General features: G+C 50.0%; 99 protein-coding genes and 1 pseudogene (1 of these 100 running past the window's edge). 37 read left to right on the top strand and 63 right to left on the bottom strand.

The features are described from left to right. From MAQ5080_RS09160 to phoR, 7 genes are all read left to right on the top strand, one after another. Positions 1-1,034, top strand: partial view of an amino acid ABC transporter permease gene (locus MAQ5080_RS09160; protein ID WP_067205893.1) — the 3' portion only. It extends 67 nt beyond the left edge of the window; 1,034 of the gene's 1,101 nt are visible here — the last part of the coding sequence; the start codon falls outside the window, past its left edge; its stop codon occupies positions 1,032-1,034. 23 nt (positions 1,035-1,057) lie between these two features. Continuing rightward, entirely contained in the window at positions 1,058-1,837 is a 780-nt protein-coding gene (locus MAQ5080_RS09155; RefSeq protein ID WP_067205890.1) for an amino acid ABC transporter ATP-binding protein, read from the top strand. 104 nt (positions 1,838-1,941) lie between these two features. Continuing rightward, complete coding sequence (locus MAQ5080_RS09150; RefSeq protein WP_067205887.1) at positions 1,942-3,210, top strand: HDOD domain-containing protein; 1,269 nt, start codon at positions 1,942-1,944, stop codon at positions 3,208-3,210. Further along, positions 3,207-3,767 (top strand): chorismate--pyruvate lyase family protein, encoded by a 561-nt coding sequence (locus MAQ5080_RS09145; protein ID WP_067205884.1) that lies wholly within the window; start codon positions 3,207-3,209, stop codon positions 3,765-3,767. The genes MAQ5080_RS09150 and MAQ5080_RS09145 overlap by 4 nt, the downstream gene beginning before the upstream one ends. A 17-nt stretch (positions 3,768-3,784) precedes the next feature. Continuing rightward, positions 3,785-4,639, top strand: a complete 855-nt coding sequence (gene ubiA / locus MAQ5080_RS09140) for a 4-hydroxybenzoate octaprenyltransferase (protein WP_067205881.1) — start codon at positions 3,785-3,787, stop codon at positions 4,637-4,639. Positions 4,640-4,734: 95 nt separating this feature from the next. Further along, the gene (gene phoB / locus MAQ5080_RS09135; RefSeq protein ID WP_067205877.1) at positions 4,735-5,430 is read left to right on the top strand and encodes a phosphate regulon transcriptional regulator PhoB; all 696 of its coding nucleotides are present in this window, start codon (positions 4,735-4,737) and stop codon (positions 5,428-5,430) included. A gap of 55 nt (positions 5,431-5,485) precedes the next feature. Next, positions 5,486-6,841, top strand: coding sequence for a phosphate regulon sensor histidine kinase PhoR (phoR, locus tag MAQ5080_RS09130; RefSeq protein ID WP_231870778.1), 1,356 nt, complete (start codon positions 5,486-5,488; stop codon positions 6,839-6,841). A gap of 58 nt (positions 6,842-6,899) precedes the next feature. Here the strand turns inward: phoR and MAQ5080_RS09125 are convergent, their stop codons facing one another. Together MAQ5080_RS09125 and cysZ are read right to left on the bottom strand one after the other, a co-directional pair. Next, on the bottom strand, positions 6,900-7,733 hold the full coding sequence (locus tag MAQ5080_RS09125) for a response regulator (RefSeq protein ID WP_231870777.1): 834 nt from the start codon (positions 7,731-7,733) through the stop codon (positions 6,900-6,902). 9 nt (positions 7,734-7,742) lie between these two features. Further along, positions 7,743-8,513 (bottom strand): sulfate transporter CysZ, encoded by a 771-nt coding sequence (cysZ, locus tag MAQ5080_RS09120; protein WP_067205869.1) that lies wholly within the window; start codon positions 8,511-8,513, stop codon positions 7,743-7,745. 229 nt (positions 8,514-8,742) lie between these two features. Between cysZ and MAQ5080_RS09115 the strand changes: the two genes are divergently transcribed. From MAQ5080_RS09115 to MAQ5080_RS09105, 3 genes are read left to right on the top strand one after another with little or no spacing between them, the layout of a single operon-like run. Further along, entirely contained in the window at positions 8,743-9,258 is a 516-nt protein-coding gene (locus MAQ5080_RS09115) for a putative pterin-binding protein (protein ID WP_082861004.1), read from the top strand. Positions 9,259-9,260: 2 nt separating this feature from the next. Beyond that, complete coding sequence (locus tag MAQ5080_RS09110) at positions 9,261-11,048, top strand: sensor histidine kinase (protein ID WP_067205866.1); 1,788 nt, start codon at positions 9,261-9,263, stop codon at positions 11,046-11,048. A 10-nt stretch (positions 11,049-11,058) separates the two neighbouring features. Next, the gene (locus tag MAQ5080_RS09105) at positions 11,059-11,391 is read left to right on the top strand and encodes an Hpt domain-containing protein (RefSeq protein ID WP_067205861.1); all 333 of its coding nucleotides are present in this window, start codon (positions 11,059-11,061) and stop codon (positions 11,389-11,391) included. A gap of 68 nt (positions 11,392-11,459) precedes the next feature. Here the strand turns inward: MAQ5080_RS09105 and phoU are convergent, their stop codons facing one another. The 8 genes from phoU to MAQ5080_RS09065 all read right to left on the bottom strand — a co-directional run bounded on the left by phoU (position 11,460) and on the right by MAQ5080_RS09065 (position 20,354). Continuing rightward, a complete protein-coding gene (gene phoU / locus MAQ5080_RS09100) occupies positions 11,460-12,182 on the bottom strand; it encodes a phosphate signaling complex protein PhoU (protein WP_067205858.1) in 723 nt (240 codons plus the stop codon). Positions 12,183-12,199: 17 nt separating this feature from the next. Next, complete coding sequence (gene pstB / locus MAQ5080_RS09095; protein ID WP_067205855.1) at positions 12,200-13,030, bottom strand: phosphate ABC transporter ATP-binding protein PstB; 831 nt, start codon at positions 13,028-13,030, stop codon at positions 12,200-12,202. A gap of 20 nt (positions 13,031-13,050) precedes the next feature. Next, on the bottom strand, positions 13,051-14,763 hold the full coding sequence (gene pstA / locus MAQ5080_RS09090) for a phosphate ABC transporter permease PstA (RefSeq protein ID WP_197464550.1): 1,713 nt from the start codon (positions 14,761-14,763) through the stop codon (positions 13,051-13,053). Next, positions 14,763-17,015, bottom strand: a complete 2,253-nt coding sequence (locus MAQ5080_RS09085) for an ABC transporter permease subunit (RefSeq protein ID WP_067205852.1) — start codon at positions 17,013-17,015, stop codon at positions 14,763-14,765. Before MAQ5080_RS09085 ends, pstA begins: the two co-directional genes overlap by 1 nt. Before the next feature lie 114 nt (positions 17,016-17,129). Then, a complete protein-coding gene (locus tag MAQ5080_RS09080; protein WP_082861003.1) occupies positions 17,130-18,098 on the bottom strand; it encodes a PstS family phosphate ABC transporter substrate-binding protein in 969 nt (322 codons plus the stop codon). Between the two features lie 186 nt (positions 18,099-18,284). Beyond that, entirely contained in the window at positions 18,285-18,608 is a 324-nt protein-coding gene (locus MAQ5080_RS09075; protein WP_067205849.1) for a hypothetical protein, read from the bottom strand. A 4-nt stretch (positions 18,609-18,612) separates the two neighbouring features. Then, positions 18,613-19,152, bottom strand: a complete 540-nt coding sequence (locus tag MAQ5080_RS09070; RefSeq protein ID WP_067205846.1) for a PA2404 family protein — start codon at positions 19,150-19,152, stop codon at positions 18,613-18,615. Then, complete coding sequence (locus MAQ5080_RS09065; RefSeq protein ID WP_067205843.1) at positions 19,149-20,354, bottom strand: PepSY-associated TM helix domain-containing protein; 1,206 nt, start codon at positions 20,352-20,354, stop codon at positions 19,149-19,151. The genes MAQ5080_RS09070 and MAQ5080_RS09065 overlap by 4 nt, the downstream gene beginning before the upstream one ends. Positions 20,355-20,620: 266 nt before the next feature. Between MAQ5080_RS09065 and MAQ5080_RS09060 the strand changes: the two genes are divergently transcribed. The 6 genes from MAQ5080_RS09060 to MAQ5080_RS09035 all read left to right on the top strand — a co-directional run bounded on the left by MAQ5080_RS09060 (position 20,621) and on the right by MAQ5080_RS09035 (position 28,648). Further along, complete coding sequence (locus tag MAQ5080_RS09060; protein WP_067206139.1) at positions 20,621-21,142, top strand: TRAP transporter small permease subunit; 522 nt, start codon at positions 20,621-20,623, stop codon at positions 21,140-21,142. Position 21,143: 1 nt separating this feature from the next. Beyond that, positions 21,144-22,535, top strand: coding sequence for a TRAP transporter large permease (locus MAQ5080_RS09055; RefSeq protein WP_067205840.1), 1,392 nt, complete (start codon positions 21,144-21,146; stop codon positions 22,533-22,535). Positions 22,536-22,550: 15 nt separating this feature from the next. Continuing rightward, positions 22,551-23,513, top strand: a complete 963-nt coding sequence (locus tag MAQ5080_RS09050; protein WP_067205837.1) for an NADPH:quinone reductase — start codon at positions 22,551-22,553, stop codon at positions 23,511-23,513. A 135-nt stretch (positions 23,514-23,648) separates the two neighbouring features. Beyond that, positions 23,649-24,425, top strand: a complete 777-nt coding sequence (locus MAQ5080_RS09045) for an AraC family transcriptional regulator (protein WP_067205833.1) — start codon at positions 23,649-23,651, stop codon at positions 24,423-24,425. A gap of 247 nt (positions 24,426-24,672) precedes the next feature. Next, positions 24,673-27,795, top strand: a complete 3,123-nt coding sequence (putA, locus tag MAQ5080_RS09040; protein WP_067205830.1) for a bifunctional proline dehydrogenase/L-glutamate gamma-semialdehyde dehydrogenase PutA — start codon at positions 24,673-24,675, stop codon at positions 27,793-27,795. Positions 27,796-27,958: 163 nt separating this feature from the next. Then, positions 27,959-28,648 carry a 1-pyrroline-5-carboxylate dehydrogenase gene (locus tag MAQ5080_RS09035; protein WP_067205826.1) on the top strand — a complete coding sequence of 230 codons (690 nt, stop codon included), beginning with the start codon at positions 27,959-27,961 and terminating at the stop codon, positions 28,646-28,648. A gap of 157 nt (positions 28,649-28,805) precedes the next feature. Here MAQ5080_RS09035 and MAQ5080_RS09030 read toward each other — a convergent pair whose 3' ends face one another. From MAQ5080_RS09030 to uvrD, 9 genes are all read right to left on the bottom strand, one after another. Beyond that, the gene (locus MAQ5080_RS09030) at positions 28,806-31,169 is read right to left on the bottom strand and encodes a TonB-dependent siderophore receptor (RefSeq protein ID WP_156496513.1); all 2,364 of its coding nucleotides are present in this window, start codon (positions 31,167-31,169) and stop codon (positions 28,806-28,808) included. A 92-nt stretch (positions 31,170-31,261) separates the two neighbouring features. Beyond that, a complete protein-coding gene (locus MAQ5080_RS09025) occupies positions 31,262-32,239 on the bottom strand; it encodes a FecR domain-containing protein (RefSeq protein WP_067205823.1) in 978 nt (325 codons plus the stop codon). Continuing rightward, positions 32,226-32,747, bottom strand: coding sequence for a sigma-70 family RNA polymerase sigma factor (locus MAQ5080_RS09020; RefSeq protein WP_067205820.1), 522 nt, complete (start codon positions 32,745-32,747; stop codon positions 32,226-32,228). Before MAQ5080_RS09020 ends, MAQ5080_RS09025 begins: the two co-directional genes overlap by 14 nt. Positions 32,748-32,899: 152 nt before the next feature. Further along, the gene (locus MAQ5080_RS09015) at positions 32,900-34,069 is read right to left on the bottom strand and encodes a GGDEF domain-containing protein (RefSeq protein WP_197464549.1); all 1,170 of its coding nucleotides are present in this window, start codon (positions 34,067-34,069) and stop codon (positions 32,900-32,902) included. Between the two features lie 240 nt (positions 34,070-34,309). Beyond that, positions 34,310-35,431 carry a TRAP transporter substrate-binding protein gene (locus MAQ5080_RS09010; protein ID WP_067205813.1) on the bottom strand — a complete coding sequence of 374 codons (1,122 nt, stop codon included), beginning with the start codon at positions 35,429-35,431 and terminating at the stop codon, positions 34,310-34,312. Positions 35,432-35,672: 241 nt separating this feature from the next. Then, complete coding sequence (locus tag MAQ5080_RS09005) at positions 35,673-36,794, bottom strand: TRAP transporter substrate-binding protein (protein ID WP_067205810.1); 1,122 nt, start codon at positions 36,792-36,794, stop codon at positions 35,673-35,675. A gap of 187 nt (positions 36,795-36,981) precedes the next feature. Further along, on the bottom strand, positions 36,982-38,106 hold the full coding sequence (locus MAQ5080_RS09000) for a TRAP transporter substrate-binding protein (protein ID WP_067205807.1): 1,125 nt from the start codon (positions 38,104-38,106) through the stop codon (positions 36,982-36,984). Positions 38,107-38,391: 285 nt separating this feature from the next. Beyond that, entirely contained in the window at positions 38,392-39,444 is a 1,053-nt protein-coding gene (locus MAQ5080_RS08995; RefSeq protein ID WP_067205804.1) for a Gfo/Idh/MocA family oxidoreductase, read from the bottom strand. 395 nt (positions 39,445-39,839) lie between these two features. Further along, on the bottom strand, positions 39,840-42,050 hold the full coding sequence (gene uvrD / locus MAQ5080_RS08990; protein WP_067205801.1) for a DNA helicase II: 2,211 nt from the start codon (positions 42,048-42,050) through the stop codon (positions 39,840-39,842). A 166-nt stretch (positions 42,051-42,216) separates the two neighbouring features. On the opposite strand from uvrD, the gene MAQ5080_RS08985 reads away from it, so the two are divergent. The 3 genes from MAQ5080_RS08985 (at position 42,217) to MAQ5080_RS08975 (ending at position 44,594) form a co-directional block, all read left to right on the top strand. Beyond that, positions 42,217-42,414 (top strand): PA3496 family putative envelope integrity protein, encoded by a 198-nt coding sequence (locus tag MAQ5080_RS08985; RefSeq protein WP_231915735.1) that lies wholly within the window; start codon positions 42,217-42,219, stop codon positions 42,412-42,414. Positions 42,415-42,681: 267 nt separating this feature from the next. Next, positions 42,682-43,878, top strand: a complete 1,197-nt coding sequence (locus MAQ5080_RS08980; protein ID WP_067205794.1) for an amino acid aminotransferase — start codon at positions 42,682-42,684, stop codon at positions 43,876-43,878. An 80-nt stretch (positions 43,879-43,958) separates the two neighbouring features. Beyond that, on the top strand, positions 43,959-44,594 hold the full coding sequence (locus tag MAQ5080_RS08975) for a DsbA family protein (protein WP_067205791.1): 636 nt from the start codon (positions 43,959-43,961) through the stop codon (positions 44,592-44,594). 1 nt (position 44,595) lies between these two features. On the opposite strand, the gene MAQ5080_RS08970 is transcribed toward MAQ5080_RS08975, so the two are convergent. Together MAQ5080_RS08970 and MAQ5080_RS08965 are read right to left on the bottom strand one after the other, a co-directional pair. Next, on the bottom strand, positions 44,596-45,825 hold the full coding sequence (locus MAQ5080_RS08970) for an aminotransferase class V-fold PLP-dependent enzyme (RefSeq protein ID WP_067205788.1): 1,230 nt from the start codon (positions 45,823-45,825) through the stop codon (positions 44,596-44,598). Between the two features lie 108 nt (positions 45,826-45,933). Then, a complete protein-coding gene (locus tag MAQ5080_RS08965) occupies positions 45,934-47,736 on the bottom strand; it encodes a GntR family transcriptional regulator (RefSeq protein WP_231870776.1) in 1,803 nt (600 codons plus the stop codon). A gap of 21 nt (positions 47,737-47,757) precedes the next feature. Here MAQ5080_RS08965 and MAQ5080_RS08960 point away from each other — a divergent pair, with 21 nt between their 5' ends. Further along, on the top strand, positions 47,758-48,975 hold the full coding sequence (locus MAQ5080_RS08960; protein WP_067205785.1) for an aminotransferase class V-fold PLP-dependent enzyme: 1,218 nt from the start codon (positions 47,758-47,760) through the stop codon (positions 48,973-48,975). Then, positions 48,968-49,360, top strand: coding sequence for a SufE family protein (locus tag MAQ5080_RS08955; protein WP_067205782.1), 393 nt, complete (start codon positions 48,968-48,970; stop codon positions 49,358-49,360). Before MAQ5080_RS08960 ends, MAQ5080_RS08955 begins: the two co-directional genes overlap by 8 nt. Before the next feature lie 15 nt (positions 49,361-49,375). Here MAQ5080_RS08955 and MAQ5080_RS08950 read toward each other — a convergent pair whose 3' ends face one another. Continuing rightward, complete coding sequence (locus MAQ5080_RS08950; RefSeq protein ID WP_067205779.1) at positions 49,376-49,960, bottom strand: LysE family translocator; 585 nt, start codon at positions 49,958-49,960, stop codon at positions 49,376-49,378. 22 nt (positions 49,961-49,982) lie between these two features. Continuing rightward, positions 49,983-50,774, bottom strand: coding sequence for a tRNA cyclic N6-threonylcarbamoyladenosine(37) synthase TcdA (gene tcdA, locus MAQ5080_RS08945; protein WP_082861002.1), 792 nt, complete (start codon positions 50,772-50,774; stop codon positions 49,983-49,985). Between the two features lie 243 nt (positions 50,775-51,017). Between tcdA and MAQ5080_RS08940 the strand changes: the two genes are divergently transcribed. Then, complete coding sequence (locus tag MAQ5080_RS08940; protein WP_067205773.1) at positions 51,018-51,758, top strand: TrmB family transcriptional regulator; 741 nt, start codon at positions 51,018-51,020, stop codon at positions 51,756-51,758. Positions 51,759-51,848: 90 nt separating this feature from the next. On the opposite strand, the gene MAQ5080_RS08935 is transcribed toward MAQ5080_RS08940, so the two are convergent. From MAQ5080_RS08935 to mnmG, 15 genes are all read right to left on the bottom strand, one after another. Then, positions 51,849-53,786: a propionyl-CoA synthetase gene (locus tag MAQ5080_RS08935; RefSeq protein ID WP_269447857.1), complete on the bottom strand. Its 1,938-nt coding sequence runs from the start codon at positions 53,784-53,786 to the stop codon at positions 51,849-51,851. Positions 53,787-53,862: 76 nt separating this feature from the next. After that, a complete protein-coding gene (locus MAQ5080_RS08930) occupies positions 53,863-54,318 on the bottom strand; it encodes a F0F1 ATP synthase subunit epsilon (protein WP_067205767.1) in 456 nt (151 codons plus the stop codon). A 186-nt stretch (positions 54,319-54,504) separates the two neighbouring features. Further along, the gene (locus MAQ5080_RS08925; protein WP_067205765.1) at positions 54,505-54,930 is read right to left on the bottom strand and encodes a F0F1 ATP synthase subunit epsilon; all 426 of its coding nucleotides are present in this window, start codon (positions 54,928-54,930) and stop codon (positions 54,505-54,507) included. Between the two features lie 59 nt (positions 54,931-54,989). Further along, positions 54,990-56,366: a F0F1 ATP synthase subunit beta gene (atpD, locus tag MAQ5080_RS08920; protein ID WP_067205762.1), complete on the bottom strand. Its 1,377-nt coding sequence runs from the start codon at positions 56,364-56,366 to the stop codon at positions 54,990-54,992. 28 nt (positions 56,367-56,394) lie between these two features. After that, positions 56,395-57,258, bottom strand: a complete 864-nt coding sequence (gene atpG / locus MAQ5080_RS08915) for a F0F1 ATP synthase subunit gamma (RefSeq protein WP_067205760.1) — start codon at positions 57,256-57,258, stop codon at positions 56,395-56,397. A 78-nt stretch (positions 57,259-57,336) separates the two neighbouring features. Next, positions 57,337-58,881 (bottom strand): F0F1 ATP synthase subunit alpha, encoded by a 1,545-nt coding sequence (gene atpA / locus MAQ5080_RS08910; protein ID WP_067205758.1) that lies wholly within the window; start codon positions 58,879-58,881, stop codon positions 57,337-57,339. Positions 58,882-58,917: 36 nt separating this feature from the next. After that, positions 58,918-59,454, bottom strand: a complete 537-nt coding sequence (locus MAQ5080_RS08905) for a F0F1 ATP synthase subunit delta (RefSeq protein WP_067205756.1) — start codon at positions 59,452-59,454, stop codon at positions 58,918-58,920. A gap of 11 nt (positions 59,455-59,465) precedes the next feature. Beyond that, a complete protein-coding gene (locus tag MAQ5080_RS08900; protein ID WP_067205753.1) occupies positions 59,466-59,936 on the bottom strand; it encodes a F0F1 ATP synthase subunit B in 471 nt (156 codons plus the stop codon). A gap of 60 nt (positions 59,937-59,996) precedes the next feature. Then, positions 59,997-60,251 (bottom strand): F0F1 ATP synthase subunit C, encoded by a 255-nt coding sequence (gene atpE, locus MAQ5080_RS08895; protein ID WP_067205750.1) that lies wholly within the window; start codon positions 60,249-60,251, stop codon positions 59,997-59,999. 56 nt (positions 60,252-60,307) lie between these two features. Further along, a complete protein-coding gene (gene atpB / locus MAQ5080_RS08890) occupies positions 60,308-61,132 on the bottom strand; it encodes a F0F1 ATP synthase subunit A (RefSeq protein WP_067205747.1) in 825 nt (274 codons plus the stop codon). Between the two features lie 49 nt (positions 61,133-61,181). Further along, on the bottom strand, positions 61,182-61,586 hold the full coding sequence (locus tag MAQ5080_RS08885) for an ATP synthase subunit I (RefSeq protein ID WP_067205744.1): 405 nt from the start codon (positions 61,584-61,586) through the stop codon (positions 61,182-61,184). A gap of 181 nt (positions 61,587-61,767) precedes the next feature. Continuing rightward, positions 61,768-62,664, bottom strand: coding sequence for a ParB/RepB/Spo0J family partition protein (locus tag MAQ5080_RS08880; protein ID WP_067205741.1), 897 nt, complete (start codon positions 62,662-62,664; stop codon positions 61,768-61,770). A gap of 28 nt (positions 62,665-62,692) precedes the next feature. Further along, positions 62,693-63,466, bottom strand: coding sequence for a ParA family protein (locus MAQ5080_RS08875; protein WP_067205737.1), 774 nt, complete (start codon positions 63,464-63,466; stop codon positions 62,693-62,695). Positions 63,467-63,472: 6 nt separating this feature from the next. Beyond that, complete coding sequence (gene rsmG, locus MAQ5080_RS08870) at positions 63,473-64,099, bottom strand: 16S rRNA (guanine(527)-N(7))-methyltransferase RsmG (RefSeq protein WP_067205734.1); 627 nt, start codon at positions 64,097-64,099, stop codon at positions 63,473-63,475. Between the two features lie 37 nt (positions 64,100-64,136). Continuing rightward, the gene (gene mnmG / locus MAQ5080_RS08865; RefSeq protein ID WP_067205731.1) at positions 64,137-66,026 is read right to left on the bottom strand and encodes a tRNA uridine-5-carboxymethylaminomethyl(34) synthesis enzyme MnmG; all 1,890 of its coding nucleotides are present in this window, start codon (positions 66,024-66,026) and stop codon (positions 64,137-64,139) included. Between the two features lie 697 nt (positions 66,027-66,723). Between mnmG and acuR the strand changes: the two genes are divergently transcribed. Continuing rightward, positions 66,724-67,350: an acrylate utilization transcriptional regulator AcuR gene (gene acuR / locus MAQ5080_RS08860; RefSeq protein WP_067205728.1), complete on the top strand. Its 627-nt coding sequence runs from the start codon at positions 66,724-66,726 to the stop codon at positions 67,348-67,350. 44 nt (positions 67,351-67,394) lie between these two features. Further along, positions 67,395-68,372: an acrylyl-CoA reductase (NADPH) gene (gene acuI / locus MAQ5080_RS08855; protein WP_067205723.1), complete on the top strand. Its 978-nt coding sequence runs from the start codon at positions 67,395-67,397 to the stop codon at positions 68,370-68,372. Positions 68,373-68,431: 59 nt separating this feature from the next. Here acuI and mnmE read toward each other — a convergent pair whose 3' ends face one another. The 4 genes from mnmE to rpmH form a co-directional block, all read right to left on the bottom strand. Beyond that, positions 68,432-69,811: a tRNA uridine-5-carboxymethylaminomethyl(34) synthesis GTPase MnmE gene (gene mnmE / locus MAQ5080_RS08850; protein ID WP_067205720.1), complete on the bottom strand. Its 1,380-nt coding sequence runs from the start codon at positions 69,809-69,811 to the stop codon at positions 68,432-68,434. Between the two features lie 103 nt (positions 69,812-69,914). Continuing rightward, positions 69,915-71,573: a membrane protein insertase YidC gene (gene yidC, locus MAQ5080_RS08845; protein ID WP_067205717.1), complete on the bottom strand. Its 1,659-nt coding sequence runs from the start codon at positions 71,571-71,573 to the stop codon at positions 69,915-69,917. A 95-nt stretch (positions 71,574-71,668) separates the two neighbouring features. Beyond that, positions 71,669-72,052 carry a ribonuclease P protein component gene (gene rnpA / locus MAQ5080_RS08840; RefSeq protein ID WP_231870775.1) on the bottom strand — a complete coding sequence of 128 codons (384 nt, stop codon included), beginning with the start codon at positions 72,050-72,052 and terminating at the stop codon, positions 71,669-71,671. 18 nt (positions 72,053-72,070) lie between these two features. Then, positions 72,071-72,205: a 50S ribosomal protein L34 gene (gene rpmH, locus MAQ5080_RS17235; protein WP_082861000.1), complete on the bottom strand. Its 135-nt coding sequence runs from the start codon at positions 72,203-72,205 to the stop codon at positions 72,071-72,073. A 527-nt stretch (positions 72,206-72,732) separates the two neighbouring features. On the opposite strand from rpmH, the gene dnaA reads away from it, so the two are divergent. The 4 genes from dnaA to gyrB are packed head-to-tail and all read left to right on the top strand — an operon-like array spanning position 72,733 to position 78,992. Beyond that, positions 72,733-74,286, top strand: a complete 1,554-nt coding sequence (gene dnaA, locus MAQ5080_RS08835) for a chromosomal replication initiator protein DnaA (RefSeq protein ID WP_067205711.1) — start codon at positions 72,733-72,735, stop codon at positions 74,284-74,286. Positions 74,287-74,319: 33 nt separating this feature from the next. Further along, positions 74,320-75,417 (top strand): DNA polymerase III subunit beta, encoded by a 1,098-nt coding sequence (dnaN, locus tag MAQ5080_RS08830; RefSeq protein WP_067205708.1) that lies wholly within the window; start codon positions 74,320-74,322, stop codon positions 75,415-75,417. A 55-nt stretch (positions 75,418-75,472) separates the two neighbouring features. Continuing rightward, positions 75,473-76,576, top strand: a complete 1,104-nt coding sequence (gene recF / locus MAQ5080_RS08825; RefSeq protein ID WP_067205705.1) for a DNA replication/repair protein RecF — start codon at positions 75,473-75,475, stop codon at positions 76,574-76,576. Then, positions 76,569-78,992 (top strand): DNA topoisomerase (ATP-hydrolyzing) subunit B, encoded by a 2,424-nt coding sequence (gene gyrB / locus MAQ5080_RS08820; protein ID WP_067205701.1) that lies wholly within the window; start codon positions 76,569-76,571, stop codon positions 78,990-78,992. The genes recF and gyrB overlap by 8 nt, the downstream gene beginning before the upstream one ends. A 204-nt stretch (positions 78,993-79,196) precedes the next feature. Here gyrB and MAQ5080_RS08815 read toward each other — a convergent pair whose 3' ends face one another. Beyond that, complete coding sequence (locus MAQ5080_RS08815) at positions 79,197-80,051, bottom strand: SDR family oxidoreductase (protein ID WP_067205698.1); 855 nt, start codon at positions 80,049-80,051, stop codon at positions 79,197-79,199. An 86-nt stretch (positions 80,052-80,137) separates the two neighbouring features. Between MAQ5080_RS08815 and MAQ5080_RS08810 the strand changes: the two genes are divergently transcribed. Further along, positions 80,138-80,536, top strand: coding sequence for a winged helix-turn-helix transcriptional regulator (locus MAQ5080_RS08810; protein WP_067205696.1), 399 nt, complete (start codon positions 80,138-80,140; stop codon positions 80,534-80,536). 50 nt (positions 80,537-80,586) lie between these two features. Here the strand turns inward: MAQ5080_RS08810 and gmhB are convergent, their stop codons facing one another. Next, the gene (gene gmhB / locus MAQ5080_RS08805) at positions 80,587-81,144 is read right to left on the bottom strand and encodes a D-glycero-beta-D-manno-heptose 1,7-bisphosphate 7-phosphatase (protein WP_067206130.1); all 558 of its coding nucleotides are present in this window, start codon (positions 81,142-81,144) and stop codon (positions 80,587-80,589) included. A gap of 150 nt (positions 81,145-81,294) precedes the next feature. Between gmhB and MAQ5080_RS08800 the strand changes: the two genes are divergently transcribed. Beyond that, on the top strand, positions 81,295-82,197 hold the full coding sequence (locus MAQ5080_RS08800) for a lysophospholipid acyltransferase family protein (RefSeq protein WP_067205693.1): 903 nt from the start codon (positions 81,295-81,297) through the stop codon (positions 82,195-82,197). 54 nt (positions 82,198-82,251) lie between these two features. Here the strand turns inward: MAQ5080_RS08800 and ybaK are convergent, their stop codons facing one another. From ybaK to def, 6 genes are all read right to left on the bottom strand, one after another. Next, complete coding sequence (gene ybaK, locus MAQ5080_RS08795; protein ID WP_067205690.1) at positions 82,252-82,722, bottom strand: Cys-tRNA(Pro) deacylase; 471 nt, start codon at positions 82,720-82,722, stop codon at positions 82,252-82,254. 15 nt (positions 82,723-82,737) lie between these two features. Continuing rightward, on the bottom strand, positions 82,738-84,186 hold the full coding sequence (locus MAQ5080_RS08790; RefSeq protein ID WP_067205686.1) for a TrkH family potassium uptake protein: 1,449 nt from the start codon (positions 84,184-84,186) through the stop codon (positions 82,738-82,740). Between the two features lie 71 nt (positions 84,187-84,257). After that, the gene (gene trkA, locus MAQ5080_RS08785; RefSeq protein WP_067205683.1) at positions 84,258-85,631 is read right to left on the bottom strand and encodes a Trk system potassium transporter TrkA; all 1,374 of its coding nucleotides are present in this window, start codon (positions 85,629-85,631) and stop codon (positions 84,258-84,260) included. A 202-nt stretch (positions 85,632-85,833) separates the two neighbouring features. Further along, positions 85,834-87,153, bottom strand: a complete 1,320-nt coding sequence (rsmB, locus tag MAQ5080_RS08780; protein ID WP_067205680.1) for a 16S rRNA (cytosine(967)-C(5))-methyltransferase RsmB — start codon at positions 87,151-87,153, stop codon at positions 85,834-85,836. Continuing rightward, positions 87,150-88,136: a methionyl-tRNA formyltransferase gene (gene fmt, locus MAQ5080_RS08775; protein WP_067205678.1), complete on the bottom strand. Its 987-nt coding sequence runs from the start codon at positions 88,134-88,136 to the stop codon at positions 87,150-87,152. Before fmt ends, rsmB begins: the two co-directional genes overlap by 4 nt. A 116-nt stretch (positions 88,137-88,252) precedes the next feature. Then, positions 88,253-88,759: a peptide deformylase gene (def, locus tag MAQ5080_RS08770; RefSeq protein WP_067205676.1), complete on the bottom strand. Its 507-nt coding sequence runs from the start codon at positions 88,757-88,759 to the stop codon at positions 88,253-88,255. Between the two features lie 217 nt (positions 88,760-88,976). Here def and dprA point away from each other — a divergent pair, with 217 nt between their 5' ends. Further along, positions 88,977-90,179 carry a DNA-processing protein DprA gene (gene dprA, locus MAQ5080_RS08765; RefSeq protein ID WP_067205672.1) on the top strand — a complete coding sequence of 401 codons (1,203 nt, stop codon included), beginning with the start codon at positions 88,977-88,979 and terminating at the stop codon, positions 90,177-90,179. Between the two features lie 22 nt (positions 90,180-90,201). On the opposite strand, the gene MAQ5080_RS08760 is transcribed toward dprA, so the two are convergent. Continuing rightward, positions 90,202-90,618 carry an RNA-binding S4 domain-containing protein gene (locus MAQ5080_RS08760; RefSeq protein WP_067205670.1) on the bottom strand — a complete coding sequence of 139 codons (417 nt, stop codon included), beginning with the start codon at positions 90,616-90,618 and terminating at the stop codon, positions 90,202-90,204. Between the two features lie 43 nt (positions 90,619-90,661). Between MAQ5080_RS08760 and cysQ the strand changes: the two genes are divergently transcribed. Next, on the top strand, positions 90,662-91,519 hold the full coding sequence (cysQ, locus tag MAQ5080_RS08755) for a 3'(2'),5'-bisphosphate nucleotidase CysQ (protein ID WP_067205665.1): 858 nt from the start codon (positions 90,662-90,664) through the stop codon (positions 91,517-91,519). Positions 91,520-91,616: 97 nt separating this feature from the next. Here the strand turns inward: cysQ and MAQ5080_RS08750 are convergent, their stop codons facing one another. The 4 genes from MAQ5080_RS08750 to MAQ5080_RS08735 form a co-directional block, all read right to left on the bottom strand. Next, positions 91,617-92,936, bottom strand: a complete 1,320-nt coding sequence (locus MAQ5080_RS08750) for a TRAP transporter large permease (RefSeq protein WP_197464548.1) — start codon at positions 92,934-92,936, stop codon at positions 91,617-91,619. Then, positions 92,936-93,487 carry a TRAP transporter small permease subunit gene (locus MAQ5080_RS08745; protein ID WP_067205659.1) on the bottom strand — a complete coding sequence of 184 codons (552 nt, stop codon included), beginning with the start codon at positions 93,485-93,487 and terminating at the stop codon, positions 92,936-92,938. Before MAQ5080_RS08745 ends, MAQ5080_RS08750 begins: the two co-directional genes overlap by 1 nt. 68 nt (positions 93,488-93,555) lie before the next feature. Next, positions 93,556-94,581: a TRAP transporter substrate-binding protein gene (locus MAQ5080_RS08740; RefSeq protein WP_067205657.1), complete on the bottom strand. Its 1,026-nt coding sequence runs from the start codon at positions 94,579-94,581 to the stop codon at positions 93,556-93,558. A 421-nt stretch (positions 94,582-95,002) separates the two neighbouring features. Next, entirely contained in the window at positions 95,003-96,889 is a 1,887-nt protein-coding gene (locus MAQ5080_RS08735) for a methyl-accepting chemotaxis protein (RefSeq protein WP_067205655.1), read from the bottom strand. A gap of 388 nt (positions 96,890-97,277) precedes the next feature. Here MAQ5080_RS08735 and MAQ5080_RS08730 point away from each other — a divergent pair, with 388 nt between their 5' ends. Continuing rightward, complete coding sequence (locus tag MAQ5080_RS08730; protein WP_067205652.1) at positions 97,278-98,222, top strand: LysR family transcriptional regulator; 945 nt, start codon at positions 97,278-97,280, stop codon at positions 98,220-98,222. A gap of 137 nt (positions 98,223-98,359) precedes the next feature. Here the strand turns inward: MAQ5080_RS08730 and gabT are convergent, their stop codons facing one another. Further along, on the bottom strand, positions 98,360-99,637 hold the full coding sequence (gabT, locus tag MAQ5080_RS08725; protein ID WP_067205647.1) for a 4-aminobutyrate--2-oxoglutarate transaminase: 1,278 nt from the start codon (positions 99,635-99,637) through the stop codon (positions 98,360-98,362). A gap of 162 nt (positions 99,638-99,799) precedes the next feature. Next, complete coding sequence (locus MAQ5080_RS08720) at positions 99,800-101,266, bottom strand: NAD-dependent succinate-semialdehyde dehydrogenase (protein ID WP_067205643.1); 1,467 nt, start codon at positions 101,264-101,266, stop codon at positions 99,800-99,802. A gap of 301 nt (positions 101,267-101,567) precedes the next feature. Here MAQ5080_RS08720 and MAQ5080_RS08715 point away from each other — a divergent pair, with 301 nt between their 5' ends. Continuing rightward, a complete protein-coding gene (locus MAQ5080_RS08715) occupies positions 101,568-102,470 on the top strand; it encodes a Fe(3+) dicitrate ABC transporter substrate-binding protein (RefSeq protein WP_082860998.1) in 903 nt (300 codons plus the stop codon). Positions 102,471-102,555: 85 nt separating this feature from the next. On the opposite strand, the gene MAQ5080_RS08710 is transcribed toward MAQ5080_RS08715, so the two are convergent. From MAQ5080_RS08710 to MAQ5080_RS08690, 5 genes are read right to left on the bottom strand one after another with little or no spacing between them, the layout of a single operon-like run. Further along, positions 102,556-103,761 carry a type III PLP-dependent enzyme gene (locus MAQ5080_RS08710; protein ID WP_067205641.1) on the bottom strand — a complete coding sequence of 402 codons (1,206 nt, stop codon included), beginning with the start codon at positions 103,759-103,761 and terminating at the stop codon, positions 102,556-102,558. A gap of 9 nt (positions 103,762-103,770) precedes the next feature. Beyond that, positions 103,771-105,585 (bottom strand): IucA/IucC family protein, encoded by a 1,815-nt coding sequence (locus MAQ5080_RS08705; protein WP_067205638.1) that lies wholly within the window; start codon positions 105,583-105,585, stop codon positions 103,771-103,773. A 1-nt stretch (position 105,586) separates the two neighbouring features. Next, entirely contained in the window at positions 105,587-106,786 is a 1,200-nt protein-coding gene (locus MAQ5080_RS08700; protein ID WP_067205636.1) for an MFS transporter, read from the bottom strand. Further along, positions 106,768-108,588 (bottom strand): IucA/IucC family protein, encoded by a 1,821-nt coding sequence (locus tag MAQ5080_RS08695; protein WP_067205633.1) that lies wholly within the window; start codon positions 108,586-108,588, stop codon positions 106,768-106,770. Before MAQ5080_RS08695 ends, MAQ5080_RS08700 begins: the two co-directional genes overlap by 19 nt. Next, positions 108,585-109,793 carry an ATP-grasp domain-containing protein gene (locus MAQ5080_RS08690; protein WP_067205630.1) on the bottom strand — a complete coding sequence of 403 codons (1,209 nt, stop codon included), beginning with the start codon at positions 109,791-109,793 and terminating at the stop codon, positions 108,585-108,587. The genes MAQ5080_RS08695 and MAQ5080_RS08690 overlap by 4 nt, the downstream gene beginning before the upstream one ends. 240 nt (positions 109,794-110,033) lie before the next feature. On the opposite strand from MAQ5080_RS08690, the gene MAQ5080_RS08685 reads away from it, so the two are divergent. The 3 genes from MAQ5080_RS08685 to MAQ5080_RS08675 all read left to right on the top strand — a co-directional run bounded on the left by MAQ5080_RS08685 (position 110,034) and on the right by MAQ5080_RS08675 (position 115,075). Further along, a complete protein-coding gene (locus MAQ5080_RS08685; protein ID WP_067205629.1) occupies positions 110,034-112,070 on the top strand; it encodes a TonB-dependent receptor in 2,037 nt (678 codons plus the stop codon). A 41-nt stretch (positions 112,071-112,111) separates the two neighbouring features. Continuing rightward, positions 112,112-114,220, top strand: coding sequence for a TonB-dependent receptor family protein (locus MAQ5080_RS08680; protein WP_067205627.1), 2,109 nt, complete (start codon positions 112,112-112,114; stop codon positions 114,218-114,220). A gap of 180 nt (positions 114,221-114,400) precedes the next feature. After that, positions 114,401-115,075: a GntR family transcriptional regulator gene (locus MAQ5080_RS08675; RefSeq protein ID WP_067205620.1), complete on the top strand. Its 675-nt coding sequence runs from the start codon at positions 114,401-114,403 to the stop codon at positions 115,073-115,075. 86 nt (positions 115,076-115,161) lie between these two features. On the opposite strand, the pseudogene MAQ5080_RS17230 reads toward MAQ5080_RS08675, so the two are convergent. After that, positions 115,162-115,343: pseudogene (locus MAQ5080_RS17230) on the bottom strand (IS3 family transposase); the annotation flags it as partial.

Raw genomic sequence — 115,343 nt, 5'->3', positions numbered from 1 at the left:
GGATCCGTAAGAACTTTTTCTCTTCGCCATTAAACATCGCACTGACCCTTTTCAGCCTGTACATCTTGTACCTGCTGCTTCCTCCTATGGTGCAATGGGCGCTGATTGATGCCACTTGGCAAGGCACCTCAAAAGCGGCCTGTACCGCAGGCGGTGCGTGCTGGGCGTTTATCGGTGTTTACTTTAAGCAGTTCATGTACGGTCTATACCCAGCGGCCGAAACTTGGCGGGTGAACTTAGCCTTAATCCTATTGATCCTGTTGGTGGCAATGTATGCCGTCAAAGCCATTCACAAAGGTCTGTTAACAGCGGTCATCTTACTGGTTTACCCAGTCGTGGCATTTATCTTGTTCGCGGGCGGTATGTTCGGCCTAGAATCGGTTGAGACCACCAACTGGGGGGGCTTATTCCTCACCACCCTATTAGGCGTGGTTGGTATTGTTGCCTCACTCCCATTAGGTGTCCTGTTGGCCCTTGGCCGTCGCTCAGACATGCCGATTGTGAAGTCAGTCTGTGTCGTGTTTATCGAAACTATTCGTGCGGTGCCACTGATCACCATCCTGTTTATGGCATCGGTGATGATTCCGCTGTTCTTACCGGATGGCCTGAATTTTAACAAGCTACTGCGCGTCTTAATCGGCATCACTCTGTTCTCTGCTGCGTACATGGCAGAGGTAATTCGTGGTGGCTTACAAGCCATTCCGAAGGGGCAGTACGAAGCCGCTGACGCCATGGGCCTGACCTATTGGCAATCGATGACGCTAGTGATCCTGCCACAGGCACTGAAGCTGGTCATTCCAGGGATTGTGAATACTTTTATCGGTTTATTTAAAGACACCACTCTGGTTTACATCGTCGGCATGTTCGACCTTTTAGGTCGTATTCAAGCCGCTAACCACGATGCTAACTGGCTTGGTACAACGACGGAAGGTTACGCCTTTGCAGGCTTTGTTTATTGGGCGATCTGCTTTGGTATGTCCCGCTACTCGATGGCGGTTGAACGTAAATTAGATACCGGACACAAGCGGAATTAATTGACACTTTGAGGCCTTAAAACATGACAGAAAGAAACATGGCACTCGCCCAACTTGAGCAGGGCGAAGAAGCAATCATTCAATTCAGCGATGTGAACAAGTGGTACGGTGAGTTCCACGTCTTAAAGAACATCGACTTTAGCGTGAAAAAAGGCGAGCGGATCGTCGTCTGTGGGCCATCAGGCTCCGGTAAGTCGACCATGATCCGTTGTATCAACCGTCTTGAGGAGCACCAAAAGGGGCAAATCCTAGTCGATGGCATCGAGATGAATGACAACCTGAAAAACATCGAGACCATCCGTAAAGATGTGGGCATGGTGTTCCAGCACTTTAACCTGTTCCCCCATTTGACGATCCTTGAGAACCTGACGCTGGCACCGATTTGGGTACGTAAAACCCCGAAAAAAGAAGCCGAAGAAATGGCCATGCACTATTTGGAGCGGGTCAAAATCGCGAACCAAGCGCTGAAGTACCCAGGACAGCTTTCCGGTGGTCAGCAACAACGTGTGGCCATTGCGCGCGGACTGTGTATGAAGCCGCGCATCATGCTGTTCGACGAACCCACTTCCGCGCTTGACCCTGAGATGATCAAGGAAGTGCTGGATGTCATGATCCAGCTGGCAGACGAAGGCATGACCATGGTCTGTGTGACCCACGAGATGGGCTTCGCTAAGACCGTGGCCGACCGTGTCGTGTTTATGGACGCAGGCGAAATCGTCGAAGCCAACACCCCGCACGAATTCTTCGATAATCCGAAACATGACCGAACTCAGTTGTTCTTAAGCCAAATTTTGAACCACTAAGCTTGCTATTTGCGCCATTCCCACCTAAAAAGCCCCTTATGGGGCTTTTCTAGTTTGCTTAATAATGTCCTAATAAAGAAAACCGTTTTACTTGGGGATTCAGAGTGTCAGACCAATCTGTCGAACAACCTATCAGCACGCGGGTGCGCATCGTTCACCTCGCCGATCACACGGGCAAGCTGCAAGTGATTTTCCCGTATGAGAGTATGCTCGACATGGCCGCCATATCGCGCTTAACCAAGCGCCGTTTTGATCCCGTTGCCAACTACAATATTGAAGGCGACCCACTGATCAAACCGAATTCTTGTTCGACCATTATTGATCAATCACTGCTCGAGAGTGACGTGATTGAGCTGCGCAGCAGTGCTCAACAGAGTTACAAAAGTTATTCTAAAGACGAGTTTAGCGGTCGCTTTCAAGGCCCCTTATCGCGTTATGAGAAAATTGCCATCCCGCTATCTGAGATCGCCAAACCCGTGGCCGACCTCAGCCAAGACCCAGAGCAGATGCAGGCCGCATTAGGCAAGTTTCAGTCCATGCGCTTACAGGCGAGACTCGAAGAAACCTTGGAGATTCCGCCGCTGCCCGCCTCATCGCACCGTATTATCCAACTCTGCTCCAATGAAAATGCCGGCACTGATGATCTGTGTGATGTGATCAGTTTGGACCCCTCTTTGTCCGCGCAAGTCATTAGCTGGGCGTCGTCGCCTTACTATGGTGTGCGTGGTGAAATTGAGTCGGTTGAGGATGCCATCATTCGCGTGTTGGGCTTTGATATGGTGATGAACCTAGCGCTCGGCTTGTCCATGGGTAGCGCGTTCCAACTGCCACAAAACGGCCCACGCCACTACGAAGATTTCTGGCTCAGCGCCGTGTCGCACGCCGTGCTAATGGAAGAATTGGTGCGCAAGATGCCCAGTGGTGAACGACCACGTTTGGGCCATGCCTACTTGTCCGGTTTGCTGCATAACTTTGGCTACCTCGCCATTGCTGTGGTGTTGCCACCGCACTTTGCTATTTTGTCACGCTACATCGAAGCCAACGCCCACCTGCCAACAGCGGTGATTGAAATGCAAACCTTGCACTTCACCAAGGAACAATTAGGCGCTTGGTTGCTCAAACATTGGGGCTTGCCAGAGAGCATTTACACTGCCGTACGCTACAGCCAAACCGAACACTACCATGGCGATCATCACAAACTGGCACTTGGGCTGCAGCTCTGTCATCAGCTCTTCAATGACGAAGCCCCCCAGCCGTCAGTCCTGCAAGCCTTAGGACTGACGGCCGAAGACGCGAAATTGTGTCATCGCAAAGTGCTCAGCTCGTCCAGTGAATTAAGCAAAATGGTCGACCTGATAAGCGGGGCCAAATGAGCCTGCTAAATCTTAAGCTGGCGCAGCAATTTGACTACCGTTGGCATAGTATTGAGCAGGTTTCGCGCGTCACCATTCCGAAAAATATCTTACCCTGGCTGACCACCAGTCATTCGATTACAGCGAAATTACGCCAAGCGGGTCAGTTGCGCGTTGAAGTGCTCAGTGATGGTTGGCAAACCCCATCCCCTCGAGAGCGTCTACGCTTAGGTTTAAAGAGCCGTGAAGTGGCCCGCGTGCGCACCGTCATCCTGTATGTGGATGACACGCCGGTGGTGTATGCGCGTTCAATCATTCCAGCACGGTCACTCAAGGGGGCATGGCGTTATCTGCCGTATTTAGGCAACCGCCCGCTTGGAGGTTACGTGTATAAATCTAAAGCTTTACGGCGCAGCCAAACGGAAGTGGTCAAACTGCCAGCCGGATTGATCCAAAACTGCGACCAGCCCCTGTGGGCAAGACGCTCTGTGTTCATCGAATACGGCCCTGGGATTTTGGTGAACGAAGCGTTTTATCCTGCGATCGAACGCTTCACCAAAGCCGCCGGTCAATTTTAAAGAAAGTGATAACAGCTATGAGTAAACTACAAGATTACGCCGATTTAACCCGTTTTAACCGCCCGATTGGCTCCTTGCTGCTGATGTGGCCTACCCTTTGGGCGCTGTGGTTGGCGGCCGATGGCTGGCCAGAATGGCACCTAATTTTCATCTTCGTACTCGGCGTTTTCAGCATGCGTTCAGCAGGCTGTGTGATCAACGATTTTGCCGATCGAAAAGTGGACGGTTTTGTTGAGCGCACTAAAAATCGCCCTCTGCCATCGGGTCGCGTTTCCGAAGTCGAAGCCTTGGCTCTGTTCGCCGGATTATCGATTTTAAGCTTTATTCTGGTGTTGTTTACCGATTGGCAGACCATTTTGCTGTCTTTTGTGGGTCTGTTCTTAGCCGCTTTGTACCCGTTTATGAAGCGCTATACGCATTTACCGCAGCTGTTCCTTGGCTTGGCGTTCTCATGGGCGATTCCGATGGCCTATAGTGCCCAAGGCGGTAGCCTGTTGGATCCGCAGCTGTGGATGCTGTTTGTCGCCAACTGCTTCTGGACCATCGCCTACGATACCTACTACGCCATGACCGACCGTCCCGACGATATCAAAGTCGGCATCAAGTCGACCGCCATTTTGTTTGGCCGCTACGATTTGCTGGTGATTATTATTCTGCAGGGCCTCACTCTATCCTTGATGATGTGGATTGGCGTGATTGCTCAGCTGGGGATCTTGTATTTTGTTAGCTTGCTGGGCGCAGTGTATCTGTTTTATCAACAATTCCAGCAAGCAAAGGATCGCGACCGCCAAGCGTGCTTCCGTTCTTTCCTAGATAACAACCGAATTGGTTACTGCATCTTTGCAGGAATCTTGCTGGGATATTACATTTAAATGTGGCAATCATGTGGCACTGATATGACAATTTAACACAGCTGTCATATTTAGCGGCTTTAATAACTACCGTTCCTGAGATGAGGGTAAATCCTGTGACCGGTAAAAAAGTACTAATTATTGATGATGAAGCACCAATCCGCGAGATGATCGCCGTCGCGCTGGAAATGGCTGGCTATGAATACATGGAAGCGGAAAATAGCCAACAGGCACACGAGATGATCGTTGATCACCGTCCTGATTTGGTCTTGGTGGACTGGATGATGCCAGGTGGCAGCGGCGTAGAGCTGACCCGTCGCCTGAAAAAAGATCCAACCACGGCTGAAATACCAGTCATCATGTTGACTGCGAAAAGCGAAGAAGACAACAAGATTCAAGGTCTTGAAGTGGGTGCGGATGATTACATCACCAAACCTTTCTCGCCACGTGAATTGGTGGCTCGCTTGAAAGCAGTGTTACGTCGCGCGACACCACAAGGTGTGGACGACCCAATTGAAGTGGAAGGTCTACTGTTAGATCCTGTCAGCCAACGCGTTTCAATCGGCACAACGCCTATTGAAATGGGGCCAACAGAGTACCGCTTGTTAAAATTCTTAATGACTCACCAAGAGCGTGCTTACTCTCGTGCACAGCTGTTGGATCAGGTCTGGGGTGGTAATGTCTATGTTGAAGAGCGTACTGTGGATGTGCATATCCGTCGTCTACGCAAAGCCATTGGCGATTCCCACGACTTTTTAATTCAAACGGTTCGCGGTACGGGTTACCGATTCTCTGCGAAACGTACGGCGTAGATAGCATATGAAAAGAACTTGGCAACGAGCTTTCATTACATGGATGAGTGGGCTAATGGCGGTCATCGTCATTGGTTTCGTAGTGGGCCATATTCTTGCACTAGCCTTATTGTACACACTGGGTACGCTGTATTGGCAGCTGTACCAGTTGTACCAGTTCCACTCTTGGCTACGCCGTTCAGGCAAAGCCGCGCCCCCAGACGCGTCCGGTATTTGGGGCGAAATCTTTGATGCGGTGTATCGCCTACAAAAGAAACAGCGTAAGTCCAAACGCCGTATGCGTCAGGCGTTAAACCGTATTGAGAACTCCACCGCCGCCTTGAAAGAAGGCGTGATCATGGCCGATAGCAACGGCAATCTAGAGTGGTGGAATAACTCCGCCGGTTTGCTGCTAGGATTACAGCGCCCAGTCGACCGTGGTCAGCCCATTACCAATATTTTGCGCAATCCAGAATTCTTTAAATACTTCACGCAAAAGCGTTTTGGCGAGCCCTTGGTGATCAAATCACCTTCTAAAGAAGGGGTCTATTTGGAGCTGCAAACCACGCTCTACGACCAAAACGATCATTTGATTTTTGTGCGTGATGTGACCCGTTTACATCTGCTCGAACAGATGCGTAAAGACTTTGTCGCGAACGCTTCCCACGAGCTGAAAACACCACTCACAGTGATCAAAGGCTATCTTGAAACCTTGTCTATGTTTAAAGATAACCTGCCCCAGTCAATGCAGCGTGGCATCGTCAATATGACCGATCAGTCATTGCGCATGGAGCATTTGATCGAGGATTTATTGTTGTTGTCTCGCCTAGAGACCAATGATCAGAAAGAGCCGCATCAATGGCTCAAGCTGGAAGACATTTGTGAGACGGTACGCAAAACCGCCCTACCGATGATGACGGAACAGCATGACATCAGCTTCCAGATTCCAGAAGACAGCTACATCTACGGCGCCACCAGTGAACTGTACAGCGCCTTTTCGAACCTAGTCGTGAACGCCATCAAGTACTCGCCAGAGGGTGGTCATATCCAGGTGAAATGGGTGCAGCACGATTTCAGTGGTGTGTTCTCGGTCGAGGATGAAGGCTTGGGCATCGACCCGCGCCATATTCCGCGCCTGACGGAGCGCTTCTTCCGTGTCGACAAAGGCCGTGGTTCCAATACCGGCGGTACCGGCTTGGGCCTAGCAATCGTCAAACACGTATTGATTCACCACAATGCGAAATTACAGATTCGCAGCCAACCGGGCTTTGGCAGTACTTTCTCTTGTCATTTCCCAACGGATCGAGTGCGTCAAGAAGCCCTACTGGCCACTGTCGCCACCGACGTAGAAGGCAGTCCCGAGGAAACAAACGCGACTCTTGATGCCACAGAGCACTCGCCTGAGACATCGGCGAATACGCCATCGGCCTAGACCCTGCTAGTCACAAAAAAGCCCAATGCGAGCATTGGGCTTTTTTAATGCTGCTTGCTTACAGCGAGGCAAACAGTTGCTGAATAAAGGCTTCTTTGTCTGCGTCTTGGTCAATCAGTGACAGGGTCACCGTTAAAAACGCCGAGTCATGCTTTTTCTCCGTCGTTGCCACCGCTTGGACGAAATAATTCAAACGATTAACCTTCTGTTCAAAGGTCAAATCCAAGACCGCTTGGTCCAATACCGTCGGCACCACATCATCACTTTTAATCAACATGGTCGCTTCGTCTTTTGCAAAGTGGATCACCATGCAGCGAAACTCTTTGCCAGCAAAACGCACCTTGGTCGGAATTTTCACGTCCTTGCTAGCAACGCTGGGGTTGCTGATCTTAGGCGCTGGAGTCGCTTTAGGGTTCGCCGAGCCGGCCATTAATACATCCAGCGAGCCCGATGCCACACCACCGGTAGAGGGTGCCACATGGGATTTGGGGGCAGAATCCAACTTTTTATCAAGACCGTTGCGTTTGGCCGCTGACAACACCTTTTGAATCAGCTGCTCGGCGGAGAAAGGCTTGCCCAAATAATCGGTCACCCCAGACTGTACCGCTTCCACCACGTGGGACTTATCACCACGGCTGGTGATCATGACGAACGGCAGCGTGTCTTTCTTGTAATTGGGTTGCTCACGACACCATTGCAACAACTCAACCCCTGTCATTTCAGGCATTTCCCAGTCGCACAGCACCATATCAAAGGCCATTTTCTCCAGCATTTGCTGAGCTTTACGGCCATTCACCGCTTCTTCCACCGTCACCGTTGGAAAGCGCTTACGCAGCGTCCGTTTAATCAAGTCACGAGTAAAAGAAGCGTCATCTACAACCAGTATTTTCAAAATAGTGTCCTATTTGGTCTGCGACAATAAGTCTGCGTAATTCACAAAACGTTCGCTGAACAGCTTAATCCAAAGTAGCGTGGCCGCTACCACGGCAATGGGCATCACAAACAAATTTAAAAATGGAATGGTGACGGCAAACATCACGATAAAACCAAAAGTCCAGCATAACAACGGCTTTTCACGCAGGGAGGCACGCATGTCAGGAAACGGAATTTTATTGTTATCAAAAGCATAATCCATGTATTGCAAAGCCAGCATCCAAGCCGAAAACAGCACTAATAGAAACGGCGTCACCACATTCACCACCGGTACGAATGACAATAATAATAAGCCAATGAAGCGTGGTAAAAAGTAACCCAGTTTTTGCAACTCACGCTTCAAACTGCGTCCGGCAATTGCCATCAGGCCAGCAAAACTCATGTCTTCGTCAAACTGCTTACCGGTTTGGTGCTCTTCCACTTTTTCGGCCAAAAACGCCATAAAGGGCGCCGCCAGAATGTTGACCCCCACGGAAAAGCTGTAAAACATCAGCAAGCCAATAACGATGTTCAATAATAGGTAAAACAGCCAATTTAGGAAGGACAGCCAGTCTGGCATAAAGCCCATCATTTCCTCGACCGCCACCCCCATGTAACTGAGCGCCACCGTATACAGCAGCACCATCAAGGCAATGTTTGCTAAAATAGGGGCCAATAGAAACAAACGTAACCGACGAGACAACAGCAGTGGAAAGGCATCGATGATTGCGCCGACAGCGCTAAAAGGATGGGTAATCACGGTTTTAGTCCTTGTTACTAACTTCTATGAATAACGAATAGGTGCCTATTTAAGCATATTTTTTTGCTCAGCTGTGTGCCAACAGCCGTCAATGATAAGCTTTGTTGCAATCGCTAAAGGTGTTCTGTTGAGACGACTTTTGCAACACTTCCACACTCTCTCTAGGCACAAGTTTGCTACACTTTACGATTAACTCACCCGTTCATCAGATTCTAATAGGGATAGGGATATGAAACGTCTTTTCTGGAACACCCTGACGATGCTTTGCGCCACACTTTCAATGCACGCCATGGCCGTGTTAGAAGAACCGAGCGGCAACGTCATTTTGGCGGTGAGCGGTAATATTGAGCACTTCAACAGCCCGCAACAGGCACAGTTTGACTTTGCCATGCTGAAGCAATTACCCGCCTATGAAATCACGACCCAAACACCATGGGAAGAAGGCGTCCATCACTATGTCGGCTTTGATCCAAGCGACTTGCTCGAACAGCTTGAAGCCGATGGCAATGTCATTCGCTTAACCGCCTTTAATCAGTACATTACCGAAGTTCCGTTAACGGATTTTGAGGAACTAGGAGCGATCATTGCGTATCAGATGGATGGCGCCGACATTCCCGTACGCAACAAGGGCCCCTTGATGGTGATCTACGATTTTGATCAATACCCTGAACTGCGTAATGAAACCTACTATGGCCGTTCAATCTGGCAGATCCAATCCATGCACGTGTTAACACTAGGGGAATAAGTGTGACACCCGAGACACCCAAGCCTGACCAGCATCGCAAGCGCACCCTCATCAACCTGTTACTGATCTGCGTCTGCACGTCCTCACTGCTGACCTTATTGCTGCTGCCGTTGACGGATAGCAGCGCACGCCTGAATGCGCGCCAAGTATTTGATAGCTCACGCTGGCACTCACTACAGCTGCAGCTGCAAACCTATCGCTTGATGAACTATTTATCGGATTTGAGTGCTGAGGACTTGCCCGTCAATGGCAACGCCTACTTCCAATACGATTTGGTGTTAAGCCGCGTAGACCTGCTACGTAAAGGCGACTTGGGCCGCCATATCCGCAACTTTGCCAACGGTCGAGCCACCCGCCTGCTGAATATTATCTCTGGTGAACTGGAGCTCATCAGCCTCAATATTGAGCACCTTGAAAATGGCCGCTTAGATCAGGTGCCGATCATCATGGCACGCCTGCGCTTGCTGGATTCACAAGTGACCGACTTCGTTGTGATCGTCAACCAGGGTGCCAACGATTATGTCACCAATAAACGTGCCGAACTGGATGTGCAATTAGAATACATTCAGTGGATCTCAGTGATGCTGTTATGTCTCAGCGCTGGGGCATTACTGATCACCTTTAAGTTAGCACAGAAATTACGCCGAGCATTGCGTTACAACTATAACCTTGAGCGTCAAGTGCAAGCCATTCGCCGTGGCAAGGTGGAAGTCATTGGCCGTATGACCAATGAGCTCAAGTCCTCTCTCACGGGCATCATCAGTCACCTCTCATCGTTGCAGCAGCACAGTACCGAGCAAGCCGCCAAGGACGTGTTAGAGCAGAGCATCAGCCAGAATAGCCTGATCCAAACCCAGCTAGATGGCTACCACGATTTGGTCTTGATCGAAGCTTTTCAGCTACAGCCTAATGTCCATGAGGGCAATGTTCGCGACCAGCTCGAATACACGGCCCATGCCTTAGAACATATTTTCAGCGCCCACAATATACGCGCGCTGTGCCATGTGGACCCGCGTTTACCAACGCTGGTGGATGCCGATTACCAACGTCTGCATGAAATGCTGACCCTGTTGATCCTCAATCTGGCGCCCTTTTGCACCGATGCGGAGTTACTCATCAACCTTCGTCCTTCCAAGCTTCCACTATTGCACCAGCCTGCCAAACATGGTGATAAGGCCACCAAGATGGTACAGATTGGCTTACGCGACGCTGGTGCAGGACTGCCTGAGGCGATTCAAACTGGGCTGCGCGCAAACCCCTTTAATCCGAACAATACCGTACTGAGCCAAATTGAGCAGATGGGCCTGGGCTTTACCCTATGCCATTACTTAATCGGCGCGCTGGACGGTGAATTACACTTTACCAGTAGCTCAGGCAAAGGCTCGGAGATCTGGATTGATCTGCCGTTAGGCGTTGGCACCTTCGTCGCCGAGCCCGAGACCACGCCAGCGGCACAGTCCATTGCCATTTTGAACAGCAACACCCTGCTCGACCAAGGTTTGCAGGCATTGCTAGAGCCCCGCTACACAGTGCAATGTTTGTCTGAGGAAGAGTTAGCCATACTGGCGCTGAATACCACAGAAGCACCATTCTCATGGCTGTTGATCAGCGACAAGGCCACCTTATCCGCTGCGCAGTTAGAATACGTGACACAGTTGCAACGGCTATCGGTAAAGATTATTTGGTGCTCGACCTTGGCCCAGCAACATCCCGATGTTGACGCTGACGCGGTCTATCATTACCCGATCACGCTGAGCCAGCTAACCACCTTATTAGGTGCATCAGATTAGGAGTACTTATATGGTTGTGGATCACCCCCATTTCAAATCGCTCAAGGACATTCTTGGGCGCGATAAACTCGTCAAGGTGGCACGCAGTTACGAGCAAGACAGCCAAGCCAAGCTCATTGCCCTAGAGCAAGCCGTCCAAGCCGACGACCTAGACGATGTGACCCATCTCAGTCATTCGCTGAAGTCCGCCAGTTCTAATTTGGCCTTGGTCTCGTTAGCCAGCTTGTTCGCGCAAATGGAAGCCAACGCAAGCCAAGGTCAAACGGACGCACTCGGTGAGCTGCTACAAGCCGCCAAAGCGGAGTACCCAGCGGCTCTGCGCACATTACACGAGCTGTTGTGAGGTGCTGTCCAACAAAAAAAGGGGTTAGCGCTTAGGCGCTAACCCCTTTTTTTACAAGCGTTTAAGTATTACGCTTTCTTATCGTCTTGTGCCACTTGATCTAGCTCTTCGGTAGACACGTGACGCACGTTGACACCGTTAATCAGGTACACAAGGTGCTGACATAGGTGACGCGAGTGATCGCCGATACGCTCTAGTGAACGCAATACCCAGATCACGTTGAACACACGGCTGATCGAACGTGGGTCTTCCATCATGTAAGTGATCAAAGAACGAATCGCGGTCTTGTACTCAAGGTCCACAGAACGGTCTGCTTTGGCAACGCTCACCGCTAGATCAATGTCTAGGCGCGCGTAGGCGTCCAAGCTCTCACGTACCATGCGTGTCACCATTTGACCAATACGGCTGATTTCCACGTAACCACGTGGAGATTCGCCTTCTTGAATCAGTTTCAAGGCGTGATCCGCGATTTTCTTTGCTTCATCACCCATGCGCTCCAGCTCACCTACGGCTTTACTGATCGATAGGATCATACGTAAGTCCGTTGCCGCAGGCTGACGCTTCGCCAGGATGCGGGTACATTCTTCGTCGATGATGCCGTCTAACTGGTTTACCGTCGCGTCTTTGGCTTTGACTTCTTCCGCTAGCGGGCCATCGCTTTCTAGCAAAGCGTGAATCGCATCGGCTACTTGGTTTTCAACTACACCACCCATTGTTAAGAAGTGCTGACGTAGTGTCTCCAGTTCGCTGTTGAACTGTTGAGAAATATGGTCCGTTGTTAACTCTCTCATGATCGCAGTTCCTTATCCTAGCCGTAACGGCCAGTGATGTAGTCTTCAGTTTGTTGTTTAGTTGGGTTAGTGAACAAGCTGTTGGTGTCACCAAACTCCACCATGTTGCCCATGTACATAAACGCAGTATAGTCAGAAACACGTGCGGCCTGCTGCATGTTGTGGGTAACGATGGCAATGGTAAATTCTTCTTTTAGCTGGTGGATCAGCTCTTCGATCTTCAAAGTAGAGATCGGGTCAAGTGCTGACGCCGGCTCGTCTAGAAGTAGTACTTCAGGTTTTACCGCTACCGTACGGGCGATAACCAGACGCTGTTGCTGACCACCAGACATGCCTAGGGCACTTTCGTGTAGGCGGTCTTTCACTTCGTCCCAAAGCGCCGCTGAGCGCAGTGCCCATTCAACCGTTTCGTCGATTACACGCTTCTTGTTAATACCTTGAATACGTAGGCCGTAAGCCACGTTTTCGTAGATACTTTTCGGGAATGGGTTTGGCTTCTGGAACACCATGCCGACACGACGACGTAGCTCCGCTACGTCGGTGCCTTTTTCGTAGATGTTGGTGTCGTGCAGGTTGATTTCACCTGTGATGCGACAGCTGTCTACTAGGTCGTTCATACGGTTGAAGCAACGTAACAGCGTTGATTTACCACAGCCAGATGGGCCGATAAACGCGGTTACTTTCTTCTCAGGGATGATCATGTCGATCCCTTTTAGCGCTTCTTTCTCGCCGTAGTAAAGGTGTAAGTCTTTAACGGAAAGACAAACTTTTTCGTCTTCAATGCGCAGCGCCTCATGGTTACGTTGCATTGCTGAAATATCGATAGAGTGTGTAGTTGTTTCGCTCATAATAGTCTCTCTCCGCCGTCTTACATTTCCAGCGATTTGTATTTTTCACGTAGGTGGTTACGGATAGTAACGGCTGCAAGGTTAAGCAGTGCAATCACGATTACCAATAATAGTGCCGTCGCATATACAAGTGGACGCGCGGCCTCTACGTTCGGGCTCTGGAAGCCCACATCATAAATATGGAAGCCCAAGTGCATGAACTTCTGATCCAAGTGGATGAACGGGTAGTTGCCATCCAATGGTAGCGATGGTGCCAGTTTTACCACACCCACCAACATCAGCGGCGCTACCTCACCGGCCGCACGGGCTACCGCCAGGATGACACCGGTCATGATCGCTGGGCTGGCCATTGGCAAGACCACACGCCATAGTGTTTCTGCTTTCGTTGCACCCAGTGCCAAAGAACCTTCACGTACGTTACGCGGAATACGTGATAGACCCTCTTCAGTGGCTACGATTACCACAGGCACGGTTAGTAGTGCTAGCGTGATCGACGCCCACATTAGACCACCAGTACCAAAAGTAGGCGATGGCAAGGCTTCTGGGAAGAACGCTTGGTCGATACCTGAGCCTAGGAAGTAAATAAAGAAACCTAGACCAAAGACACCGTATACGATCGATGGTACACCCGCTAGGTTGTTTACCGCGATACGAATGGTACGTGTCACGAAACCTTGCGATGCGTATTCACGAAGGTAAACCGCCGCTACCACACCAAATGGCGTCACCAGCACAGTCATCAACAATACCATCATGACAGTACCGAAGATCGCTGGGAATACCCCACCTTCCGTGTTCGCTTCACGCGGCTCTGCGGTTAGGAACTCAACAACTTTAGAGCCGTAGAAGCCCATTTTCTCGGCAATGCCCATGGCATTTGGACGGTAGGCACGCACGATTTTCGCCACTTGTAGCTCATGCTCGCTGCCATCCATCACTTGCACGATGAAGGTGTCACGGTTGATTTCAGCGTATAGATCGATCAAACGTTGTTGCAAAGCTTGGTACAAAGCATCTTGCTCGGCACGCTGAGCATCAATGTCCGCCAGTTTCTCTGGTGTCAGCTCATCATTTAGCTCAAGACGGCGCTGCTCAAGACGCAGACGCTCTAGCTTGTGGTTGATGGCACCGATTTCGCCTTTTTCCACTTCGTGGATGTCGTCGTAAATCGTTGTCGCACGCTCAATACTGCGCTCAAAAGCAGCCCAAGTCGCCAACGCGGAATCGGTTGGGGTTAGGTCTTCAGTCTGCGCCACCACTTGGCCATCTTCTTTCACCGCTTTCAGGTAACCGTACAGGTTGCCCCACTCGTGACGTTCTGCGGCGAACAGCATTTCCGGCTTAGTGATGTCAGTGAAGTATTCGTCGATGATCCAACGGAAATCGGAACCGTACACATCACGGTTACCGGTTTTCATCAGTGAACGCACCATCAGATCATGATGCGCTTCAACTGGAATACCCGCTTCACGCAGCTGAGCCGCCGGTACTTCGGCCGACTCAACACGCTCCGCGACTAACGTGTAAGGGGTTGAGCCTGGTAGGCTGTACGTCCCTTGGTTAATGTCGGCTGGCCAGAAGTGACCTAGACCACGTACTGCGATCAAAGCCAATAGACCGATTACCATAATCACACAGATCGCCACCGCGCCTGCGTTTAACCATACCCATGGATCACCAGACTTCACCCACTGGGATACGGTTTGATTCTTTAATTTCAGTTCATTACTCATTATAACGATCCGTATTTCTTACGTAGGTGCTGGCGCACGGATTCAGCGATGGTGTTCACGATAAAGGTGAAGGTAAACAACACGAACGCTGCCAAGAACAAGATACGGTAGTGTGTGCTACCCACTTCAGACTCAGGCACTTCCACGGCCAAGTTCGCCGCCAAGGTACGCATACCTTCGAAGATGTTGAAGTCCATGATTGGCGTGTTACCAGTGGCCATCAGTACGATCATGGTCTCACCTACCGCACGACCCATACCGATCATGATGGCAGAGAAGATACCTGGACTCGCGGTTGGTAGCACCACGCGTGTCATGGTTTGCCAGTAAGTGGCACCCAATGCTAGCGAGCCTTGTGTCAGTGCTTTTGGCACCGAGAAGATCGCATCTTCGGTAATCGAGAAGATCGTTGGAATCACCGCGAAGCCCATCGCAAAGCCGACTACTAGCGCGTTACGTTGGTCGAAGGTAATGCCTAGATCGTTGGTGATAAAGCCACGGATGTTACCGTCGAAGAAGTTCAATTCGATCACTGGGCTCATCGCCACACAGATCCAACCAAGAATCACTACCACAGGGATCAGCAACATTGGCTGCCAACCATCCGGTACTAGGAAGCGCACACTTTGTGGTAGACGTGACCAGATAAAGGCAAATAGCAAGATACCCAGAGGTAGCACCACGAGAATGCTAAACGCTGCCGCTAGGTTTTCTTCAAGGAATGGTGCGAAGAATAGACCCGCTAAGAAACCTAGGATAACCGTTGGTAGCGCTTCCATTAATTCGATCACAGGTTTTACTTTACGACGCAAACCAGGCGCCATGAAGTAAGCCGTGTAGATGGCACCACAGATCGCTAGTGGCACCGCCATCAGCATGGCGTAGAACGCGGCTTTAAGCGTACCGAAGGCTAGCGGCATCAAGCTGTATTTCGGCTCGAAGTCATTGTTTGCTGCAGAGGACTGCCAAGTGTACGTTGGCTCTTGGTAACCTTCGTACCAGACCTGGCCCCAAATCGACGACCAAGACACTTCAGGGTGTTCATTGTCGACTGCAAAAACGTTGATACCATTGCTGTCTTCTAGCATGAGTGCGTTGGCACGTGGTGCAAAGCTGATCATGGTGGCACTTGAGTCACTCAAACGCTGATCAATGACCTGACGGCTAGAAGTAGAGTTAAAGATCGACACCACACCGCGATCGTCCAGTGTTGCGAAACCTTTACGACGGTGCTCCATCGCCATGTCCACTAGGCCAGTAGGGTGTTTCACATCACGGATGTAAGTTAGATGCTCGACGTTGTCTTCGTCACGAACGTTGAACCATTGGCTGACACGGCCGGAGCTGTCCGCCACCATCACAGATGATTGGCCTAATAGATAACGCATCGACACCAATTGGCCGTTGCCTTCAATTAGGTCAACTTGTTCTTTTAGTTGAATGTCGCTGATGTCACGAATATCAAACTCAGACATGTTGCCCTGTTGATCCGCTACATATAGGTAACGCTGATCACCAGAGATCAGCAGCGAGTGCGTGTCCGCCACAAATGGCAGCGCTGAACGTGATTCGGTTAGCTCAACTTCTTCGGTAATGAAGTTCACATCTTTGGTAACACGAGTCACTTGCGCCTGTTGATCACCCACTACCGCAATCGTCATGCGCTCTTCGTTATCACGGATGCTAAGGTGACGTGGTGCAAAATCCGCCGCCTGAATACCTTCGGTACCGTAAGGGTACTCAATGCTTGGGGTAATCAGACGCACACCGTCAGGGTAAGTGGTTTTGTAGTTTTGTTGCGCAACCAGGACACGACCGTCTTGGTAAGCAAACGCTACCATACGGCTGGTATCGGACTCGACCGCAAACGCCGTTGGTTCACCGATAGGGTTAGCGACCTTATCAATGACACTGCCATCCGCCACATTGAAGTAAATCATGTCGCCATTTTCTGCAACACGGAAGCCTACTTCAATTTGCTCTTCTGAGGTGAGGTATAAACTTTCACCAGACTCGGTCGCTGGCAAAGCGTAGCTGTCTTTTTGTTCGATACTGGCACCTGAGAATAGTGGTGCAACTTCATAAACTAAATAGAAACATATCAGTAGGACAGCCAAGATCACACTGCTACCACCGATGGCAATGCCAACGCCCGCAGTACGGTCTTTGAGCGCGCGAACTTTACGATGACGCTTAAGGGCCGGCGTATCGAAGTCTAGTTCGGGTATTTTTTGATCCGCTTTTGTACTCATCCGAATTCACTTTTTATGACATTTTTGTGACAGCTTGAGACGCAACAAAAGCAGGAGAGATCAAATCCCCCCTGCCCTTAATGCGTCCTGCAAGCTTTCCCTGTTATCCAGTTCTTACTGAATACCTAGGTCAGATAGGTATTTAGCAGAAACTTTAGCTGGTAGTGGTACGTAACCGTCTTTCACTACAACTTCTTGGCCCATTTTAGAAAGAACCATCTTAACGAACTCACGCTCTAGTGGAGCAAGTGGCTTGTTAGGTGCTTTGTTTACGTAAACGTAAAGGAAGCGAGATAGTGGGTATTTACCAGTCGCAGCGTTCTCTGGAGTCGCTTCGATTAGTTCACCGCCTTCTTTCTTCGCTAGTGGAATAGCGCGTACGGAAGAAGTCTTGTAACCGATACCTGAGTAACCGATACCGTTAAGAGATGTAGAAACTGACTGTACAACAGAAGCAGAACCAGGCTGTTCGTTTACAGAGTTTTTGTAGTCGCCTTTGAATAGAGCAACTTTCTTGAAGTAACCGTAAGTACCAGATACTGAGTTACGACCGAAGATTTGCACGTCACGATCAGCCCAAGCGCCGTCTAGGCCCGTTGCGCCCCAGTTAGTGATGTCTTCGCTGTGACCACCCTTACGAGTAGAAGAGAAGATCGCATCCACTTCTGGAAGAGATAGACCTTTGATTGGGTTATCTTTGTGTACGAATACTGCTAGAGCGTCGATTGCAACTGGGATCGCAGTTGGCTTGTAGCCGTATTTCTTCTCGAATGCTGCAACTTCTTTGTCTTTCATCTGACGAGACATAGGACCGAAGTTAGAAGTACCTTCTGTTAGCGCTGGTGGCGCAGTAGAAGAACCAGCTGCTTGGATCTGGATGTTCACGTTCGGGTAAAGACGTTTGAAGTCTTCTGCCCAAAGTGTCATTAGGTTCGCTAGCGTGTCAGAACCAACACTAGAGATGTTACCAGATACACCGCTTGCTTTAGTGTAAGACGGTAGGTTTGCATCAACGTCTGCCATTACGTTAGCAGAAACGCCTGCTAGGGTAGACACGGCTAGAGTAGCAACTAATTTTTTCATCACTTCAACCTCAATGGTTATCGTCAGTTTGGTATGAATTTAAAACTTCGTATTTGAGTCCGAGTTAGCTCGTTCTCTTTCGATGATGAAGACTATAAAGAGGCTTTGTGACAATAATGTTAAAGATTGAAATAAACAGAATGTTTTTTCAGCAGGCGCGAGCGCGCCTGCTTTTGGAAGGGAAAATTAACGGGCGCTGATTTCGTTCCAGTCCACTTCTACTGTGTGTCCTGGCCCAGCATCCAACAAAATATAAAACTCACCATCATAGGGTTCGAACTGGACGCGGGAGTGATCATCAAACGTCTTACTGGCGATAATCTCTTCGTCATAGGAAATCAAGTCAATGGTGACACCTTGTGCACTAGAGCCATCAGAAAAGCCACCTAAGCAGACAATGTCCGGCGTCTCCTTAGTACACTCAACAAATGGGAAATGCGCTAAGGCTACCTGCGACCAAGCGGCCACCAATGTGACCAGCGCAACGCGACGATAAACAGAATTCAACATCGTTTTATTTCTCCTGTAACTGCTGTAAAAATTGCACGGTCGCCGGAGAGGCTTCGGCTAACGACCATTGCGCATGATGAAGCGCACCATCCCAGCCTTCGAGGGTGAGCCAGAGGTCAGCGTCCGAGGCGCTATTCTCCGGCACAGGCATGCTAAAGGTCATATGGTAAGGCGAACCAAAACCAATCACCCCAGCGGTGCGTAAACTGCGTGGCTTACCCAGGCGCATGTACACAGCCTTGACTTGTTCAGCACACTCCTGACACAACGCCCCATTAAAGGTCTTCATATAACCCGCCGGACCATCCAGCTTAGGGCCCCTTTCAAATTGCTCCGCTAGAGTAATCGTCCACGGCCCGACCTGCTGAGTGCCGACGACGCGCTCCCCCAATCCATTGGCCCCGCCAAACAGCGACATCAACTCAATGTAAAATGGCGTTAACACCACAGGGATCAGGATCAGCAAACCACTTAAATGAAAGCGCCAACGAAACCAGCGTGAGTGGGTCTTGTGGTTCTTTTGCATAGCAACGGATGTACTCATGTGGGATCTCCTGCGAGGTTCGCGCGAGCGGTTTTCTGACGGATGGCGGCTTTGGTCGATTTAAAAGTACGCGTGGTCCAAATGCGCATACCACTGAACACCATCATGGTCAGCAACACGCCAAACAAGAAATACACCAGCTTTAAGGTCAGACCGACGAAATCGCCGGTATGCAGCGCGCGCATGGAGAGGCGCGTTAGCATCAAGCCGGGCTGATCGGTGACACGCATGGCTTCATCAATGGCACCGCTGTAAGGGTTCACAAGGAAGCTTTCATGCACCAACGGAAACGCTTGGCTGCGTCCCAAAATCCGATAATGACCGAAGGCGGTGCTGGGCAAATGCAGCACTTGGGCTTCCACGTTGTCATATAAGGCATTGACTTGTGCGATGGCTTGATCCGCCGAAAGCAAAGGCGGCCGTCCCTGTTCAGACGTGGGAATCTCATCACGGGCCACGTACACCGGCGCCTGCGATACCCCGTTAAAGGGCACCCCAGCTTCAAACAACAGTCCTTGAATCAAAAACCAAATTGACGTGACCGAGATAATGAAGATAAAGGGAATCGACCAGATGCCTGCTAAGCGATGAAAGTCGCCCCAGAAAACACGGGCGCCACGGTTGAAGCGTAAGCGCGGTTGTAAAAAGCCACGCCAGAATTTCTTATACACCACCAAGCCAGTAATCAAAGACAACAACAGGGGGATGCCTAAAATGCTGACCATGTACCAGCCCAAGCTGTAACGGGTGAAACCGGTATTGAACGGAATCAGCAACCAGCCATGGATCGCGCGCACAAACTGACGAAAGTTAAAGCCAGACGCCGCCCGCCCCTGAATTTCTCCGGTATAAGGGTTAATAAACACGTTTTCACTGGTGGAGTCGGGGTAACTGATCTCTGCCGTAAGGGCGAACTGAGACTTGACTGGACGTGTAATCTTCTCAACGTAGGCGCCCGGTGCATCGCGCTCGATCACCTCAATCACTTCATCAAAGCTGAGCATTTTTCCCGCATCCGCCGGCGGATTGGCGCGCACACTGCTATCAAATAACCAGATAATTTCCTGGCTCACGGTGGCAATCGTGCCCGTCAAACAGACAAAGAACAGAAACAGCCAGATAGGCATGGCCAACCAGCTGTGCAGCAAAAACCACCATTGCGTGCGCTTGCGCGGTGCTTTGGCTTCAATATTGGGGTTCATAACAGGGACCTAGACTAGTGAAAACAGCTGAAACCACGTTGGGCTTCACTGGCTATGACGTTTGAGCGCTGGCAAAAGGGAACTGCCCTGCTCCGATTTCGTATTTTTTGCACAATACAATTATGCTCATAATGCCGGTTATAACGCCCGATTTTGGCTAAATAAGCGGCAAATCATTCACTATTCCCAAGATATCCAATAGACTGACGCTTCGGATTTATTCCGCCTTTCTATGACAAAAGCAAAAACAGTCTGTGGGTTTAAAAATGCTTAACAAAATCATTTGTGGGGCCGAAAGCATTTCCGCCGTTGTCGGGAAATGTGTTGCATGGCTTACCCTCGTTATGATGTTGCTGACCTGTTTGATCGTAGTGCTGCGCTACGGCTTAGGCATCGGCTCCATCGCCCTTCAAGAGTCTGTACTTTACATGCATGCCATGGTGTTTATGCTCGGTGCAGCATACACCTTTAAAGACGATGAACATGTACGAGTGGATGTGCTTTACCGTGATTTTTCACCGCGCAAGAAAGCTTGGGTGAACATTTTAGGTGGCCTGTTCTTCTTACTACCGTTCTGTGCTTACACGGCCTACATGAGTATCGACTACGTGGCCGCTTCTTGGCGTGTACTAGAAACCTCGCAAGAGCCAGGTGGCCTACCGTTCGTCTACCTATTAAAAACCCTGATTCCGATTATGATGGCCTTGCTAATCATTCAAGGGATCGCCGACATCCTGAAAAGCCTAGGGGTCGTGTTCAATAAATCACAATTAACGGAGGCACAATAAGGTGGCTGAATTTTTACCTTTATGGCTGTTCGCCGGTGTTTGTGTGTTCCTGCTATTTGGTTACCCAGTAGCCTTTTCGCTCGCTGGTACCGCACTGCTATTCGCGGCCGGCGGCGCCATGTTCGGCACCTTTGACGCGGTGTTTCTAGAGGCCTTGCCAAACCGCTTGTTCGGTATCGTGCGTAATGAAACGCTGATCGCTGTGCCCTTGTTCGTGTTGATGGGTGTTTTGCTAGAAAAATCCAAGCTAGCTGAGCGCCTATTGGATTCCATGGCCATGTTGTTTGGCACCATGCGTGGTGGCTTGGGCATCTCAGTGATTTTGGTGGGCATGTTAATGGCGGCCAGTACCGGTATCGTCGGCGCCACCGTGGTCACCATGGGCATGATCTCATTGCCAACCATGCTACGCCGCGGCTACGACCCAGCCCTAGCCACAGGCACCATTTGTGCCACAGGTACTCTAGGTCAAATTATCCCGCCGTCGATTGCCTTGGTGCTATTGGGCGATGTCATGTCGAACGCCTTCCAAAAAGCACAACTGGAAATGGGCGTGTTCTCACCCAAAACAGTTTCCGTAGGCGATCTGTTTGTCGGCGCCTTGATTCCTGGACTGATTCTGGTCGCGCTGTACATTGTCTATGTGGCGGGTGTGGCTTGGCTACAACCTCATAAAGCACCAGCGGTACCCAAAGAAGAATTGCGTCGTGGTGTCGATGATTCCTCATTAGCGATGGAAATTATCAAGGGGCTATTGCCGCCGCTACTGCTGATCCTTGCGGTATTGGGCTCGATTCTTGGCGGTCTGGCAACCCCCACTGAAGCCGCGGGTGTCGGTGCCTTTGGTGCGGCAATTCTCGCCTGGGCGTCTGGTAAACTATCGCTGCAAACGCTCAAAGACAGTGTCTTAGCCACCACCAAAGTAACCGGCATGGTGTTCATGATCTTGATCGGTGCATCGCTGTTCTCGTTGGTATTCCGTGGCTTTGGCGGTGAAGAACTGATCCATGAGTTCTTTAATCAACTACCGGGCGGTGTCATCAGTGCGGTCTTGATCGTTATGCTGGTGATGTTCTTCCTTGGCTTTATCTTGGACTTCATTGAAATCACCTTCGTGGTGGTGCCAATCGTTGCCCCAGTGCTGTTGGCGATGGGCCTAGATCCCATCTGGTTAGGTATTATGATGGCGATCAACCTACAAACGTCGTTCCTCACACCACCGTTTGGTTTCGCTTTGTTCTACCTGCGTGGCGTGGCGCCACCAGAAGTGAAGACCCAGTCGATCTACAAGGGTGTGATACCCTTTATTATGATCCAGTTATTTGTCCTGTTACTGTTGTCCGTCTGGCCTGAACTGGCGACCTGGTTGCCAGAAGTGATCTATGCGGACTGATAAAAAGGAGATGCTATGAAAGCGATGCAAGTGAACGATTACGGCCCAGCGAGCGATTTAACGCTGGTAGATGCCGATAAACCCACCATCAATGCGGACCAGATTCTGGTACAAGTAGGCGCATCGGGCGTCAACCCAGTCGACACTTACATCCGTTCTGGCACCAATAACTACAGCGCCTCTTTCCCCCATACACCGGGGAATGACGGCGCCGGTACCATTGTCGAAGTAGGCGCCAATGTGACGGATTTTCAAATCGGTCAACGTGTTTACTTCTCCCGTAACCTAAGCGGTTCGGCAGCGGAATACGCCGTCTGTGTACCGACTCATACCTTCCCATTAGCGGATGCCTTGAGCTTTGCTGAAGGGGCCTGTTTGGGGATCCCATACACCACGGCACACCGCGCTTTGTTCGGTCGCGCCCATGCGCTAGCAGGCGACAAAGTGCTGGTGCACGGTGCCACCGGCGCAGTGGGCCTAGCGACGGTTCAGTTGGCACTGGCCGCAGGCATGCATGTGGTGGCGTCGGCAGGTACGGTCGAAGGCGCAAACCTGTTACGCGCTCAGGGTGTACAAGAAGTCATCATGCACAACCAAGAGGGCTACCTTGCCCCTTACCAATCGCTGCAGAACGGTTTTGATGTGATCATTGAAATGTTGGCCAACCACAACCTCGACCAAGATCTCAAAGCCTTGGCCTTTGGCGGTACCGTGGCGGTGATTGGTAACCGCGGCACGGTCGATATCAATCCACGTGATTTGATGGCACGCGATGCCGCTGTCATCGGTGTCGCCCTCGCCAACGTCAAACCAGAAGAACTGGAACGCATTGCGAAAGCCATGTTGCCACTGTTCGAGAAAGGTGTACTGAAACCGGTGGTGCGCAAAGAGTATGCTCTGTCCGAGCTAGCGCAAGCCCATGAAGACGTGCTGAAAAGCGGCGCTCAAGGCAATTTAGTGGTACGGATTGACGCTTAAAACTGGCCACTCACACCCAAAAGGACGCACTAGCGTCCTTTTTTGTTTCTGAACCCCTCGTCACTTTGCACTACTCAAGTGCACGCTAGCTCGCTATACTGCTGGTTTGATTTGCACAAAAAGTAGGCGATTCACTTGACCCATTCTGATTCTGATGTATTTAGCTTACCCAGCGTAGCCGACACCCATGATCACGATTACCACCAATTAGTGGTGGTATTGGATGGCAATACCGACTTTGACATCGACAGCAAAGGTGGCCGACAAATGCGTTCGGGCAGCGGCTGCATCGTGCCCTCGTCTGAAGGACATCAGTTTGTTGGGCTCGGTGACAACCGCATCATGGTGGTGAATTTGCCGGTGCCGCCGCAAAAAGCCATTACCGATGAAGAATACCAAGTGGTGTCGCGCCTGTTTGATCAGGCGGCCTACTTTGAGCTGAATCCACGCCTACAGGTGTTAGCCTCCGCCTTGTCTGGGGAGTTACAACAATACCCAGACGACCAACTGCTGGCCCGTGCCTGTGGCAATACCCTACTGAGCGCCATTCGCCACCAGCTCGCCAGCCAAGACATCAAGACTCGCGGCCAACAACTGGACATTGAAAAGCTCGATCAATTTATTGAGCTCAACCTCTCTAAGCGGGTACAAATCGGCCAGCTGGCCAACTTTTGTTTTTTGAGTGTCAGCCAATTTCATGAGCGTTTCAAAGAGCGCACCGGCATGACACCGCACCAATATTTGATTCGTAAGCGTCTTGAGCGCGCGCAATATTTATTGCGCGAGGGGCACACGCCAGTACAAGTGGCAGAGATGAGCGGCTTTTCCAGCCAAAGCGCCATGACCAGCACCTTTTCCCAGACCCTTGGCATCACGCCGCTGAAATATCAAAAGCAGTTTCGCCCCCTATAAGCACGTACTTGGCCCCAGCACAGGGCCATTGGCTATCGGATTTTCTTATAAAAAATTCCGATGATTACGAAAGACGTTGTCACCCTCCTGTCACTATATTTCTCCCATCTATCGAAGATCGATAATGCGCCCCCGCGCAGCTTGAGATTTGCATAACCTTTGCAACACTTAAGCATGGCATCTTCAAGCACCAACAAACGGTTTATACGGAAACACAGTTTTCCGCTTGTCGTGGGAGAATCCGACTATGTTTAATGCGCTAGAGGTTTTACAACCGACCATTCTTGAGCGCCCACTCAATACCCTTTGGGCACGCATTTCGCCGCTGTACTGCGTGGATGAAGAGCAATGGTTAACGGAGCTACTAAAACTGGCCGAGCCAACGGATGCTCAATTACAAGCCAGCACCGACGCGGCCACGCATTTGATCGAACAGGTTCGCAAAGACGACGAATCCATGTCCTTGATCGATTCCCTACTACTGGAATACAGCCTAGATACCAAAGAAGGCATCTTGTTGATGTGTTTGGCCGAAGCCCTGATGCGTGTGCCAGACAAAGAAACCGCCGATGCCTTTATCAAAGACCGCTTAAGCGTGGCCGATTGGGCTTCTCATGCCAACAATTCCGAGTCCTTCTTCGTCAATGCGTCCACTTGGGGATTATTGCTAACCGGCAAAATCGTCACCATGGACGAAAGCAAAGACGGCAAGCCTGCTAACCTCGTGAATCGCCTAGTCAACCGTATGTCTGAGCCGGTGATCCGCCAAGCTATGAACCAAGCCATGAAGATCATGGGCCACCAGTTCGTATTGGGTCGTTCGATCAGCGAAGCCTTGTCCCGTGGTAAAAGCTACCGCGACAAGGGCTACACCTACTCATTCGATATGCTCGGCGAAGCCGCTTTGACGCAACAGGACGCCGAGAAATACCTAGCGTCTTACCTACAGGCGGTGGAGTCCGTTGGCCAGGACACTTATGGCAAAGGCCATCGTCCGACCATTTCAATCAAGCTCTCGGCGCTGCACCCACGCTATGAAGTGGGCTGTGAAGAGCGTGTCATGACGGAACTGTTCGAGAGCGTGAAACAGCTGATTAGTCGCGCCCGTGAGCTGAATGTTGGCATCACCATCGACGCCGAAGAAGCGGACCGCCTAGAGCTATCGCTGCACCTATTTGAAAAGCTATTCCGCGACGACTGCACCAAAGGCTGGGGCCTATTTGGCCTCGTAGTGCAAGCCTACTCGAAGCGTTGTCTGCCCGTGTTGAACTGGTTGGCGGCGTTGGCCAAAGACGTGGGCGATCGCATTCCACTGCGTTTGGTAAAAGGCGCGTACTGGGACTCTGAAATCAAGCTGTGTCAGCAACGTGGCCTCAGTGGCTACCCAGTGTACACCCGCAAAGAAGCCACCGATGTGTCTTACCTAGCCTGTGCTAATTTCCTATTGAGCCCGCACACTCGTGAGTGGATCTTCCCGCAATTTGCCAGCCATAACGCGCATACGATTGCCACCATCGCCACCATTGCCGACAACATGGGCGCGAATGCCAACGAGTACGAATTCCAGCGCCTACATGGCATGGGCGATGCCCTATACAACCGTCTGATCAAAGACAAAGACGTGTGTGTGCGTATTTATGCACCGGTGGGCAGCCACAAAGACTTGCTTCCCTACCTAGTACGCCGCCTATTGGAAAACGGCGCCAACAGCTCCTTTGTGCACCGTTTAGTCGACGCGCGCTGCCCAGTGTCTGAGCTAGTGGATCACCCAGTGACCACGCTAAAAGGTCGCAAAACCCTGCGTAACCCCTTTATCAATTTGCCTAAAGACATGTTCGCCGATCGTAACAACTCATTCGGTCCTAACATTGAAATCGAAGCAGAGTGGCAACCGTTCAAAGCGTCCGTCGATGCCTTTATGGGCCAAGAAACACAATGGACCGCCAAACCAATCGTTGGCGGTGACAGCCTAACGACAGACGATGTGCACAGCGTCAAAAGCCCATACGATCATGCATTGGTGGCAGGACAAGTGCATTGGGCCAATGAAGCCATCGTTAATCAAGCCATTGAGCAAGCCGATGCCGCCTACCCTGCTTGGTCACAAACTCCTGCAACGGATCGTGCGGCCTGCCTTGAGCGCATGGCCGAATTGATGGAGCAGAACTACGCCGAGTTAGTCGCCCTGTGTCACCGTGAAGCGGGTAAAACCATCCAAGACTGCATCGACGAAGTGCGTGAAGCGGTGGATTTCTGCAATTACTACGCTCAGCAAGCACGCCAAAATTTTGCGGCACCGAAGGCTTTTAGCAATTACCTAGGCCAAACGCAGCAGGTACAACTGACAGGTCGTGGTGTGTTTGCCTGCATCAGCCCTTGGAACTTCCCATTGGCGATTTTCGCGGGCCAAGTGGTTGCAGCATTGGTGTCTGGCAATACGGTGGTGTGTAAAGCCGCCGAACAAACCTCTTTGATCGCGTACCGAGCGGTACAGATGCTCCATGAAGCGGGCATTCCAACAGACGTGTTGCACTTCCTACCGGGGAATGGTGCGACCGTAGGAGCACCGATCACACAGCATAAGCGCATTGCTGGCCTTGCCTTCACCGGCTCAACCGGCACGGCACAAATGATCAACCGCACCCTAGCGAGCCGTGGTGTCGCACCGGTACCCGTGATTGCCGAAACCGGTGGTCAAAATGCCATGCTGATCGATTCCACCTCGCTGCCTGAACAGGTGGTACGTGATGCAGTGCGTTCTGCCTTTGCTTCCGCGGGTCAGCGTTGTTCCGCACTACGAGTGATGTTTGTGCAGGCAGATATCGCTGATCGCGTGATTCCAATGATCGCTGGTGCCATGAAACAGCAAAGCGTGGGGTTGCCTTACTTGCACTCTACCGATGTTGGCCCTGTGATCGATGAAAAAGCACAGCAGATGCTGCTAGATCATATCGAAGTGATGAAAAAAGAAGGTCGCTTAATTGCACAATCAGAGCTACCAGAGTGGGCCGAGCGCGGCACGTTCGTTGCGCCAAGCGCGTTTGAGATCAGCAGCATTGATCAGCTAAAAGACGAGAAATTCGGCCCAATCATGCACGTTGTGCGCTACAAAGCCAAAGATCTCGACAAGATCATCGACACCATCAATCACTCAGGCTTCGGTTTGACCATGGGCGTGCACAGCCGTAACGAAACCACTTGTGCCCACATCGCTAAACGTGCCCGCGTCGGTAACCTGTACATCAACCGTGACCAAGTCGGTGCCGTGGTGGGTGTACAGCCATTTGGTGGCCAAGGCTTGTCGGGCACAGGTCCAAAAGCCGGTGGCCCACACTACCTACCACGCTTTGCCAAAGAGCAATTGGTTTAACAGAACACTCACACTTCGCTTGCCTTGGTAAGCACTCAGTCCATGGATGGACTGATCCGATCGTCGCAGACAGGGATGTCTGTCGATCGGTGCTACCAAGGTAAGCGAGGTTAGAATTGGAATTGTTTGGGTAAATGAATCCAAGCAATAGGAGATACAAACTATGACGATCGTAAAACCTATTCAAATCGATGTTGCCAACCAAGTGTTTGAAGCGTGGAACACATTAGGCGTCCAAGGCCGTGCCGAAAAACTCGAGCAAGCCATTTACAGTCTCAGCCATGAACAAGCACAGATGGCACGCTGGCAGCTGGCCAATGCCCGTCATGAAATCGGCGCAGCACAGGTGATGCCTGGGCCAACCGGTGAAAGTAACGTGCTATCGACCCATGGTCGCGGGGCATTTCTGACCGCCGTTCAAGCGGGGCTCAACAGTGAACAGGCAAGCGTTGGCTTAATCGGCCAAATGTTCGCCGCCTTAGTGGCAGGTAACCCTATTATTACCGTGGGTCCAGAAGGCCAAGCACTGATGGATCAACTGGCCAAATACGTCCCTCAAGGTGTGATTCAAAACATCGCCGAGTCAGCGCGGGATTCCATCGTTGAGGCCAGCGATCTTGCTGGTGTGGCCATCATCTGCGATCCAGAAAAAGCGCAGCAACTCAGTCAGCAGTTGGCACAAAAACCAGGCTTACTGTGTCAGCTGGTGGAAGAAACCGATCTCGTCCGCCTCAGCACCATTGCCGCGCCAAACTATATTTTGCGCTTTGTCACCGAACAAACCGTCTCCACCAACACCACCGCCATCGGTGGTAATGCCACGCTGTTAGAGCTTGGCAGTAAAGCCGAGTAGTCCAGAGTCGAGTAACCCCTGCGACGAATTCAGCGGTTTAAACGGTCTGGTCTCCACCTAGAACGCACCGCTGACATCGTCTCAGCGCTTCAGCCCGCATCATCCACCTCCCTAACATGGATGATTCGCGGGCTTTTTTTTCCTAATCCATGCGCCACTAGAAGTGGTAATCAAAGGTCACTTTCGCGGTACGTGGCGCACCGTAAATCGCGCTCGAGTATAGGCTCTGGATGTATTTCTTATCGAATAGGTTATCGATGTTTAAACGTACACTGGCGGCATCATTGATGTCGTAGGAGGCAAAGGCATTGGTCAGCATGTAAGCGTCCTGCTTCATGCCAGAGGTCGACTCCACTTTGGATTGCCAGCGTGTGTTTACACCCACTTTAAGCCCTGGAACAGAAGCTAGGCGGGTATCCAGCATCAACTTAACGCTATCACGAGGGGTCCATTTGTAGATGTCTTTGCCATCCGGACCTTCGAGATTCAGATGTGTCAGACCGAGAGACAGACGCGTACGGTCGGTTAAATAGCCCGACACTTCCATTTCAAAACCTTTCGAAGTCACGTCTTTCGGCACATAGTAACGATCACCATCGGCATTCAAGTTTTCTGCTTGCGTTGCCAAACCATCTTGCTCTGCGGTAAATACCGAGAAAGTCGCCAACACGCGCTTGTCGAACCACTCGGTTTTCACACCCGCTTCGTAATTCACACCTTTAACAGGATCCAGGTAGCGGCCATCGTAGTCTGTCTGATCTTGGTTTTGGTAGATATCGGAGTATGAGACGTACGCCACCACATCATCGCTTAGGTCGTACAAGAAACTCACATAAGGGCTGACTTCTTCGGTGTCAGGGTAGCTCGTCGTAGTCGTACCGCCGCCAAAGATAGAATCCCCTTCACGCTGTAACTTGATCGCATTCATACCAACAATCGAGTGCAGTTGATCGCTCAGCTCAAGCTTAGAGGCCAAGTACAAACGTGTCAGCAGCTGCTCGCCGGTACCACTCAGCTGCTTGGCACCAAAGATCGGCTCTGGGTAATCATCGCCATCGTAGGGCATGGCTGGGAGCGGCAGGAATTGATAGTTCGCGGTATCGTAGGGACGCTCGTAACGTTTCGAATCCTGCGTCGAATGACTCACGCCAAGCAGTAAACTGTGCTCGCGGCCAAAGGCCTCAAAATCACCACTTAGGTTGATATCAAACAGATTGTTTTCCAACTTGGTAAAGCCCGAGTACGGCCAGCCGACCAAACCGGTGTAATCGCTGTTCAAAGCGCCGCTTGGGGAGTAAGCGTAGAACAGTTTTGAATCGCCTTCGTATTCACGGTAAGTGTAAGTCCCTTTTACTTCCCAATCGTTGTCCAATAAGTGGCTGTATTCGATAAAGGCGTCTTGGGTTTTGGTGTCGTAGTAAGCCCAGTTCATGGCACTGGACGTGGAGCGATCAAACTCCGCTTGGCTACCGTCTTCCACATTCAGGGTTAGCGCACCCCACATCGGCGCATCTTGCTCCGCGTTGCGGTAGTTCATACCGAAGGTCAAAATGCCATTGTCACCGACCTGTCCATCGACGACGACGTAAAGTGATTCGTGCTGATCTTCTAAATCACGAATATAGGAATCACTTTGCTCCGCCACAGCCACCACACGCGCGGCCCAACGACCGTCTTCGGTCAGTACCTTGTTGTAATCGACTGCACCACGTACCTGATCATGGGAGCCAGCCGTGAGGCTGACTTGTCCAGCGTCTTCGTTGGTCGGACGTTTGCGCACAAAGTTAATCGTCCCCGAAGCATTGCCGACACCGGTTAACAGGCCATTGGCGCCACGAATCGCTTCGATCTTTTCAAACAAAAAAGTATCTTTCTGACCGATCACGGTACCCCAATCGTTGGTCATGCCCAGGCCGTCCACCTGGGTCAGCTGAATGCCGAAGCCTCGGGAGTTATAGCGTGCTCGGTTGGTTTCATATTGGTCAACGTTTACGCCAGTCATAAAACTGAGCGCATCGTTACTGGAAGTGAGGCCATTATCGGCTAGGGTTTGCTGTTCAATGGTGGTGATCGACTGCGGTGTATCTTTGATCTCAAGCGCTAGGCCAGTGGCTCCTTTAGAGACACGACTACTGCGCTTGGCAGTGACGGCTAAGGCATCCAGTTGCAACGGCTCATTATTCGACAGAGCACTGTCCGAACTGAGGAAAATCACTGAGTCTTGAATCAAGGCGCGCAGTCCAGAATCCGCCAATAAGCGTTGCAACGCTTGCTCAACGGTTAATTCCCCTTGCACTCCGGCACTCTGTTTGCCAAGGGTAAGGCTGGCATCCGCTGCTAAAGACAAGCCGCTGGCAGAGGCAAAGTTCAACAGCGCATTACTCAGTGAGCCCGACGGAATATCGTACTGGTAGGCAACGCTCATTACGCTCTCAGGGCCAGCGACGTTCTGTGCAGCGTAGGCCGGTACCACACCCAGTGCGGTGACCATCAGAGCAGAAATAGCAGTTCTTTTAAACATGGTAGAGTCCCAAACTTCGATTCAAATCAGTGATAAACATGTGACAAAGCTGTCATTCGCAAGCTATGCCACGTCAGCATCGAAAAAGGGAACTAAGAATGAGAACTTTTTACATTCTCTTCTATAAAGGTAAACCAAGGCGTCACTCGGCGGATGTTGATGGGCAAACTCAGGGCTAAGGTGTGCAACACTTTTTCCGTATCCGCCACGGGAAAGTGACCAATTAAGCGTAAGTTCGCCACATTATCGGAGCATTTCAGCCAACCTTGCCCATGGTAACGACTCAGTGAGTCAATAAAATCCCCCAAGCGCATGTTGTCCGCCACCAGAAATCCGTTTTGCCAGGCGCGATCATTTTCCGACGGCGACTCAATGTCTGTAGTACGGCGTTCATTAAAATACAGGGATTGTTTTGACTGCAACGGAACCGACCTGCCCTGGCTCGGCCTCACCGCCGCCTCGCCATCGCTGATCGACACATACACCCCATGTGCGGTGTCTTTGCCCGCGCTACGCACGGTCAACTGACTGACCTGGGTGTGCACCGCACCATAATCCGTCAGCACCGTTAGTGGCCTAGCATCGGGCGCCGCTTCGACAAAGATCTCGCCGCGTAACAACTGCACCTGACGACGCTGTGACTGATAGTCCACCGCGGCGATGGAATTGGTATTGAGCCACAGCTTGCTGCCATCGGCCAACGACCATTGGCGCACTTCACCGACTTGGGTTTGATGCACCATGCCCGACGCCAGTTGCGCACTGATTTGATCCCGTTGCAGCCACGTTGCCAAGGGTAACAGCAGCGCCGCCCCCGCCAAGCCATACAGAAACTGACGCCGGCTTTTACCTGCCGCGCTCAACGCCTGCATGCTTTGTTCAACGGGCAATTGCTGGAACTGCTTATCGACTTGCTCAATGCGCCACCAAGCTTGTTGGTGCAATTCAGACTGCGCCAACCATTGTTGCCAGGCTTGGCGATCTTGTTCACTGACTGGCTCGTCCTGTAGGCAGGCAAACCAAAACGCGGCCTCTTCCAATGCTTGGTCATGAGCGTCAAGCGGCGGCATCGTCCATCTCCCGTTCTGCTTTGGCGCATTGCAACAACGCCTGGGCAATGTACTTTTTCACCATCCGCTCAGACACCTCTAACTCGCTGGCAATGTCTTGGTAGCGAACATTCTGTAAGCGTGACATTAAAAATGCCTGACGTGCTTTAAGCGGCAGCCCCTGCAACATGGCATCCAAACGGCATAGGGTTTCGATCACCTCATACTGTTCTTCAGCGGAGGCAGCGTAAGGCTCCGGTTGCGCTTGCAAAGCCTCTAAATAGGCTTGCTCAATGTCTTGGCGGCGCCAATGATTGGCTAACAAGCTCTTTGCAATGGTGGTTAAGTACGCTCGCGGCGACTCGATGGTTTGTAAATTGTCTTGCCGAGCGATTAAGCGAATAAAACTGTCTTGCGTGAGGTCCGCCGCTGTCGCTTCACAGGCGAGCCGGCGCGCGATAAATCGATTCAGCCAAGCATGATGCTGACGATAGAAACTCGCAAAGTGGCTTGAGAAAGCGTTTTGCATAACAGTTCAAAGCCTTTTCAGAATACGGTGACAGTTATCCCTTCCGATGGCGCGATGGTTCCGATACATCGCGACAATGATGGAATAATGGTAATACAAATGAGAATTGTTTTAAATAGGATATTAGGAAAGGCACCCTCGCCTAAGCGAGGTTAATCGTAATAGGCGAGACAGACACGATTGCGTCCAGTCATTTTCGCTTCATAAAGGGCTTGATCGACCCGTTTAAACGACTCTTCCAGCATGTTTTCCGAGGCTAACTGAATCACACCAATCGATACTGTCATTTGCACTGGTTCGCTTTTTAAAGTCATCACTTGCTCCGGAATATGCTGACGCACACGCTCCGCGACCTGCTTCGCTTGCGCCAAGTCCAACTTGGGCAGCAAGACATAGAATTCTTCACCGCCAATTCGGAACACCTGCCCTGTTGCGGGAATGGCTTCATGTATGCAACTCACCAGAAACTTCAGCGCTTCATCACCACAAGAATGTCCAAAGCGGTCATTAATAGATTTAAAGTGATCAATATCGATGGTCAGTAAACTGGTGGAACCATAAGCATTCTGGGCTTTTTGCAAGGTAATGCTGACCGCTAGGTTAAACTCACGACGGTTGCCGACCCCCGTTAACGGATCGGTACGACTGGCTTGATCCAGCTGACGCATCAGGCGATTGCGCTCGGTAATGTCGAGCATCGCGCCGACTTGGCCAGCTTTATCACCGTTTTCTTTGAAAAAGACGGCTTTATTGAACTCTATCTCGAACTGCTCGCCTTGGGCATTTTTCACCGCCGCTTCATAAACTTGCGTACCACCGGAGTCCAGCAGCGCTTGATCCGCTTGGTAGTAGATATCGGCTAACTCTTTGGGGGCAATGTCATACACCGAGTGGTTCACGACACTCTCTTTCGGCAACCCAATGAACTCACTAAAAGCCTGGTTACAACCACGGTAAATATGAAACTCGTCTTTATAAAAGATCGGCACCGGAATGGCATCCAGCACGGTTTGCAGAATGTTTTCTTGCTGGGCAAGGTTATTATTGTGCCAAGATATCCGTGCCTTCTCTGACACAATCCAAGTGGCAATACGGGTTAAATCGTCGTAAGCGGCACTGTCGTTGACCCCTTGCATGATCCATTTCAAAGCCAGACTAAAGTCCCACTTATCCAACAGGATCAGCACTTTACGAGCTGCAATATAGGGGTAGTCTTCGGCCAGCAAATCTGACTGGTGCATGATAATCAAACCTGACACAGGGGTTTCTTGAAGCGATTCAATGCCTTGCCAGCTGAATTGATCGGGGACACGTGACAGCAAATTTTTTAACGACTCCTTCCAGGGAGTAACTGTCTTTGAGTAATAAATGACGGAAGGGATCATAGTCGTCAAACCTGTTATTAACCAAGGATTAGCCTAAGATGCACGGCCGCTCCGGTCAATTTCTAAGCTGTTTAATAATGCAATCTGTTTGTAGTGATATGTTATTTAATAAGCATTCACTTATGCAAAAAGCCCCGCAGTAGCGGGGCTTTCCTGTGTCACGCAATGTGGCAATGCCTATTCGGCATCACGGGCGTTGATGTAGGCACGTTCAGACACATCATGCCATTGCGATACCTTACCTAGGAAGGCTTTGAACGACTCGTAGACTTTCTTACTCATCTCATCGTTCGCCGCAACACCTTCAAGCGTTTCTTGAGACGCTACTTTTAGGGCTTTCAAGACATCGTCAGGGAACGGGCGAAGATCGACATTATGCTCATTAACAAGCGTTTGTAAGGCGTCATTATTCAACGCAGTGAACTCATCTAGCATGTCTTGAGTCGCTTGACGAGACGCTGAACGAACAATCGCTTGTAGGTCTTTTGGTAGCGCTTCAAACGCCGTTTTGTTGACCAACAGCTCCATCTCAGAACCCGGCTCATGCCAACCTGGGTAGTAGTAGTATTTCGCCGCTTTGTACAAACCAAACGCTAGATCGTTGTAAGGGCCAACCCACTCAGTCGCATCGATGGTACCGGTTTGCAGCGCGGTGAAGATCTCACCCCCAGGCAGGTTAATTGGCGAGCCGCCCAGTTTTTCGAGTACTTCACCGCCAAGGCCTGGGATACGCATTTTCAGGCCACTGAAGTCTTCTAAGGAATTGATCTCTTTATTGAACCAACCACCCATCTGTACCCCAGTGTTACCAGATGTCAGTGGAATCAAGTTAAACGGTTCGTACACTTCTTGCCATAGCTTCATACCGCCGCCATGGTAGATCCAAGAGTTGATCTCTTGAGCCGTCATACCAAACGGCACTGCAGTAAAGAACTGCGCCGCAGGGGCTTTGCCTTTCCAATAATAGGCGGCACCATGGCCTAGCTCAGCGGTACCACGGGATACTGCATCAAACACTTCTAGCGGTGGCACCAATTCACCCGCCGCATACACTTTTACTTTTAAACGGCCACCCGACATTTCATTAATATTGTTGGCTAGGTATTCTGCGCCGGTGCCCAAACCAGGGAAGTTCTTTGGCCAAGTGGTGACCATTTTCCATTCGATGGTTTCTTGTTTGGCAGGCGCTGCCGCTTGGGTTTCCGTACTGCTAGATTGCTCGGAGCCACCGCAAGCAACCAGTGTTGCGGCAGTGATCCCAGCAAGCGTCCACTTGCTAAAGGCTTTTGCGTTGATCATGGATGTATCCCTCAGAAAACTTGTTACATTATTCTTTTTGTCAGTTCACGACTGGATTGCAGCAGAGTGTATCGATCACTCTCTACCCAGTGAAAGATCCTATTTCTTCCACATTGGTCACTCTCGATACTATGCTTTGTACGGAAATTGCTCAACACCCCGCTGGCAATTGCACAAAAAAAGCCCCTTAGTCCAATCACTAAGGGGCTTTATTATGGATCATCAAATGCTCTGCTAGAGATTATTCCGCTGAACGCGCATTGATGAAGGCACGCTCAGAGATATCGCTCCATTTCATCACTTTCTGTTTGAAGTCCTTCATCGAGTCGTACACTTTCTGACTCATAGGATCATTCGCTGCAACTCGTTCCATCACCACATCGGTCGAAGCACGAAACTCTGCCAACACATCATCAGGGAAGCGCTTTAGCACCACACCATGTTCATTGATCAAGGTTTCTAGGGCGCTGTTATTCATCGCAGTGAACTCGTCTAGCATCTCGGCATTCGCCTGACGCGCCGCCGCACGCACGATCAACTGTAGGTCTTCTGGCAAGGCGCTGAAGGCGTCTTTGTTGATCACAGTTTCAATGGCAGAACCCGGCTCTTGCCAGCCTGGGTAGTAGTAGTATTTCGCCGCTTTGTAGAGGCCAAACGCTAGGTCATTGTAAGGACCGACGAACTCTGTCGCATCAATGGTTCCGGTTTGCAGCGCGGTGAACATTTCACTGCCTGGCATGTTTACGACGGTAACACCGGCATCCGCTAAGACTTCACCACCTAGGCCTGGCATACGCATTTTCAGACCATTTAGGTCGGCAACCGAGTTAATTTCTTTGTTAAACCAACCACCCATCTGCGTACCTGAGTTACCGGCCGCCAGAGGAATCACATTAAAGGGTTCGTATACCTCTTCCCAAAGCTCTAAACCGCCGCCTTGAGTCAGCCAAGAGTTCATTTCTTGCGCCGTTAAACCATAGGGTACGGTGGTGAAGAACTGCGCCGCTGGTACCTTGCCTTTCCAATAGTAAGACGCTCCATGGCTTAGCTGTGCCGTACCACGGGACACCGCATCAAACGCTTCCAACGCTGGCACCAATTCACCCGCGGCATAGACTTTAACATTGATACGTCCACCCGACATCGCGGTAATGCTCTCAGCCAAGTGCTCCGCGCCTGTGCCCAGTGCCGGAAAGTTCTTCGGCCAAGTGGTGACCATTTTCCACTCGATGGTTTCTGGTGCGGCTGGCGCTGCGGCTTGTGTTTCGGTACTGCTAGATGGCTCAGAACCACCACAGGCAACCAAAGTTGCGGCAGCGATCCCTGCAAGCGTCCACTTGCTAAAAGCATTTACGTTGATCATGGAGATATCCCTTAGAAAGCTCATTCAATTATTGTTGTTACGTATTGGCAGTCAGCATACTATGCTTTGCCCCACAATTGCTCAATATCCCCATTAGCAATTGGTCTTAATCAGCCTTAGATAGTATAAAAAAGCCCCTTAATCTAGGGGATTAAGGGGCTAAATGTTATGAAGTTGCTAACTTAAATTATTCGCCAGCACGCGCGTTAATCAACGCACGTTCGGAGATTTCGTGCCACTTCATGACTTTCTCTTTAAACGCTTTCATCGAGTCATAGACTTTCTGACTCGCTGGGTCGTTGGCTGCCACTTCCGCCATCACTTCGTCCGATGCCGTACGCAGCTCTGCTAGTACATCCTCTGGGAAACGTTTTAGCTCAACGTTATGCTCATTCAATAGCGTTTCCAGCGCCGTGTTATTCAAGGCGGTGAACTCATCGAGCATGTCCGCATTGGCTTGGCGTGCCGCCGCGCGCACGATCAACTGCAGATCTTCAGGTAGCGCAGCAAACGCGTCTTTGTTGATAAAGGTTTCAACGGTTGAACCTGGCTCTTGCCAACCTGGGAAGTAGTAGTATTTCGCCGCTTTGTAGATACCGAACGCTAGGTCATTGTATGGACCCACCCATTCTGTGGCATCGATGGCACCGGTTTGCAGTGCGGTGAAGATTTCACTGCCTGGCATGTTAACGACCGTTGCACCAGCACGGGCGATCACTTCACCGCCAAGGCCTGGCATACGCATTTTTAGACCGTTTAGGTCCGCTACCGAGTTGATTTCTTTGTTGAACCAACCACCCATTTGCACGCCAGTGTTACCGGCCGCCAGAGGGATAATGTTGAACGGTGCGTAGATTTCTTGCCACAGTTCCATACCGCCGCCACTGAACAACCAAGAGTTCATCTCTTGTGCCGTTAGACCAAACGGTGTGGTGGTGAAGAACTGCGCCGCAGGCACTTTGCCTTTCCAGTAGTAAGACGCGGCGTGACCCATTTGTGCTGTGCCACGAGAGACCGCATCAAAGGCTTCCAATGCAGGGACCAATTCGCCCGCTGCGTACACTTTGACTTTTAGACGACCGCCAGACATAGCGGTAATGTTTTGCGCCAGTTTTTCAGCGCCAGTGCCCAAGGCTGGGAAGTTTTTCGGCCAAGTGGTGACCATTTTCCATTCGATGGGCTCGGCTTTCGCAACCGGAGCTGCTTGCGTGGATTCAGATGAAGCCGTTTCGTTACTGCCACCGCAGGCAGCCAAAGTTAATGACAACAAACCAGCCAGCGCTAATTTGCCGAAATTCGCGATTGTTTTCATGGTTTTCCTCAGAAAAGCTAGTTAATCACTGTTCACGCTCTGATGGCCTGAGACAGGAAATTGGACACGCCAAAGCAACATCCTTGGCATGGTATACATGAGATAAACGGCGGTATTGTTGTTTTTGTAGACGTTTGAATCGCACCGGAGTCGGTACGCGGCGAAATGGTATGACGCTTTGTTGATCAACTCAACGAAATTCTAAACGATCGTTAGAATTTCGTTAAATTTGACGTTTAAGGCGATAAAAATCGCGGTTTATGGCGCAAAATGCACGAGCGTCGCTTAAAACGGACTGGTGTAATACCAAGCCTTGCGCTCGCCCGTTTGCGCCGCTTGCAGGGCCAAATTCATCGCGTACACCAGCTCACAGGCATGGCGCTTCGACACCGGCGCTTCACCACGACCTTGGATCGCATCCGTCAGTTGCTGATAAAACTCCACATAGCGCCCCGCACCGATGGCTTCCTCGGAAGCCCTGATGTCATCTTGGCTCGATGCGTGATAACACAAGGCTTTTTGCGTGGGACTAGCGAAATCGTCTTGCCCAGGTAACTGCCCTGCACGCAGGGCATCTTCTTGGGCATCTAAGCCGTAGCAATGCCAAGAACCGCCATCAAAACGGGCGTTATAGCGACGCATTTCCCCCGCTTCAAATAAACTGGCCCCCAAGCGCACACGACGCTTACCGTACGCCAGCTCAATTTCAAAAGAATCTGGCGCAGCGCCGTCTTCTCGTAGTGTGTCTATATTGGCCTGTATCCAGTCAGGTATACCCAAAAGTGCCAAGGCTTGATCTAACACATGGGGCCCGAGATCCCAGAAAATCCCGGTGCCAACACCCGGTTGTTCGCGCCAACGTTGCTGTACCGCTGGGCGGAAACGATCAAAGCGGCTTTCCAATTGCTTTAGCTGGCCTAATTCACCGGTTTCTAGCAGTTCTTGTAAACGTAAGAAATCACCATCAAAGCGGCGGTTTTGATAAACCGTGAAGGTTAACCCTTTATCGTAAGCAAGGCGGCACAGCTCTTCGACTTGTTCGATTTCCGTCACCGACGGCTTTTCTAGTAATACATGCTTGCCAGACTTCAGCGCTAACTTGGCCTGCGGGAAATGCAGTTCATTAGGCGTGGTGATCACCACCAGATCGATATCATCACCAGTAATCAACGCATCGGCATCGCTGACCACGGTGACATCAGGCCAGTATTTATGCACTTCTTGGGGCTTAGAGGAGCAAATATACGACAGCGTCATCTCAGCTTGATGCGCCACAAACGGCGCGTGAAACACACGGCCAGATAAACCAAACCCAATAATGCCAACTCGAATGGTCATAATGCTCCCCTTCTACTTCAGTCTATTTGCTTCATAGTAGCAGGGTTTTGGTTGCTGGGGCGCTTTGGTTTTTTGGTTCTGCAAGGCTTTTAGATGGTCTGACTCTTGTATTCAATTTGCTTGCGCCTGTCTCGTCTCGTCCCTCGACACCGACGCGTCAGCGCAAATCAAACACAAGACCCAGCCCTAATGGCTTCTGAAATTTGGCTACCGCCTTTAATAAATCCGTTTTAAAAGCACTAATATTCCCTATGCAAAGCTTTCAAGCCTATTCCCGTTTGCCTGATTTGCGCTGTCGGGTCGAGGAACGAGACTGTCGCAAGCAAATTAGGTAACGGGAAGAGGCCTCCCACTGACTGTCGCAGAAGACCTCTCAAACGCCAAAACTGAAGAACCTACAAGACTTCCAACTTAGCAAAAGACAGTACCAGCCACTTGGTGCCAGCGTCGTCGAAGTTCACTTGAACGCGGGCTTGGGGGCCTTGACCTTCGTAGTTCACCACCAAGCCTTCACCAAAGATCGGGTGCTTCACACGATCGCCCATGGAGACATTAGTGTCCGGTACGGTGTGGCCTTGCATGATATTTTGGTTCTGACGTTGCAGGGTGGCGGAGTAGTCTGGACGCTGCATGGACACAGGGCGTGCCACTTGCGAGCGTAGACGCACTTCTTCCAAGCACTCTTCTGGAATCTCACGAATAAAGCGCGATGGGCTGTTAAAGGATTCCGAGCCGTACAAGCGACGCGATTCCGCGTAGGTGATGTAGAGCTTCTGCATGGCGCGGGTGATGCCCACGTAACACAGACGGCGCTCTTCTTCTAAGCGTCCCGGTTCTTCAAACGACATACGGTTTGGGAACAGGTTTTCCTCGACACCCGCTAGGAACACCAATGGGAATTCCAAACCTTTGGCGGAGTGCAAGGTCATCAGCTGTACCGAGTCTTGGTATTCGTCCGCTTGCGCTTCACCGGCGTCCAGCACGGCTTGATCCAAGAACGCCATCATTGGCGAACTGAATTCTTCATCGGTTTCCAGCCAGTTAAAGCCACTGGCAGCGTTCACCAACTCTTTTAAGTTTTCCACTCGGGCTTCGCCCTTCTCACCTTTTTCCTTTTCATGATAAGGAATCAGGCCGGCTTCGGCGATAATCTGATCAAAGATATCACCTAGACCAAGGTCGGGGTTCTGCAAGGTGCCCGCCATGCCTTGGATCAGCTGCATAAAGCCTTTGATGGCGTTGGCAGCTCGGGCTGGCAATAACCCGTGGGTAACGATCTGATCCGCCGCTTGCCACATGGAGCAGCCTTGATCACGGGCGATTTCACGGATGGTGCCGATACTGCGCTCGCCGATGCCACGGGTTGGTACGTTGATGACACGCTCGATCGCGCCGTCGTCATTCGGATCAATCGCCAAACGAGCGTAGGCCAAGGCATTTTTGATCTCTAGACGGTCGTAGAATCTGTGTCCACCATAGATACGATAAGCAATCTGTTCCCTAACCAGCACTTCCTCGATGACGCGAGATTGGGCATTAGAACGGTACAGAATCGCCATATCTTTCAGAGCCGTGCCGTCGTCGCGCCACTTTTTGATGATCTCAATAATAAAGCGTGCTTCGTCCTGCTCGTTAAAGCCGGCGTACACCGAAATCGGCTCGCCCTCACCACTGTCGGTCCACAGTTCCTTGCCTAGGCGATCATCGTTGTTGGTGATCAGACCGTTGGCCGCTTTCAGAATATGACCGGTGGAACGGTAGTTTTGCTCTAGGCGAATGGTATGTAAGTCTTTGAAGTGATTGGATAAATTATGAATGTTTTCAATTTTTGCACCACGCCAGCCGTAAATCGACTGATCGTCATCACCGACGGCAGTAATGGTGCCAGACTCACCGACCATTAGGCGTAACCAAGCGTACTGAATGGTGTTGGTGTCCTGAAACTCGTCCACCAGCACATGCACAAAACGCTGTTGATAGTGTTTTAGCAACGCTGGTGTGGTCAGCATCAGCTCATGGGCACGTAGCAACAGCTCACCAAAGTCCAATAGGCCGTTTTTCTCACAGGCTTCTTCGTAGTGGTAATACATCTCGCGCATACCACGGGAGAACGGATCGTGGCTGTCCGGCACATGGGCCGCGCGGCGACCTTCGTCTTTTTGCGCGTTGATAAACCAACATACTTGTTTTGGCGGCCAGCGGGTTTCGTCGATGCTCATCTCGCGCATGATACGTTTTACCAGACGCAGTTGATCTTCACTGTCCATGATTTGGAAGTTCTCTTTCAACCCCGCATCACGCCAGTGGGCACGCAGCAAACGGTGCGCAATCCCGTGGAAGGTACCGACCCACATGCCCTGTGGTGGTACGCCAACCAGTTGCTCAATACGGCCCTGCATTTCACGGGCGGCTTTGTTGGTAAAGGTCACCGCCATTAGGCTGTAAGGAGAGATCTCGTAGGCATGCATCAACCACGCAATGCGATGCACTAATACGCGTGTTTTACCTGACCCTGCGCCCGCTAACACTAGGCTGTTTTGCAGTGGTGCCGCCACCGCTTCCCGTTGCTTATCGTTCAAAGCGTCGAGGATAAAAGAAACATCCATTCGTATCCGCCAATAAAAATTTCATAAAAAAATAGGTTGATTTTTGACCAGCTTTACGTTTTTTATATCACTGAAGTCTTGATGTCTGTCTATTTTGACTTTTTTCACCTGTCGATGACAGTGATGTGTGCATTTCTGTCATCCGAAATGGACCTGTGAGGAAAAAATGATGAGTACGCCAGCGGAAACTGTTTCCGAAGTAAAAACTGATTTGTTATACGCTTCCATCAGCCTTAAAAAAGAGGAAAACGAGCGCAACCAAAAGGAAGACAGCGCGCGCATGCTGAAAGCACGCCGGGCCATCGAAGCTTATTTAGAAGAAAAACGTTTAAATAACGCGATCGCCGACGGCTGGGACGACTAACGCTCAGCCCTCTTCAATATGGCAGTCTCTAGGATCATGCCATAGGGACTGCTCACCCTTATTTCCCCATCTCCTGTAAAGATCTGGGCAACAGCCTCCCCTACGCTGCTTTTCTCGCCCCGTCATTTGTCAACTTTGGTCGCATTTGGATACAGAATGCCGTTGTTTTTATAGCGAACCGCCTCACTCTGGAGTAACATTACGCCTGGTTTTTTTAACGTTAACGCATAATAAAAACAGTACATATAACCCTTGCGGGGAGTCACCATGTTCGAAAACATTCAAGTTGCACCAGCTGATCCAATTCTCGGCTTAAATGATGCTTATCGTAACGATCCAAACCCGAACAAGATTAACTTGGGCGTAGGTGTGTACAAAGATGAGCTCGGCGCGACGCCAATTCTAAAGTCTGTTAAGCAAGCTGAAGAGCGCTTAGTAGAAACCGAGAAAACCAAGAGCTACCTAAGCATCGAAGGTACTGAAGCGTACCGTAATGCTGTACAGGAATTGCTATTTGGTGCAGACCACGATGTCATCACGAAACAACGTGCTCACACGGCGCAATCTCCAGGTGGTACTGGTGCGTTACGTATTGCGGCTGAGTTCATCAAGAAACACATGCCAGGTGCAACCGTTTGGGTCAGCAACCCAACTTGGGCGAACCACCAAGCAATCTTCCAATCTGTTGGCCTAGAAGTAGGTAGCTACGCGTACTACGACGCAGCGTCAAAGTCACTAGACTTCGAAGCTATGCTAGCCAGCCTTTCGCAAGTGCCTGCAGGCGATGTGGTGCTATTCCACGGCTGCTGTCACAACCCAACAGGTATCGATCCAACCACTGAACAGTGGGCACAATTGGCGAAGCTTTGCAGCAAACAAGGTTTCTTGCCATTGTTTGACTTCGCTTACCAAGGTTTCGGCTCAGGTTTAGAAGAAGACGCAGCGGGTCTACGTGTCTTCCTAGACCAAGTACAAGAGATGCTGATCGCTAACTCATTCTCGAAGAACTTCGGTTTGTACAACGAGCGTGTCGGTGCCATCACTGTGATCTGTGAAACGGCAGAACACGCTGACGCAGCGTTCTCACAAGTGAAGCGTTGCATCCGTGCTAACTACTCTAACCCACCATCACACGGTGCGGCAGTAGTAACTGAAGTGCTAACTAACCCACAGCTACGCAGCCTATGGGAAATGGAACTTCAAGCAATGCGTACTCGTATTCACGAAATGCGTAGCCTATTCGTTAGCACACTGCGTGCGAAAGGCGTTGAGCAGGACTTCTCGTTCATCTCACAACAGAACGGTATGTTCTCTTTCTCTGGTCTAAACCCAGATCAAGTCGCACAACTACGCCAAGAGTTCGGTATCTACATCGTCGGTTCTGGCCGTATCAGCGTTGCTGGTATGACCAAAGACAACATGGAACCACTGTGTGAAGCCATTGCTAAGGTTCTTGCGAACTAAGCATTGATCGCTTAATAATGAAAAGCCAGCTAGGGTATCCCTTAGCTGGCTTTTTTATTGCCCAAAATTTGGAGTAACACATGACCGCTACGTTAATTTATTGCTATGACCCCATGTGCAGCTGGTGTTGGGGATTTCGCCCTACTTGGCAAGCCCTGCAAACAGCCTTAGCAAAGCGTATCGAGCGTGATGAGCTTGTCATTCAGCCTATGCTTGGGGGTCTAGCTCCGGATTCGGATGTGCCCATGCCGATGGCCATGCGCCAGAAACTCGAAGCCACTTGGCAACGTATTGCCAGTGAATTGGGTACAGAATTTAACTATGACTTCTGGCGCCATACAGAGCCACGTCGCTCCACTTACCCAGCTAACCGTTCTTGTATGGTGGCGCGCGACAGTAACCTTGAGATGGAGATGTACCACGCCATCCAGCAGGCCTATTACTTAGAAGCTAAAAACCCTTCCAACCTAGATGTGCTGGCAGATTGCGCCGAACAGATTGGCCTCAATCGCGAAGGCTTCTTGCACAACATGCACTATGTGCAAGAACAAGCTTTGCTCGAGCGAGAAATCGAAAACGCCCGTCATATTGGCCTCAATTCCTTCCCGTCATTGGCGCTGCTGATTGGTGAGCAACTCTTGCCTATCCCAATCAACTACCAAGATCATCGGCCAATGTTGGCTCTGATTGAACAGCGCTTAAAACAAGTCGATTGATCTATAAGGCTTTGTCTAACGCTTCGAGCAACTGAGTCATGTCCTCTCGACTGGTGTAATGCACAAACGATAAACGCAGCACCCCGGTGTTGGGGTCCACGCCTAAGGCTTCCAGTAAGCGCACCGCGTAGAAATGCCCAGCGCCACAGATAATGCCTTGCTTAACCAACTTCGCCGCAAGCTCCTGGGGCGTTTGCTCGGTGGCCAACATCGACACGGTGGCGCAACGCTTGGTAAAGTCCGACGGACCGACTAAGGTCAGTTTAGGGTGCTCCGAGACATAGTCTAATAACTGTGGCAATAGGGCCGCATCGGCATCCTGCAGCAGTTTGCGCACATGGCTGGCTCTGACGCTGATGTCTTTGCTGGCGTCAAAGTGATGGTCATGCAAGCGGTCAAAGTAATCCACCACTCCCCGAGCAGCCGCCACTTGGGCATGATCTGGGCCAGCTGGCACAAACCATTTATGACGGTACTCGCCATTAAAGAAATGGCCTTGATTGCCAAGCTTGAGTGCCACATCTTGGCGTATCACCATCACCCCCTGATGCGGACCAAAGGCTTTGTAGAGCGAGAACAGATAGATATCCGCCCCGAGATCTTTTACATCTGGGAAACCGTGGCCGGCGTACGCTACTCCATCCACCAAGGTCCACACCCCCGCCGCTTTGGCCTTAGCGCAAATGTCTTTGACCGGGTTGATGTGCGCCACCACATTGGAGCTGTGGGTAAAGGCTAACAGCTTGGTTTTGTCACTGAAAAGTGTATCCAATTCACTGCTATCTAACTCACCTGTAATCGGATCCACACGCCACTCTTTGATCACTATGCCGCGTTCGGCAAGCCTACGCCATACCCCGATATTGGCTTCATGGTCTTGATTCGTAACGATAATTTCATCGCCCGCTTGCAGCACATGGGCAAACGCTTGCGCTAAGACATAGGTATTTTGCGAGGTGGAAGGGCCAAGGTGCACTTCTTCAGGCAGCACATTGAGGTAGCCGGCTAGGCGATCATGGGACTCGTCCATTTGGCGGCCCGCTTCCTGCGACACTGGGTGCAAATGGTAAGGCTGAATTTTGTTTTGGTGGTAGTAGCGGTTGAGCTGCACAATCACTGGCAGGCAAGCATAAGAGCCACCCGCGTTATCAAAAAAAGCTTGCCCTGCTAAGCTCGGTTCATCGAATGCGGGGAACTGTGATCGTACAAACTGCAAATCCAATGCGGACATCTCGAACTCCTCTTACCCTAATATTTGCCTATTACAGCAGTATAGGAGGCGTTACCAAAAATGCCCGCACGTACACAGAAAATCCATGTTAGAGCAAAGCGTTAGCGCTTAGCCAAAATCATGATTAATCAGGTCAAGCATGGGGTTATAGAGGGTTTTAGGGGCCTTCTCTGAAGCGTTATCCGAGCGCTCAGACGGTTCCGACTGGTCCGCCACATTTGGCTCTGCTGCCTCTTCCTTTGGGGCCTCTGCCGCCTGCTCTGTCTCTTCCGACTCTTTTAGCATGACATCGTCGAGATCAAAGTCGCTCGGCTCTAACAGCACCCCTGCCGCTTCTTCGGCTTGGCTATCGATCACCTGAGACGCTTCCGTCTCATCTGTCGCAGCGCTAGCGTTTGCCTGCTCTTCTAGCTGAGCCTCTGGTTGCACTAGGTCATGGGTAAAGCGCGCCAACTGCTGTGCCAGTGCAGCAATGGCATCATAGGTCACATTGACCGCTAACCAATGATCCGCCTCCTGCTGCGCCGATAGGTAATACCCTGGCACAATGCCGTGGCGGTGCTTGGCTAATAGCTGCGTCAGTTGTGCTTCCGTCAACGCTTGCGGCAATTGCAACCAAAGGGTTAAGCCACCTTTGCTGCTAGCAAAACGCACACTCTCGCCCAAAGCGTTTTCCAACATACTCTTGGACTTCTCTGCCACCGACCAAATTTGACGGGCCCGTCGCATCAAGGACTGGCGTTGCGACGGCTGCAGTGTATCCATCAGCGCCTGTTGCTGTGGATCGCTCAAAGCAAGGTCGGCACTGAGCAAAGCCCCTTCAAGCGCCTGATACTTGCCAGGGATACACCAAGCGGCATTACGATCCACGCCTTTCGACTCGACCCCACCGATGTACACCACTTGGTTTTTCTCATCGAGTGATTTGTATGTCATCAAGGTGGAAGACTTGTAGCCTAAATGGGACGTCATGTCCCACTCAACCGCAGGCATGTCGAGCTGCTGTAAGATGGCTAGCCAACGACGCAGGCTTAAGTTGGAAATCTCACTGCCGCTGGGGAAGGCAAACTGACTCGGGAACACGACCATCTTGATGGCGTCATCGCGCAAACAACGCACCGCCTCATCTAGGTCAACGCCGCGCTCACCCGCGGCAAGGGTAAAGACTTCACGACCTAGGCTTAGCAAGGTTGAGGTCAGACGTGGGTCACAAGGCGTGATCACCAATACCGCATCCTTTACTTGGGTCAGAGTTTGTACCGCTTGGGTGTACATGGCCAACGGCGAGCGGCCCAACCAGATATGCGATGGGTGAGCATTGATGGCGACTTTACGTAAGTGCTCACTGACCGCCTCACGCACCGCTAAGTGGCCTTTTCCTAGCACAGGTAAGTCTGACTCAGTGGCTTTGACGGCCGGGTTTAGAAATTCATCGCTTTGGTCCACCATGGCCGCGCGGTGGGACAAGGCGGACCACGCCATCTTCTTGCTCAAGGTGTCACTGAACTGTGCGACACGGTCCCCCGCCAGCACATGAGCGTGCTTGACGCTGGGCTTATGACAGACAAAATAACCAGACTTAGGACGCGATTCGATCCAGCCTTCTTCGGCGAGGATTTCATAACCGTGGATGACGGTGTTGAGACTCAGCTCAAGCTGTTTGGCCAGTTTTCGTAGGGACGGCATCTTGTCCCCAGGGGCTAATGCACCTTGGCTCATTTGCTCTAAAAACCAATCCACTACGCCTTTATATAGAAAGTCCGCCACCGTCTCTGTACCTTTAATTTGGAAATCTTTACATTCTGTATGAACCTTAGCGAATAACGCTGAAATGACAAGTGTTTGGCGGCGGTAACGTGCAATATTGCTGAGATTCACTAGATTTAAGGTACAATTTAGCCCTATTTTCAAACAGCAGCGGACACCTAGCGTATGGCATTTGATGCGAACACACTTCGAGCAAAGTTTCCGATCTTACAATTGGAAGCCAATGATCACCCCTTGGTGTATCTCGATAATGCTGCCACCACACAAAAGCCGCAGGTTGTGCTAGATGCCTTAATGGCCTACTACACCACCAGTAATGCCAATGTGCATCGCGGTGCCCATTACTTAAGTGATCGCGCCACCGCACAATTTGAACACGCCCGCGACCGTGTGGCGCGCTTTATTAATGCGCCACAAGCAGATCATGTGATCTGGACCAAAGGCACCACCGAGTCGATCAATATGGTGGCCTATGGCTTGGAGTGGTGTTTAAAACCCGATGATGAAATCCTAATCACGAGCCTTGAGCACCATGCCAATCTAGTGCCTTGGCAGCAATTGGCGTTTCGTACAGGGGCCCGCTTACGTGTCTTACCGCTGACCTCTCGAGGTGAATGGGAGCCAGAATACGAGCGCTACTTTAACGAACACACGCGGATTTTTGCTTGTACTCAGATTTCCAACGCCATTGGCGTGAAAACCCCGATTAAGCAAATGCTTGCTGCGGCCAAAGCCGTGAACGCCTTTACCCTGGTCGATGGCGCGCAAGCGGTCGCTCACTATCCTATCGATGTTCAAGCACTAGACTGTGACTTCTATGTCTTCTCAGGTCACAAGATGTATGGCCCCACCGGCATTGGTGTGCTGTATGGCAAGCCGCACGCTTTAGAAGTCCTAACACCGGTACAAACTGGCGGTGAGATGGTCAGCCATGTGACCTACAACAGTACGGAATTCAACGTGCTGCCGTATCGCCTGGAAGCCGGCACGCCCCATATCGAAGGCGTAATCGGCATGGCCACGGCCTGTGACTTCTTGGCGGCACAAGATCGCCAAGGCATGATTGAGTGGGAACAAAAGCTGGCTCGCTACGTATACGATGAACTGAAGTTTCATACCGCCATCGAAATCTACTCCCCAGAAAGCGACACCACGGTCGTGTCCTTAGGGGTACCAGGTATCCATACCATGGATTTAAACGGCTACCTTGATAGCCAGGGCATCGCCGTGCGCGCAGGCAGCCATTGTGCCCATCCATTGATGGCACAATTAGGGGTCAGCAGCACCCTGCGGGCCTCCTTTGCTTGTTACAATACTCTGTCAGAAGCACGCCGCTTCTGTGATGTTTTACTGGAAGCCATTGAGATCCTAGGTGATGACTGATTTAAACCGCGACGCCATCCAAGCACGACTACAAGCCTGCACCAGCAAAGAAGCGACCTTCAAAGAGTTAGTCAGTCTTAGCAAACAGCTCGAGCGTCTAAGCGATACAGAGAAAACAGAAGACAATAAGGTGAAAGGCTGTGAAAGCGCCGTTTGGCTAATCGAGCACCAAGAGAACGGTACCTGTACCTTCCAAGCGGACAGCGATGCCAAGCTGATGCGTGGTGTGTTGCTGGTGATCCTAAGCCTTGCCAATGGCCATAGCAAAGCCGAATTGCAAGCCATGGACCTCGTCACTGAGCTAAGCCAGTTTAACCTTTCCAGCTATCTAACCAGCTCACGTACTAATGGGGTACTAGGTATCTTGAAGCAGATTCAGGCCTAAACGGTTGCGAGTTTGCTAAAAGATAAAGCCACTGATCCCCAAGGCGATAAACATGACGCCGGTGATGCGATTAATCGCGACTAAATGGTTTTTCAGGATATGGGATATCTTGTCGATCGCAGAAGACACCAAGATATGAATCACTAAGGTAATCAGCACCAGTTCCAACGTCAGTACAATGGCATCACGAATAAAGTTCGCTTCATTGGTAATAAACATCGGAAATAAGGCGCCAAAAAACACCAAGGTTTTCGGGTTCAGTAGTGAAATCAGCACGCCATTCTTAAAGCCATAGCCCTGTGCGGCAATCGTCATCTCACGGTTGGCATAATACAACGCCTTAGCGCCCAAGTAAGCGATGTACGCACTGCAAAGCCAAGTCATCACCAGAAACGCCCTGTCACTTGAATGAATCACCGCCAACAACCAGGTGTTGGCCAACAGTGACGCCAACAATAGCCCCGTAGCAATGCCAAAGATCACCGGTAAGGTACGACGCAGATTGTGATTGATACTGTTGCTGACCACCGCCAAACCACCAGGCCCTGGAGAAGCGGCAGACGCGAGGCAAACGGCTAAAAAGGCTAACTGACTTTCCATGTTTCGCGCACCTCTTGGGCCTCTATTTGGATGATTGCTTCGCTTTTAGCGCTAGCTTCTCAAGCACTCGCCCTACCGCAACAAAGCCAAAGGTCGCAGTCACGACCGTGCTGGAGCCAAAACCGGTTTCACAGTTCATCTTAGTTTCTGTATCCCCTTTCTGGCGAGTCTCGCACACTGTACCGTCTGTCTGTGGGTATTTCAGTTGCTCCAATGAGTACACACATTCGATTTCGAAGCGCTTCTTGGTATCGCGCGGGAAGTTGTAGTGACGGCGCAGGTAGTTGCGCAGCTTAGCCGCCAACGGGTCTTGCTCGGTACGAGACAAGTCAGCAATCTGAACTTTGGTTGGATCGATCTGGCCACCGGCGCCACCGACGGTGATCAGCTTACGTTTATTGCGCTTACACCAAGCGATCATGGCCGCTTTCGGTTTTAAGCTATCAATCGCATCAATGATGTAGTCAAACGGCTGATCTAACAGCTCAGGGACGTTATCGGTGGTGATAAAGTCTTCCACGCAGTGCACTTGGCAGTTTGGGTTGATCAGCTTAATACGCTCGGCCATGGCATCGACTTTGGCGTTACCAATGGTGCCATCTAGGGCATGAATTTGGCGGTTGATGTTGGTGATGCAAACATCGTCCATATCGATCAAGGTGATCTGACCGACGCCAGAGCGCGCCAACGCTTCCGCGCACCATGAGCCAACGCCACCAATACCGATCACGCACACGTGGGCTTGTTGGAAAAACTCATAGGCTGTTTGGCCGTAAAGGCGGCTAATACCACCAAAACGCTGATCATCACTCACTCTTGAACTCCTTGCAGATTCTCGTCGATAAGGCAGAATGGCTTACAATATCGGATCTTGCTGATGAAGGATTCCGTTGTGTCATCGCAGTACCGAACGACGGACATCCCTGTCCGCGACGCTCGGATCGCCCCTCCATGGGCTTAATACTTGCGATGACACAACTTTATCTCAGCTAGCATCGATACATCGGCACCATGCCGGGTTCGACAACGTCTACATTTTTACGATTAATTAGGGTTTATGCTGCATCAAGTCTTAGAACAACTCGGCCTGACCGAGCGTGAAACCACGCTGTATCAAACATTGCTGAAATTAGGGCCAGCTTCGATTCGTGATATCGCCGAACAGTCGGGCATTAACCGCGGTTCCGCCTACGAATCCTTGAAACAGCTACAAAACAAAGGGGTGGTCAGTTATTTCCCGAAAGGTAAACGCCGTTTCTTTATGGCGGAAAACCCAGAGATTTTGCTCAACCTCGCTGAAGAGCGTAAGCAGAACATCGAGAAAACCATCGACTCGCTCAAGCACACCATTATTCCAAGCTTGGTACAGTCCCAGCCGACCTTCCATCACACCGATGTGCGTTACTATGAGGGCGATGATGGCATCGAATGGGTATTACGCGATATTTTAAACGTGGTGTCTCAGCAAGACCATAAAGAATACTGTGTATTTTCTTCGAAACCGATCCGTCCCTATTTATACCGACCGTTTCCGACCTATACCAAACAACGTATCAAGCTGGGCATTAAGGTAAAGGTAATCGCCTTGGGCGATGGCGGTGAAGACGCAGAACTGTCGGAACGTAAATGGATCAAAACCGAAGACAGTGTCGATGCCAGCTACATCGCCATCTACCCGCCCAAGTGTGCCATTATTTCTCTGGCGCGGGATAACTTCCCTTCGGCGGTGGTACTGGAATCGAACGATATTGCCAAAGCGCAGCAGATTATCTTCGATACTCTATGGCGATTGCTGTAGACGGAATTCATCCCCATAAAAAAGCCCGAGTAAAGACTCGGGCAATCGTGGAATAACATGGCCATGCCATGTTGGCTTGCTCGGTACTCGCTAGCCCGCGAGTTTTTCGACAATCAGGCCGCGTTCGGCCATCAGCTCTTGGATATCGTAGATGCTGTTAGGGTCATCAATGGTTGATGGAATGGTGAACTCCTCACCCGAGGCAATCTGACGCAGTAGCTTACGTAGAATCTTGCCAGAGCGAGTTTTTGGTAAACGTGGCACCACCATAGCAATTTTAAAGCAGGCCAAAGCACCGATCTCTTGACGTACCAAAGCGATCAGTTCTTCCTGAACAGTATCAGCTTGCTCTTCATAGCCATTTTTCAATAGCACTAACCCTAACGGCAACTGGCCTTTAAGATCGTCGTTAATTCCGATGACACAGCACTCTGCCACGGCATCGTGCATCGCGACCACTTCTTCCATTTCGCCGGTTGATAAGCGATGCCCCGCCACGTTAATCACATCGTCGGTACGTCCCATAATAAAGACATAGCCGTCTTCATCAATGTAACCACCGTCGCCTGAAGTGTAGTAACCCGGATACACATTTAAGTAGCTGGATTTGAAACGCTCGATATCCCCCCAGATGGTTGGTAAACAGCTCGGTGGCAATGGACGTTTAATGGCGATACTGCCTTGCTCCATCGGCGGTAATGGCTCCCCTTGATCGTCCAAAACATGCACTTGAAAGCCTGGAGATGGCACGGTGGAAGAGCCCGGTTTGGCAATCTTCATTTCTAGGCCAATCGGATTGGCGCAGATCGCCCAGCCGGTTTCGGTCTGCCACCAATGGTCGACAATGCATTTGCCGGTGACAGCTTTGGTCCACTCATAGGTCGGCGGATCTAAGCGCTCACCGGCCATAAAGATGACCCGCAAACCGGCCAGGTCTGCTTTGTTCAGTAGCTCGGCATTCGGGTCTTCTTTGCGAATCGCACGAAACGCGGTCGGCGCGGCAAACAGAGTCTTCACATCGTACTCTTTGCACACGCGCCAGAACTCACCCGCATTGGGCGTCATGATCGGCTTACCTTCGTACATCACTGTGGTGCAGCCATAGATCAACGGGCCGTAAACAATGTAAGAGTGCCCGACGACCCAGCCGACATCGGAGGCGGCCCAGAATACTTCCCCAGGACTCATGTTGTAGATCGCTTGCATGGAGTAATTCAGTGCCACCGCATGACCGCCGTTGTCACGCACCACGCCCTTGGGTTTACCGGTGGTACCTGAGGTATACAAGATATAAAGCGGGTCGGTCGCTTTTACAGGGGTACAGTCAGTAGGCGTAGCGTCTGACATCGCTGCGTTCCAATCCAAATCTCGGCCTGGCTGCAACTCGGCGAGCTGTTGTTCCCGTTGATAGATGATGCAGGCATTAGGGCTATGCTGGGCTTGTTTCAGAGCTTCATCGAGTAATGGCTTATAAGCAATGGTACGGCAAACTTCGATACCACAGGATGCGCTGACAATGGCTTTCGGCTTGGCATCGTCAATGCGCACGGCCAATTCGTGGGCGGCAAAGCCACCAAACACGACCGAATGAATGGCCCCCAAACGCGCCACCGCTAACATCGCAATCAAGGCCTGCGGGATCATGGGCATATAGATAACGACGGTGTCGCCCTTCGCTACGCCCTGCCGCTTTAAAGCCCCAGCGAACAGTGCCACTTCGTTCAGCAGGTCTTGGTAGCTGTAGGTTTTCTTGGTGTCGGTCACGGGGGAGTCATAGATCAAGGCGGCTTGGTCAGCACGACCATTGGCCACATGGTGATCAAGGGCTAAATAGCAGGTGTTGAGTTCGCCATCGGCAAACCATCGATCCATACCGTGTTCATCTTGTGAGAGCACAGTTTTGGGGAATTTGAACCAGTCTAACGCTTGCGCTTGTTCACGCCAAAACGCTTCTGGCTCAGCGCAGGCACGTTGATACTCTATTTGATATGACATGCAGGCAGACCTTTTATGTTTATTCTTTGCCAAACCCAGATTGTTGACAATCTGAAACGTCAGAATCAAATATAGACTGTTTTTTAAGCGAAAAATCTAATACTAAAGGCTAATATTTAGGGTGCACGTGATTTTTGTCGACAAAATGACCTATTCTTCGATTTTGCTCAATCGCCCTAATACGAGCAAGCGCTTCATTAAGCTCTTTTAAAGCACGAGTATGGTCAAGCTCATTACTGGAGTTTCCTAAATGCTCTTCGGCATGCTGCTTCGCCGCCAAGGCCTCCTCCATATCCAGTTCACTGGCACGCTGGGCAAAGTCGGCTAATAAAATCACCTTATGGGGCTGCACTTCCATAAAACCACCTGAGATAAACATAATCTCTTCAGAGTCGTCTTCCTTGACTAAGCGTGCACTGCCGGTTTTGAGAGTCGTTAATAATGGCGCATGACCAGGAAAGATGCCCAGCTCTCCGTGATCCGCTTGTACAACAACGTACTTCACAAGGTTGGAATAAAGTGTGCGCTCAGCGCTGACGATATCGCATAGAATGGTGTGACTCATGAAAGTTCCCTGTCTTTGGAGTGGATTGGCGCTGTTAATGGCTGCATACAGCTTTGGGCTAGATGACACTGTACAACAATAAGGTATCAGCGATATAGACCTCAGTTAATTGTCTATCGAAAAAGCATTAAGCATAAAAAAAGCAGCCCTAGGGCTGCTTTTTTGAGAGATGGATATCATCTAAAGTTAGATGCCAGTACCGTGACGGTATTGCTGGATAGTACGTAGACGTGCTACGGCTTCCGCAAGCTCAGCCGTGGCACGGCCAAGATCCAAATCTGAATTTTGTTGATCCAACAGGTCTTGAGCGTGTTTCTTCGCTTCAAGTGCTGCCGCCTCATCAAGATCGTTAGCGCGAACAGCGGTATCTGCTAAGACAGTAATTCGGTGTGGTTGAACTTCTAAGAAGCCACCCGATACGAAGATAAACTCTTCTTCACCGTTTTGCTTAACCACACGAACTGGGCCTGGTTGCAAGGTAGTCAACAAAGGCGCGTGACCTGGGTAAATACCTAGATCGCCTAAACTACCTGCCGCCACAAGAGTCTCAACTAAACCGGAGAAGATCTCTTGTTCCGCACTTACGATATCGCATTGCATCGTGAAAGCCATAAGTTGCCTCTTTCAAATCAGGCTTTGTCAGTGAGTATAGACCCACTGACAAGCGTGGATTAAAGTTTCTTAGCTTTCTCGATGGCTTCTTCGATGCTACCGATCATGTAGAACGCTTGCTCTGGAAGCTCATCGTATTCGCCGTTTAGGATACCTTGGAAGCCACGGATAGTGTCTTTCAAAGAAACGTATTTACCTGGAGCACCAGTGAATACTTCTGCAACGAAGAAAGGCTGAGACAAGTAACGCTGGATCTTACGAGCGCGGTTTACTGTCTGCTTGTCTTCTTCAGAAAGCTCGTCCATACCTAGGATCGCGATGATGTCTTTCAGCTCTTTGTAGCGCTGAAGAACCATCTGTACGCCACGCGCTACGTCGTAGTGCTCTTGACCGATTACTAGTGGGTCAAGCTGACGAGAAGTAGAATCTAGTGGATCGATCGCTGGGTAGATACCCAAAGAAGCGATGTCACGAGACAATACAACTGTTGCATCCAAGTGCGAGAACGTTGTCGCTGGAGATGGGTCAGTCAAGTCATCGGCAGGTACGTATACCGCTTGTACAGACGTGATAGAGCCTTTCTTAGTTGACGTGATACGTTCTTGAAGTACACCCATCTCTTCTGCAAGAGTTGGCTGGTAACCTACTGCAGAAGGCATACGGCCTAGCAGGGCTGATACTTCAGTACCCGCTAGTGTGTAACGGTAGATGTTGTCGACGAAGAATAGTACGTCACGGCCTTCATCACGGAATTTTTCCGCCATAGTAAGACCCGTTAGTGCTACACGTAGACGGTTGCCTGGTGGCTCGTTCATCTGACCGTATACTAGAGATACTTTGTCGATTACGTTCGAATCAGTCATCTCGTGGTAGAAGTCGTTACCCTCACGAGTACGCTCACCTACACCTGCGAATACAGAGTAACCGCTGTGCTCGATCGCGATGTTACGGATAAGTTCCATCATGTTTACGGTTTTACCTACACCGGCACCACCAAACAGACCAACTTTACCACCTTTCGCGAAAGGACATACAAGGTCGATTACCTTGATACCTGTTTCAAGCAATTCGTTGCTTGAAGACTGGTCAGCGTAAGATGGAGCTTCACGGTGGATAGACCAACGCTCTTCTTCACCGATTGCGCCTTTTTCGTCAATTGGGTTACCTAGAACGTCCATGATACGACCTAGTGTCTTAGTACCAACTGGTACAGATACTGGGTGACCAGTGTTTTGAACTTCTAGACCACGACGTAGACCTTCAGTAGAACCCATGGCGATAGTACGTACGATACCGTCACCTAGTTGTTGTTGAACTTCCAACACCAACTCTTTTCCCTCGATAGTGAGGGCGTCGTATACTTTTGGCACGTTATCACGTGGGAATTCCACGTCGATAACCGCACCGATAATCTGTACGATTTGTCCGCTACTCATGTTCGGATCCTCTTAATACCTTGATACCTTAAACCGCTGCCGCGCCGCCAACAATCTCAGAAATTTCCTGAGTAATGGCTGCCTGACGTGCCTTGTTGTATACCAACTGCAATTCATTAATGATGTCGCCCGCGTTGTCCGTTGCGTTCTTCATAGCCAGCATTCGAGCGGCTTGTTCACACGCAATGTTTTCAACAACGGCTTGGTACACCTGAGATTCGATGTAACGAACCAAAAGATCATTCAAGATCTCTACTGGATCAGTAGGTTCGTAGATGTAATCCCAGTGGTGCTTCAGTTGATCATTTTCTTCTGCTTCAAGCGGCAAAAGCTGTTCAACACGTGGCTTCTGAGTCATGGTGTTAACGAATTCGTTAGAAACCATAACCAGACGGTCGATGCGACCTTCGTCAAACGCATCCAACATAACTTTCACACTACCGACTAGACTTGCTGCTTCAGGAGCATCGCCTAGACCAGTAATTGCGGCAGATACATTACCACCGTAGTTTTTGAAGAAAGACACCGCTTTTGAGCCTACCGCACAGATCTCAACTTCGACCCCTGCTTCAACAAATTGCTTCATGTCTTTAATCGCAGCTTTGAACACGTTAACGTTCAAGCCACCACACAAACCACGGTCACTGGATACGATGATGTAACCAACTCGCTTGATTTCACGCTCGTTTAGGTAACGGTGCTTATACTCAAGATTCGCGTTTGCCAAGTGACCGATCACCTGACGAATGCGATCTGCATACGGACGAGAAGAGCCCATACGATCCTGAGCTTTACGCGTTTTACTTGCTGCTACTTTTTCCATAGCGCGAGTAATTTTTCGCGTATTGTTAATGCTCCCAATCTGAGCGCGTATCTCTTTTCCGACTGCCATATTAGACCTGCCCTTGTGAGAATGTTAATTCACAAACTGCAGAGATGATCGGTGGCTGGCGAACCAGCCACCCAATCATTACCAAGTTTGTGTCGCTTTAAACTTCTCAATCGCTGACTTAAATGTGCCGGCGATTTCGTCGTTGTATTTACCAGTTTTGTTGATGTCAGCCATCAGATCAGTGTGTTCACTGTTCATGTAACCTAACAATGCATTTTCAAAGCTAGCAATTTTGCTTGTTTCAACATCCGCAAGGAAGCCTTCGTTGGCAGCGTAAAGGATTACGCCCATTTCACCTACAGGCATTGGACTGAACTGCGCTTGTTTCATCAATTCAGTTACTTGCTTACCGTGCTCAAGTTGCTTACGAGTCGCATCATCAAGGTCAGAAGCGAACTGAGCGAATGCCGCCAATTCACGGTACTGAGCAAGAGCAAGACGGATACCACCACCTAGCTTCTTGATGATTTTCGTTTGCGCTGCACCACCAACACGAGATACCGAGATACCAGCGTTCATTGCAGGACGGATACCGGCGTTGAATGAGCTAGTTTCTAGGAAGATCTGACCGTCAGTGATAGAGATTACGTTCGTTGGTACGAACGCAGATACGTCACCACCTTGAGTCTCGATGATAGGTAGAGCAGTCAAAGAACCTGTTTGACCTTTAACTTCACCGTTAGTGAATTTTTCTACGTACTCAGCGCTTACGCGAGACGCACGCTCTAGTAGACGAGAGTGCAAGTAGAAAACGTCACCTGGGTATGCTTCACGGCCTGGTGGACGACGTAGTAGCAATGAGATTTGACGGTAAGCCCAAGCTTGTTTCGTCAAGTCATCAAATACGATCAATGCGTCTTCACCGCGGTCACGGAAGTATTCGCCCATAGTACAACCAGAGTATGGTGCTAGGAACTGCATTGCTGCTGGGTCAGATGCACCCGCTACAACAACAGTTGTGTATTCCATTGCGCCATTTTCTTCTAGCTTACGTACTACGTTCGCGATAGTAGATTGTTTCTGACCGATCGCAACGTACACACACTTAATGCCAGAGTATTTCTGAGCAATGATAGTGTCGATTGCTAGAGCCGTTTTACCGATCTGACGGTCACCGATGATCAACTCACGCTGACCACGACCGATTGGCACCATAGAGTCAATCGCTTTGTAACCAGTTTGTACTGGTTGATCAACGCCTTGACGAGCGATAACGCCTGGTGCAACTTTTTCAACTGCATCAGTTAGTTTCGCGTCTACAGAGCCTTTGCCGTCGATTGGGTTACCAAGTGCGTCAACAACGCGACCTAGTAGCTCAGGGCCTACTGGTACTTCAAGAATACGACCAGTACATTTTGCTTTTTGACCTTCTACAAGGTCTTGGTAGTTACCTAGTACTACGGCACCTACAGAGTCACGCTCTAGGTTCAATGCCATACCAAAGACACCACCAGGGAACTCAATCATTTCCCCGTACATTACGTCAGCTAGACCGTGGATCAATACGATACCGTCTGCAACGCTGACAATTGTGCCCTCATTCTGGGCATCTGAAGACACATCAAGTGATTCGATGCGCTTCTTAATGATCTCGCTGATCTCAGATGGATTCAGTTGCTGCATGCTAAATTCCTCAACCCTAGTTTCAATTACGAAACTCTAGGAGTTTATCGCTTCGGCCAGTTTCGCCAGTTTTCCGCGTACTGAACCGTCGATGATTAAATCACCGGTACGGATTACCACGCCACCAATAAGGCTTGCGTCTGTTTCACTGGTCAAATTGACGTTGCGGTCCAATTTTTTACCGAGTGAAGCGGCCAGTGTTTGCTCTTGTTCAGCTGATAACGCAAAAGCAGAAGTTACTACAACATCCACTGCTTTCTCGTAATTCAATTTAAACTGTTCAAATAACTCAGAAATCGCTGGAAGAAGCGTTAGACGCTTATTCTCGGCAAGGCTAACTAAGTAGCCTTTACCTTGTTCAGTGATTACTTCGCTGCACACTTCCGCCAGAGCTGTTGCCTTCTCTTGCGCACTAAAAGCTGGATTCTGAAGCGCTACGCTTAGCTTTGGCTCTTTTGTAGCAGTAGCCAATATGCTTAGCATATTGGCCCACTCAGCTACTTGGCCTTGCTCACGAGCGACTTCAAAAGCGGCTTTGGCGTATGGTCGCGCGACTGTTTTTAATTCAGCCATAGGACCCTCGCTTATAGCTCTTTGGCGAGTTGTTCAACGATCTCGCTGTGTGCTTTCTCGTCAACACTGGCACCCAAAATCTTCTCGGCACCGATAAGAGCTAGAGTTGAAACTTGTGAACGTAGTGCTTCACGAGCACGTACGACATCTTGTTCGATCTCTGCTTGCGCTGCATCACGTAGGCGTTCGCCGTCGGTGCGCGCTTGCTCTTTCGCTTCGTCAATGATTTGGTTAGCACGTTTGTTGGCTTGTTCAATAATCTCGGCCGCTTGTTCCTTGCTTTCACGTAGTGTCTTAGTCGCTTGCTCTTGAGCTAGCTCTAGATCACGTGAAGCGCGGTTAGCTGCTTCCAAACCGTCTGCAATTTTCTTGCTACGCTCTTCGAGCGCAGCAATCACTGGTGGCCACACGAACTTCATGCAGAACCACACAAAAATAGCAAACGAGATAGCTTGGCCTATTAGTGTGAGATTAATATTCACGCAAATATCCTCGCTTTAGTCGTTCAAAATTAATAAGTCACTTCAAAGGAGAGCGACGTATTAGTTAACCAAAGCAACGAATGGGTTTGCGAAAGTGAAGAACAAAGCAATACCTACACCGATCATAGAAACGGCGTCAAGAAGACCCGCAACGATGAACATTTTAGTTTGTAGCATAGGCGCTAGCTCTGGTTGACGAGCACTTGCTTCCAAGAACTTACCACCCAAGATAGCAAAACCAATCGCTGTACCCAGTGCAGCCAAACCGATAAGGATTGCTACAGAGATAACAGTTAAACCAACTACAGTTTCCATTTTAACTCCTAAATATCACAGTTTTTTAAAGTTTAAAGCGTTTTATTCAAAAAGAATTAGTGATCTTCGTGGGCCATACTTAGGTACACGATTGTTAGCATCATAAAGATGAAAGCTTGCAATGTGATGACCAAGATATGGAAGATTGCCCAAGGCACAGATAGCGCCCACTGAGCGAACCACGGCAAAATAGCGATAAGAATAAAGATCAGCTCACCAGCGTACAAGTTACCGAATAGACGCAGTGCCAACGATACTGGTTTCGCTAGTAGACCTACCATTTCCAAGACAAAGTTGAATGGAATCATGATAGGTGTATTAAAGGGCTGAAGTGTCAATTCTTTAGTAAAGCCACCCACGCCTTTAATTTTGATGCTGTAAAAGATAATCAATGCGAAGACTGATAGAGACAGACCTAGTGTCGCGTTGATATCTGTTGTCGGAACGATACGGAAGTATGGAATACCCGCCAACGTAGCTAGATGAGGGATGAAGTCAACTGGGATCAAGTCCATTAAGTTCATCAAGAAAATCCAGACGAAAATTGTCAACGCCAACGGCGCGATAACACGATTTCGGCCGTGAAAACTCTCTTTCACGCTCGTGTCGACAAATTCGACCATCATTTCAACAAAGTTCTGTAGACCAGAAGGTGTGTCAACCGACACTTTCTTCGCAGCCTTACGGAATAGCCATAGGAAGAAGATCCCCAAGCCAATCGAGAATAACATGGTATCTAGGTGAATCGCCCAGAATCCCATTGCTGCCGCTTCATCCGCACCGTGAGCAATGCCCCACGAACCGTCAGGATGTTGACCAAAGGTCAAATTCTGAAGGTGGTGCTTAATGTAGCCGGACGCGGTGAGATTTTCACTTGCCATATTTACATCCACACTTTTTCAATGATTAAAATCGTTACGCTTTGCTGCATTACTTGTTGAGCAACAAAGGACTGAGCCAGTGGCTCATAATCGCCATTCCGAAGCCGGCCAACATCGCGCCAGAAGCAAGTGGCTTGATGAAAATGAAGACAGCAGAAACCAAAATAGCCGTCAGTACCAACTTGCCCGATTCACCTCGGTAAAAGGACCGCACCACATCTTTTGCAGTTTGCGTCCCAGCATGACCAAATACGCGCCATGCCATATATAAATTCGGTAGGATGCTTGCTAAAGCCCCGGCAAAAAAAGAGTAGGCGTGTAGACCGCTCATCGCGACCAAAATTCCCACACTCAAGCCAGCGGCAAGCGCCACCTGCAAGCCAATAAAACGAAACACTGCTCGTTTTCTCATGGCAAGTAATTCACTTGCTCTTAGTGGTTTGCTAGACGCCATGCTATCCCCTAACTTGACGCACCATTGTGAGGCAAAAAAACGCGCATACAATGTGATCAAATTTAAAATCCGAGGCATTATATGAGTTATGCCAAGGCGGTTCAATACAAACACGGCATAGAAAGGACACTATTCGCGTAATGTCTATCATATTGATGCGTTTACGCACCAAAGTTGCCTGTTAAACGCCAAAAAGTTCACTCATCATGGCTTCTAGGTGGGCTTGATCACGATACTCGATCACCAATTTGCCTTTGCCTTTTGCACTCGGTTGAATTTTGACATTGGATTGGATCTTATCCGAGATTTTTGAGGCGTGAGCAGAGAAATCCGGTAATGGGGCTTTTTCGGTATTGGCTTCAGGATTTTGCAAGGTTTTGACCAGTTTTTCCGTCTCGCGTACCGATAACGATTTGGTGATCACCACGGAGGCCGCTTGGGCTTGATGTTCTGCTTCCAGCGCCAACAACGCACGGGCATGACCCATCTCAATATCACCATGCTCGAGCAATCGACGCACATCCGCCGTTAAATTAAGCAGACGCAGGATATTGGCCACCGCGGAGCGGGATTTGCCCACCGTATCGGCCACTTGTTGTTGGGTCAGACTGAATTCTTCCACCAGGCGCTGCAAGGCCATGGCTTCTTCTACTGGATTCAGATCTTCTCGTTGAATGTTTTCGATCAGCGCCAACACCACCGCATCAGAGTCTTCCACGTGACGAATGATCACCGGCACTTTATCAAGGCCAGCAATTTTCGCGGCACGCCAGCGGCGTTCACCGGCAATGATTTCATAGCGCTGCTCGGCCAATGGGCGCACTACGATCGGCTGCATAATGCCTTGATTGCGAATCGAGTTGGCTAATTCGTCCAAATGACTTGGATTGATGTCTCGACGAGGCTGGAATTTCCCTTTGCTGAGCCAATCCAGCGGCAGATACGTTAACCCTTGAATGGTGTGATCAGTCTTGCTTGCGCTGTCTTCACCAATGTCTGTTACGTCCTGAGCAGGTGCCGCTTTCGGAGCCAATAAAGCATCTAAACCGCGACCTAATCCGCGCTTTTTCATCGTCATTCCAATCAACCTTTAGTTCGAATAGGCGTTACGCCGCCACGGCGCGTTTACGAATAAATTCCCCAGCAAGGGCGAGATACGCCACGGCTCCACGGGATTGCTTTTCATAATGCAACACTGGCAAACCGTAACTCGGAGCTTCCGCCAAGCGAATATTACGCGGAATCACCGTATCAAATACTTTATCACCAAAATACTCCACCAATTGCGTCGACACGTCATGGGTCAAGCTGGGGCGAGGGTCGTACATGGTGCGCAGGATCCCCTCAATCGCAAGGGATGGGTTTAATGCCGTTGAGATGGTCTCAATGGTTTGCAATAACGCCGTCAACCCCTCCAAGGCATAGTATTCGCACTGCACTGGGATCAACACGCCTTGCGCAGCGGCTAAGGCATTCACCGTCAGCATGTTCAACGACGGTGGACAGTCTAATAAGATGTAGTCGAAGTCATGTTCCACTTCATACAAGCCCGCGCGCAGACGAGTTTCCTTGCTCGGCAGGTCCAACAGCACCACTTCCGCCCCGGTTAAATCACCGTTGGCCGGCAGTACTGTGTAGCCCGCCGTTTCACTGTAGATCATGGTTTCTTTCACACCATGAGTACCGACTAGCACATCAAACACAGATTTTTCGAGTTCTTCTTTTTGCAAACCACTGCCAGTGGTCGCATTTCCCTGAGGATCGAGGTCAATCAACAGTACCCGACGCTTCATGGCACTTAAAGAAGCGGCCAGGTTGACACAGGTAGTGGTTTTACCTACGCCGCCTTTTTGATTGGTCACTGCGATGATTCGCGCCATAGCTTACTATCCTTTGCGGGTCATGATCACCATGTGACGTTCAGCATCAATGGTGGGAACACTCAATGGTTGGATCTCTTGTACCGTCACCGTGTCCGGAAGTTGTTCCAGTTCATCGTCTGGGTACACACCTTTCATGGCTAAGAAATTACCACTTGCCGACGGTAATGGTAAGCACCAATTAATCATATCTTCAAGGGAAGCAAAGGCACGTGAGGTAACGTGATCATAGGCCCCTTGGTGGGCGTGGTTCTCCACCCGTTCATTGGCTACGGTGACATTTTTCAGCCCCATTTCCATTTTCACTTGCGTCAGGAAACGGGTCTTTTTGCCATTACTATCCAATAAGGTGAAGTCATGCTCTGGTAAACAAATGGCCAAAACCATGCCAGGTAGACCAGGGCCGGTGCCGACATCGATGATTTTCTTACCAGTAATGAAAGGTAGGGTCGCCAAGCTATCCAACAGGTGCAAAGACACCATTTTGTCCGCATCGCGAATGGCGGTCAGGTTGTACGCCTTGTTCCACTTTTCCAGAAGACCTAGATATTGAACAAGACGATCAACCGTCTCATCAGAAAGCGAGATGCCCATGTCACCGGCACCACGCTTGAGGGTATCAAAATAACTCACAATGATTCCTAGAAATGCATACTATTGGATGCTGATTCTAGGCACTTTTGCTGCTTATGGCACGTTTTTTCAAGTGAACTAACAGTAAAGATACCGCAGCAGGGGTTACCCCTTGGATACGAGATGCCGCCGCCAGCGTCGCCGGACGGGCTTCGGATAACTTCTGTTTCACTTCGTTAGACAAGCCATCAATCACCGAGTAATCGATGTTTTCCGGCAATGGGGTATTTTCTTGTCGACGTAAACGCTCAATATCTTCCGCTTGACGCGAAATATAGCCCGCGTATTTCACCGTAATCTGTACCTGTTCAGCCACTTGTTCGGCAACCGGTTGTTCCGGAGCGTTTTTCAGATTCGCTACGTCCGCGTATTCCACATTAGGGCGCTTCAACAAATCCAGCAGGCTGTATTCGTGTGTGATCGGCGTTTCTAATTTTGGATTAATGGCCTCGGCTTCCGGTGTGTTCGGTACAATCCAAGAGGATTTCATACGCTGGGTTTCTTGTGCGATCGCTTCACGTTTTTCGCAGAAAGCGGCCCAACGCTGTTCCGATACCAAGCCCACTTCATGTGCTTTTTCCGTCAAACGCATATCGGCGTTGTCTTCACGAAGGATCAAACGGTACTCCGCACGGCTGGTGAACATACGGTACGGTTCTTTGGTCCCCATGGTGATCAAATCATCCACCAACACACCTAGGTAAGCTTCGTCACGACGCGGTGTCCAAGCGTCTTTGCCTTGTGCTTGCAGTGCGGCGTTCATACCGGCTAACAGACCTTGCGCACCAGCTTCTTCATAGCCAGTGGTGCCGTTGATTTGTCCAGCGAAGAAGAGACTTTCCATATGCTTGGTTTCAAGCGAGTACTTTAAATCTTGTGGGTTGAAGTAATCGTATTCAATGGCATAACCCGGGCGCGTAATGTGGGCATTCTCCAAACCTTTCATGGAACGAATCAGATCCAGCTGCACATCAAACGGTAAGGATGTGGAAATGCCATTTGGGTAAAGCTCATGTGTGGTTAAGCCTTCTGGCTCAATAAACACCTGATGCGAATTTTTATCAGCAAAACGTACGATCTTATCTTCAATCGAAGGACAGTAACGTGGTCCAACGCTGTCAATCACACCTGAGTACATCGGTGAACGGTTCATACCGGCACGAATGATATCGTGGGTTTGCTCATTGGTATGGGTAATGAAGCAGTTGATTTGCTGTGGGTGCAAAGCACGGCTGCCTAGGTAAGACATCACTGGAGTGATCTCATCGCCTGGCTGTGTCTGCATCACCGAAAAGTCTACCGTGCGGGCATCAATACGCGGCGGCGTTCCGGTCTTTAGTCGGTCAATACGGAATGGCAAAGCACGCAGTTTTTCAGCAAGTCCCAATGATGCTGGGTCACCAGCACGACCACCGGAGTAATTTTGCATACCAACGTGAATAATACCGCCGAGGAAAGTACCGGTCGTTAGGACAACCGTTTTACTCAAAAAGCGAATACCACTTTGTGTCACGACGCCACGCGCCGCGCCATTCTCGACAATCAAATCTTCACAAGATTGTTGGAACAACCAAAGGTTCTCTTGGTTTTCCAACATCTCACGAATCGCCGCTTTATATAAAATACGGTCAGCTTGTGCGCGAGTAGCACGTACCGCTGGTCCTTTACGGCTGTTTAGGGTACGAAACTGAATGCCCGACATATCGGTGGCCAATGCCATGGCTCCGTCTAGAGCATCAATCTCTTTCACCAGGTGGGACTTCCCAATACCACCAATCGCTGGGTTACAAGACATTTGTCCCAGCGTTTCAATATTGTGAGTTAGAAGCAGGGTTTTAACACCCATACGTGCTGCAGCAAGAGCGGCTTCGGTACCAGCATGGCCACCGCCGACTACAATCACATCAAAGCGAGTTGGGAAATCCACACAAACCTCGGTAATGAATAAAAAACGAACAGTTGATTTAACAAGGGCGCTAAGTATATCGGGTAAATTGCAAATTGAAAGAGATGCTCTCGCCTACCAACCCGGTCATCAAAAACAATATAAGAAGGTTATATAGTGTTTTCTTATGTTTAAGTTAATTATATACCCAAGCAAATTCTGTGCTTAACCCTAAAAAGTTATTATATTTCATCACTTTATACACATAAGAACTTGTTAAGAAGCGGCCTGTATTCCTGTGATGTGAATAACTAAAGCTTGTGAATAAAAGTGTGAGTTATACAAGCGGGTTTTTGGCTTGTGGAATTGTCCCAACCTGTGCAAAACTTCTTATGCACTTATTACCGATTTTGTCCACAGCGATACTTTTCCATATCTAACTGTATAAGCTAATGAATTTGTTAATAATTTTACTGTTTTTTGGTTATACATACAGGTCTTTACTCAAGAAATAATCCACAGACGATTTTTTGGGATTTTTTTTCATCTTGCACGAATCTTCTCAAAAATTTTGTGAATAAAATTTCTTGACAGCGCTAGCACGCGCTCTTTTCTATTGTGAATAAAACATGAAAGCTAACGATCTCAAGCATTGTGGATAGCTTTAACCGTGGCTGGCTTGCGCTTTTGGGGACAAATGCCTATTTTTAGACAGTCGGTCTAATTGGAGAAGTGAACTATGGAAGCCGTACAGTCCCGCCGTGGCCGTCCAAAGCAGAATGATCTGAGTTATCTCGATACACGAGAGTCCTTATTGCGTGCTGGTGTTGCTTGGCTGACACAAGCGGGCTTCCACGCGACTGGTTTGGACCCAATGCTGCGTTCAGTGCAGGTGCCGAAGGGTTCTTTTTACCATTACTTTGACAGTAAAGAGGCGTTCGCCTTAGCGGTGTTACAGCGTTATCGCGACTACTTTGAAAATAAGCTCGATCGCTACCTATTGGACGACACCTTGCCCCCTTTAACACGCCTGCGAAATTTTATCGAAGCAGCAAGATTAGGGATGGAAAAATACGCTTACAAACGCGGCTGTTTGGTCGGCAATTTAGAGCAAGAGGCGACGGCTTTGCCGGAGGCGATGCGCCAAGCGGTCCAAGCAACCTATCAAAGTTGGCAGAACAAGGTCGCAGATTGCCTTAGGCTGGCACAACAACAGGGCTTGTTGGACCGTGAAGCGGATGTCGCGGCCTTGGCGCACGTGTTTTGGGTCGGTTGGGAAGGTGCAGTGGCGCGCGCACGGCTGATGCAATCAAGCGCTCCATTGGTGCAGTTTGAGAAGTTTTATTTAGCGGGACTGCCTCGTTAACAATTTGTCTATTTATAGACATCCAGTCTAATTAGGAGAATATCATGTTTAACGCAGTACTCATTAACAACGACGAACAAGGTTACCATGCTTCGTTAAGCAAGGTGTCAGAGCAGGATTTGCCTGAGGGCGATGTGCAAATCGCTGTGCAAGCCAGCACTTTGAACTACAAAGACGCACTGGCGATCACAGGTAAATCGACCATCATCCGTGACTTTCCGATGGTGCCTGGTATCGATTTGGTAGGCGAAGTCCTATCTTCGAGCAGCGAGCGTTTCCAAACGGGCGACCAAGTGCTGTTAAATGGCTTCGGTGTAGGAGAAAGCCATTGGGGTGGTCTTGCTGAACGCGCTAGCTTAAACAGCGACTGGTTGATTGCTTTGCCCAGCGCTTTTACGCCTGAGCAAGCGATGGCCATTGGTACCGCAGGCTACACCGCCATGCTCAGCGTGATGGCTTTGGAGAAGCATGGTCTGAGCCCTGATCAAGGGCCGGTTCTAGTGACGGGTGCCAACGGTGGGGTGGGCAGCTATGCGATACGTCTGCTCAGCAAACTCGGCTTTGATGTGGTCGCCAGTACCGGACGCCCAGAAGAAGCCGATTACCTGAAAAAGCTCGGCGCCACTGAAATTATTGACCGTGCGGAACTGAGTGGTACGGGCAAACCGTTACAGAAAGAGCGTTGGGCGGGTGTGGTCGATTGTGTTGGTAGCCAAACGCTTGCCAACGCCTGTGCTAGCACTCGCTATGGCGGTGCAGTGACAGCCTGTGGCCTCGCTCAGGGCATGGATTTCCCGGCCACAGTGATGCCCTTTATCCTGCGTGGGGTGACACTGTACGGCATCGACAGTGTTAAGCGCCCAATCGCCGATCGTGAACAAGCTTGGCAGCGTTTGGCAGAAGTGTTATCAGCTGAAGACTTGGATCATATTAGTGCTGTGGTGGGCTTAGAAGACGCCATTGAGTACGCTGAAAGTCTGCTCTATGGCCGCGTACAAGGACGTGTAATTGTGAAGATGTAAGCCTTGATAGGCTGACATAAGGCCAACAAAAACGCCCACCAGTGGTGGGCGTTGTTCGCTTACTTTCCGATACAGAAGGAGCCAAAGATGCGTCCCAGCAAATCATCGCTGGTGAAGGCCCCTGTGATCTCACTCAGCGCCTGCTGAGCTTCTTTTAGGTCTTCCGCGAGCAATTCCCCTGCACCATAGCCATGCAGTTGCTCAAAGCCTGCCTCCAAGTAACGATTGGCTTTCTGCAGCGCTTCAATATGACGGCGACGGGCGATAAAGCCCCCTTCCGTGGTGCTGTCAAAGCCCATCACACTCTTCAGATGAGTGGTGAGTGCATCAATACCATCGTTGGTCTTGGCCGATAACGAAATGACTGGCAGGCCGTTAACCTCTTCGTAGCCGGTGCTTTCCTTCGTCAAGTCGACCTTGTTACGCACTAAGGTTAAGTGATCCTGAGCGGTTAGCTGACTCATAAATTCTGGCCAGATTTCGTTCGGGTCGTTAGATTCCAGCGACTGGCTATCGACCATTAGCAAGATACGATCGGCCTTGTGAATTTCTTCCCAAGCGCGCTGAATACCGATGCGCTCGACCTCGTCTGGGCTGTCACGCAAACCAGCGGTATCAATGATATGCAGCGGCATACCGTCCAAGTGTATATGCTCACGCAAGACATCACGGGTGGTGCCTTCGATCGAGGTAACAATGGCCGAGTCTTTGCCCGATAAGGCATTTAAAAGGCTCGATTTACCGGCATTGGGACGCCCAGCAATGACCACACTCATGCCTTCGCGCAGCAGTGCGCCTTGATTGGCTTCTTTCATCACGCTGTGAAGTTTATTGCGGATTTCTTCAAGGTCGGCTGCCACTTTGCCATCGCCGATAAAGTCGATTTCTTCTTCTGGGAAATCAATTGCGGCTTCTACATAAATGCGTAGATGAATCAAAGACTCAACCAGCTCATCGACACGCTTTGAAAAGGCCCCTTGCAGTGAGCGCAGTGCACACTTGGCGGCTTGCTCTGAGGACGAGTCAATCAGATCGGCAATGGCTTCGGCTTGGGTCAGGTCCATTTTATCGTTTAGGAAGGCACGTTCTGAGAACTCTCCAGGGCGTGCCAGACGTGCGCCAAGCGCCATACAGCGGCTCAGTAGCATATCGATAATAACGGGGCCGCCGTGGCCTTGTAGCTCGAATACATCTTCCCCGGTGAAGGAGTTCGGACCTGGGAAGTACAGCGCGATGCCCATATCCAACTGTTCGCCTTGTGCGTCTTTAAACGGCACATAATGGGCGTAACGTGGCGTGGGTTCAAAGCCAATGATGGCCTGAGCGATTTCAAGACTTTTGGCGCCAGAAAGGCGCACGATGCCAACCCCACCGCGACCTGGCGCAGTGGCTTGAGCAACGATGGTATCTTGGTCAATGAGCTGTTGAAAATCTGACATAGCGACCTGTGCAATCGAATAAAGAATTAGGCTTAGTGTAAGACGTTAATAGCAAAAAGGCCTCCCGTAGGAAGCCTTTTTCGAACTGGAGTCAGGTGGAAGGCTAGCCTTCGCCCTTCTCGATGTTCTTAGTAATCACATACTGCTGGATGATCGACAATGTGTTGTTCACTACCCAGTAAAGTACTAGACCTGCAGGGAACCACAAGAAGAAGAAGGTAAATGCGATTGGCATAATCTTCATGATGCGGGCTTGCATTGGGTCTGGCGGAGTTGGGTTCAACGCTTGCTGACCTAGCATACTTAGACCCATTAGGATCGGCAGTACGAAGTATGGGTCCATCGCTGATAGGTCATTGATCCATAGCATAAATGGCGCATGACGCAGTTCTACAGACTCCATCAATACCCAGTATAGTGATAGGAACACTGGCATTTGTACCAAGATTGGAAGACAGCCACCGAGTGGGTTGATCTTCTCTTTCTTGTACAGCTCCATCATCTTCTGCGACATGGCTTGACGGTCATCGCCGTGCTGCTCACGTAGGCGTGCTAGTTCTGGTGCGAACTTACGCATTTTCGCCATTGAGCGGTAACTTGCTGCAGACAGCTTGAAGAACAAGGCCTTCACACAGACTACGATCAGGATGATTGCCACACCCCAGTTAATCACGAACGATTGAATCGCCGTTAGCAACCAGAACAATGGTTTCGCTAGCCACCACAACCAACCGTAATCCACAGTTAGGTCTAGGTTTTCAGCGGTTGCCGCCAGTTGATCTTGAAGTTTTGGACCCACGTAGAAGGTTGAGCTCAAAGTGCCTTGCTGACCTGCTGGGATTTCCACCGCTTGGCCAGTGAAGCCAATTAGGTTAAAGCCGTTGTTGGTACGCGCTTGAATGGTTACTTTTTGACCTTGCTCTGGGATCCAAGCCGATACGAAGTAGTGTTGTAGCAAGGCTACCCAACCTTTCGTAGTGATTTCTTTCACTGGCTCTTCTTCCATGTCGTCAAACGACACTTTGCGGTATTTGTTCTCTTCATCCGACACCGCGCCACCTAGGTAAGGCTGTAGGCCCATACTGGTCGCTGTGCTTGGGTCTTCTGAACTGTCACGTTTGATCTGGGCAAACAGGTTACCGCGCCAAGTGGCGTCGCTGCTGTTGTTGACCGTGATCAACTGACGAATGCTGTAGCCGTCTTTCGTGAACTGGAATGTTTTGGTGTAGCTCACGCCTTTGGCATCGGTGAAGTATAGGTTCACATCAAGTGTGTCCTGGCCTTCTGCCATGGTGTAAGACGTTTGCTCGGCACGGTATACCGGACGCTCGCCGCTGGCATCAGGGCCATCACGACCGACCAGACCGCTTTGCGTCACGTAAATGCGCTCACCACCGTTGTCCAAAATCACGAACGGCTCTTTGCCTTCAAGTGTTTTGTAGTGCTGCAATAAAGAGGCTTCCACCAAATCACCGCCCACTGGGTTGATCGCTACATCAAGCGTATCAGTCTTAACGTGAATCAGCTGACCTGTGGCAACTTGCGCTGCTTGATCTGGAATGTCGGCGTTGCTCGCCGCTAAGGTTGTGCTGTTGTCTGTGCTTGGAAGATCGGAATCGGCATTGGCAGCGACAACCGCTTCGCTTGATGTGCCTGCAGTTTGAGCCGTTGCAGTTGTGCCGTAGTCTTGGTTCCACTGCAGAAACAGCAGGTAGCCACTGACAAACAGCGCTCCCCATAAAAAGTAACGTCTGAAATCCATGGTATTCAACTAGTTTGGTTGGTTGGACAATGGAGGTGAAAACACCCTTTTAAAAATCACGCCGTATTAAACCAGTCTTTAGCTGAATTTTCAGCCTATTTCTGCTTTGACTTGCGTTGTTTTTGCTCAGAATTTGGCTTTTGGGCTTTCTTCGCTAACTGCTTCCACGCTTTTTCTAAACGTTTATGCAGTTCAGGGTTGTCCACATCGCGAATGCCTTGGCGGGCTAGGAAAATGATGTCGAGACCAGCGAGCAGCTCTTGGTGATGGCGAAATGAATCGCGTACCACGCGTTTGATGCGGTTACGGCCGACGGCTCTCTTATCGGTTTTTTTCGACACTATCAAACCCAAACGTGCATCAGTGGGATGCTTTCGAGCTAATAGCAGAAATTCGCCTGCGAAGACTTTAGAGGAGGTGTCGTTAAAGACGGATTGGTAGTCCCCGGCATTCAGGAGTCTGACCTGCCGGGGAAACATAAAGCGTGACATCAAAGATTACGCGCTTAGAACCTTACGACCGCGAGCACGGCGAGCCGCCAATACTTTACGACCGTTTTTAGTTGCCATGCGAGCACGGAAACCGTGTGAACGCTTACGTTTTAGTACGCTAGGTTGGAAAGTTCTTTTCATTTCTATATCTCACTGAATCAGTGTCTAAGTGTGAGGGTTAGCGTCCGCCAAGCCTCTTGGTTTGATTACAAATCAGGGCGCGGATTTTAGAGCGTTTGTCAGAACAATTCAATCGGCCTAGAGCGCTTTTCTGTGAAAAATTTAACCAACAAATTCACTCATAATTTACTCACAGCCTTATCCTTCGTCTGTGAGTAAAAAACAAAATAGCCTTCTTTATTTATGCACATGGTGATGTGTAAAGCATGAAAAACTATTTATTAACAGTGACTTGATATTTAAAACGGCTGTTAATAAAAATATTCCAAAGCCGCTGTTAATATGTGGGTAAGTAGGTGTTTTATACACACCGGAAGCGTTTAATGCACCGCTGTGTATAACTTATTTTGTTATTAACATTTTTGCATAGCCAATAAATTCGGGTGGATAACATAATTTTTTGTGGATAAGTGTCGGGCCTCACGTTAAAATCCCCCTCTTGCTTAAAATTTATCGAATTTCAAACTCAATCAGGGAGAGCGTTTATCGTGTCTTTGCAGTATTGGGAGCGCTGTCTTGTGACCTTGCAGGAAGAGTTTTCCACATCGCAATTCAATACATGGATTCGTCCGCTGCAAGCGGAGGTCGAGTCTAATGGCGATCTGTGTCTGTATGCTCCAAATCGTTTTGTGCTCGATTGGGTCACCAATAAATACCAAGCGCGCATTAAAGAGCTGCTATCGGAGTTTGCTGGTAATGAACCTGCGCCCAGTTTAGTGCTGTCGGTACGTCAGGCCGGTTTTGTGAAACCAACGCCGCCACCTCCACCACCAGCGCCCGCGCCGAAAGCCGCGGAACCGATTGCACGCACCGCGCCAGCCTCTGAGCCTCAGTTTGAATCTGGCTACAGCCCAGGCTTTAGCTTAATGGACGATGACAATGATGGCCCTGAGATTGAGTTCGAAGCGCCACTAAGCTTAGGTGACCATTATGTGCGCCCTGAGCCAGAGCCCTACGAACAAGGCCAGTTACCCCTGACACCGCCCAACCGCAAGGTGGAAGTGGAAGGTGGTATAAACCATGGTGCGAATCTGAATAATTCATTTACCTTCGAAAACTTCGTTGAAGGTAAATCGAACCAACTTGCCCACGCGGCCGCGCAACAAGTGGCGGAAAATCCTGGTGGTGCTTATAACCCACTGTTTATCTATGGTGGTGTGGGCCTAGGTAAAACCCACTTAATGCAAGCGGTCGGTACTGAGCTGATGCGTCACAACCCCAATGCCAAGGTGGTGTATCTGCATTCGGAGCGTTTCGTGGCGGATATGGTGAAGGCCTTGCAACTTAACGCCATCAATGATTTCAAACGTTACTACCGCTCGGTAGATGCGTTGCTAATTGACGATATTCAGTTTTTTGCTGGCAAAGACCGTACCCAGGAAGAGTTCTTTCACACTTTTAACGCGCTGTTAGAAGGTGGCCAACAGATGATCTTGACCTGTGACCGTTACCCGAAAGAGATCCAAGGTCTTGAAGATCGTCTAAAATCTCGTTTTGGTTGGGGCTTAACCGTCGCTATTGAGCCGCCTGAGCTGGAAACCCGTGTCGCGATTTTGATGCGTAAAGCGGAAGAAAGCGGTGTTAAATTGTCTTACGATTCGGCATTCTTTATCGCACAGAAAATTCGCTCCAACGTGCGTGAGTTAGAAGGTGCGTTAAAACGTGTGATTGCCAACTCCCACTTTACTGGCCGTTCGATCACGCCAGATTTTGTGCGTGAGTCGTTAAAAGACTTATTGGCCTTGCAGGACAAGTTGGTGAACATTGATAATATCCAGCGTATTGTCGCTGAGTATTACAAGATTAAGATCAGCGATCTGCTGTCGAAACGTCGCAGTCGCTCGGTGGCACGTCCACGTCAAGTGGCCATGTCGTTGGCGAAAGAGCTGACCAACCACAGCTTGCCGGAAATTGGTGAAGCCTTTGGTGGTCGTGACCATACCACGGCGTTGCACGCGATTCGTAAGATTAAAGAATTGCAGGATACGGATTCGGATATCCGTGAAGACTACAAACAATTGATGCGCATTCTGACCACCTAATTGGTCTAAGACATTGAATTAACGAGGAAAAGAATGAAATTTTCAGTCGTCCGCGAAACGTTACTAAAGCCACTACAACTGGTTGCCGGTGTCGTTGAGCGTAAACAAACGATGCCAGTGTTGGCCAATGTTTTGGTAGAAGTAAAAGACCAAACTCTTACTTTGACGGGTTCTGACCTAGAAGTGGAATTGGTGGGTCGTGCGCCACTAGATGAATGCCAAGAAGGCCGTGTTACCGTACCAGCGCGTAAGCTGATGGACATCTGTAAGAGCTTGCCTGACAGCGCTGTGATTGAGTTCTCGCTAGACGATCAAAAAGCAGTGATCCGCTCTGGCCGCTCACGCTTTACGCTATCGACTTTGCCAGCGGAAGAGTTTCCGAATATCCAAGATATGCAAGGCGACTTGGTGGTGAACATTGCTCAAGGCAGTGTGCGTAGGCTGATTGACCGTACTGGTTTTGCCATGGCCAACCAAGACGTGCGTTACTACCTAAACGGTATGCTATTTGAAGTAGCCGATGGTCAACTACGTGTTGTCGCAACCGACGGTCACCGTCTGGCAACAGCGATCGAAGATGCACAGGTGAAAGGCGACCTAACGCAAGTGATCGTACCACGTAAGGGCGTATTGGAACTGAACCGTCTATTAAACGACTCAGAAGACGAAGTAGAACTAACCATTGGCTCGAACCACATCCGTGCCAAAGTGGCAGACTACACCTTCACTTCTAAGCTAGTTGATGGCAAGTTCCCTGATTATCACCGCGTAATCCCGCGCAATAATGAAAAAGTGGTTGCAGCAGATCGTTTGGAACTGCGCCAGGTTTTCCTTCGTGCGTCGATCCTATCGAACGAGAAATACCGTGGTGTGCGTCTGAACCTATCGAATGGCATGTTGCAAGTATTTGCCAACAACCCAGAGCAAGAAGAAGCCGAAGAATCGGTATTGGTGCAATACCAAGGTGATAGCCTAGAAGTAGGTTTCAACGTCGGCTACTTGCTAGATGTGCTTGGTGTAATCGATTCACAAGAAGTACGCATTTCTTTGAACGATTCCAACAGTAGCGCCTTGATCGAAGAAGGCCAAGGTCACGCGTCCCAGTACGTTGTGATGCCAATGCGTCTGTAATCGAATTTAAGAGGGTGCATCCGCACCCTCTTGTTTTCCTAACATAAGCCTCATTATGCCACTGGCTCGCCTCGACATTTCCCGTCTGCGCAACCTCACCCATGTCCGTTTTGAACCCTCGCCTCAGGTCAACATCATTGTTGGCGAAAATGGCAGTGGCAAAACCTCGGTGTTGGAAGCCATCTATTTGCTGTCATTTGGCCGTTCTTTTCGCAGCCATAAACACAAGACCTATATCCAATACGAACAACCGGAATGCGTGGTGTTTGCGCAAGTAGAGCAAGGCGCTCAGCATTTACCGGTGGGGATCAAACGCAGCCGCGATGGCGCAGTTGAGGTGCGCATCCAAGGTCGTGCGGCACAGTCGGCGGTGGAACTAGCGGAATGCTTACCGGTGCAGCTGATTAACCCTGACGCCTTTCGCTTATTGGAAGGTTCCCCCAAGATTCGTCGCCAATTTGTCGATTGGGGTGTGTTCCACTTTGATGAGCAATTTATTAATGGCTGGCGTGGCTGGCAAAAAGCATTAAAACAGCGGAATAGCTTGCTCAGACGTGGTAAAATATCGGCCAATTTATTGGCGGCGTTTGATCAAGAGTTGATCCGCTTAGGCGAGCAAGTCAATCACGCTCGAAAAGCCTATGTGGCGGCGTTAACGCCCCACTTTGAAGCTGTGTTACAGCAGCTTGCGCCAAACTTGCATGTGCAACTTGGTTTTTTCCAAGGCTGGGATGCCCAACGCACATTAAGTGAAGCCATTGAGCACAGTTACCAGCGAGATATTGATGTTGGCTACACCAACACAGGACCACAGCGGGCCGACTTGCGTGTTAAAACCCCAACCGGTGATGCGCTAGACACCCTATCTCGTGGGCAGCAAAAGCTGGTGGTATCGGCGCTCAAGATCGCCCAAGGGCAACTGCTGATTGAACGTGGTCGGCAGTTAGTGTTCTTGATAGACGATTTACCGGCTGAATTGGACGCGAATCATCGCCGTAAGCTTTGCCGACTGTTGGAATCATTGGCGAGCCAAATTTTTATTACTAGCGTTGGACCAGATAGTATGGATTTTACTTGGTCTGATACGACAGACGTTCGTCATTTCTCCATGAATGAAGGCGAATTGTCACTAAAACGCACAGGAGAGTTTAATGAGTGAAAATAGTTACGATTCGTCCAGTATCAAGGTACTTAAGGGTCTAGACGCTGTTCGTAAGCGCCCTGGCATGTACATCGGTGATACGGATGATGGTACTGGCCTACACCACATGGTGTTCGAGGTGGTGGATAATTCCATCGACGAAGCGCTGGCTGGTCACTGTGACACTATCAAAGTCATCATTCACCCAGATGAATCGATTTCCGTATCGGACAATGGTCGTGGTATTCCTGTTGAAATGCACCCAGAAGAAGGCGTCTCTGCAGCAGAAGTGATCATGACGGTACTGCACGCTGGTGGTAAGTTCGATGATAACTCATACAAAGTCTCTGGTGGTCTACACGGTGTAGGTGTTTCGGTAGTAAACGCCCTCTCTGAAACCGTGACCCTGACGATTCGTAAGAACGGTAAAGTCTACGAGCAAAACTATGCCCACGGTGTGCCACAAGCTCCATTGGCTGTCGTGGGTGAATCAGATGGCGCAGGTACCACAGTACACTTTAAACCGTCTGCGGAAACCTTCTCAAACATCCTGTTTGTCTACGATATTCTAGCGAAGCGTCTACGTGAGCTGTCATTCCTAAACTCAGGTGTGGCGATTCATCTAAAAGACGAGCGTTCTGGTAAAGAAGAATTCTTTAACTACGAAGGTGGTTTGAAGTCATTCGTTGAGCACTTGAACACAAATAAGCAGCCAATCAACGATATCTTCCATTTTATCTGCCAACGTGACGATTTGGATGATGGCATCGCCGTTGAAGTGGCATTGCAGTGGAACGAAGGCTTCCAAGAGAACATCTACTGTTACACCAACAACATCCCACAACGCGATGGTGGTACCCACTTAGCTGGCTTCCGTGGTGCATTGACGCGTACGCTGAATAACTTCATCGAAGCCGAAGGCCTAACGAAGAAGCAAAAAGTTGCGACCACTGGTGATGACTGCCGTGAAGGTCTAACAGCGATCGTATCGGTGAAAGTGCCTGATCCAAAATTCTCTTCGCAAACCAAAGACAAGCTAGTGTCTTCAGAAGTGAAAACGGCCGTAGAACAAGAGATGAGTAAGCGTTTCGCGGAATTCCTACTGGAAAAACCGAACGAAGCGAAAACCATCGTTAACAAGATGCTGGATGCGGCTCGTGCCCGTGAAGCGGCTCGTCGAGCGCGTGATATGACGCGTCGTAAAGGTGCCCTAGACATCGCCGGTCTGCCAGGTAAATTGGCTGACTGTCAGGAGAAAGACCCTGCGCTTTCTGAAATCTACCTAGTGGAGGGTGACTCTGCAGGTGGTTCGGCGAAGCAAGGTCGTGACCGCCGTACGCAAGCGATCCTACCGCTGAAAGGTAAGATCCTGAACGTTGAAAAGGCGCGTTTCGACAAGATGCTGTCTTCGGCAGAGGTTGGCACACTGATCACTGCGCTTGGTTGTGGTATCGGCCGTGACGAATTTAACGCCGACAAACTGCGTTACCACAGCATCGTTATCATGACCGATGCCGACGTCGACGGTTCGCACATCCGTACCCTATTGCTGACCTTCTTCTTCCGTCAAATGCCGGAAATCATCGAACGTGGCCACATCTTTATCGCTCAGCCACCGCTGTTTAAGATCAAACGCGGTAAGCAAGAGCAATACATCAAAGATGAGCCTGCACTAGAGCAACACTTGATCGAAGTGGCCCTAGATGGCGCGCAATTCTTTGTTAACGAAGAAGTACCTGGCATCCAAGGTGAAGGCTTGTCTAAGCTGATCCGTGATTACATCCGTATCGAAGAAGACATCGATCGTATGTCGCGAGTGTACCCGAAAGATGTGATGAACAAGCTTCTGTACTGCAAAGAACTCACAGTTGAGCAGTTAGACGATGAGTCGACGGTACAATCTTGGGTAGATTCTTTGGCACAGCAGATGCCACTGGATGTGCGTACGGGTTTCCGTTTCGACTTCGGCGTGGAAAAAGACGCTGAGCGTAACCAATACCTACCTGTGGTCGACATCATGTCCCACGGTGTCAGCACCCGTTACCGTTTTGAAGCCGCGTTCTTCACCTCTGCGGACTACAAACGCATCGTTGCTATGTCTCAAACCATCGATGAATTGTTCGAAGAAGGTTCGTTCATCCAACGTGGTGAGCGTCGTGAACCAGTGACCACCATCGAAGGCATGAAGGCTTGGTTGATGAAGGAAGCATCGCGCGGCTTAACCATCCAGCGCTACAAGGGTCTAGGTGAGATGAACCCTGAGCAACTTTGGGAAACCACGATGGACCCAGATGCGCGTCGTATGTTGCGCGTGACCATCGATGATGCGGTGGCAGCGGATCAGATGTTTACCACATTGATGGGTGATGAAGTCGAACCACGCCGTAACTTCATCCAAGACAACGCCCTCTCGGTCGCGAACTTGGACGTGTAAGCGCCCAGTTCCGAGCTGTACTACGAAAAAGCCAGTGTCTTCGACACTGGCTTTTTTTATGGCTTTCATTCTCGTGCTTTTCTCAATCTCGGCCACGCAAGATCTTAACAGGTGTAGGCTACGGTGTTGGTAAGCGCTTACGTTAAGTTTGCACATTGTGCTATTCAAGCTACTTTCTGTTACAAAATGGCGTTCACTCGCTGCTTATGAAAGAGCCTGTTTAATGCTGTCTTGAATTGGCGTAGTGGGACGGCCAATCAGCTTAGACAGCGTGTGGCTGTCATCAAACAAGCCGCCTTTTGATGCACCGACATCGGAGTCGGCTAGGATGCTGGCGAACCCTTCTGGCAGACCCACTTCCACCAAGACTTTGGCGTATTCCGCTTCTGGCAGGTCTTGGTAGACTACGTTTTTGCCGCTGATCTCAGCAAGGTAAGCGGCGTACTGCGCTAGGGTGAAGGCGTCATCGCCCGCTAGTTCGTAGACCTTGCCTGCTTGATCTTCAGACGTGACTGCCACGGCAGCGGCTTCGGCGTAGTCCGCACGAGCAGCGGTTGAGTATTTACCTTCGCCTGCGCTACCTAGTACCGCACCATGCTCGACTGCCATGGCGGCACTCATGGTGTAGTTCTCTGAGTACCAGCCATTGCGCAGTAGTACATGAGGCACACCAGAAGCTTTAAGGGCTGCTTCGGTCGCACGGTGTTCTTCAGCAAGTGCTAGCGGTGAAGTGTCTGCATGCAGAATGCTGGTGTAAGCCAGCAACTCTACCCCCGCTTCCTTGGCGGCGTTAATCACATTCTGGTGCTGCGCGGCACGTTGGCCCACTTCACTGGAAGACACCAACACCACGCGTGTGACGTCTGCCATCGCGGCTTGCAAAGACGCTGGATCGGTGTAATCGGCTTGACGCACGACCACGCCTTGCTCTGTTAGCGCAGAGGCTTTTTCTGGGCTACGTACTGCCGCGACGATCTGGTTTGCGGCCACGCCTTTTGCTAATAAGCTGTTAACGACCAAGTGACCTAGTTGGCCGGATGCGCCGGTGACTAAAATCATACTGTTCTCCTTGTAGGATGGTGAGTGAGTAAAAAATAGACTAGACTATTAGCTAACTTTTGGTAAGTACGTACAAAAAGGTAAGTATGAAAAAAGCAGAGTTAAGCACTCATGATGACATTGAAATCACCTTTGATCGTGGCGATGTGTTTTCTGATAAATGCCCATCGCGAGAGATTTTGCGTCATGTGACTGGCCGTTGGGGGATGTTGGTGTTCGTGGCTCTGCAGGATGGTGAAGCAAAACGTTTCAGTGAATTACGCCGTACCATCAAAGGTGTCAGTGAAAAGATGCTGGCGCAAACACTGCAACAATTAGAAGGCGATGGCTTTGTGAAGCGCATTGTCTACCCTGTGGTGCCGCCTCATGTGGAGTATCAACTGACCCCATTAGGCATTGAATTTGGTCAGCGGGTGATGAATTTGATTGGCTGGCTGGAGGATAACCTGCTCGATATTCTCGATCAGCGTCAGACTTCAGCATAGAGGTGAGCTAGACTTTGCTGCACCTGGGGTACAGCAAAGTAAGTGAGAGCTTACTGATACTTATGGATCGTAGCGATGGCGAACGCGGCTAAGTCAGTGTAGATATCAAAGTAGAAATCGATGTCTTTGTACTGGGTGTCACGGCCCTTACCAGTGAGTACCAGCACTGGAGCACAACCGCGCGCTTTACCTGCTTGTAGGTCACGTAGCGAATCGCCCACCATGATCGCCGGCGTTTGGTTAAAGTCGACGCCCAGTTGTGCTTCGATGGCTTCGATCATACCGCTCTTTGGCTTACGGCAGTTGCAGGCATCGTCAGGACCATGTGGGCAGTATTCGATGCCTTCGACACGACCGCCCTCTGCGTCTAAAAGCCCCATCATTTTATCGTGCATGGCATGCAAGGTTGCCTCATCGTAGTAACCTCGGGCGATGCCGGATTGGTTGGTGGCGATGAATATCTGAAAGCCCGCTTTGCTCAGCGCTGCCATGGCTTTAATACTGCCTGGTAGCGGAATCCACTCATCCACCGATTTTACGTACGCATCGGAATCTTGGTTGATGACGCCATCGCGGTCGAGAATGATAACGGGCTTGTTATTCGCCATAAAACTGTCTACCTCAGATAAATGAATTGCATTAAGTGGTAGTATAATGGTTTCAGGTTGGCTTGGGTGAGTTTTCACGTGAAACACTGTGACGCTGTGCTCCCCTATATGGCGCCAATTTCTTTGAGTGAAATAGATTAAGTAGGTGTTATGTCCGATCAAGTTCCCGCCTCTGCGATGACCAAGTTGATTAAAGCCATGGGCAAACTTCCCTTGCCATTCGTTCGTGCAACAGGACGTATGGTGGGTCTGTTAGGACTGCGCTTTGATCGCCGAACGCGTCGTGCCATTGATCGTAATCTTGAGCTGTGCCTACCGCGATTGGATAAAAAGCAACGCACTCGTTTGCGTAATCGTCGCCTGCAGCACATGGGGCAAACCTTTGCTGAAATGGGTCACCTATGGACTCGCGATGTGAAGTTTATCCTCGACCTGTGTTACGAGGGCGAAGGCGCTGCTGCGTTAAAACAAGCTGTGGAAGGCAAAGGGGGGGTGATTGTATTGGCCCCTCACATTGGTAACTGGGAAGCGGTCAATGTGTTTGTCAGTGCGATTCGCCCAATGACGGCTATGTATCGTCCGAACAAGGACGAGAGCCTAGACGCCTTTATCTTAGAGGCGCGTAATCGCGCGGGTGGTGAGCTAGTGCCGACCAATCGCCAAGGGGTGATGCAGATTGTGAAAGCCTTAAAAGCAGACGGTGTGGTGGGCATGTTACCTGATCAAGTGCCTCAGCAAGGCAGTGGTGAGTTTGCGCCCTTCTTTGGTCACCAAGCTTACACCATGACTCTGGCCAGTCAGCTGGCATTGAAGACGGCTGCGAAGGCATTTGTGGTGGGTTGTATTCAAACTCAGAAAGGCTTTGAAGTGACGGCGTTTGAAGTGGATCCACGGTTCTATGATAAAGACCCAGAAACCTCTTTAACGGGGCTGAATGCATCGATTGAGCAATTGGTACAACGGGCACCGAGCCAATACCAATGGGAATATAAGCGCTTTAAACTGCAACCAGAAGGCGTGCTAAACCCTTACAAAGAAGCCAACCCAAGTTAAGTGGGGCTGAGGCGACGAGGATAAAAAAGGGGCGCATGATGGCGCCCCTTTTCGTTATTGCTCAGCAATGTCTGAAAACACCGTTTGCCGACAGACGGTGGCCAAATCCTTGGGGGCGAGGCCAATATCAAAACCGCGCTTGCCACCGCTGACATACATTTTAGCCAGTGCCTCAGCACTGCTATCAATCACGGTCACTAAGGCTTTCTTCTGTCCCACAGGGCTGATGCCACCCACGATATAACCGGTCAAACGCTCGGCGTCTTTAGGCTCAGTCATACGTAGCTTTTTCACTTTCAGCGCGGCAGCGGTACGTTTCAAATTCAACTTACCAGTGACCGGCACAATGGCAACGAACACGTCCTTGTCGTCTGTGACCAGCAAGGTTTTAAACACTTCTTCTGGCGCCAAGCCAAGCTTGTCCGCCGCTTCTTGACCAAAGTTCTGGCAGTTAGAATCGTGCTCGTACTCGTGTTGAGTAAAAGCGATCTTACGTTTTTTTAGGGTTTGCGTGGCCGGTGTCATGTCATGATTCCTTGCTTACTTGTGCCAGAACATGGGCGTGAATAATACCAGCAAGGTGAACACTTCTAAACGGCCTAATAGCATGGCAAAACACAGCATCCATTTGGATGTATCGTTAATCGAAGCAAAGTTCGCTGCCACTTCGCCAAGGCCTGGACCTAAGTTGTTAAGCGTCGCTGCGACCGCCGACCAAGCGGTCACTTGGTCGATGCCGGTCGACATCAAACCAATCATGAGAATGATGTATACCAATAAGTAGGCCGAGAAGAAGCCCCACACTGCTGAGACCACGCGCTCCTGAATGGCTTTCCCCCCGACTTTAACGGGAATGACAGCGTTTGGATGCACCAGACGTTGAATTTCACGAAAGCCCTGTTTCAGGATCAATAGGATACGAATCACCTTCATACCACCACCAGTGGAGCTGGCACAGCCACCGGCAAAGGACGTCACGATCAATAAGAACGGCAGGAAGTGTGGCCAGACCGAGAAGTCTGAGGTACCAAACCCTGCGGTCGTCGCGATCGACACGCTTTCAAATACGGCGTAACGCACGGACGTTTGCCAATCAAAGGTTGAGGTCAGGATCAGCACTAGGGTCGACAGACAGATGGCGCAGGTCAGTAAGAAGAAAAAGAAACGTGCTTCCGGATCTCTAAAGTAATGCCAGACACTGCGGGTGCGCCAAGCATAGAAATGCAGACCGAAGTTCAGCGCCGAGATCACCATAAACACCGTACAAATGGCTTCGATGGTGACACTGTTAAAGTAACCAATGCTGGCATCATGGGTTGAGAAGCCGCCGATGGCCACGGTTGAGAAACTGTGACACAGCGCATCAAAGAAACTCATGCCTGCCGCCCAGTAGCCGAGGGTACAGACGACCGTCAGCGTGGCATAGATATACCATAAGGCTTTGGCGGTCTCGGCGATACGGGGTGTCAGCTTGGAATCTTTCACCGGTCCAGGGGTTTCGGCACGGTACAGCTGCATCCCCCCGACGCCTAGCATCGGCATGATGGCCACTGCCAGCACGATGATACCCATACCGCCCAACCATTGTAGCCATTGGCGATAGAACAAAATTGATTCGGGTAAGTCGTCGATGGCGGTGAGGATGGTGGCCCCAGTCGTGGTCAGCCCCGATAAGGACTCAAATAATGAGTCCGTGAAACTCAAGTGTGGCTCAGAGGCTAAAAAGAACGGCACCGAACCGAACAGTCCCAGGGTCGACCAGAACAACACGGTAACCAAAAAGCCGTCCCGAATTTTTAGATCCCCGCGGTGTTTGCGAAACGGAAACCAGATTAGCAAGCCACTGACCAAGTTGATCAGTAAGGCATAAAGGAACGCTTGCAGCGCACCGTCTTGATAAATCAAGGAAACAACAATCGGCGGTAGCAGCGTTAAGCTGAAGATCATAATGAGCAAACCGATAACGCGTAGGATTATCTGAATATGCATGCACTGGCCTTATAAAAAACATGTCCCAGCGCGAGGCATGGGACGTTAAATAAAAGAAAGTTTGTGTGCTCCTAGAAGAAGCTCAGACCCACTTGGAACAATTGTTCAACGGCAGGAATTTGCTTCTTATTGGAGACGAAAATAATCACGTGATCTTCGGCCTGAACCACCACATCACTGGTGGCCAGAATCACTTCATCACCGCGCACAATGGCACCAATGGTGGCACCTTCGGGCAAGTTAATGTTGGCGATGGCGCGCCCCACTACTTTGGACGAACGGTAGTCCCCGTGCGCGACGGCTTCTAACGCTTCGGCTGCGCCTTTACGCATGGTGTGCACGTTGACCACGTCACCACGACGAATGTAGGTCAACAAAGAACTGATGGTGGTGTGTTGTGGTGACACGGCGATATCGATCATGCCCTCTTGTACGATGTCGACGTAGGCCGGGTTATTAATGATGGTCATAACCGTGCGCACGCCCAATACTTTGGCCAGCATCGATGACATGATGTTGGCTTCATCGTTGTTGGTGATGGCGCAGAATACATCCGTTGATTCGATGTTTTCTTCCAGCAACAGCTCCTGCTTTGAGGCGTCACCGTTTAACACAATGGTGTTATCTAGGGTTTCTGATAGGTAGCGGCAGCGCTCTGGATCGCGTTCGATGATTTTGACGCGGTACTCTTTCTCTAGACTTTGCGCGAGACGTTCACCGATGTTACCGCCACCGGCGATAATGATACGACGGTATGGCGTATCCAAAGGACGCAGCTCACTCATCACATCCATCACATCCCGTTGCGCGGTCAAGAAGAACACTTCATCGTTAGCGTGAATGCAGGTATTACCATCCGGTGTGATTGACTGACCATTGCGGTAAATCGCCGCGATGCGGGTTTGGATGGAAGGCATGTGTTCGCGTAGGAAGCTGATCGGACGATCAATCAATGGACCGCCCTTTTCTGCTTTGACGACCACCAGCTGTACCTTGCCTTCGGCAAACTCCATCACTTGCAGTGCGCCTGGGTAGCGAATCAAGCGGCTTAAATGTTTGGTGACTTCTTTCTCAGGGCTGATGCGCACATCCATGGGCAAGGCGGTATCGGCGAAGATCTTAGGATATTTGGAATAGGCATTAGAACGAATGCGGCCGATTTTGGTGGGCGTCTTAAACAAGGTGTAAGCCACCTGACAGGCGATCATGTTGGTTTCATCTTGGTTGCTTACCGCGATCAACATATCGGCGTCGTTACAACCGGCTGTGTCCAACACGTCAGGGTGCGAACCACTGCCATGCACCGTTTGAATATCGAGGCGATCCTGAAGCTCACGTAGGCGTGTTAGGTCGGTATCGATTACGGTAATGTCGTTGTCTTCGTTTGCTAGATTCTCCGCTAGCGTTGCACCCACTTGGCCTGCGCCAATAATTATGATCTTCATGGTCAGCCTTAGAGCTTTGTGCTCATCCCACGTTAAAGAACGCCTCCAAAGATTAGAGGTCAATAGGTCTAATTCTAAACGTGAACGAAGAAAGATTTAATGCTGTTTATGCGAATAATGCATATATTTTGAGGTAATACGACATCCCTATTTTTCATAGGTGATGTCGTATTGCTATGTGCGTGACGAGTGGAAAACGCGCTTAGCGCTTCTGCAACAAGCAGTAGTAGAAGCCGTCTTGGCCATCTAGGGTAGGAAAGATTTGCACGCCGTGGCTAACCGATTTGCCGAATGTTAACGCCAATTCTGGTGCCAGAGTGTTGAGTGGGCATTCCTCAGCATTTTCTGTACGTGCCAAGAAGCTGGCCATCTGTTGCTCGTTTTCCTCTGGCATCAAAGAACAGGTGGCATACAACAGGTAGCCGCCCTGCTTTAGGGTTTGCCAAGTGGCATCCAAGATGCTCGCCTGAATCGCCACTAAGGCAGCGATGTCATCTGGCTTGCGGTTGATCTTAATGTCTGGATTGCGACGAATCACCCCAGTGGCAGAACAGGGAGCATCGAGTAAGATCTTGTCGAACTCAACCTTATCCCACCACGCTTCGGGGGTGCTGGCATCACCGCAAATCAACTCAGCGGAGACTCCCAAACGCTCAAGGTTGGATTCGATTCGGGCCAAGCGCCAAGGTTCTAACTCGACGGCCGTTAACGCCAGTTCAGGTGCCAGTTCCAGTAAGTGTCCTGTTTTACCGCCTGGTGCGGCGCAAGCATCGAGTACTCGTTCACCCGCTTTCGGCGCCAATAAACTGGCCGCCAATTGTGCTGACTCATCCTGTACGCTGACGTGACCTTCTTCAAAATTAGGTAACATAGAAACCGATACAGCAGATTCTAGGTACAAACCTGATACCGAAAAGTCTGTTTCACGTGAAACAGTACCTTGCTCAGCAAGCATTTGTTTGTATGTTTCACGTGGAACATGGGATTCATTGACTCGAATGCACATGGGTGGATGGGCATTGGTTGCCTCTACAATGGCATCGAACTCAGCGTCCCAATGTTTTTTGAAACGCTTCACCAGCCATTTAGGCAGGTTGTTGGCCATCGAAGGTTGTGCTGCTAAGTTCTCAAGAATGTCATCGCGCTCACGTTGGTAGCGACGCAGTACCGCGTTCATCAGTTTAGTCGCCCACTCTTTCTCAAGTTGGCGACACAGTTCCACTGACTCATGCACCGCTGCATGATCGGGCGTATTCATGTGTTCGATTTGATACAGCCCCATCAGCAACGCCGCATACAAGTCGAAGTCCTTGTCTTCAAACGGTTTGCTTAACAAACTCAAGGCCACTGTATTGAGCTGCGGGTAGTAACGGCTGACGCCAAAGCACAGCTCTTTGGCTAACCCCTGCTCGTCGTAATCGACCTCGGCAATTTGCTTGCTGATCTGCGTTGACAGTGAGCCACGTTGTAGCAGCACTTGCTCAAGAATTTTGGCACTGACTAAGCGAGCGGGTTGGCTCATGCTTGGCTCCCAAGTAGTTTGCCAACCTGTAGCTGGTCTTTGAACTTGCCGTTTAAGGCATCTTGCACTGACATGCGTTTGCCGCCAGGGAATTGCAGTTCGGTAACCATGATCGAGCCCTTGCCGGCCGCGACGACGATGCCCTCTTTGCTGACCATGGTGATTTCACCGTGCTCGAAATCTTGTTCTTCGGTGTCGAGCAGTTTCGCCGCATGGATTTTCATCACCCCAGCTGGCGTATGAGTGTAGGCGCCAGGCCATGGCAGTAGACCACGGATACGACGACTGATGGTCGTGGCATCTTGGGTCCAGTCCACTTCGCCTTCTTGTTTGGTCAGTTTCTCGGCATAACAAGTCAGCTCTTCGTTCTGTTGCTCTGGATGGATAGTGCCGGCTTTGATGGCTTCTAGACCTTCGATTAAGGCTTCTCCACCTAACATGGCCAAGCGATCGTGTAGCACACCAGAGGTGTCATCGGCTTTGATATTGCACTCTTTCTTAAGCAGCATGTCGCCGGTATCCAAACCCACATCCATCTGCATGATGGTGATACCGGTAATAGTATCGCCGGCGATGACCGCACGGTGGATCGGCGCCGCACCACGCCAGCGTGGTAGTAAGGAAGCGTGCACGTTAATACAACCCAGCTTGGGGGTGTCCAACACGGCTTTGGGGAGAATCAAACCGTAAGCAGCGACGATCATGATGTCGGCATTCAGGTCGGCTAAGGCCTGGCGGTCTGTTTCGTCTTTAAAATTGAGCGGTTGGTAGACCGGAATATCGTGTTCCAGCGCGAGTTGTTTAACTGGGCTGGCGACCAGCTTTTGACCACGGCCTGCTGGGCGATCGGGCTGGGTGTACACAGCGATGACTTCATAGTGGTTTTGATCGGCGTGATCAAGAACGGCTTGTAGGCTTGCGGCAGCGAAGTCAGGGGTGCCAGCAAAGACAATGCGAAGTGGAGCGTTTGCAGTATCGGTCATGGTGTTGTTATCTGTCTTGAGTAACGAAAAAATCAGGCCGTAGCCTGATTTTTAAAATGCTTGTAGTGGAAGATAACGTCGCTAGGCGTTGTTATTTCCAGGCAACCTATTGGCTGTTAGGCACGTTTCTTTTGTGCTTTTTGCAGCTTGGTTTTGATGCGGTTGCGCTTCAATGGTGAAAGGTAATCCACCATCAGTTTGCCATCTAGGTGGTCGATTTCGTGTTGCACACACACCGCCATCAACTCGTCCGTATCCAATTCAAATGGCTTACCGTGACGGTCTAATGCTTTCACGCGTACTTTGGCTGCGCGGTAGATGTGTTCGTAAAAACCTGGGACTGACAAACAGCCTTCTTGGAATTCATTTGGCTCTTCGTCCAGCACATCAAACTCAGGGTTGATGAACACGATCGGCTCGTTGCGTTCTTCGGAGAAATCCATCACCACTAGACGGTAGTGAAAGTCTACCTGCGTCGCAGCAAGGCCAACGCCCTGTTCTTCGTACATGGTTTCGATCATATCGTCGATCTGTGTTTGCAGTGCGTCACCGAACTCAGTGATCGGTTCAGCCACTTTACGCAAACGCGGATCTGGATACTCTAAAATTGGTAATACAGCCATATGCTTTTCTGTCTCTCTTATCTGTGCCTGACTGATACATCTGGGTCAGCCGGCCGAATTTCAATGTCCTTATTGTAACCCATTAATGTGCAAATGCGTGTACGAGACTGGCTAAATTTTATGCAATATGCTTAAATTCATCGCACTTTTTCGGTGCTAGCACACCGCATTTTTTGATTTTTTGCTCTAATTTCCAATGCTTGCAAAGGATTGCTGCATGAACGCTCTTCACAATGGATTTTCGCAACGGGACTGGCTTGCGCTCAGCTTTATGCCAGGTATTGGTCCCAGTCGTTTAGCCAGCCTATGGACTTACCTATCCGCTTGGTCTGATGATCAAGAAGACGGCGACTTGTTCGCCTCCTCAATGTGCTCTGTAAAAGCGGCACAAAGTGTCGATTACCAAGTGCTGCGCGCGTTGGGCTGGTCCGAACGTACCGCTCGAGCGGCCCTACTGTATCTGCAAAAAGGCAAACTGCCCTACGATGCGGAAGATAACTTCACGCTGACGGAGCGTTGGCTAGAAGCATCGGATCAGCAGGTAATTTTTCGCGATGACCCAGATTACCCAAGCTTGCTACAAAATATTGCTGTGCCGCCCACCTGCCTGTTTGTCAAAGGTGATTGCCAAGCGTGGGCAAAGCCCTGCATCGGTGTTGTCGGGGCGCGCAACGCATCCGGCTATGGCAAACGCATCGCAGAAAGCTTTGCTCTGCAGTTAGCGGAAGCGGGCTACAGTGTCTGCAGTGGCGGCGCCAAAGGCATCGATGCCTTTGCCCACCAAGGCGCGTTACAGGCGCAGCAGCCAACTGTGGCGGTGATGGGCACAGGGTTGTTGAACCTCTATCCGAAGCAAAACACGGCGTTGTTTGAGCGCATTTTAGCGGCCGCAGGTGCCTTAATTAGCGAGTACCCACTCACAACCGCGCCACGGCCGAACTTATTCCCACCACGTAATCGCATTATCAGCGGTATGAGCCATGGCGTATTGGTGGTGGAAGCGTCGCAAAAAAGCGGCTCCTTAATCAGTGCTCGTTATGCCTTGGAAGAGAACCGTGAAGTATTTGCCATTCCCGGACGCATTGGTGACCCGCAAGCCAGTGGCACCAATCAACTCATTCGTCAGGGGGCCAGCTTGGTCTTGAGTATTGATGACATCATGGCGGAACTGCCACGAGCTCTGCGTCAGCCAGCCCTTGAGGCGGGAACGACACTTTCAGAGGAGGTAGATGCGTCAAACTTGTCACGTTCAGCCACGGGCTTGTTAGAGGTTCTTAGCCGTGAGCGAGAGGCGTTCGACTTTGATGCTTTGATTCGCAAGACTGGAATGGGGGCGGCGGATTTGTCGCAAACCCTGATGGAGTTAGAGCTGTCTGGGATGGTGGTCAATGCTCAGGGGCACTATCAATGTGCCCCATGAGAAAGGTTGCGCCAAGGCAACCTTAGTTAGAGCTGAATATATCGCGCTTAAGCTGTTGGATATCACGACGCTCTTTTTTGTTGGGTCGATGGTCAGCCATGATACGTCCGCCAAACGACTTATGCTCCGCTGCACGACGTTCACGTTTCTCAATTGAGTCTTGGGTCTCGGTGTACAGCTTTTGCGCTTCCGGCGCACCACGGCGCTGTTCACTTAATCCTTGCACCTCAACCGTGACTTCATCCCAGCCTTTACGGATGGTAATCAAGGCTCCCATTTCAACCGTGCGAGCGGCTTTACCCTTAGCGCCGTTGTACATCACTTTGCCGCCGTCGATGGCTTCCTTACAAAGTGTACGGGTTTTGAAAAAACGCGCAGCCCAGAGCCATTTATCTAATCTTACTGCTTGTGATTCTGACTGTTTTTCTGCTTTACTCATAAGTTAGACACACGATTGATGAAACAAAAGAATTAGTACCATTATGATGGATGTAAGTCGTCACCCTACTTTTCAGGCACTGCAACAAATAATACACGATGCCGCGGATGCAATCATGGAGATTTATCAGAAAGCCGACCTTGGTGTCGAGCATAAATCTGATGATAGTCCTGTGACAGCCGCTGACATTGCCGCCAACCGTATCATTATGGCGGGTCTGCAAGTGCTGACGCCAGAGATTCCGATTCTTTCCGAAGAAGCGGTGGTGTCGTTTGAAGAGCGCAAGAACTGGACGCAGCTATGGGTGGTGGATCCATTAGATGGCACCAAAGAGTTTATCAAGCGTAATGGTGAATTCAGCATCAACATTGCCCTGGTCTGTGATGGCAAGCCAGTGCTGGGCATTGTTTACTTACCCACCACGAAAGAAGGTTATTTTGGGGTCACGGAAAGCTGGCGCGGACTAGAGCCTTGTGCACTGAAATGGCATATGGACGAATTGGAAACGATTTCGCTACGTGAACCGCGTGAGCCCATCGTCGCCATGACCAGTCGCAGCCATGGGCCTGCTCTACCGGACGATTTAAAAGAAACCCTTAAAGAAACCTACGAACAAGTGCGCGAGCTGCCTAAAGGCAGCTCGATAAAAGGTTGTCGTATTGCCGAAGGCATTGCCGATTTGCACCTGCGTCGTGGTCCGACCAGTGAGTGGGACACCGCTGCACAGCAAGCGATTATCGAAGCGGCCGGTGGTCAGTTGGTGGCTCCGAGCGGCAAGCCGTTTCGTTATAACCAGCGTTCTACCCTACTCAATGGCCACTTTATTGTCGCTGGGCCAGAGATCACGCCAGTGGTGTTGGATTGGTATAAACAAACAGATGACGACAATGGGAAAAGCTAATTCAGCACATTGATCGGTTTACCCAGAAATGAAAAAGGCAGCTCAATTTGAGCTGCCTTTTGCGTTTTATACTCGAGAAAAGAACAAGCTAAGCTCGCTAATTCATTAGCTTGTCAGGCAACCAAGTAACCAGTTCTGGGTTGAACATTACGATGATCAACACCAACAGCTTGATCAATACGAACGGTGTTACTGAACGGTAGATGTCCAGCATGGTGATGCCTTGCGGTGCGATACCTTTTAGATAGAACAGTGCGAAACCATAGGGCGGTGTTTGTACCGCGATTTCGATGTTCAGAATCATCAAGATACCAAACCAGATTGGGTCAAAGCCGAGTGACACGGCAATCGGTGTGAAGATCGGCGCACACATCAAAACGATGATGAACTCATCAATGATAAAGCCCAGCAACAGCATGATGATCTGGAACAGCACGATCACCATCATTGGTGGTAAGCCAAGATCTTGAGTAAAGCCCGCGACCATGTTCTGCACACCCATCAATAGGTGGAAGTTACTGAAGACGGTGGCACCAAAGATGATCCACATCGCCACACTGACCAGTACCGCCGCACGCAGGCCCGCGCTTTGTACCATCTTAGGTTTAAAGCGTTTAAAGAAGATCGCTAGGATGATGGCACCCACTACACCAATGGCACCGGATTCGGTTGGCGTTGCAATACCCATGATGATACTGCCCAGTACGGCCACGATCAGTAGCAATGACAAACCACCGTCACGCATCGTTAGAAGCTTTTGCTTAGTGGTTTGCGGTACTTCTGGTACTTTATCCAGCGGCGCTTTCTTCGGGTTCAACTTACAAGAGATCACCACGTAAGTAATCAGCAGGATGATGGTAATCAAGGCTGGCACCAAGGCACCGATAAACATACGACCCACAGAGTTTTGTGTAGACGATGCAAACATGATCATTGGAATACTTGGCGGGATCAGGATACCTAGACCACCACCGGCCATGATCACACCCAGTGCTAGACGTTTGTCGTAGCCACGCTCCAGCATAGGACGCAGTGCGATACTGCCTGAGGTCATGATGCCGGCACCGATGATTCCGACCATGGCACCAATCATCGAACAAACGATGATCACGCTGATTGCTAAGGAACCACGGACTTTACCAATCACCAATTGGCTGGCGCTGAACATGGCATCACCGATACCTGAGCGTGTCAGCAGCTGACCCATATAGATGTACAGAGGAATCGCGAGCAGGATAAAGCTGAAGTAGGTGCCTTCCAGCGTGGTCGGGATCACGTTGAACAGTGCATCCCCCCAGGTGAGGTAGCCAACCGCCATGGCGATACCGCCAAGTGCTAAACCGATCTGAGCACCTAGGGCGAAGCTGACTAAAATACAAACCAGCAAAATGCCAGTTAAGAGTTCGATACTGATCATTATGCGTCATCCTCGTCGTCGTAATGGTATTCTGGCAGTAGACGCTTACCAGTAAACAGGTGAACCGCATCGTCTAACCAATCGCTTGAAAGTTGTGCGATCAGCAGCGCGCTGGCAATGGAAATCATGACCCAAAAGTGGTGCATTTGTGGCGCCCACTCACTTTGACGACGGTAGTTAAACTCAAGAGCTTCTTCAAACTTACCAATGCTCATTTTGCAGACAATCACTAGGAAAAACATACCTAGTGCAAATGAGAATAGGTTAAATAAACTACGAATTCGTGGTGATACTTTGTTGTAGAGAATGTCTACGTTGATATGGCCACGGCGTTGCTGTGCGTAGGCACCGCCTAACGCGGCAATGTAGCCAAACATAAACAAAGATAGGTCATAAGCCCAAATGGTCGGCTTATTCAGGAAGTAGCGAGAAAATACTTCGAAAGCTACGACAAACGCCAAGGCTGGCATGACATAAGAAACAGATTTACCGACGAATTCCACCACTCGGTGGACCGCACGGCAATAAAGCCTCATCGCAGTCAATAACATGGAAATGTACCTCGAGATTAAACAAAAAAGGCGAGCGCACGGGCGCTCGCCTCTACAGGGAGAGTCGATTACTTCTGTTCAGCGCGAAGTACATCGATTAGACGTTTGCTGTACTCATCAGAGGCAGCGTATTCGTCCCATAGGCCAGCACCTGCTGCAGCCCATGCTTCTTTGTCCGCTGCAGATGGCTCTGGAGACCATTTCAAGCCTTTTGCTTCCATTTCAGCAACCGCTTCCGCTTCCCACAGCTTAGACTTAGTTAGCTGTTCTTCAGCGTGCGTCTTAGTCGCAGTGCGAACTGCTTCTTTCTGCTCGTCAGTTAGCTTGTTCCAAGCGTTGCGGTTAACAACGATTGGCAGTACTTGTGCGCCTGCTAGCGGCAGTTTGTACATGTATTGCGCCACTTCTACGTGGTTACCGTCACGGTGGTCGATCATGTTAGAACCGATCGAGCCGTCGATAACGCCAGTAGATAGCGAAGTATAGATCTCAGACCAAGCTAGCGATACTGGAGAAGCGCCTAGGTTACGTAGGAACTTACCGTATGCGCCTGGCGCACGGATTTTCAAACCTTGGAAGTCTTCAACTGAGTTGATTGGCTCTTTGGTGATGATGTAAACCGGTGGCTGAATGTATGGGTCAAGCCATACTAGACCTTGTGAACCGTACGCTTCAGTCAGGATTTTGTCCCAGCCTTTGTCGTAGAACAATTCGTGAAGCTCATCAGTGTTGTCTGTACCGCCTGGAAGACCGATCTCAACCACACCTGCTGGTAGCTCACCTGCGTGCATGGATTGGAAGGGGGCGCCCATGGTCACTAGACCAGATTTCACCGCACCTAGGATACCTGTTGTACCCACACCTTCACCTGAGTAAAGCACTTGTACGCTGACTGCGCCGTCTGTGTTTTGCTCGATGTTTTTTGCTAGGTTTTCGTAGATTTCACCAAAGGCTGTGCCACGACCGTATAGGTTGGCGAAACGCCAGTTTTGGTCTGCTGCATGAGCCGAAGTTGCCACTGCGCCAGCGCCTAACGCGACAGCAAGAGAACTCGCAACTAAATGTTTTTTTACTTTTTGTAGAGTCTTTAACATGAGTAACCTCTTGAATGAGAGTTGCTAATTTAGCCACGTCCTCCCCGACGTTGGCGGCTTGGCAATGGATACTTCCAAAAAGCTTGCACAAATTAAACCGTACAAAATCCACCTAAAGTTTTGTCGTGATCAAACAATTTCAGCTTTTTTAAAAGTCGTTATAAATCAGAAGTATAGTCGATAGAGAAATATCGACATGCCCAATTTTGGTGCCAAATCATGTCACTTGGATGATTTCAAATGGGCATCTAGCAATTTGATTATTAAAGCATTTTCTATTTGAGCTAGGGAAACAGTTTGGTTAAAAATTGTTCAGCGATAAGGCGAGGAAAGGTTGCACCGTTATAGTGCGTTTTGATCAAGAAAAAGGGGAAGCCATGCTTCCCCTTTTCTGTCGTGATTCATTCTAAAAAATGAATGACTAGTTAATTTCAAATTGCGCGATTTGACGTGTCAGGCTGGAGACATTGTCGTGGATCTCTTGCCCTGAAGACTTGATGTTGTGGGTCGCGTTGTAGTTGTGCTCGATACTTTGGGCAATATCATCCATGTCTTTGGCCATGGTCTGAGTCGTCAACACTACCTCTTGAATGGCAGAGGAAATGGTTTGCGTATGCTGCGCCGCATCCAACGTTAGGTGTTCTACTTGGCGGATGGTTTGTACGGCACTTTCACCCTTTTGTTTGCCCTCTTCCACCTGTTTTAGGCTGGTGGCCATGGCTGCAATCACCTGCTGCGTTTCTTGCTGAATGCCTTCAATTTTGCTGGTGATGCTGCTGGTGGCTTGCACGGTTTGCTCGGCCAAAGTACGCACTTCATCGGCCACCACGGCAAAGCCGCGACCCGCTTCACCGGCACGTGCCGCTTCAATCGCAGCGTTCAAGGCCAGTAGGTTAGTTTGCTCGGCCACGCCGACAATTAGGTCGATCACGGAATCGATTTCTTTCGAACGCTCACCCAGTTTGGCCACTATGCCATGGGTGTGTTCAATCGAGCCGGCCACTGCTTGAATGGAATTGATGGCATCACCAATCACGGTCGCACCGGACTGTGCCGATTGGTGGGCATGGTTGGTGGCATCATTAACCTGTTGCGTCATATTGCCGACATCGGCGGCGGTATGAGAGATCTCTTCCGTTGCCGTGGCCAAGGTGTTACTGCGATCACGAATCTGCTCACTGCTAGACACAATGGTAAAGGCATCATCACTTAAACGATCCGCGGTGCTGACCAAGATTTCATTGCTGGCACGCAGTTGCCCAACCAGCTGACTCAAACTGTCCGTCATCACGTTCGAAGTGATCAGGATTTGATCCATTTCGTCGTTACGGTTCAAACCTTGCTCGCTGTGGCGCAGTAGTTTACCCGCCGACACTTCTTGTAGACGTTGCAAGATGGTTTGAATCTTCTGGCTTAAATTATGAATCATGGTCGCGATGATGGCACCAATCAGCAGTGTCAGTACGACGCCACCAATGATCAGATTCAGACGTGCGTTGCTAGCGGTCTCATGGGCTTCCTGTTGGGCTTGCTGTAATAGCGGTGCTTTCAGGTATTCCGTGGTCTGGTTCAGTCGTTGCGAGTTTTGCTCACGCATTTGTGCTAGCTGATTTTTCACTCTTTGCAGCGCCAAAGCCGTCTCGGCAACAGGCATGGCGGCAGCGCGGTACTGATCCAATAGCGGACCAAAGACATCGCCAAAGCCGATTTCATTGACTTGCTCGACCAGTACATCCAGTGCTGCGAACCAAGCCGCTTGGCTATCAGCGCTGGTGTAGGCCAAAAAGTCTTTCTCTTTGGTTCGTACTTCTTTGAAGGTCGATGCGAAACGTGCCAGCAGCTTAAGCTTTTCTTCGGCCGCTGCGGCTTCGTTATTCAGCGCTAATAACGCCCCTGTTTGGTTGTTGGTACCCAAGGTCTGCATCAGATCTAATGACTGATTTAGGCTGTCTAGGTAGTTCGGCAGATCTTGCTCCAGGGTACGAATGTTCTGCTTGGCTTGATTGTCTAAGAAAGGGTTAGCCAAGGCCTGTTGCAAGGCATCTTGTTGTGACAGATCGTTCAGTTCTTGATGTAGGTTAGCAATGCCATAGCCATCTGGATCTTCTGCGTGGCGTTCAAATTTGAGCAGATTAATTTCTAGATTGCTCAGTTGCGCGTAGGCATCGGCAATGCGGTTGGCTTTTAAACCGGCTTGCTGCATTTGCTGGAAGTTCATCACCGCATACAGACCAAAGCCTGCGAAGCCCACACATACCAGTACTAATATAGCGATCAGCTTTTGGCGTACAGAAAGTTTTAGCGACACAACAACTCCTAATCAGAGATCAACATGTAAGATGGAAACTATATCAGCTTTGTGTAAAGAGCATTAAAAAAAAAGCCCGAATATGATTCGGGCCAGAAGAAAGTACGAAGATTCTCAGTTAAGAAGCATGAAAGGGTCTTCTTAAGTGATACTGAAATGCATCAACCAGAGGGTGATGCTATTGCTGCATTTCAGTGTCTCCACCTTAGAGAAGCCCAGCGCTGAATGAAACGTTAACGTCTAAACCTAAAGTTAGGCATTGACCAAACTTAGTCCTTGGGCACAATAAATAAGGCTGTACAGGACAAGCAGTTAGTCATGTGGCTAGTGCGATAGATCGGATATACTGAAGTGAGATAACGCGTAAGCTAAGCCGTTAGGGGGTGTGATGAGTGCGAACAATTATTCGCTGGGACAAGTAGGCGACTACGAGATCAAGCAATTAAAAGTGTTTAAAACCGTGGTCGATTGTGGCGGCTTCTCAGCGGCGGAAACCATGTTGAACATTGGCCGTTCGACCATTAGCTTACACATTTCCAATCTCGAATCGCGCCTTAACTTAACCCTCTGTAAGCGTGGCCGTGGCGGCTTCTCGCTGACCCAAGAAGGCGAAATCATTTATCAAATGACGGAAACCTTGCTGGAGTCCCTAGATGCCTTCCGCATTACGGTGAACAACCTCAATGCCAGCTTAACGGGTCGTTTACGCATCGCCCTGTCTGATTCGGTAAGCCTAGATCCACGTTGTCGCATGCCAGAACTGATTGGCGATTTTACCGACCTTGCTCCAGAGGTGACCCTGAATACCAGCATCTCCTCCATGGCGCAAATTGAGCGCACCATTCTTAATGATGAAGCGGATGTGGGCTTTATTCCCTATCACCGTAAGCTGGATGGCTTGGAGTATATTCATTTATACAGTGATGCTTGCCATGTTTATGTGGCGAAGACTCACCCGCTGGCGAGCCTGTCGGAAGCGGATCAGGTGGCACAAGTGGACACCTTCCCTGCAACCCATGCTGGTTTAAAACCCCACGAGGGCGTCAGTGAGCAAATTTCCAATATGAATCTATCGGCGATCTCGTACTTTTACGATACACGTTTGGCGTTGATTCTATCTGGGCGTTACATCGGCTTTTTGCCAGAAGCCTATGCCAAAGACTACGTTGAGCGCGGTGAGATTGTGGCGGTGGCGACCCAGTATCGACACTACACCCTTGGTATGGCAGTGATTTATAAGAAAACCGCTCAGCCAAACAAGCCCCGTGAGCTGTTCCTGCAAGTGCTGCGCGAACATCTGGCGCAAGATAAGTCGGAATCTGCACCCTACTAATCCCCAATCATCTTTTCTGTCACCATAAAAAAAGCCCCCATCCGCGAAAATGGGGGCCTAAAGTTCAAGACAAACTACCTAGGGGCGATGCCTTGTGAACGGAAGTCTAGGTGGACTCGTCCGTTAAAACTGAAATCTTACACAAGCTCTTTGAAGATGCGCTTGAAGATTTCCATACCTTCATCGATGATTTCCATTTCAATTGTCAATGCTGGTAGGAAGCGGATAACGTTGCCGCGGATACCACAAGAAAGTAGCACTAGACCGTTTTCTGCGGCTTTTGCCGATAGGTTTTTCGCTAGTTCTGGGTATGGCTTGCTTACGTCACCGTCGTGTACGAATTCAACCGCGATCATGGCGCCCGCGTTACGGATGTCGCCAATGATTTGTGGGTAGTCCGCTTGTAGACCTTTTAGGTGCTCAACGAAACGCGCGCCCACTTGGTTAGCACGCTCACATAGACCTTCTTCTTCGATCACGTCGAATACTGCAAGACCTGCTGCACAACCCACTGGAGAACCACCGTACGTACCGCCTAGACCACCAGGGATGGGTGCGTCCATGATGTCTGCTTTACCGACTACTGCAGCGATTGGGAACCCCCCTGCGATACCTTTCGCTGCTGTCATAAGATCCGCTTCGATACCGGCTTGCTCGTGGCAGAACATCGTACCTGTACGAGCGAAGCCCGCTTGGATTTCGTCCGCGATCAACAGGATGCCGTGCTCGTCACATAGCGCGCGAAGTTTCTGCATGAAGCTTGCAGAAGCGATGTAGAAACCACCTTCACCTTGTACCGGCTCGATGATGATCGCAGCCACACGAGAAGGCTCGATGTCACAAGTGAAGCGCATTTGCAGGTCAGCAAGTGCTTGCTCTTCAGTGATGCCTAGGTATTCATTTGGGTATGGCACGTGGAAGATATCACTTGGGAAAGGACCGAAACCAATTTTGTAAGGGTTTACTTTGCCCGTTAGGCCCATGGTCATGTTGGTACGACCGTGGAAGCCACCGTTGAATGCGATGATACCTGGACGACCGGTGTAAGCACGTGCGATTTTCACACAGTTCTCAACCGCTTCTGCACCAGTAGTAACGAAGATAGATTTTTTCGGCGTGTTACCTGGCGCGGCAGCGTTTAGTTTTTCTGCCAGCGCAACCGCAGACTCGTATGGGCTAACCATCACACAAGTGTGTGTGAAACGCTCAAGTTGCGCTTGCACAGCGGCTTTTACTTTCGGGTGGTTGTGACCCGTGTTGACTACCGCGATACCGGCACCGAAGTCGATGTGACGGTTGCCTTCAACGTCCCAGATTTCAGCGTTTTGAGCACGGTCTACGTAGACTGGGGCCATGTTGCCTTGGCCGCGTGCAATGGCGTTTACTTTGCGTTCTTGTAAGCTAGCGTTGTTCATCTGTCTTGTTCTCTCTTAATTAGGTGCGAGCAATGTCACGTCAAGCGATCAGTCCTCTCGGCAGACTGTGTGATAGCAGCACCGCCCCTCCATGGGCTATGCTTGCTATCGCACAGCTACCAAAGCACTGCTTTGTATGACACTGGCGGGCAATTGGGCGGCTTAGTTAATGCCGCCCATGCATAGATATTTCACTTCCACGTACTCGTCGATACCGTACTTGGAACCTTCACGGCCACTGCCAGACTCTTTCACACCACCAAACGGTGCCACTTCGCTGGAAATAATGCCTTCGTTAACACCGACCATGCCGTATTCCAAACCTTCAGAAACACGCCAGATACGGCCGATATTTTGGGAATAGAAGTAAGATGCCAAACCAAATGGGGTATTGTTTGCCATCGCTACTGCTTCTTCTTCTGTGCTAAAGCGGAACAACGGAGCCACAGGACCAAAGATCTCGCTAGAGAAGATGGTCATGTCAGGTGTTACACCCGTAAGGATGGTTGGCTCAAAGAATTGCTCGCCCGCTTGCTCTGCTTTCGTACCGCCGACTAATGCTTGCGCACCTTTGCTCACTGCGTCGTTGACAAGCTCTTCAACCTTGTTTACCGCTGCTTTGTTGATCAAAGGACCGATGTTTACGCCTTCAGTGAAACCGTTACCAGTCTTGAATTCAGCCACGCGCTTTGCCAATTTCTCAGCAAAAGCATCGTACACGCCGTCTTGAACAAGGATACGGTTGGCACAAACACAGGTTTGGCCTGCGTTGCGATATTTGGAAGCAATCGCGCCTTCTACTGCCGCATCGAGATCTGCGTCGTCGAATACGATGAAAGGTGCGTTGCCGCCTAGCTCCATGGAGGTGCGTTTTACCGTTTGCGCACATTGAGATAGCAACAATTTGCCAACTGGCGTAGAACCAGTGAAGCTCAATTTACGCACAATAGGGTTGCCAGTTAGTACACCGCCAATTGACTTAGCATCTGTACCCACTACCACGTTCAAAACACCTGCTGGGATGCCCGCTTGATGCGCCAACTCGGCAAGCGCAAGAGCACAAAGAGGTGTTTCTTCAGATGGTTTGATTACGATCGTACAGCCCGCTGCTAGTGCAGGACCGGCTTTACGCGTAATCATGGCAATTGGGAAGTTCCAAGGGGTGATCGCTGCCACAACGCCCACGCCTTGCTTGATTGTTAGGACACGCTTGTCGTTGGCGAAAGATGGAATCACATCTCCGTACAAACGACGTGCTTCGTCAGCAAACCAGTCAATGAAAGACGCGCCGTATAGCACTTCGCCTTTCGCTTCTGCGAACGGTTTACCTTGTTCTAGAGTCATTAGCTTGGCGAGATCTTCTTGGTTATCAAGAATCAGCTGGTTCCACTTGCGTAGCAGCGTGGCACGCTCTTTCGCCGTTTTACCTTGCCATGCTTTTTGTGCCGCATTAGCTGCTTCCACAGCGCGTGTTGTTTCGTCCGCTGCTACGTCAGCTACGTCAACAATGTGTTCGCCCGTTGCCGGGTTGATCACCGCGAAAGTTTTACCAGAATCAGCCGCGACCCACTCACCGTTCACATAAGATTGGTTTTTCAGTAGGTTTGGTTGAGCTAATGTTACTTGCATAATAACTCCAGACTCATAATGAGATATGTATGTTCGAACACTTTTTGTTCGTAATGGTTGGATAGTAGGAGATCGATACACAGGAAAAAATGTGAAGCTATCAATGCTTTGTTTGATGTGACTCAAACATTAGAAATCCCTACTGCGTGCATACAAATATAGACCCTGCTGAACGCAGTTTTTCAGCAGCGTTAGACTTCAGGTCGATAATTTTAAAGTGAGTGGTAGGAATGAGTGATAGCAATTAATATAAATGAAAATAAGTGTCATTTATATCGACTCTTTTACGTAAGGACTTTTTATGATTTCTCGCTTGGTGTTGCGTTGTTTAGCGCTAGGTTTCGCTTTATGGGTGCCGATGGCATGTGCTCAAAACCAAACTTCCGTTCAACAGCATGCGTTGGAATTAGCAGAGCAAGCCAAACGTATTGTGGCGCTAGAGCTATCGTTTGTGGACAGTCTTGCCGTGTTAGGAATTTCTCCTATTGGCATTGCGGATGACAACAATCCAAACATATTGTTGCCTGAGGTGAAGGCGCGTATTGCTCCTTGGGTGTCGTTGGGTCTTAGAGCCCAGCCTAATTTGGAACAGATTGCAGCACTTAAGCCAGATCTAATTATTGCCGATTCCGAACGCCACAGGGCCGCCTATGATGGCCTTGCCAAGATAGCGCCGACGCTGCTGTTGAAAAGTCGTGGGGAAACTTATCAAGAGAATCTAGTAACGGCCCAGCAGATCGCTCAAGCGGTCGGTCGAGAGCCACTGATGGCGCAGCGATTAGCAGAGCATAAGCGCACCATGACGCAATATCGTGAAAAGCTCGCCCCCTACGCTAATCAAGCCACCATTCAATTTGCCATCGCGAGCGCCCGCGGCGTCTGGCTGCACGGACCGACCTCCTATGCCGCAGGTGTCTTAGACACATTGGGTTTTCCTAGCTCAATGGCGGCCTCCCCAGACGCTCCCTACGTACAAACAAGTTTAGAAATGTTGCTCAGTTTGAATCCAGATTGGCTACTGATTGGTGCTTATGGTGAGCATACGGCACTTGATGACTGGCGTGAAACACCTTTATTTTCAGTCTTAAGCGCCGTGCAACAGCAACAGGTTGTGCCAGTCTCGCCAGCATTGTGGTCATTAAATCGCGGCATTCTGGCTGCGGAAGGCATTGCGGCCGATTTAGAACGTATTTTGCAGCAATAGGTTGTATGAAAAATACGAGCGTCTTTAGGGGGTATTCCAAAGGCGCTCGTCACGGCAAGCTAAGCTATCGTGTGGCTTAACTTGCTCAGTTTAGGTAGTGAAACTTTGGCGCTGGATGCATTAAGAAATTCTGATGGGAGATATTCCAGGAGTAGGCTCCTGCGAGGGTAAAGACCACGTAGTCGCCTATCTTAAGCTCAGCAATCGATTGCGCGCGGCTAAAGACATCTTTCGGTGTGCACAGCTGACCCACAAGTGTGACCAATTCATCTGTTATCTTTTCTTCAGAAAAATCCTGAATGTTACCATCGATGATAACAAATGGATGGTTATGGGATTGTGCGGCTGGCGTTCTAAAGTGGTGTGTGCCACCACGACAAACAGCAAAGTATTCGCCTAGGTTTCTTTTTAAATCAATGATTTCTGTAACGTAGTAACCACATGGCGCGCTAATGAAGCGGCCACATTCAAAGCGCAATGGTGTGTCAGCCATACCCTCTTGCTGGATAAGCTGTGTTAGGCGCTCACAGAAATTTAGCCAATCAAAGTGTTGATCCGGTTGCGTATAGTTGATGCCCATTCCGCCACCTAGGTTTATGGCCAGCGGAGGAAGTTGATACTGAGCTTGCCAAGCTTTTACGGCATCAAAATAGCATTTCATTAAGGCTAGATGCTTATCTACTTCGAGCTGGTGAGACATCAAATGGAAGTGAAAGCCCTTTAGCTGTAGACAAGGGTTTTGTTGGATTAACGCAATGGCGTGTTCTAACTCGTCACTATCCAAGCCAAACGGTGTGGGGCGTCCCCCCATGGCAAGCTTACTTAGCGTGATGCTGCCAATGTCTATGTTCATGCGTAAAAAGATCGGTGCTTGGCAATCAAGTGCTTTGGCTAAGCGAATCAAGTGTTTTAGCTCTGTGAGGCTTTCCACATGAATGGCATCTATGCCCAGTTCTAAGGCGGTTTTTAGCTCACTTTCTAGTTTCCCCGGCCCTCCGAAGATCAATGGTTTATGATGATCTTGCTGCGCTAAATGGGCCAGTTCTCCCCCTGAAGCCGCTTCAAAGCCCGCTACATAGGGGGCTAGTGTGGCGAGAATCTCTGGCATAGGGTTCGCTTTTGCCGCATAAAATAGCGCTACATTACTGGGTAAAGCTTCGCTCATTTGACGGATACGATTGCGCAACGCCTCTAGGTCAAAAAGATAGCAACACAAGGGACCATCGGATCTATCTTGTCCGAGTTGATTGATGGCGTCTGCTATGTGATGAGGTAATGAATTCGTCGTCATAAGGGAATCCTAGTGCCAAGGGGATGGAATATGGGTGTAGCCGGACTCTTTATCCGATTGCTGCATCAAGCGGGTAGTGAAGTTGTTCTTGCTTGGAATATGACCGCCTGCGAGTAGCGTTACCAGCTCCGGTTGGGCGCCATTGATTGCTTGCCAGTCTTCTATTTGCGTGCGAACGATGCGCCACAGACTTAGTTCTAACGTCAAACTGCCATTGGCAATATGGAAAATCGCTTCACTAATATTGTTAATAAATGAGCAGTATGCAATTCGATTCCAGCCTTGCTCTCTGGCATAGTAAACCGATTGCTGAGCTCTTTCTGACAGCGAAGATAAGCTTGCTAGACTCCAGTGCTCTGGCAGCAGTTTAGTGCCTTCCAAATCGCGGATATAGACGCTGCATGGGAAGCCTTCGTCAAAGCCAATTAAGGTGTTTTGCAAGTGTGGTTCAAATGCTACCCCATGCTTGAAGAAGTAATTAAAAACACCCGGTAACAGGCATTTTATATATTGGGCGAACCATAGCTTGGCAGTACTTTGATATGAGGTATTACGCTGGCTGGCCGTGTCACTAATGTGTTTAGCAATCAGGCTGTTACCGGACCTGTCATGGGCAAACAACGCGGCCGCTAATGTCGGGCGCAAGTAGTCTGTTTCGGGAAGGCTAAAGTTTTCACGATATAAGATACCAAACGACTCTTGTGCCAAGACCGCTGCGTCCAGTTCAGTGGCAGCGATAGCCGACAGATCTACCGTTGTCGCGTAAGGCTCGATCATTATTTGAAACAGCGGATTCGCTAATTGCTCTTTCTCGCGAATCGGTTTGAGCAATTGAGTCAGTTGTACTGCACTTTCTAGCTCATACCACGCGTTTTTGCGAATACAGTTCGTCAGACGAACATTGATGGAGAACTTTGGAAACCATTCCAGCTCTGGATGATACAGGGTTCTAACGGAAGACGTTGGATGTAGCGCAACGCCGCCTTGACCATGAGGCTTAATCAGTCCTTGCTCAATGGCTTTTTCCACTAATGGATTATTGAGTACAGATTGCACCTCCCATGGATGACAAGGGTACAAAATGTAATCATCAGAGGCCGGCTGATTGGTGTCATGAGGGCGTGGTTGTAAATACTCTAATGCCCGTAATGGTGCTGGGTCTGAGTCTTTTGGCCCCTGAATTTTGAGCAAAGCTTTATCAATATAAAACCAATATAAGCGGACTTCAGAACCGACCTCAGGAGAGCAAGCATACAGTTCCTCCAGCGAAATCCCAGTTCGGCTTTTAGGAGTTGGGTGAAACGCATGGCCCCAGAGCAGGGATTGCTCAGAGTCGATAAACGCATTACGGCTTGCGCGATCTGTTTCCGCTTTATGCTCTGCGGCAATAAAGTATTCCGTAACATTTAGGCTGTTACGCAGTTGTGCCATCAATTCATGATTGAAGGAAATACTAAGTTGCTGACTTAAAAACGCCAGTAACCATTGTAGGGTTTGCTCGGCATCTATCGTTGTCCAACCGCGCCCCATCACATTTAGCCATGGACGGCCAACAAATTGAGCTTTACCTAAGGCGCTGAAATAGCGGACTTGGATAGCTAGTTTGCCATCAGCTAATACCCCTTCTGAATGGGGAAAACGGATCAACAAACAAGGGGTAGGATGATGACGTAACGCAAGAGGCAAACTGTGATCTTGAGCAGGCCATTCAACATGCTGGTGTGGCAATGCGTATTCACGTAAGTAACAGTTAAGTAAACAAGTAATGGCTTGTTGTTGCACCCGCTCTTGGTTGAGCGCGGTATGTAGAGGGATAGCATTCATATTATTTTAATCCTTTTATGGTGCAGCGCAGACGGTTTAAACGTGCTGGTTGCTCAGTGCAAACGGTATGAGGTGCTGTAATAAATAAGCTGAGGCCTGCAAGCAGAACGCTACATCCTGCAACGAGAAAGAGTGGTGGTATGAGCTCATAGTGAGCAAACAAGGCCGCGATGCTGCCCGCGACCACTCCACCCCATTTAGACATGGCATCAAATGTGGCGAAGATACGGCCGCTGTGCTGGCGGTCTAGATTGTGCGACAGACCAATATGTAAACCGTGGAAACACAGCACCATCGAGATACCAAAGGTTATGCGCGCCAATACCAGTATGGAAAGACTGGGAATCAGATGCATAAAGTAGGTTATAGCAAGGCCGCTAAGCCCAAGTAACAGCGTCTTTTGGTAAGACCAAATGACACGGTGAGCATAGCCTGCCAGCAGTAAGTACATTAAATGAGGTAAGGCATACAACACGCTGATCCAGAAGGTGTCTTGCAAGCCCCTCATTTGGCTAAACACGGCAAAATACGGGAAAGTCAGCACCATGGAAAAGGCAAATAAAAACTGGATAAAAAACAGTTTTGCCTTAGGTGGGGTTTGACTGGTCAGCTTGATTTTGGGTGCGTGCTTAGGGCTGAGACTAGGCTGATCTTTAGGGAGGCTCAAAGTCAATGTAAAGGCTAGACAAGGCAACAGCGCCAGATATAGATAAGCCTCTAAAGCCGATTGATAAATCAAGATCATACTTAAGCTGATTGGTGCGACCACTAACGCTAAACGTGCCGAAAGCTGGGTCTTATTCAGTGTTTTACTCAATAAAGGTGCGCTGTCGATTTGGCTGGCTAAGTAGCTATTCGACGCGGCCATGGCACCGCCAAACGTACCTTGTATGATTAACCCAAGCATCAGGGTTTCAAGGCTAGTGGCACTGCCACAGAGCCAAAAGCCAAGCGCTAGACCAAGCTGTGCTCTGAGCAGCGATAAGCGCCGCCCAAAACGATCAGCAAAGCGTCCCCAAAAGCGTGCCGCCAGTGCCGTACACAAGGTCGGCAAAACGAACAGTATTCCTGCCCACTCTAACGACACTTCTGCCTCAAGCTGTGGCAGCACATAAGGTAAAAACAGTGGCATGCCAAGCGCCGCCATCGCGGCGACGAAGTGGCATAGCAAGACACTGTAAATCAGTCGATTGGTGGACATGCTTGCTCAACAACAGAAGAGGATGTAGAAGGCTGTATCGACGCCAATGGAAACGCATCTTCACGCAGAAAGTTAGGCGCACTGCGGCCATAGAACTTATTAATATCCGCCGCACCGGAGGCTTGTTTTGACAACAAACTGCCTGAACTCAGCAACGACTTGGTGTACAGATGCGATTCTTCGAATAACAACTGCTCCGCCAGCCTTGTGTCGCAGCCTTGCGCTGATAAATCCGATAGCACATCACGAATAGATTGGCTCACTTGGGCATACAAAGACGCGCAAGAGGCAAGCTGAGCCGCCGCCATCGCTTCAATGATCGCAGCGATATCAAGCTGCAAGGTAATGGTGGTGTACATTTGCCCAAGAGCCAGCTCATCCTCAACCAGAATGCGTCGATCAAGCACCTGTTCAAAGCTTTGTGGCAGTTGTGCCCCGCTGTTAAGAAAACGCTCCGGCCAGATTCGTGCGGCATCGTTGTCTTTCATCAACATGGTCAATGGCCCCTTGGCATTGAAGGCGACGACGGCATTTTGCTGATTGCTTTCGAGAGCAATGCCATATTTCAGCCACAACGTTAGATGAATGCGGTTCAACAAGTTCACGTATTCACTAAACCAAGCCAGCGCATCGCCTTGATAAAATTGATCCGCAAGATGTTCTAAAAATAGCCTTTGATCTGGCATAGGAGACGCTAACGCAGCCACAGGTACCAGCGTCGTCTGTTGTAGAGACTCACTTGGGTATTGGCGCACAATGTAAGTAAACAATGCGTTGTCCCCTAGGTGGGCGCCATGCTGTTCATTACAGTGGCGATACAAGCCTTGTAAGTCCGAGTCATCATCGTGTAACTGCGTCAGCAACTGCTCAAACCAGTGACCGTCATAAATGGTAGAAGGCTTAATTAGGCGGATATTTTTACTGCCTAGGGTACGCATCATCAGTGGTACTTTGATATGAATCTCTGGTGCTTGATTAACGGAAACCGTGCGTACAGACAGTGTGGGGCTAACCTCTAAGTAGCTTAAAGGGGCTTTCACTACACCTTGTGGCAGCTCATTCAGGGCTGTAAACGTCATGGGATGACAAGGAAACAACACATGCGTATTGGATAGATGATCCGCTAAGCCCACCTCTTCAAAGCTTGGCCAGCAGCTAGGCGCAGCCGATGTGCGAGAGACTAACGATCGTTCAATAGCAAGCCAGTTAAGATGAAAGCTTGGGGCAAACTCTGGTGCATACGTTTGCATATCTTGTGCTTGGAAACCGAATTTAGCCCGTGCGCTTGGGTAATAAGGGTGATCGAGGTAAGACGCAATCTGATCAGCTTGTAGAGCGCGTTCGGCCCAGTTAGCAAGCGTTTTAATGGGTCGGGTGATGCGTTCTTTTTGCTGAGCGAATGCCTGCTGGCAGAGTTCTAAGTGTTGCTCGGCGCATTCAAGTTCTTCTAAATATTGCTCCGATAAAGTTTGTGACTCTTCATCTTGAGCGTGTTGCAGGCATGCCATCCAGTCTTGGTAGCGGGTTTGATAGATCACACTAGCATCTTTCACCAGCAACCAACCTGACCCTTGGTAACACCAGTCTTGCATGTAATGGGTGGCTACCACAGGAAGATAAACACGTTGCCCTTCTGTACCCATTTCTAACCATACTGAGCAATCTGATGAAAATGGGTGGAAGGCTTGCAAAGCTTCCGGCAATAAAGACGGTTGACGGCCAAGGGAAACAATCTGGAACACATCTTCCCTTAGGCATGTGTCGATCAGGCGTTGAGTGAGGTATGGATTATGCGTGCTCATGCTACGGCCTCCTCTACCAGTGTGACATTAATCGCGCTCAGCGCTTCCTGCAGTGCTTCGTTAAGATCCTTAATCACTGGGCTAGTGAGTACGAGACGCGCTAAATAATCTTTGTTAGAGAAGCTGCGGGTGAACGATTCGCCTTCATGCTTCAATACCTGGTACTGAATGCGTACATCGTCTTGTTGTTGGATAAACGGCGCATGTTGTTGCGATACCATGCCATCCTGCTCGGCGACGATGTAGTGAATCAGAGCTGAGCCTTGAATAGTAGGCGAGCCAGGCAATTCGTGGCCTTGGTGTAGGCGTAAAATGCTGTGGAACCAGCCATAACTGGACAGATTGTCTAATAAAAATTCGCGCCCATCGCCAATACTGCGATAGTTCACTTCTACCAAGATGGGGCCTGACTCACTGATAATGAACTCACTGTGGCACACACCGAAACCAACGCCAAAAGCTTTTAATTGAGCCAAACATTCTTCACGGTACTGGCGTGTGATGGGGCCATTCCAAAGAGCACTGGCTTCAATGAAATATGGTGGCTCACTCAACGATACATCAAAGCCACCAATGGCAACTAACTCCTGACCGTCGCCAAGGGTTTCAAGGGTAATCAGTGGTCCTTCGATAAAGCGTTCTAATAAAATCGCGCCATGCTGGTGTTTTTGCCAAAACGCTTGGCAATACTCTTCTAGCTGTTGTGCCGTATCGCAGCGTGCAACATCCATACTCGCGACGCCCTCTTTGGGTTTGGCTACCACTGGAAAGACAATGTCCTGCGGTAATTCGCTGGGAGCTACTATCAGCCATGAAGGCACTGACGGTAAGCCCAACTCTTGCAAAGATTGACGCGTGAGATGTTTGTTTTTGGCGGTAAGGCAGGTCTGCCAAGGTTTTGCTGGCAGTTTAAAAAACTCTGCCACAAGGGCGCATGAGGTTTGCAGATGATCGCTGTTCGAAAAGACGATACTGGGATTTAAGCCCTGATTAACAATGACATCGATGATGTCCAAGGGGTTAAACACGTCGCACTCTAAAATTAAATCTGGTGCGAAGCAGTCCGAGCGAGAAGCTTCTTCAAGATGCTCGAGTTTGCGATCAGTAATCACCACCGTCATATCGCTGATGGCTTGGGCGGCGGGAGTGAAACCTTGTATAACGGCGTCGTTGACGACGTGTGTGATGATAATGGCGCAGCTCATTGGTGAATCCTTGTGTTAGAAAAGGTCCCCTTTAAGGCATAAAGAGGTCATGTGTTATTTCTAGATATCAATGATTCTCATTTCTATCACCAAAGTAAAGTTATGTAAACAAACTCGATAATGAAATTTATTTCTATTTGCGAATTGTAATGATATGTGTTCACATTAATTAAAGATGGGTCGAAACTGACTTCGATGTGAAGCGGTATTGTTTCTTTAAAGTTCGCGGAAAATAAAAAAATGGGAATCAAAACTTTCTTAGCTACGCCTGTGGCGGCAGCAATTGCTATGTCATCGGCTGCGCTGTGTGCACAGGAAACCTCTACATCAGATAGCCAAAGCATGTTGATTCCGATCATGGTGCAGGGCTACAAAGGTTATGCTCAGGAACTGCCTACATCGGGCAGTAAGACGGATGCAGAGTGGCTTGATGTGCCTCAGTCGGTATCTGTGGTGACGGATACCGAGATGCAGGATCGTGGTGCGGTGCGTTTGGTGGATGCCTTGGACGGCGTCGCAGGGGTAAACAATACCTTAGGTGAAGGCAGCCGTGATCAGTTTGTGATTCGTGGTTTTGATGCCATTCGCGATGTTTACCGTGATGGCCTACGCGACGATGGTAATTTGCAGTCCTACCGCAGTTTGGCCAATGTTGAGCAGGTTGAGGTCGTAAAAGGCCCAGCTGGCGCCTTATATGGGCGTGGCTCTGCCGGTGGCATTATTAATTTGGTGACCAAACGTGCCAATGGTGATGAGTTTACTCGCTTAGGCACCAGCTACGGCAGTCACAATCAAATGACGGGCTCCATCGACAGTTCTGGCAAGCTCAGCGATACCATCAATGGGCGTATCAATGCGGAAATTCGTCAGTCCGATTCCTTTGTCGACCATGTGGATTCTGAAGATTACTTCATCGCGCCAACACTGCAATTTAATCCCTCTGAAGGCCACGTGGTCAACCTTGATTTGGAGTTTATGCATCAGGAGTTAGTGCCCTACCGTGGTATTCCTTCTAACGATGGTAAGCCGGTGGATGTGTCCAGAAGCACTTACTTTGGTAGCCTAAATGACTATCAAGAGTCTGATAGCATGCGTATTGCCATCGAAGATGAATTGGCGCTGACGCCGGATGTTACTTGGCATAACCGTGCGGTTTACAACCGAGTGACGCTGGAACAACGAGGTACAAGACAAGCAACGACGCCTGTTTCAGATACAGGTGAAGTGGCGCAAACAGTGAATACCTTTGGTTACGATCCGCGCACGACCCAAACGCTGCAATCGGAGCTGGAGTGGCAATTGGATAACCATCAATTGCTGTTTGGTGCCGATTACAACCAGATTGATATCGACTTAAATCTGGCGCGCACGAACTTGCCGACGAAAGATATCTACAGCCCTATTGCGACCAGCGCGCCTAATCCTGGCTTCCCTGCCTTCCGCGAAAACACCACGAAAACGTTAGGCCTATACCTACAGGATATGATTACGGTGGGAGATTGGTCGTTCACAGGAAATGTACGCCAAGACCGTATGGAGTTGGATCAAACCACAGCGGCTGGCGTGAACAGCAGCAATGATGACAATAAAACCAGCTATCGTTTGGGGGCGGTGTATCGCCTGACCGATGATATGTCCGCTTACACGACCTTGGCTAAATCTTGGCAGCTGCCTTATGGCGGCAGTTTTGTCAGCCCAACACTGGCGGAGTTTTTCTCGACTGAGTTGATGGAGATCGGCGCCAAAGCCTATCTGCTTGATGACGCTTTGATGCTTAACGCCGCAGTGTTCCAAATCGAGCAAGAACAACCGCAAACCGACGCAGATGGCTTTATCGTCGATAAAAGCCGTGCTCGCCACCAAGGTATTGAGCTGGAAATGCGCGGTCAGATTACCGAGCAATTGAGTGCCACCGCAAGCTACACCTATATGGATGCAGAAGACCGTGATACCGGCAAGAAACCAAACGACGTATCCGACCATTTGGCGGCATTAGGGGCCACTTATCAGCTGGACGACGCTTGGCGTTTTGGTGCCAGCATCAAGTATGTGGGTGATCGTTTCGCTGGCAACAACGAAGCCGTTGCTCTAGGGGATTACACCCTAGTAGATGCCATGGCGTCTTACCATGTTGGCAAACATCGTATCCAACTGAATGCCTATAACCTATTCGATGAAGAGTATTACCTAGGTTCTACCAATGGAACATCGGGTGTGAATTCAATCGGTTACGGCGCACCCGCAGAGTTCATGGTGAGCTATCACTACGAGCTTTAATGTCTGTTCAGCCCTTCTTAACAAAAGTATAGGTTTCCATCATGTCTAGTAATGACAAATTGCCGCAGCTTGCAGCGGCACTACGTTTTTCGGTGTTAGCGTACGCCATGGCCTATGGCGTATCAGCGCATGCTGCCAGTGAAGCAGTAGAACTGAATACCCTATCGGTACAATCCAGTGTGATTGGTACGTCGGAAGAAAAGGACGTTGCCAAGTACCCTGGCAACCGTACCGTTCTGAGCCAAGAGCAATTAAAGAAAACCGCCGCCACGTCGATTGACGGTGCATTGCAACACGTTCCGGGCGTCAAAGTACAAGACGAGACTGGTACGGGCGTATTGCCGAATGTGTCGGTACGTGGTCTGAGCGGTAGCCGTAGTGAACGAGCACAGTTCTTAATGGACGGTGTGCCACTGACATTGGCGCCTTACGGTCATACGGGGCAGTCTGTGTTCCCAGCTACGTTTAATACATTAGATCGTATTGACGTAGTGCGCGGTGGTGCGGCCGTACAATATGGGCCCAACAATGTAGGTGGTGTGATTAACCTCGTTACCAAGCCGATTCCAAACCAATGGGAAACGCAAATCAGTAATCGTATTAGCGCTTACGAAGACTCCGATAATCTGATGAATAACCTGTATCTGCGCTCTGGTGGCTGGTTATCCGATGATTTTGGGATTCAGTTCTCAGCAAATACGTTAAATGGTGACAGTTACCGTGAGCACTCTGATACGGATGTGACCAACTTTGATATCAAAGCGGATTGGCTGATTTCTGATAGCCAAGAGCTGCAGGCGTTTATTCAACGTTATAACTCTGACATGGAAATGCCAGGCGCCCTGTCCCCCACTGCTTATGAGGCGGACCGCCAACAATCTCAACGTCTTAATGACGATTATGAAGCCACGGCAACGCGCTGGCATGTGAAGTATCTGCAAGACTTGGATTGGGGCAACAGCGCACAGCTGGAGGTGCTTACCTTTGGTCACCACGATACCCGTAACTTTGTTTGGGGCTTCAATACCGCAGGTGGTCACTGGGCGGATCCGGCGCAGCCTTCCACCGATATTCGTAACTCACCACGAGAGTTTAACGTGTATGGGGTAGAGCCTAAGCTGTCCATGTCGTTTGGCTCGCAAGATACGCTAACGCAAAACCTGATTCTTGGTATGCGCTATGTCTACGAAGACGTGGACTATCGTTTACGCCAGACGAATATCAACACAGGAGCGGTTACTGTACCACGAGATTGGGGGCTGAAAACCGATGCCGTGGCGGCGTATGTGAGCGATGAGCTAGGTTTCATGAATGGGCGTTTGAAAGTAACGCCGGGCGTGCGTTTTGAGTCGATTCATATGAACTTTGAAGATCGTAACTCAGGTGCGACCGATTCGAACCAGATCAATGAAGTACTGCCGGGGATCACCGCTGCTTACAACGTGACAGATGAATGGGTGGCATACGCTAACGCTCAGAAATCGTTGCGTGCACCACAGATTGCACAAGTACGCGGTGCGGGCGATGAAGAAGGCGAAGTGTCTTGGAACTACGAGTTAGGCGCGCGCTTTACTAAAGGACAAAGTAGCTTCAACGCAGCCCTATTCCAAGTCGACTACAAAGATCAGCTACAATGGCAAAGCGCGACGCAAACCTTTGCTAATATTGGCGAAACTCGCCACCAAGGGATTGAGCTATCGGGGCGCTATGCCACGCAAAACGTACCGGGTTTAAGTCTTGGTTTAGCGTATACCTACCTCGATGCGACGTCTGAAGCAGAGGGTCCGAATAAAGGCAATGAGCTGCCTTATGCGTCTAAGCATCAAGTCTCTTGGGATGCGACATACGACTTCTCTGGTTACCTATCGACCCTATCTGGTTTCTACTACAGCGATGCCTACTCGGATAATGCGAACACAGTGGAAGAAGATGCAACGGGAGCAACCGGTAAAATTCCGTCTTACATGGTTTGGAACTTCAACGTTAGCAAAGAGTTGTACCAACAGAACAATACGACGCTTAGCGTCGACTTCTCGGTTAACAACCTATTAGATGAGGAATACTACTTCCGCGGTGTGGATACCAGCCCTGTCGGCCGTTACCCAGGCCTAGGTCGTTCCTACAATGTGACGGCGAACTTAACTTTCTAAGACCCCGTCTGCCGTCCCCTAAAAGCCCTGCTTGTGTCGCCAACGCAAGCGGGGCTTTTTCTTATGTGGATTTTTTTCCATAGGTTTTCGGTATAATGTGCGAATACTATCCGTGTTGGTTGTTCTATTTGCTCGCGAGTAACGACTGAGCAACCAACCCATCAGACTAGGGGACTCTGGGTGATAAAGAAAAGATCTGTGGTACGTCAAAGCCTGCCTGATGTGATCGTGGCCGACCTACGTCAGCGTATTCTTTCTGGGGATTTAGAAGAAGGCGCGTTGATCCGCCAAGAAATGTTGGCGGAAGAATACGATGTTTCACGTATGCCGGTGCGTGAAGCACTGAAACGCTTAGATGCCGAAGGTCTAGTGGTGTTTCAAAACAATCGTGGCGCTACGGTGACCAAACACACCTTGGATGAAATCGCCGAGATCTTCGACCTGCGTACGCTATTAGAAGTGGACTTGTTTCAACGGGCCATTCCGAAAATGACCGAGCAGGATTTCGCCGACTGCGAAGACTTGTTAAAACAAATGGACGCGTCTTACGAAGCGGGTGCGGTTGCGGACTGGGGACCTATGAATACTCAATACCATCAATGCTTGTATCGTGCGGCGGGTCGTCAGCTCACCGAAAACTTACTTGAGCGCGTGACATTGCAAGCGACTCGCTATGTCGGGCTGCACATCGACATTACCAATCAACGTGATCAAGCGCGTTACGATCACCAAGCCCTATTTGACTATGCTAAAGCTCGCGACGTGGCCAGTGCCACGGAAATGCTTCGTGCCCATTTGATCAATACCAAACATCAGGTATTGGAATGGGTCCAGAAAGGACGCGAGCAAGCTTAACCCCACCCGGCCTCCCCTTTTCTATCTACAAAAGTGAATGGGGAGGAGCTTAGTTTTGTAGTCTTGTCCCTAGGCATTTGTAGTGGTCAACTAATTCCGGACAGTAAATTAGGTTGATTCTCTGCCTGAGCAGGTGGCATCCCGTTATTAAATTGATGCGGCCTGCGCCAGTTATAATAATTCATAAGATAAAAACTGAGATCTCGTCTTGCTTCACTTTGAGTCATGTATCCAGTTGCTGGTACCCACTCCGTCTTTAAGCTTCTGA

This window comes from Marinomonas aquimarina (genome assembly GCF_900089755.1).
Taxonomy (GTDB): domain Bacteria; phylum Pseudomonadota; class Gammaproteobacteria; order Pseudomonadales; family Marinomonadaceae; genus Marinomonas; species Marinomonas aquimarina.
This window is presented reverse-complemented; position numbering and strand designations above follow the sequence as displayed.

Bases quoted from the DNA above. Each gene is read 5' to 3' on its own strand.
- MAQ5080_RS08705 (WP_067205638.1), bottom strand. From the start codon at position 105,585: ATGAATGCTATCCCTCTACATACCGCGCTCAACCAAGAGCGGGTGCAA.
- dnaN (WP_067205708.1), top strand. From the start codon at position 74,320: ATGAAATTTTCAGTCGTCCGCGAAACGTTACTAAAGCCACTACAACTG.
- gyrB (WP_067205701.1), top strand. From the start codon at position 76,569: ATGAGTGAAAATAGTTACGATTCGTCCAGTATCAAGGTACTTAAGGGT.
- MAQ5080_RS08750 (WP_197464548.1), bottom strand. From the start codon at position 92,936: ATGATCAGTATCGAACTCTTAACTGGCATTTTGCTGGTTTGTATTTTA.
- dprA (WP_067205672.1), top strand. From the start codon at position 88,977: ATGAACGCTCTTCACAATGGATTTTCGCAACGGGACTGGCTTGCGCTC.
- atpG (WP_067205760.1), bottom strand. From the start codon at position 57,258: ATGGCAGTCGGAAAAGAGATACGCGCTCAGATTGGGAGCATTAACAAT.
- MAQ5080_RS08815 (WP_067205698.1), bottom strand. From the start codon at position 80,051: ATGATTTTAGTCACCGGCGCATCCGGCCAACTAGGTCACTTGGTCGTT.
- MAQ5080_RS08685 (WP_067205629.1), top strand. From the start codon at position 110,034: ATGGGAATCAAAACTTTCTTAGCTACGCCTGTGGCGGCAGCAATTGCT.
- MAQ5080_RS09075 (WP_067205849.1), bottom strand. From the start codon at position 18,608: ATGTTGAATTCTGTTTATCGTCGCGTTGCGCTGGTCACATTGGTGGCC.
- MAQ5080_RS09005 (WP_067205810.1), bottom strand. From the start codon at position 36,794: ATGATCAACGTAAATGCTTTTAGCAAGTGGACGCTTGCAGGGATCGCT.
- MAQ5080_RS09080 (WP_082861003.1), bottom strand. From the start codon at position 18,098: ATGAAAAAATTAGTTGCTACTCTAGCCGTGTCTACCCTAGCAGGCGTT.
- trkA (WP_067205683.1), bottom strand. From the start codon at position 85,631: ATGAAGATCATAATTATTGGCGCAGGCCAAGTGGGTGCAACGCTAGCG.
- MAQ5080_RS08925 (WP_067205765.1), bottom strand. From the start codon at position 54,930: ATGGCTTTCACGATGCAATGCGATATCGTAAGTGCGGAACAAGAGATC.
- MAQ5080_RS09115 (WP_082861004.1), top strand. From the start codon at position 8,743: ATGAAACGTCTTTTCTGGAACACCCTGACGATGCTTTGCGCCACACTT.
- MAQ5080_RS09030 (WP_156496513.1), bottom strand. From the start codon at position 31,169: ATGTTTAAAAGAACTGCTATTTCTGCTCTGATGGTCACCGCACTGGGT.
- MAQ5080_RS09000 (WP_067205807.1), bottom strand. From the start codon at position 38,106: ATGAAAACAATCGCGAATTTCGGCAAATTAGCGCTGGCTGGTTTGTTG.
- MAQ5080_RS08880 (WP_067205741.1), bottom strand. From the start codon at position 62,664: ATGACGATGAAAAAGCGCGGATTAGGTCGCGGTTTAGATGCTTTATTG.
- MAQ5080_RS08950 (WP_067205779.1), bottom strand. From the start codon at position 49,960: ATGGAAAGTCAGTTAGCCTTTTTAGCCGTTTGCCTCGCGTCTGCCGCT.
- mnmE (WP_067205720.1), bottom strand. From the start codon at position 69,811: ATGTCAGATTTTCAACAGCTCATTGACCAAGATACCATCGTTGCTCAA.
- atpB (WP_067205747.1), bottom strand. From the start codon at position 61,132: ATGGCAAGTGAAAATCTCACCGCGTCCGGCTACATTAAGCACCACCTT.
- MAQ5080_RS08800 (WP_067205693.1), top strand. From the start codon at position 81,295: ATGTCCGATCAAGTTCCCGCCTCTGCGATGACCAAGTTGATTAAAGCC.
- phoU (WP_067205858.1), bottom strand. From the start codon at position 12,182: ATGAGAGAGTTAACAACGGACCATATTTCTCAACAGTTCAACAGCGAA.
- yidC (WP_067205717.1), bottom strand. From the start codon at position 71,573: ATGGATTTCAGACGTTACTTTTTATGGGGAGCGCTGTTTGTCAGTGGC.
- MAQ5080_RS08790 (WP_067205686.1), bottom strand. From the start codon at position 84,186: ATGCATATTCAGATAATCCTACGCGTTATCGGTTTGCTCATTATGATC.
- atpA (WP_067205758.1), bottom strand. From the start codon at position 58,881: ATGCAGCAACTGAATCCATCTGAGATCAGCGAGATCATTAAGAAGCGC.
- ubiA (WP_067205881.1), top strand. From the start codon at position 3,785: ATGAGTAAACTACAAGATTACGCCGATTTAACCCGTTTTAACCGCCCG.
- MAQ5080_RS09050 (WP_067205837.1), top strand. From the start codon at position 22,551: ATGAAAGCGATGCAAGTGAACGATTACGGCCCAGCGAGCGATTTAACG.
- ybaK (WP_067205690.1), bottom strand. From the start codon at position 82,722: ATGACACCGGCCACGCAAACCCTAAAAAAACGTAAGATCGCTTTTACT.
- putA (WP_067205830.1), top strand. From the start codon at position 24,673: ATGTTTAATGCGCTAGAGGTTTTACAACCGACCATTCTTGAGCGCCCA.
- gabT (WP_067205647.1), bottom strand. From the start codon at position 99,637: ATGAACAACGCTAGCTTACAAGAACGCAAAGTAAACGCCATTGCACGC.
- MAQ5080_RS09085 (WP_067205852.1), bottom strand. From the start codon at position 17,015: ATGAGTACAAAAGCGGATCAAAAAATACCCGAACTAGACTTCGATACG.
- MAQ5080_RS08745 (WP_067205659.1), bottom strand. From the start codon at position 93,487: ATGTTATTGACTGCGATGAGGCTTTATTGCCGTGCGGTCCACCGAGTG.
- MAQ5080_RS08700 (WP_067205636.1), bottom strand. From the start codon at position 106,786: ATGTCCACCAATCGACTGATTTACAGTGTCTTGCTATGCCACTTCGTC.
- MAQ5080_RS09035 (WP_067205826.1), top strand. From the start codon at position 27,959: ATGACGATCGTAAAACCTATTCAAATCGATGTTGCCAACCAAGTGTTT.
- MAQ5080_RS09060 (WP_067206139.1), top strand. From the start codon at position 20,621: ATGCTTAACAAAATCATTTGTGGGGCCGAAAGCATTTCCGCCGTTGTC.
- MAQ5080_RS09010 (WP_067205813.1), bottom strand. From the start codon at position 35,431: ATGATCAACGCAAAAGCCTTTAGCAAGTGGACGCTTGCTGGGATCACT.
- MAQ5080_RS08985 (WP_231915735.1), top strand. From the start codon at position 42,217: ATGATGAGTACGCCAGCGGAAACTGTTTCCGAAGTAAAAACTGATTTG.
- rnpA (WP_231870775.1), bottom strand. From the start codon at position 72,052: ATGTTTCCCCGGCAGGTCAGACTCCTGAATGCCGGGGACTACCAATCC.
- def (WP_067205676.1), bottom strand. From the start codon at position 88,759: ATGGCTGTATTACCAATTTTAGAGTATCCAGATCCGCGTTTGCGTAAA.
- phoR (WP_231870778.1), top strand. From the start codon at position 5,486: ATGGCGGTCATCGTCATTGGTTTCGTAGTGGGCCATATTCTTGCACTA.
- MAQ5080_RS08740 (WP_067205657.1), bottom strand. From the start codon at position 94,581: ATGTTAAAGACTCTACAAAAAGTAAAAAAACATTTAGTTGCGAGTTCT.
- atpE (WP_067205750.1), bottom strand. From the start codon at position 60,251: ATGGAAACTGTAGTTGGTTTAACTGTTATCTCTGTAGCAATCCTTATC.
- acuR (WP_067205728.1), top strand. From the start codon at position 66,724: ATGGAAGCCGTACAGTCCCGCCGTGGCCGTCCAAAGCAGAATGATCTG.
- MAQ5080_RS09070 (WP_067205846.1), bottom strand. From the start codon at position 19,152: ATGAGTACATCCGTTGCTATGCAAAAGAACCACAAGACCCACTCACGC.
- MAQ5080_RS08715 (WP_082860998.1), top strand. From the start codon at position 101,568: ATGATTTCTCGCTTGGTGTTGCGTTGTTTAGCGCTAGGTTTCGCTTTA.
- MAQ5080_RS09065 (WP_067205843.1), bottom strand. From the start codon at position 20,354: ATGAACCCCAATATTGAAGCCAAAGCACCGCGCAAGCGCACGCAATGG.
- MAQ5080_RS08975 (WP_067205791.1), top strand. From the start codon at position 43,959: ATGACCGCTACGTTAATTTATTGCTATGACCCCATGTGCAGCTGGTGT.
- MAQ5080_RS08730 (WP_067205652.1), top strand. From the start codon at position 97,278: ATGAGTGCGAACAATTATTCGCTGGGACAAGTAGGCGACTACGAGATC.
- uvrD (WP_067205801.1), bottom strand. From the start codon at position 42,050: ATGGATGTTTCTTTTATCCTCGACGCTTTGAACGATAAGCAACGGGAA.
- cysQ (WP_067205665.1), top strand. From the start codon at position 90,662: ATGATGGATGTAAGTCGTCACCCTACTTTTCAGGCACTGCAACAAATA.
- MAQ5080_RS08955 (WP_067205782.1), top strand. From the start codon at position 48,968: ATGACTGATTTAAACCGCGACGCCATCCAAGCACGACTACAAGCCTGC.
- MAQ5080_RS08680 (WP_067205627.1), top strand. From the start codon at position 112,112: ATGTCTAGTAATGACAAATTGCCGCAGCTTGCAGCGGCACTACGTTTT.
- MAQ5080_RS08940 (WP_067205773.1), top strand. From the start codon at position 51,018: ATGCTGCATCAAGTCTTAGAACAACTCGGCCTGACCGAGCGTGAAACC.
- MAQ5080_RS08690 (WP_067205630.1), bottom strand. From the start codon at position 109,793: ATGAGCTGCGCCATTATCATCACACACGTCGTCAACGACGCCGTTATA.
- MAQ5080_RS09025 (WP_067205823.1), bottom strand. From the start codon at position 32,239: ATGCCGCCGCTTGACGCTCATGACCAAGCATTGGAAGAGGCCGCGTTT.
- MAQ5080_RS09155 (WP_067205890.1), top strand. From the start codon at position 1,058: ATGACAGAAAGAAACATGGCACTCGCCCAACTTGAGCAGGGCGAAGAA.
- acuI (WP_067205723.1), top strand. From the start codon at position 67,395: ATGTTTAACGCAGTACTCATTAACAACGACGAACAAGGTTACCATGCT.
- MAQ5080_RS08930 (WP_067205767.1), bottom strand. From the start codon at position 54,318: ATGAGTCACACCATTCTATGCGATATCGTCAGCGCTGAGCGCACACTT.
- pstA (WP_197464550.1), bottom strand. From the start codon at position 14,763: ATGAGTAATGAACTGAAATTAAAGAATCAAACCGTATCCCAGTGGGTG.
- MAQ5080_RS08960 (WP_067205785.1), top strand. From the start codon at position 47,758: ATGGCATTTGATGCGAACACACTTCGAGCAAAGTTTCCGATCTTACAA.
- MAQ5080_RS08810 (WP_067205696.1), top strand. From the start codon at position 80,138: ATGAAAAAAGCAGAGTTAAGCACTCATGATGACATTGAAATCACCTTT.
- MAQ5080_RS09105 (WP_067205861.1), top strand. From the start codon at position 11,059: ATGGTTGTGGATCACCCCCATTTCAAATCGCTCAAGGACATTCTTGGG.
- pstB (WP_067205855.1), bottom strand. From the start codon at position 13,030: ATGAGCGAAACAACTACACACTCTATCGATATTTCAGCAATGCAACGT.
- MAQ5080_RS09020 (WP_067205820.1), bottom strand. From the start codon at position 32,747: ATGCAAAACGCTTTCTCAAGCCACTTTGCGAGTTTCTATCGTCAGCAT.
- MAQ5080_RS08995 (WP_067205804.1), bottom strand. From the start codon at position 39,444: ATGACCATTCGAGTTGGCATTATTGGGTTTGGTTTATCTGGCCGTGTG.
- rsmB (WP_067205680.1), bottom strand. From the start codon at position 87,153: ATGAGCCAACCCGCTCGCTTAGTCAGTGCCAAAATTCTTGAGCAAGTG.
- MAQ5080_RS08710 (WP_067205641.1), bottom strand. From the start codon at position 103,761: ATGACGACGAATTCATTACCTCATCACATAGCAGACGCCATCAATCAA.
- MAQ5080_RS08885 (WP_067205744.1), bottom strand. From the start codon at position 61,586: ATGGCGTCTAGCAAACCACTAAGAGCAAGTGAATTACTTGCCATGAGA.
- atpD (WP_067205762.1), bottom strand. From the start codon at position 56,366: ATGAGTAGCGGACAAATCGTACAGATTATCGGTGCGGTTATCGACGTG.
- fmt (WP_067205678.1), bottom strand. From the start codon at position 88,136: ATGACCGATACTGCAAACGCTCCACTTCGCATTGTCTTTGCTGGCACC.
- gmhB (WP_067206130.1), bottom strand. From the start codon at position 81,144: ATGGCGAATAACAAGCCCGTTATCATTCTCGACCGCGATGGCGTCATC.
- MAQ5080_RS08980 (WP_067205794.1), top strand. From the start codon at position 42,682: ATGTTCGAAAACATTCAAGTTGCACCAGCTGATCCAATTCTCGGCTTA.
- MAQ5080_RS08720 (WP_067205643.1), bottom strand. From the start codon at position 101,266: ATGCAAGTAACATTAGCTCAACCAAACCTACTGAAAAACCAATCTTAT.
- rpmH (WP_082861000.1), bottom strand. From the start codon at position 72,205: ATGAAAAGAACTTTCCAACCTAGCGTACTAAAACGTAAGCGTTCACAC.
- MAQ5080_RS08905 (WP_067205756.1), bottom strand. From the start codon at position 59,454: ATGGCTGAATTAAAAACAGTCGCGCGACCATACGCCAAAGCCGCTTTT.
- MAQ5080_RS09145 (WP_067205884.1), top strand. From the start codon at position 3,207: ATGAGCCTGCTAAATCTTAAGCTGGCGCAGCAATTTGACTACCGTTGG.
- MAQ5080_RS08760 (WP_067205670.1), bottom strand. From the start codon at position 90,618: ATGAGTAAAGCAGAAAAACAGTCAGAATCACAAGCAGTAAGATTAGAT.
- recF (WP_067205705.1), top strand. From the start codon at position 75,473: ATGCCACTGGCTCGCCTCGACATTTCCCGTCTGCGCAACCTCACCCAT.
- MAQ5080_RS08695 (WP_067205633.1), bottom strand. From the start codon at position 108,588: ATGAGCACGCATAATCCATACCTCACTCAACGCCTGATCGACACATGC.
- MAQ5080_RS08970 (WP_067205788.1), bottom strand. From the start codon at position 45,825: ATGTCCGCATTGGATTTGCAGTTTGTACGATCACAGTTCCCCGCATTC.
- MAQ5080_RS08875 (WP_067205737.1), bottom strand. From the start codon at position 63,466: ATGGCGCGAATCATCGCAGTGACCAATCAAAAAGGCGGCGTAGGTAAA.